Below are 115,343 nucleotides of genomic sequence, written 5' to 3'. Positions count from 1 at the left end.
GGCAGGGGAGATGACTCGAACCAGATGCCCTGCTCGGTCCCAAGTTACCGCTGTACTGTTGCTCATCGCTTTCCGTGCCGCCTGTTTTACTTATAGTCTCGAATTTCGGAACTATACTATCGATATTCGGAACTATTATGTTTTCTTGTCACAAGGCCGTCAAGAAAAACTTGCAGGTGTCCTTGCAAGACAGCCCAGGCCTTGTGCTTCAATCAACCATGGAAACATCGACTGACCCCAAATCGCCAGCTGTCCTGGAGAGACAACTGTTGATCCTGGAATTACTCAGCCAACATCCCGAGGGGCTGGTGTTCAGCAAGATGCGGGAGACCCTGGGGCTTCCGAAAGCCACGCTGCATCGTTTGCTGAGCGGCCTGCTTCACGCTGGGTGCCTGGAAACCGATCCCCCGCCCAGCGAAGGCGATGAGGGCTCTTCGGCACGGCGCATCTATTGGTTGGGGCCGCGCATTGGGCGCTTGCTGGGAGCTGCTGCATCTCCCAATCGCCTGGCCACCCTCTCCCAAGGCATCTTGCGTGAGCTGGCCGAGCAGTTCCATGAAACCGCTTTCCTCAGTATGCTGCGCGGCACGAAGATCGAGAGCATCATGATGATGACGCCGCCAAGAGATTGGTATGGCTACGTCAACCCAGGGCATCTCATGCCTCCGCATGCTGCGGCATCGGCCAAGGCCATCCTCGCCTTTCAGCCCGACGAATTGGTTCGGCAGATCTGCACGGAACCGCTCCCCGCGCTGACGCCTAGAACGCTGACTTCATTGGATGCGCTGCGAGCCGAGCTGGAGAAGGTTCGACGCACCGGCATCGCGTGGTGCATGGAGGAAATTGACCGCGGACTCATCGCGGTGGCTGCCCCGGTTCCCCTGGCCCAGGTGGGCGTGATCCTTTCAGTCTCTCTGGTGGGGCCCACGGACCGCATGAAACACAGCGACAAGGCCGCCATGACCCAGGCACTGAAGACGGCCGCCAGCCGCCTGGCCACCCTTTATGCCGGACAACTCAGTTCGGAAGTCTCGTGACTCCAGAGGTGTGGACGGCAAAACGAGCGCTGGCTGCCCACACTCCTGGGCTCCCGCTCAACTATCGTTTTTAGGATCATGATGCAATCGATCGCCCTCATTGGATATGGCGGCACCGCCCAGACCGTCGTGCAAGAGCTCACGAAGGCTGCAGGCAACGCAGGGCCAGACATTCATGTTGTCGTCCGGCCTGGCAAGGTGGAGCAGTACAGGAACATGGTCCCACCTATGGTGCAGGTCATCGACAACCTGGCTTGCCTGCCGGAGAACGTTGGGCTTGTGATCGAGACCGCCGGGCACTCAGCCGTCTCCATGTATGGGCACCAAGTACTGTCTAGTGGGCGAGATTTCGGTTTGATCTCATCAGGCGCGTTGGCCGATGAAACGCTGTTGGAACAACTCCGGGCCGCCGCCTTGGAAAGCGGCAAGCACCTTCTTGTGTTCAATGGCGCAGTGGCCGCCATCGATGCCATCACGAGTGCCAAAGCCGCCGGCTTGCAGTCACTTTGCTACACGGGCATCAAGCCGGCCACGGCGTGGGAAGGAACGCCTGCCGCTGAACAGTTCGATCTCGGTTCTCTGACGGCACCCACCGTCATCTTTGAAGGCAGCGCCCGCGAAGTGGCCCTGGCCTACCCCAAGAACGCCAATGTGGCCGCTACCGTGGCCTTGGCGGGGGTAGGAATGGAGAACACCTCGGTTCGACTTATCGCGGACCCGCATGCCACGGTCAATCGCCATCGCTTGGATGGGACCAGCGCCCTGGGTCGCTTCGAGTTCGAGACGGAAGCACGCCCATCGGCTTCCAACCCCAAGACTTCCAGCAGCACGGCCTTCAGCATCCTGGCCTACCTTCGCGGCGGGCCGAACGCACTGCGCCTGACCTGAAACCTGGGCTCTTAGCCAGTCAGGCGTTCCATAGCCTCGCGGTATTTGCCCGCGGTGCCTTCAATCACTGCTTGCGGCAACGTAGGTGCTGGTGGTGATTTTGCCCAGGGCTTGCCGTCCACTTGCGCCTGCTCCAGCCAATCCCGCAGGAATTGCTTGTCGAAGCTAGGTGGATTGCTACCTTCTTGATAGCTATCGGCAGGCCAGTAGCGGGAGGAATCCGGTGTCAGCACTTCGTCCATCAACACCAACTCACCAGCATCGTCCAAGCCGAATTCGAACTTGGTGTCTGCAATGATGATGCCTCGCTTCAAAGCAACTGCGGCAGCGCGCTCGTAGAGCTGGATGCTGATGTCACGTATCTTCCCTGCCAACTCAGGGCCAATCATCTCGACCGTGCGCTCGAAGGTGATGTTCTCGTCGTGCTCGCCCACTTCCGCTTTGGCGGCGGGTGTGTAGATGGAATGCGGGAGCTTGCTGGCGTTTTTCAAACCCTCTGGGAGCGGCACACCGCAGACAGCCCGGTTTTCCTGATATTCCTTCCAGCCACTACCGGCCAGGTAACCGCGCACCACCGCTTCCACAGGAATGGGCTTCAGGCGTTTCACCAACATGCTGCGCCCAGTAACTTGCGCCACCTCATCAGCCGACACCACGCTCTCAGGCGCATCGCCGGTTAAGTGGTTGGGCACAATGCCATCCAGCTGTTCGAACCACCACAGCGCCATTTGCGTGAGCAACTCGCCCTTGCCCGGGATGGGCTCACCCATGATGACATCAAAGGCGCTGATGCGATCACTGGCGACCATCAAGATACGGTCGTTGCCCACAGCATAGTTATCGCGCACCTTGCCGCGCGCGAGCAGTGGCAGGCTATGCAGGGTGCTGGTATGCAGAGAGGTGGCGGTAGTCATTCAGATCGTCCTCGGGATTGGATTGACAGGACCTGGGAGTCGTCATTCCCGCCTGCACGCGGGGCCGGCCATCCGGGAATGACGAAGCTACCTGGCGTACGTCCTGATCAAAAAAAGCTGCGGGCACTTCATAGAAGCACCAGCAGCTATCGCATTGAGCAGTTCTTAATTCACCTGCTGGGCCAACTCACCCTTGGCGTATTTGTCAGCCATCACTGAAAGCGACATGCCTTTGACCTTCGCGCCCTGGCCTTCGCATCCGAATTCCAGGTAGCGCTGCTTACAGATGGCCTTGGCAGCTTCACGTGCGGGCTTCATCCATTCACGCATGTCGAACTTGTCAGGGTTTTGAGCCTGGAACTGGCGTACCGCCGCGGTCATGGCCAAGCGGACGTCTGTATCGATGTTGATCTTGCGCACACCATGTTTGATGGCTTCTTGAATCTCAGACACCGGCACCCCGTAGGTTTCTTTCATCTTGCCGCCGTACTGGTTGATCAGGGCAAGCAGATCCTGCGGTACAGAGGACGAGCCGTGCATCACCAAGTGGGTGTTAGGAATGCGCGAATGGATTTCCTTGACGCGGGCAATGGCCAACACGTCACCCGTGGGTGGGCGCGTGAATTTATACGCGCCGTGGCTGGTACCAATGGCAATGGCCAGTGCATCGAGCTGGGTAGCCTTGACGAACTGAGCGGCTTCCTCAGGATCGGTCAGCATCTGGTCATGGGTCAATTTCCCTGCTGCGCCGACGCCGTCTTCTTCACCGGCTTCACCCGTTTCCAGGCTTCCCAGGCACCCAAGTTCGCCTTCCACTGTGGCGCCCAGCTTATGGGCCATGGCCACGACCTGGCGCGTGACTTCAACGTTGTAATCAAAATCTGCAGGCGTTTTGCCATCCGCCCTGAGCGACCCATCCATCATGACCGAGCCAAAGCCCAATGCGAGAGCGCCTTGGCAAATTTCCGGGCTGGTGCCGTGATCCTGGTGCATGACCAGAGGAATGTGCGGGTAGGCTTCTGCGGCGGCGGCGATCAAATGCTTGATGAAGCTCTCGCCCGCGTACTTGCGCGCCCCTGCGCTGGCCTGAAGAATGACTGGCGCGCCCACCTCGTCAGCGGCGGACATCACTGCCTGCACCTGCTCCAGGTTGTTCACGTTGAAGGCAGGGATGCCGTAAGTGTTAGCTGCTGCGTGATCGAGCAGTTCGCGCATGGAGACGAGAGGCATGGTGGGATTCGTCGAGGAAAAGATGGAGAAAGGGCTAGGACAACATCAAACCCTGCGGAACTTGGCATTTTACCTTCCGTATAGATGGGCTTGGTCATGCACCCTGCGACCTCGCCGGAAGCCAGCCGCCGAAGGCCCCGTATCCTCCGCCGCACCAAGCTTCTCTCAGTTTTTGACGGAGTGGGTGCCTCAATGGATCGAGACGAAGACACAAGGCCACCTTGTACACCCGGCGGGATTTCCGTCCAGGGCCTCTGGCTTAGAGGATGAGCTTGAGACATTTTTCACACTCTGCACTATTCATGGTTGTTAGCAGAGAGAAGTGACGGCAATTTGTAAAGAACTCACTGATAATAGGTTAGATATGTGATTTAATGTTACATGACGCTGAAGTTGAAGACATCACAGCACGACTTTGACTGAGGCGCGCCCCCAGAGTAACGGCCTCTCAATGCAGTAGGAGGTGCCGGGTAGATAGTTCGGTTGCGCATTGCCGCTGACGGAGGTTCTACCGTTTACACCGCCCGATTTATATGGGTACGCAGGTGAGGGGCTCCATATCAACCGGTAGGCTGCGCAATCAGGAGCGGATTGCGCGCCAGCCCCAGGACAGCAGCCCCATTAGACGGGTCTAACAAGGAGAGTGGGAATGCGCGGATTCCGGTTAATAAATATTTTTTCGATAATTCGAAAAATTCATCTCAGCCATAGAGCTTTCTACAGCGCTGTTCTAGCTACCCTGCTATTTAGCAGTGGCCTTGCACATGCGGCGGTAGGCTCGATTTCGGTTCAGCAAGTGACGGCTGTCACACAAGAAACCGGACGCACTTTTACCTACTCCGTTAATTTCACCTGCAGCCAGGGAAGTAGTAGCGACCCAAGTTGCAACAACTTGGTCATCTCCATACCTTTGGCAACTCCCGTATCAGATTGGGTAAGGACCTTCACCTCACTGCCCAGCGGCAGCACCACCAGTTATGTGGGGGGAAATCTGGTCATCACGCTACCCCCTTCGGTCAACACATCTGGTTCATCAGTTGCCTTCTTGCTCAACCTGACTCCACCGAGCAATACCACTCCCAACAACACCTCCTGGAATATACAAGCCAGTATGACTGGCTCTAATATCACACCAGTCATATCTGAAACCAGGTCATCGACAGCGACTGCCTCTTTGCTGTTTCAGCTTCTAAAGCATACCAATGGCAATGTTACCGGCACTGCAGCGCGCATTGGCGATACTATTACATTCTCTATCACGGCGTATTGCGATATCCGAGGCACAACCTATGGGGATTTGTATCTGGATCAATTTCAGATCGTTGACACGCTTCCCAATACCGTAAGTTACGTTTCATCGAACCCACCAGGCCAGTACGACCCGGTGACGCGCAGAGTGACCTGGAATGCGTCCGTTCCCCCATCAGTCAGCCACCCGCTGAACTCGTCATTTCCCGCCAATTGCCAAGCTGCAGGTGGAGGAATTACAGTCAACCCCGCAAGCGTTTACACGATCACGGCGAGAATTAATGACGGAACCGAATTACCGCCAGGAACGGTCGTGCCGGCTCCTTCAGGGCTTATAACAAATAATGTCACCGCAAACTACAGCGCTATCGATAGTGCGGCTACTGAAACTAAAAATGCAAGCTCCAGCCTGACCGCCTATTACGATCCACCGCCAGTTGGCAATATCTTAAGTAAAATCGCCTCAGTCCCACTCCCGGGAGCCCCCAATTACACATACCCCGGAAATTGGAATACTGGCGCGCCGAGCAGTCTGGCTTCGGAAGCGTTCTACGTCATCAGTACCAATGTAGCTAGCTTGCCCGTTGGTTATCAGTATGAAATTTATGATCCGATGCCATGCCTTAGCAATTACAACAGCAGCATCGGACGTTATTCATCTCTTCCCATAGCAAATTTAGCGGCCAATCCATTCTCTAATATCTGTACAAGCCCCGCATTTCATCCTGAAATGTTCACTGTCAGGCCGAGAAATATTGCAGGTTATCCCACTTACGGTTATGGCGTGGCGTATGCCGCAGGTTGGCGCCCCATTGCGGTCTTAACCAACGGTACGCAAGTTCCATTGAATAGCAGCAATCCGGCTGGGTTCGGCCTGGAACTGGAATTTCCAATTCCAGCGGGTATTGCCGGAACGGTGGCCATGATTGTTTACCCCAAACACCCAGCCATCTCCTCTTTCCCAGAGCTATCCAGCCTGGGTCTTATTCAGTATCAATCCTGGATCTATGGTTACGCTGACGCCCTGACCGCAAACAACCTGCTCCCTAACCCGGGAGGATTCAGCCGTGTCACAGTGTTGAACAGCGCCAATCTCCGCGCTTTTTGGCAGAACGAAACCACCGCTCGTCAACAAACAAGCCCTGCCAATGCCAATTTCGCCGTTCAACGGCCTGAGAAGCAGATTGGGATATTCAAAAGCTTTACTGGCGCCTCTGGATCGAACAGCCCTATTGGCCTACATGACCCTGCGGGTGCCAATGGCGGCCCCTACACAGGGCTCTCACTCAATGCTTCGGTCCTGTCCCCTGAGCCGATCAACAGCGAAATCATCATTACAGACTTGCTGCCCTTGGGCATGTCGGTCCCGGATTTTTATAGAACCAATCCCGCTGATCCTGGCAGTGCATTCAAGCCAACCATACGCGTTCGCATTAACCAAGGTATTACCACTTTCCTGGTACACCACCTGGAAGCGCCATGGACCGTGATTGACGACTACCTGGGCACAGGCCGGCAGTTGATACGCATCACGGTGCCTCCAAACCGGCCCGGCATGCCTTCTCCGGGCCCGACTTTTCCAGTGGGGATTGCTCAGTTCACGGTGCTCACTGACCTGACATCGCGCCCCTTGGGCACGCCTGCGCCTAACAACAGTAATAACACCACACCGATTTACTTGCGAACTGTGGTTCAACCAGGGAGCTATGAAAACACGGCCAAAATACATGCGCCTGGCCTGGAAAATCTTTCGACAACCTGCCGTCATCTCTCCAATGTGACGAATACCTACAGCGCAACGGACCCTCTCAACGAAAGTGGCGCCGGTACCAGTACGCCCAATTGCCAAGTGTCCATTAGCGTCCCACGTCCGGGTACAGGTGCGGGTTCATACGACATCGACAAACAAGTTCGCGGCAACCTTGACGCCATCTATCAAAATTTTGGCGATTCCGGTCACCTGTCGCTCACCGGCGGTTCCGCTCGTTATCGCATTCGCTGGACCAACACAGGCGGCACAGGCTTGCAAAACGTTGTCTTCTACGACGTTTTGCCTGATCTAGGTGACTCGCGCACGGCCAGCAGCGTAGCTCGAAACAGCCAATTCCCGGTGATTTTCGCTGGCATGGTCACTCCGTTGCCAACGGGTGTGACGGTGCAATACTCGGGATCAAGCAACGCTTGCAGAGCAGATGTCTATCCCACTCAGCCCGGAGGATGCGTCAATAACTGGGTTACCAACCCGGCATCAGTGGCTGGTGGGATCGCCGGTGTGAAAGCGATCAAGGTCACTTCCACTCAGCTCTACACCGCAGGCAGCTCGTTTGCGGTGGAGTTCGACGTCACGACCGGAACGCGCAGCCGCGGACAGATGGCCTACAACAACGCAGCCGCCGTCGCCGCCTATACCAGCGGTGACAGCATGCTGCCCGTGGACGGGCGTCCGGTGGGATTGCGCGCCACGGATGACAGCCAGCTCACCATCAGCAAGCTGGTTGATCGAGCTAGAGCATCTCGTGGCAACACATTGACTTACAGCATCACCGTAAGCAATTCCGGCCCTCTACCCGCGATTGGTTTGCCCGTCTCGGATACGCTCCCCGCTGGTTCGGTGTTTGTGTCAGCCAGCGATAGCGGGGTTCACGATGCTTCAGCGGCGGGTGGAAACGTCAGCTGGGTGCTCAATTTGGCTGCAGGTGCCAGCAAAACCTTGACGGTGACCGCTACAGTCGCGGATACCGCTGCCCTCAACGCGGCCTTGATCAACTCGGTAGGGCTGACTAATCCTTCAGCGGGTTTCCAGGCCCCTGTCGTAGGGAGCCCATGCCAGGCAGACGCCAACCGCTCCTGTGCCACAACCATGATCGAGCAGTTGGTCGATGTCTCTGGGCGTGTTTATGCCGAATCCAGTGCACCACCCAATACCGTCGATGATGGCTCCGCTGTTGATCCTGGTGTGCCGGCGCAGACCGTCACCCTGACCTGCACGGTTCCCGATGTCGGCCCGCTCACAACCAGCACAGACAGCAGCGGCAACTTCACTTTCGCCAACGTGCCGGCCCAGGCATCTTGCCGCCTCGTCACCACGCCACTCGCGGGCTATCAAGCAAGATACACACAGACAGGGCAGACAGGTGATCCCGCAAGTGCAGGCCCGCTCAACACCACAGTCGCAGGAAGTACCAGCGCTTTGAACGTCGATATCGTGGTGCCGCTTGCCGGCTCCGCAGGCAATCTCTTTGCATTGACAGCGGTGGCGGACATGACCAGCGCAACCACTTGTTCACCTTCCGTAGCCTTCTTCGGTAGAACTGTGAGCTGTACCGTAACCTGCACCAATACAAGCGACAGCACGACGGCCACCAACGCTTTCTGCAGTGTGCCCAATGTCAGCAGCCTGCCTGGGAACCCATCGCCGAATTGCAGTGCGCCGACCAATCTCGCACCGCTTGGCAGCCTGACTTGCACTGTCGTCTTTACGATGCCAGTCGGAAACACAGACAGCATCAGCGTCGTGGGTGGTACTGGCGCAGACAACGACAGCAACGGCGGCACAGATCCAGCGGCTGGTAATAATCCATCCAATGTGTCGGTCACATCCGGCGGCCCATCCACCGTGGAGCCAGTTCCGGGCTTGGATAGGCACGGCCTGCTGCTGCTGTTGAGTGCGATGATCTTCGTGCTGTACCGCCAGCGGCGGCACTTGGGGCATCGTCAATAAACTGAACCGTGAGAATTTGGGCGCCCTCGAATGCTGGTTGGCCAAGCGATGGCTGACCCCACACCATCCTGCTCCAGAGGGTTTGCCGAAGCAGGCCTGCGCCTGCCCTAACTGACGAATTCGACAGGAGCTTACAGCCTGCGCTGGCGTGTCGGTCACGCACGGCGGGCCCCCTTTACCGGGTCATGCTGGCGACTCTCCTCTGCCGTCGGCGCGCGCATGGCTCGAATCAAGCAAAGGCACGATTGGTGTCCCACAGAGGCTCTGCTCCAGAAGCCACTCTCTGAAGCGTACGATCTTATCGTCGTTGACTGTTTCTACCGGGCAAACGAGGTGATAGCCGCCCGGGCGGTCGAGGGTAAACGGATAAGGCACAACCAGCCGTCCCTCTGCGAGATCCCGCTCGACGTACTTGACCTGTACAAGGGCGACGCCGAGCCCTTCCAGAGCACATTGGTACATGATGGTGACATCTTCAAAATACATATCGTTTTCTGAGGGCTTGCGTGTCGCGTCCATTGCACGCAGCCAATCCTCCCACTGAGCTCGTCGTCTCGAATGCAACATGGGCAGGCTCAACATGTCCTCCAGCGAACACGGCTTACCGAGTTTTGCGGCCAATTTGGGTGACACCACGGGGATCAAGGCATCGGCAAAGATCAGATCATTCCTGCATCTCTCCCACGGACCGAGCCCATACACGATGCCCAAATCGACGTTGTCGCGGGTGAACTCCACCGCCTCCACGTGGGTCGTCAGACGGATCTTGATATCCCTGTTTTTTTCCTGGAAGTCCGAGATCCTTGGAATGAGCCATCGCACGAAGAACGTACCGTAGCCGCGCAGATTCAATACCTGATGCGAGCCGGTCGTCATCACATCTTGCGTGGCTTGCAAGATTTTCCCCATAGCTGTACCCAGCGCCGCGGAGTAAATTTTGCCGCCGGGCGTCAGCAACAGCCGCTGCCCGTGCCGCTCGAATAATGAGAATCCGAGCCACCCCTCCAGGCCCTTGACCTGATGACTAACGGCGCTCTGGGTGATGTTCAGCTCTTCGGCTGCTTGCGTGAAGCTCAGATGACGCGCCGCGCATTCGAAAACACGCAGCGCATTGAGTGGAGGCAGGGTTGTCGGCATGTCGTAACGGAGGCTCCGACGATATTAGTTTTTCTCATCCTAGCCTGAAAAATGATCGCTGTATAGCAAGGGCCCCCCGGGCTACGATTTGCGCATGCCCCCTGACGAGCACGCTCACCGTCGCAGCCCTACCGGCTATCGCGGCGTCGGTCAGATGGCCGCCATCAATACAGGAAAAGAACTTGTCAAGCTATTCAACAGATTTCAAATGTGTGCGCGACGACGTCAGCCCGGAGGAATGGCAGACACGAGTCGAGCTGGCCGCCTGCTACCGGCTGGTCGACAGGTTTGGAATGACAGATCTGATCTACAACCACATCACAGCAAGGATTCCGGGCACCGAGCATTTGCTGATCAATCTGTATGGATTGCTCTACAAGGAAATCACGGCATCGAGCCTGGTCAAGATCGAACTTGCTGGAAACATTCTTGCAAAGCCTGACACCGACTACGGTATCAACCGCTCTGGCTATGTGATCCATGGCGCCATTCACGAGGCACGTCCCCAGGTCCAATGTGTGATCCACACACATACCCGGGCCGGGATGGCCGTGGCAAGCATGAAATGCGGACTGCTGCCACTGACACAGACATCGATGCGCTTCGTCGGTCATATCGGCTATCACGACTTCGAGGGACCGGCGATCGACCTGGAGGAGCGCGTGCGCCTGGTGCGCGACCTGGGTTCGCACGATGCCATGATCCTTCGCAACCACGGCTTGCTCACCTGCGGTGCAACTATTCAGCAGGCGTTCAACACCCTCTACCAGTTGGAGATGTCCTGCCGCGCGCAGGTCGACACCATGGCCGCGGGTACCGAAATAACGCTTCCCGCCCAAGAGGTACTAGAGCTCACCGCGCATCTGTATCAGCCAGGGACCCGGCGCCCCTACGGGGTGCTTGAATGGCCGGCAATGATCCGCCTGCTCAATGCGGAAGGCCGAAGTTCCGGTTTTCCGCCCTACGACGCATAACAAAAAAAACCAGGAGACAAGCATGCATAACCAGCCTAGAAGGCGCAGCAGGCGCATCCTTGCCCACAGCGCCATATTCAGCCTTGCATTCCTGGTGGCAGGACCAGCCGCCGCACAGGAAGCCTATCCCACCAAACCCGTCAAGATCATGGTGGGCTACGGCCCGGGCGGCACCGGCGATCTCACCGTTCGCCTGGTTGCGCAAAAGCTCGCTGACAAAACGGGGCAAGCATTCGTGATTGAGAACCGTCCCGGCGCTGGTGGCATTGTGGCCTCACAAATCGCACAACAGTCAGCGCCTGACGGCTATACGCTGAACTTTATTGCGGCCGGCAATTTCGCCATGACGCCTTCGTTGTTCAAGTCCCTGCCCTTTGACCCGGTCAGGGATTTCGAGATGGTGTCGCTCATCGGCACCTTCGGCTTTGCGCTTGCCGTCGACAGCAATTCCAAAATAAATGATGCAAGAGACCTGATCGCCCAGGCCAGGGCCAACCCCGGCAAACTTTCGATCGGGACCATTTCGGTTGGCAGCGCCCAATTCCTGGCGGCGGAAGTGTTCAAGTCGATGGCGGCAATCGACGTCACCATCGTTCCGTACAAGACATCGGCCGATGTCATCCGCGCGGTGCGCGCCGGCGACGTTCATGCCGTTTTCGAAACCATTGCGCCGGTCATTCCACAAGTCAAGGCGGGGGTGATGCGCGTCCTTGGCGTAACGGAGGAGCAGCGCTTCTCGGGTCTGCCCAACGTACCCACGATTGCAGAAAGCGGTCTGCCGAACTACGCGATTACTGGTTGGAACGGCATTGCCGCTCCTGGCAAAACGCCGCGTGAGGTCATCATGAAATTGAACGCGGAAATCAATAACGCCGTCGCGCGACCCGATATCAAACAGAAATTTATCGAACTGGGGGTGACCGCCAGGGGCAACACACCGGAACAGATGCAGGCTCTGCTGAAGAAGGACATCGCCTGGTGGCGTGACGTGATCGGGAAGGCCAAGCTTGAGAAGCAGTAAGAACGTGTTCTAAGAGGCCACCTCCCACATCATCACCTTCACCTCACCCATGAAAATCTACATTCTTGACGCCTTCCATGAAGCCGGCATTGCACTAGCCAGACAACACGCCGAGGTCGTCTGCTGGCCAGACCCGGCTATCAGGAACTGGCCCGAAGACGCCGACGGGGTGATGGTGCGCATGACACCCATCACCGCTGAAGAAATTGCCCGAGCTAAACACGTCAAGGTGATATGCAAGCAAGGCGTAGGGGTTGACACGATCGCATTGGATGCGGCCAAAAAGCATGGCATCCCTGTTTGCCGCACACCCGGGGTGAACAGCGAGGCCGTAGCGGAAATGGGTTTTGCCCTGGCACTGTCGGTGACGCGCCGCGTGACACGCTTCGACCGCATGCTGCGGGCCGGCGACGAGATCGTGCGCCCGCAAAATCTGGGCATTGAAATGTATGGCAAGACCGTTGGCATTGTCGGCATGGGAAATATCGGCTCGCGTACCGCCCGCAAATGGCTGGGCGCCTTTGATACAAAAATTCTTGCCTACGACCCGCATGCCCCGGCTGACAGCTGGAGCGATATCGCGCACACCCGGGTAAGCAGCCTGCAGGAATTGCTTCCCCATGTAGACCTGCTCACTCTGCACCTGCCATTAACGGAGGAAAGCCGCCACCTGATCAGCCGCGACGAACTGGCGATGATGAAGCCAGACGCGGTGCTGATCAACGTCTCGCGCGGCGGCATCATCGATGAGCAGGCCCTCTATGAGTCGCTAAAAAAGGGCCACCTGTTTGGCGTCGGTCTCGACGTATTTGAGGTCGAGCCTCCGCCCGCGGACTATCCATTGCTGTCCCTGCCGAACGTAGTGGCCACGCCGCACGCCGCCGGCGGCACACACGACACCCAGAGGATAAGTTCTCTACAGGTCGCGCAACAGGTGCTCGATGTATTCAACGGCAAGCCACCACCCAACCGCGTGGTCTGAAGGCTGCTAGCGCCCCCGCTATCGGACTCCAACAAGGAAAACACATGAGCATTGAAGCAAAAAACATCCTGCGCAACAACGTCCGCGAAAAACTCAAGCGTGGCGAGGTGGTTTCCTCCCTGACCGTGCGCCTGACACGCGGCATTGAAATCGCCCGAATTGCCAAGACGGCTGGCTTTGACACGATCTACATCGACATGGAGCACAGCAGCTTCTCGCTCGACACGACCGGACAGATCTGCATGGCGGCCATGAGCTTGGGCATTGCCCCTTTCGTGAGGGTGCCGGCCAACCATCCGGAATGGATCTCCCGCGTGCTGGATGGCGGCGCGCTCGGCATCATCGCGCCGCATGTCTGCTCAGCCGAAGAGGCGAGAAAGGTAGTAGCTGCAGCCAAGTTCGCGCCCCTGGGCGATCGCTCGGCAGCGGGCGGCCTGCCCCATCTGGAATACCGTGCATTTCCCGCTAGCGAGGCCTATCCGGTCCTGAACGAAGCCACTATGGTGATGGTTCAGTTCGAGAATGTGGCCGCGCTTGAAAAAGCCGATGAAATCATGGCCGTCGACGGCGTCGACATGGTGATGATAGGCACCAACGACCTGACGGCGGACATGGGAATTCCCGGCCAGTATGACCACCCTCAGGTACGCGAAGCTTTTGCCCACACGATTGCTACCTGCCGTAAGTATGGCAAGCATGCCGGCGTAGGGGGCCTGTCTTCGCGCCCCGACCTCGTGGCCGAGTTTGTAAGGATGGGAGCGCGCTACGTTTCCACCGGAACCGACATCGCGTTCCTGCTCGCGGCCTGTACCGCACGAGCCAAGCAGGTCAGCGACATTCAGTTGTGAATGCACCTGCCGTGATCCACGGAATAACGCACGACCCCGTGCATTTCACAGTGCCAGCGCAGGCCTGCGATTGCCACACCCACGTGTTTGGTCCTGCGCAGAGGTATCCGTTTGCAGCAGGACGGCTCTACACCCCTGGTGAGGCCTCAGTGGCTGACTTGCTGGCACTCCAGCGGCATTTGCAATTCGAGCGGGTGGTCGTCGTGCATCCAAGCCCCTACGCTGCCGACAATACCTGCACCGTGGATGCCCTGCGGGCCCTCGGAGAACGCGCGCGGGGTGTGGCCGTCATCGACGGAACAACGACCGATGCCCAGTTGCAGGATATGCATGACGCCGGCGTGCGTGGCGTTCGTATCAACCTGGAAACTGGAAGCGTCAGCGATACGGTCTACGCGGCAAACCAATTGAAGTGGGCCAGCGCACGCGTCACACCGTTGGGCTGGCACCTGCAAATTTACACCAACCTGGCGATGCTTGCCGCCTTGCAGGACGTGATCCGCACACTGCCGAACCCTCTGGTCGTGGATCATTTCTGTCGAGCCCAGGCAGCGCTTGGTACCAGACAGCCGCACTTTGAGGGATTGCTCGATCTTGTTCGCGAAGGAAAGGTCTGGGTCAAGCTGTCTGCCCCGCAACGCATATCTAGCGCGCCGAATTGCGAAGATATCGCCCCCATTGCGCGAGCGCTGATCGCCGCAAATCCGGACCGCATGCTGTGGGGCAGCGACTGGCCGCACCCGGGCGCGCGTCCGGGCGTATTACGCAAGGTTGAGGAAATCGAACCTTTCAACCCGATCAACGATGGTCAGGCGATCAACCGCTTGGCCGAGTGGGTCGGTGACGAAGCTACGTTGCACAAGATTCTTGTCGACAACCCGGCGATTCTCTACGGCTTCAAAAATTAAAACTAAACCCATCACAACAGGAGACAACAATCATGACTGGCAACTTCTCAGCCGCACGCAGGACCTTCGCCACGACCCTGGCCGCGTCCATCTCTCTGGCGCTTGCATTTCCCATGACAGCCGCCCAGGCGCAGGACACGTCCAAACCGATTCGCATCATTGTGCCGTTCGCGACCGGTGGCAGTAACGACATCGTCGGCCGGGCAATAGCGCAGCAGTTGTCGACACGCCTCAAGCGCAACGTCTACGTGGAAAACCGCGCTGGAGGTGGCGGTACGCTTGGCTCGGAAATAGCGGCACGCGGCGAACCTGACGGCACCACCCTTCTGCTGATTTCCTCCACCTTCACGATGAACGCGTCCATCATGAAGCTCAGCTACGATCCTGTGAAGTCCTTTACTCCGGTTGCCATGCTGGGCATGGGGCCGAGCGTGATCGCGGTGTCCTCCAGCTTGCCGGTCAACTCAATCAAGGAGCTGGTTGACTATTCGAAGAAAAATCCGGGCACGGTCAATTTCGGCTCGTCCGGCGTGGCAAGCTTTCAGCATTTCGCCATCGAGCTATTCAAGGCGCGCACCGGCGCGGACTTGACGATCGTGCACTACAAGGGTGGCAGCCCGGCCCTCGTCGATCTGGCCGCAGGGCACGTTCAGGTGTCTTTGGGAAGTCTGATCCAGATGCAGCCCTTCCTCAAATCCGGCCGCATCAAGCTGCTCGCTGTTGCAGGCCCGAAGCGCGTTGAGATGATCCAGAACGTGCCAACACTCAAAGAATCCGGCATCGACGTTGATGCAAGCAACTGGTGGGCACTGCTGGCACCGGCAGGCACGCCGGCCGCTATCGTCGACCAGTTGCATCGCGAAACCAATGCGGTGCTCACCGATCCAGAAATCAAAACTCGCTTTGCCAGAGAAGGCGCGGACGCGATGCCCATGACCCGCCCCGAATTCGAGAAACTTATCGCCACCGAAACCCGCAAATGGGCCGAGGTTGCAAAAGAAACTGGCATCAAGCCCGAATAACACGGACGGGAAAACGAAATCCGTGGCACTGACAATCAATCCGATCAATGGCATGCTTGGCGTGGAAATCTCTGGCATCGACTTGAGCCGGCCGGTCGATACGGAAACGAAACAGGAACTGAACGCCCTGTTTTCCAGATATGCGGTGCTGGTCTTCCGCGACCAGCCGCTGTCACCGCCTCAGTTCATGAAGGCTGCGGAAGTCTTCGGCGAACTGATGGATCAACAGATCAAGCAGTTCGTGCTGCCCGATTACCCATTGGTAGGCGCCAACTCGACCAAGGATTTACCACGCAAGAATGGAAAATTGCAGGTGCGCGGTGAAAATTACCATACCGACCATTCCAATCATCTGAAACCTCCCAAAGCCACCAGTCTGGTCGCGGTGGAAATACCGTCCTACGGCGGTGACACGCAATTTGTCGACGTGCGACGGGCTTATGCAGATCTTCCCGAAGCAGTAAAGCAGAAAATCGCCACATTGCGCTCGATGCATGTCCACCAGAGCAGCCATAGCCCGCGCAGTTTCGCGAAACTGAGTCCAGAGGAAATGGCGAACATTCCGCACGTCTTACAGCCGCTCGTGATTCGCCATCCGGTCAGTGGCGAGCCGGCGCTGTACCTCAATACCGGGCGAATGGAAGGCATCCAAGGCATGAGCCCGGAAGAGGGCTTCGCACTGATCGCTGAGTTGTACGCGCATGCAACCCAGTCCATATATGAGTACCGTCACAAATGGCGCGCTGGCGACATGGTGATCTGGGATAACCGCAGTGTCATGCATCAGGCGAACGCCGACTACGACCCGGAGGAATACCGGTATCTGTACCGCGTGATGCTCAACGGGGAGGCGTTAATACCCGCGTTCGAATAGAAAGCCTGTCGGGAGCGGAACAGTCCCGTTGGTGCTTTAACTCCCTCTATGAAGGCGGGTGCTTTAACTCCCTCTCCCTTTGGGAGAGGGTAGGAGTGAGGGCAAGCGGCGGTTGATTGAAGCGCTGCGGTTGCTAGTACCTTCTGTGCTTTTCTTTAGGTCGGAGGCCGGGAATAGCGCCCGGCTGCGCAGTCACCTTCTTTTGCGTCGCCACAAAAAACTTAACCCAAGAAAAGGCGGCCCACCGCGTCCCTGCGCTGCGCTCCGGGAAACTTGCGATGCTCGGTCGAAGGGCAGCCAGAGGGGTGGGATACCCATTCGGGCCATTGCTACGCTCGGCCCTCTGAGTGCTCGTCTTCCTAATCGGGAAAGAAAAATTCAAGGCCTTGAAGTGCCTAGCCCACGCGGCAAATCTTCAGCATGTTGGTGCCCCCGGGCGCTCCCATGGGTTCACCGCAGGTGATGGCATAGACATCGCCCGTTTCCACAACGCCCTGACGTTTGAGATGGCCTTCGGCTTGCGCCAAGGCTTCATCGCGGTTGGCGCTGGTGTCCATGAGCATGGGGCGCACATTGCGGTACAGGGCCATCTTGCGCTGGGTGCCAATCTTGGGCGTGAGGGCGTAGATGGGAATGCGCACGCGGTGGCGGCTCATCCACAGGGCAGTGGAGCCAGAATCTGTGAGCGCGACGATGGCTTTGGCTCCCAGATGGTAGGCCGTGAACAGCGCGCCCATGGCGATGGATTGATCTATGCGGGAGAAGGTCTGACCGGTGAAGTCGGCATCGAGCTCCATGGAATCGTGCGCCTCAGCAGCCTCGCAGATCTGAGCCATTTGCTGCACCGTTTCCAGGGGGTATTTTCCGGCTGCGGTTTCGGCGCTCAGCATCACGGCGTCGGTGCCGTCGAGTACGGCGTTGGCTACGTCGCTCACCTCCGCGCGGGTGGGCACGGGGTTGGTGATCATGCTCTCCATCATTTGCGTGGCCGTGATCACCAGCTTATCTGCGGCGCGGGCCATGCGGATCATCATCTTTTGCAAAGCCGGCACCGCGGCATTGCCGACTTCCACCGCCAGATCACCACGCGCAACCATGATGCCGTCGCTGGCGGCGAGGATTTCCGCGAGCCTGGGAATGGCCTCGGCGCGCTCGATCTTGGCAATGAGATAGGGCTTGTGGCGATACTCTGTTGCAGCCACGGTGCATAGCTGGCGCGCCATTTCCATGTCGGTGGCATTCTTGGGAAAGCTCACTGCCACGTAGTCGGCCTGGAAGCTCATGGCGGTCTTGATGTCCTCCATGTCTTTGCCGGTGAGTGCAGGCGCCGTTAAACCGCCACCTTGCTTGTTGATGCCTTTATTGTTGGAAAGCTCGCCGCCCATCTTGACGATGGTGTGCACTGCATCGCCCCGCACCGCATCAACGGTGAGCACAATCAGGCCGTCGTTGAGTAGCAGCGTGTCGCCCGCTTTCACATCACGCGGCAGCTCTTTGTAGTCAAGTCCAACGCCGCCCAGATCGCCCAGTTCATTACGGCTAGCGTCGAGCACGAAGGGAGCGCCGGGCTCCAGCATGACCTTGCCCTCGGCAAATTTGCCAACGCGGATTTTTGGGCCCTGAAGATCCGCCATGATCGCGACTTCACGCCCTGCGCGCTCTGAGACTTCACGCACCAGGCGTGCGCGCTCAATGTGGTCTTCGGCCTTGCCGTGGCTGAAATTCAGGCGCACTACATTGACCCCGGCGCGAATCATTTCCTCCAGAAGCACTGGGTCGCTAGAGGCAGGGCCAAGCGTGGCAACGATTTTGGTGGCGCGATAGGTCATGTATGGCTTTTCCTTGAGTGGATATGCATTCTGGCACGTCGCCGGTGTCAGAGCGATGTCGAATGAGAGGTAGCCAATTACCGCCAACGCCGCCCGGAATGGGCAACCACCAAGAACGTGTGGTGTTCTTGGTGTCTAGTTACCCGATCCGAAAGTGAGCTCCTTAGCCGCCCGAGGCTCTTTTGGTCAGGATTTCAAACGCTGGTAAGGTCTTGCCTTCCAGCACTTCCAGGAACGCTCCGCCGCCGGTGGAGATGTAGCCCACATCTTTCTCAATACCGTATTTGGCAATGGCGGCCAAGGTGTCGCCACCACCGGCGATGCTGAAGGCTGAGCTCTCTGCAATCGCGCGTGCAATGGTTTTCGTGCCGTTCTCGAAAGATGCCATCTCGAACACACCTACCGGGCCGTTCCAGACAATAGTGCCTGCCGCCTTCAATTGCTGAGCCAAGCGCTCTGCAGTTTCTGGGCCGATGTCGAGGATCATGTCGTCAGGCGCTACCTGATCAGACTTCTTGGTCTGGGCAAGCGCATCGGCCTTGAATTCCTTGGCAGTCACCACGTCTGTGGGGATAGGCACTTCAGCCCCGCGCTGCTTCATGGCTTCGATCACGGTCTTTGCCTGGTCAATCAGATCGGGCTCGGCCAGTGATTTGCCGATGGGCAGGCCCGCAGCCAGCATGAAGGTGTTGGCAATTCCGCCGCCGACAATCAGCTGATCGACCTTGGAGGCCAGCGCCTGCAAGATGGTGAGCTTGGTGCTGACCTTGCTGCCAGCCACAATGGCCACCAGCGGTCGCTTGGGGTGGGCCAGGGCTTTCTGCAATGCATCGAGTTCGGCAGCCAGTAAGGGGCCGGCGCTGGCGATGGGCGCAAACTGGGCAATGCCGTAAGTGGTGGCCTCGGCGCGATGCGCAGTACCGAAGGCATCATTCACGTAAATATCGCAAAGTGCCGCCATTTTCCGCGAAAGCACTTCATCGTTCTTCTTTTCGCCTTTGTTGCACCGGCAATTCTCCAGCAAGACCACCTGGCCTGGAGCTACCTGGACGCCATCCGTCCAATCGCTTACCAGCGAAACGGGGCTACCCAACAGCTCACCGAGGCGCTGGGCCACGGGTGCCAAGGAGTCTTCTGGTGTGACCGTGCCCTCGGTGGGGCGACCCAGATGACTGGTGACCATCACGGCGGCGCCGGCTTCCAAGGCCATGCGAATGCAAGGCACACTGGCTCGGATACGGGTGTCTTCTGTAATGGCGCCAGCATCATCCTGCGGAACATTGAGATCGGCACGTATAAAGACGCGCTGGCCTTTGGCCTTGCCTTGGGCACACAGGTCGGAGAAGCGGATGACGTTCATGCTGGAAATCGAGGGAGTTGTTGAAATGGCGAATCCCTAGATTCTAGAGACCGCAGAACATCACACCTTCAATCAAGACACCCGTGTGACAGATCAATGCGCGCGATTACGATCTCTGCGCGAAGGCCATCGTCTTCGAAAGCAGTGGCGGCAAGGCGTACCTCGGGCTACGGCGGGCATTTGCGCGGCCTGCATAGGCAAGGCCGAGCGGGTGGTCTTGGACGGTCATGGTGGGCATGACGGATTCCTTCACACCTCTTCAGCTTGTCCTCACCATCCCAACCCCAGACGCAAAGGCAAGTACACCGCCATGCCGAAAGCGATGGTCGCGGGTAGCACCAGGCTGAATCGGCGGCGCCAGAAATAGAACAAGGCCGCTGCAATGGCCGCCAGCACCCGGGCATCTCGCCATGGAGCGGTGAGTTCTCCGTCCAGCATGACGATATCGGGGGTGATCACGGCCATGAGCGCCGCAATGGGTGCATATTGCAGGCCTCGCTGCGCCCAATAAGGCAACTTCCAGGCCCGCTCGGATATAAAGAAAAAGCTTCGTGCGACCACGCTGATCACCATCAGGCCGATGATCACCAACACGGTCCAGCCGTCAGTTTCAGCCATGATGTTCGCCTCCTGCAGGTGTTTTGGCGGGCGGTCGGCGCGGGGGCACGCGGCTGTACGGCTCTAATAAAAGGCAAGCCGCCACAGCAACCATGATGGCGGCTACGATGTTCAGCCGGTAGGGAATACCAAACATCGCCACAGCAGCAGCGCCCGCGACGACGGCGGAAAAAACCCGTAAACGCGTACTGGCCAGAGAGCAGGCCATAGCCAGCAAGGCCAATGTGCCGGCGAACTCCAACCCCCAGCGCGCCGGGAAGGCATTGCCCACAAAAATCCCCAGCAGGCTCATGGTTTGCCAAGCCATCCAGTTGGTGACGTTGCCGCCCCAGAGATAGGCCATCTGCGCGCGCTTCTGGGTATCAGTCTGCGCCGGATGCGGGAAGCGGCTGGTAAACAGCACGTAGGTGACGTCACCGGTGAAATAGCCCAGATACATGCGCCTTGCCCGAGGCAGGAACATGAAGTAATCACGCAGATGCAGGCTGAACACCACGAAGCGCAGATTCACGCAAAACGCGGTGGCCAAAATCACCCACATCGGGGCGCCGGCGGCAATCAGAGGGATGGCGGCCAACTGCGCGCTGCCCGCATACACCAGCAGTGTCATGAGCACGGCCTCAGTGAGCGACATGCCAGACTTGACCATCGCCACGCCCGTCATGAACGACCACGCCGTCAAGCCCACAGAGACGCCCGCCATCTCGCGCGCACCTACCCAATAGAGCGGATGGCGTGCGATACGGGAAAACGCATCAACCCGGTGCGACAGCCAGGAGCCCACGCGGCCACGCGGCTTCATACCGGGAGGTAGAGGCATATTCATGCCGCCGCAGGGCCGCCCAGCGTCTCGCCCACCGTCAGCGGGAAGCCGCGCAGAAAGTCAGCTGCGGGCAGGCGTTTACCGCCGGGGCGCTGCAATTCGGTCAGGCGAAGCGCGCCGGTGCCGCACTGAACCACGATCCCAGACCCGTCGATAGACAGGATGCGCCCGGCGCCAAGGCTCAAGGTGCCAGCCTCAGCCGGCGCAAGCCCTTCGGATGCGTGCGGCGAAAGGCCACCTGCCCCCTCCAAGCTTGCGGCCCAGACTTTGAGTGGTGCACCGTTCGCCACAGTGCCCGCTCCGGGAAACGGATCGAAGGCACGGATACGGCGCTCTATGGTCTCTGCCGGGAGCGACCAATCAATCGCAGCCTCGTGTTTTTCAATCTTGTGGGCGTAGGTGATGCCTGCCTCAGGCTGCGGTGTGGGTTTCAGGCCCCCGCAAGCAGCCAGCCCCAGTGCCTCCAAGAGGAGCCTGCCACCCATCACGGCCAGCTTGTCGTGCAGGGTGCCCGTGGTGTCATGCGGATCGATAGGCAGTTTTTCCATCAGCAGCATGTCGCCTGTATCCAGGCCAGCATCCATCTGCATGATGGTGACACCGGTTTGCTCGTCCCCGGCTTCGATCGCTCGGTGGATGGGCGCAGCACCACGCCAGCGAGGCAGCAGGCTGGCATGGATATTCAGGCACCCAAGCCAGGACGCGCCGGCCTCGCGCCGGCCAGGCGTGCCATCAAGCACCCACTGCGGAAGAATCAGACCGTAGGCCGCAACCACCAGCAGGTCGGCATCAGCCGCCTCCAGAGCGGCACGCGCCTCCTGGGCGTCTTGCGGGTACTTGCCATCCAGCCGCAGGCTGCGCGGCTGCGCCACCGCAATCCCATGATCCAGGGCGAACTGTTTGACTGGCGAGGCCTGAAGTTTCATGCCTCGGCCGGCGGGCCGATCAGGCTGCGTCAATACGAGGGGAACCGCAAAACCGGCCGCGTGCAAGCGCGCAAGTGCCACGCTGGCAAACTCAGGTGTGCCGGCAAAGGCAACTTTTATTGGGGAAGACATTCGAGGAACAAGAGCTTTTTCGATGGAGGCCAGAGACAGGACCGCAAGATGCTCAGCTTCACGCAAGCATCGACTGATCAATCAAGGCGCGCGGTCTTCAGGTTGCGGGTCATCACCCATGCTGAAACCGCGCACCACGCCTTGCGGATCGACGTCGATGAACAGCAAACGCCAGGTAATGCCGTCTACGTAGCGCCAGACCCAAATGTCACCCTTGAAATTGTGCACGCCTTGGATACGGGCAGGCCGACCATATTCATACAACACATCTTCGCGCGTCCAGCGGTCAGGCAGGATTCGCTCGCCGAACAAGGTTTCGTTCAGAGCCTGCTGCGCCCGTATCAGGCGTCCACCGGCATCCAGATCGAAGTTGTAGACGGTCTGCCCAGACGGCTGCATAGAGTATTGCAGGCGCTCGTGCACCCCGCTTTTAGGATCGGGCTGATAACGTGCGGTAGGCTGCCCCAGAGTCTGCAACAGCTCAGCGCGCGGCGTACCTACGGCTATTTGCTCAGGCAGGGTGACACAACCTCCCAGCGCCAACGCCAAGGCCACCAGCACAGGGGCACTCAGGGCACGCCATGCCGAAGCCATCAGATGTTCTCCTGGCGATCCTGCTTTTCCTGTTTTTCCTGCTTGAGCAATTTCGTCTTGATCCGATTTTGCTTAAGTGGCGAGAGGTACTGCACGAACACTTTGCCCATCAGGTGATCCATCTCATGCTGAATACAGACAGCCAGTAGATCATCAGCCTCAATCTCGCGGGAGCGGCCCTCAGCGTCCAGGGCTCGCACCTTGATACGTTCCGAGCGTTCCACGCCATCGTAGATCCCGGGAACAGACAGGCACCCTTCGTCCCCCTTGAGATGCTCTTCACTGGCCCAGATGACTTCAGGGTTGATCAGCACCATGGGTTCATTGCGCTCTTCCGAGACGTCAATCACGATCAGACGCTCATGCACGTCTACCTGAGTGGCGGCCAAGCCGATGCCCTTGGCCTCGTACATGGTCTCGAACATATCTGTGATCAAAGCCCGGATGCGCGCATCAACAGCCTGCACGGGCTTGGCAACCTTGTGCAAACGAGCATCGGGATAGCGGAGAATGGAGAGCTGGGCCATGGGCAATGCGAATAAAGATGTAGCTATTTTCGCAATTTTTCGAGTTCTGCGCTCGTGACACTGCCCTTTTTCGTTGCTTGAACAAGGACTTGAGTGCAAGAATGTCCAGTGGTTTGTGAAGTCTAGCCTTAAAAAATGAAATACAACTTTACGCCGACCCTCGGCCTACGCAGTGCATTGGCCCTGGGATGGCTAGCCCTGCTGTCGCCAGTCGGGGCCATGGCCCAGCAAACCCCGCGCTATCCTGTGACGGCTGAGCAACGCGGCATGGCCACACAGGTCGCTCAGGCCGGTGTGGCGCTGACCGAACTCGCGCCGGATGCTCCAGAAGAGTACACAGTCCGCCGTGGCGACACGCTCTGGGGAGTTTCTCGCCAATTCCTGCGCTCGCCATGGCGTTGGCCAGCCCTGTGGGGAATGAACCTCCAGGAAATCCGCAATCCCCACCTTATTTACCCCGGCCAACAGCTTTACCTGGATCGCACAGGGGGTCAGGCTCGCCTGCGCTTGCGTGGCAGCCAGGATGGCGGCGTGGGCGCCACGGTGCGCGTTTCGCCGCGCAACCGCAGTGAATTGCTCGGTGGAGGGCCGCTACCTACCTTGCAACCCCACCTGATTGAACCTTTCCTTTCCGAACCGTTGGTGGTGGATGACGATAGCTTCGAGCGCGCGCCTCGCATCGTCGCGACCAACAGCGAGCGCCGCGTGCTCCTGGCTAAAGGTGATCGCGCCTACGCACGTGGCCCCAAGGATGCACCGATGCTGCTGGCACCGGGCTTGCCAACCAAGTTTCGAATTTTCCGCAACGCCACGCCTCTGAAAGACCCCGTAACGGGTGAAATTCTGGGTTATGAAGGCCAGTACATGGGTAGCGCCGAGCTGGTGCGCGGCGAATCCGAGATCGAGGAAGCTCCCGAAACCAGGCTGGCTCCACCACCCGCTTCCCACGCTATGCCAGCGCCAGGCGAGCACGTTCCTGAACCCGTCATCACCAGCCGCCCCGAGGCGCTGCCCGTACCCGCCACCATCAGCATCCTCAGCAACAAAGAGGAAATGCGCACGGGTGACCGCCTGCTGCCAGAGCCGCCTCGCGACTTCCGCAATTACACCCCTCACGCGCCCAACGTGCCGGTGGATGCCCGCGTGGTGTCAGTCTACGGTAGCGCTGTGCGGTACGCCGCGCAAAATCAGGTCGTGGTGATCAACAAGGGCCTGCGCGATGGCATTGAGAAAGGCCATGTGCTTTCGCTGTTGTCTACCGGCGCCCGCATACTGGACAAGAGCGTTCAGGAACGGGGCGAGCTGATCAAGTTGCCTGACGAGCGCAACGGCGTGGCACTGGTGTTCCTGCCGTTTGAGCGCGTCTCCTATGCCTTGGTGATGGAGATCGAAGATCCCGTGCAGGTGGGCGACAAGCTGGTCAATCCGCGCTGAATGCCGGACACCACCTCTCTCTCTCCCTCCTCCACCCCCGCCGCGCGAGCCACCATGGAGCGCGAGGAACTGGCTGCCTGGCTTCGGCTGGAGATGACCTCAGGGGTGGGCAACGACAGCGCCCGCCGGCTACTGGCGGCCTTTGGCCTACCCCAAGCCATCTTCGAGCAAAGCAAGGCTGTCCTGGGGCAGTTCGTCAGTGCGGCGCAAGCCAGCGCCCTGACGCAGGAACCGCCGCAGCTGGCCGAGCAAGTGCAAACCACGCTGGATTGGTTGGCTGGGGCTGAAGACGGTCCGCCACGGCGAGTGGTAACACTGGGGGATGCCGACTACCCGGACAGCCTGCTCACGATCGAAGATCCGCCCTTGATGCTGTACCTGCTGGGGCAGGTAGCGGATTGGCCCCTGCGTGCGCTCGCTATGGTTGGCACCCGTAATCCCACGCCGCAGGGCAGCCTGAACGCGCAGCAGTTCGCGCACGCCTTTGGCCGTGCGGGGCTAACCATTGTGTCGGGTCTCGCGCTAGGTGTGGACGGGGCCGCTCACACGGGCGCCTTGGAGGGCCACCAAGCTTCACCCGAAGCGCATGCTTTAGCCACCATTGCCATTGTCGGCACCGGGCTGGATCGCGTTTACCCACGCCAGCACCGTGATCTGGCGCATCGTATTGCGCGCCAAGGTCTGATCGTCAGTGAGTATCGGCTGGGCACGCCGCCTTTGCCAGCCAACTTCCCCAAGCGCAATCGACTGATCTCCGGTCTCACGCGAGGCACCCTGGTGGTGGAGGCCGCACTGCGCTCAGGCTCACTTATCACCGCGCGGTTAGCCAGCGAGCAGGGTAAGGAAGTTTTCGCTATTCCTGGATCGATTCACGGGACTCAATCACGCGGCTGCCATTCCTTGATCAAGCAAGGAGCCAAGCTGGTGGAAAGCGCGCAGGATGTGCTGGAAGAGCTGCATTGGCCGGTGCCCAAGCTTCCCCGTGTGGCACAGGAAGCGACGCCGGTCTCAGGAAGCAATGAAGATGGGCTACTGCAAGCGCTCGGCGCCGATCCGGCCAGCCTGGATGCCTTGCAGGCCCGCACGGGGTTTTCGACGTCCTTGCTGCAGACGCGGCTGCTCGAATTGGAGCTTGATGGGCGCGTTGGGCGCTTGCCTGGCGGCTTGTTTCAGCGGCTGGGGCAGGCTTAGGACAAAAGGGGTTAAAGGCGCAGCAAGATGCGCCGGCGCCTGATGAACGGCCGCTTGCCCCCATCCCAACCTTCCCCCAGAGGGGGAAGGAGTAAGGCCAGCGCTCAGTCACAGCCTCGGGTGCTGGGGCTCAAGTCAGCAGGCGCGCCTGCATCAGGCTCTCTCAGAGATCGGCGGGAAAAATGTCCTGCCCCCTCTGTCGCCAACCGGAGTCACATTCAAAAGGCCGCGGAGCAGGCCATGCAAGTGTGGCCGCGGAGCTGGCTTTGCCAGGCCGCTGGCTGCGTCCCCCTTGGGGGAAGGCGCGACAGCGACTCAGGGGGTGTACTATCTCGTTATGTATGAATTGCTCGCGTTCGTGTATGAGAACTGCTGGGGCGGAGATGCTTACCCTGGGCGTGAACAACTCGGTCGCAAACTGAGCACAGCGGGCTTTGAACGCGAAGATATCCAGCAGGCATTGGCTTGGCTGGATGGCCTGCACATTGCAGCGCTTGGGCTGCTCCCACCGCAAAGTAGTGAGCGAGACATCAGTGGTGCAGGATGTGAGCTGCCCCCTAGTTGGCCGGCAGCGCCAAATAGCTTGCGCGTGTACTCCACACAGGAAATGACTCATCTGGGCTCCGAGTGCATAGCCTGCATTCGCTTTCTGGAAGGTGCCGGCGCGCTGCCACCCGAGCTGCGCGAGGTAGTGATTGATCGCGCCTTGGCCATACCGGAGTCTCCGCTCGATCCAGACGACCTCAAACTCATCGTGTTGATGGTGTACTGGCGCGTCGGCACCGAGCCAGACGTTTTGATCCTTGACGAACTGTGCGACGACGTGGTGGGTCGCTGGAAGAATTGATCAGTCGCTATTGAAACAAGGGGCTGGGAACACGCGGCAGCAGCATCGCAGGCTGCAAACGAGCAGCAATAGTCCGTTTTCGTTGTCCGCGCTTCAAATCCGAAAGCCGCCTGGGTGTAATTCCAGGACTATGGGCGGGAGAATTACCCCAGCAACCGCTTCGGATCGGCGTCGAGTTTGGCCAAGGCTACGCGAGTCGCGCGGACTGTGAGCGCCTCATCCTCCACCGGCACCAACAGACCTCCTTGCAGGTACGAGGCCAGGCGACGCGTCTGCACCAGGTAGCTTTTGCCGGCGCTGGATGTGAACAGATGGAGCTGACCTCGATGGCTGCGCCATACGTACTGCACCTGAATCATGACGCTGCTGCGTTCAAGCACAAACCATGAACCCAGATCGAGCTCTTCTGCCCAACCCAAAACAGATTTGCTGGGATTGGTACCTCCACTGGCAATCACTTCGAGCATGGCCGCGTCAACGCCAGACATCAGCTCGATCAAACCAGGGTCGAGCATCACATCGCCATCGGCGTCATTCGTGACCACGCCTTCCAAACCGGCCAAACCACGCACCAAGCCCTCGAGCATGTCTGGAGAGATGCCCTCCGTACGCGAGACGAAGGCCTGCATCACGGCGTCGTTGATCACCTTGATGTGCCCATCCTGGACACTGGTAGGCATGGCAAGGGAATTCATGCCCTCGCGCAGGCTTTGCAGTAAACCCGGCAATTGCTGGACTACGCGGCTGCGTTCAGCGCGCGTGGACTTGGCGCTCACGGACCAAAGTAGATCCGCCGCCGCCTGTTTGTACCGAAGCGTCTGCTCATGCTGAGGCCCGCGTCGAACGGCGGCCATCGCCAACACTTCAGCCCAAATGCGGAACAGGAACTCGCGCACCTCCTAACGCACCGGCAGCGACGACAGCATCTTGCGAAGCTCGATTGTGTATTGGATGGACAGCGCGTCCTTCTGTTCCACCTGCTGCGCAAGTGTGGCCGCCTGGAGCGTAGGCCCGCTCCGGGTCAATGAGCGGCCGAGAAATTTCTTGAACTCCTCGAAGACGAGTTGGTAAACGCGCCTTCCGGTTTCCGGATACTGCTCGATCACCTGAACGATGCGCTTGATCTCCCGCTCAAGCTGACTCCCGGCTATGTTGCCCACATCGAAGCCAAGAGCACAGGCGCCCATGCGGTCGATCAGTTGGCGCGCCGGATGCTCTACGGACGCGAAGAAATCCCGTTCCGCCAGCGCCAGGCGCAACACCGGAATCTGCAAACGCGCAAACCAGACACGCACGGTGGCCGGAATACGCTCCTCAGCCAGGATGGCTTGGAACATAAGCGCCACAATCTCAATGGTGGCTTTTTCGCTGGACTTTTCCGCCTTGGCTTTCAGCTCAACCGCCCGCTCTCGCAGCCTCTGTGCAGCCACTTCCACGGTCACAGGCATGACGGAGGTAGCTACTGGAGCCGGTCCGTCGCCGTGCCTCATCAATTCGGTGGGGGCAAACGGGTCACGGCGCTCAAGCAAGGCGCGCGCCAGGGGTGGGGAGGGAGGCCCCGCGGAATCGGTGATCTCGGAAGAATCCAGAGAGGCGCCTTCAGTAAAACGTTCGCCCAGCAAGCGACGCACCTGGCCCAGTACATCCCAGGCCCGCTGCCGAGCACGTGCCAGCGGAGTGCTCGCAGTCATGCTTCGCGTTTCCTGGGCCTCGCGCGCAAAACCTGAAGAGGACATCCCGCCTGGACCACTGTTCGCAAGCATTGAGTCACTCGCGATTCGGGTGGTGAGGGGGCCCTGAGAAGAACGAGGAGGGGGTGCGCCTGGTTCGGCGGGCTTGCCAACGGCACGCCCACCACCTGCGCCAGATGCAGACGCGCCACCCGCATTTTCGGTGCGCCTGACCATGGACTTCAGGTCGATCTCGGCCGTGCCGCCTTGCTGGATCAGCAACTCATTGACTTCCCGGTAGGCCTTGGTCATGCGGTCAGCCAGATCGGCATGAACGCTGTCGTGCACCAGCGCCCACATCTGACGCGTCATGCCTTGGTCAGCCCAACCCTGAAGCAACAGACGGGCCATCACCTCGGGGCGGAAAATATCGCCATTAGCCAGTTCGCGGCTACTTTCCAGGCGCTGAATGCGCAAGCGCAAATCGTTGAGCTCCCAATGGGCCCGGTCCTGAATGGCCAAACTGAGGCGGGAAACCAGGATTTCTTGCTCCACCACCTCGTGATCGAGCAGGCCAAGCGCCCCTGATGGCTCTCCGATGATGGAAGCTGCCGCACTCCCCTGAAGAGCGGCACGCCAGCCCCTGAAAACGCCTTCAGCCCAGCGCCGGTATTGCTTTCCGAACAACGCCGCTGCATCCATCGCCAATTGCACATCGGCAATCGGAGCCCCGCTACCGCCCTGCGCGAGGTTCGCCAATCGGTGTCGAATGACGGGCACCAAAGCGGCAATAGAAGGCTCAAGGGCTTTGGCAAACCCTTCTCTCGCCTGTTGAGACAGGCGGCGATCAGGCGCTAGCTGCTGCGACGAAGTGACCATGGAACGCTGTGCGGGAAGGTTTCAGTATCGCACGCGGCACGGAGTTGTGGATATTAGGCCGAACGTGGGGGCTTACACCACTGCGCCGGCGTTCGGGTCATTCGCGTCGCCATCGCGGCGGCCGGTAGGTTTGATCAGGTCCTCCCGCTTGACGCCAAGCCACATCGCGATCGCAGCCGCCACAAACACAGAGGAATAGATACCAAACAGAATGCCGATGGTCAGCGCCATAGCGAAGTAATGCAGGGTTTCGCCGCCGAAAATCAGCATTGACAGCACCATGAGCTGGGTCGAGCCGTGCGTAATGATCGTGCGGCTGATGTTGGCGGTAATACCGTGATCAATGACCTCGATAGGCGTCATTTTTCGGAAACGCCGGAACGCCTCGCGAATACGGTCAAAGATCACCACCGACTCGTTGACCGAGTAACCCAGAACCGCCAGGATGGCCGCCAACACAGCGAGAGAAAACTCCCACTGAAAAAACGCAAAGAACCCCATGATGATGATCACATCATGCAAGTTGGCAATGATGGCGGCTACGGCGTATTTCCACTCGAAACGCACGGCCAGATAGACCATGATCCCGATAATCACGAACGCCAGCGCCTTCAATCCGTCCAGGGCCAGCTCCTGACCAACCTGCGGCCCTACGAACTCGGTACGACGCATCTCAACGTCTGGCGAAGCCTTCTTCAGGGCGTCCAGCACCACCGCGCTTTGCTGCGCCGAGGTTTGGTCTTTTTGCACCGGCAGCCTGATCATGACGTCGCGCGAAGTACCGAAGTTCTGCACCAGCACGTCGCTGTAACCCAGTGACGATACGGTGCCGCGCACCTTGGTCAGATCAGCCGGCTGGCTGTAGGCCACTTCCATGACCGTACCGCCAGTGAACTCCACCGACAAGTGCAACCCGCGCGTGATCAGGAAAAACACGGCCAGCGCGAAGGTAAGAAAAGACACCACGTTGAAAATCAACGCATGCTTCATGAACGGGATGTCCCGTTTGATCTTGAAAAATTCCATGAGCTTTGCCTCTTTTTACGCTATCTTGCCCGGCTCGTCTGCCGTGGGCTCTGGCTTCCAAACCGTGCCAATGGACACCGTTTTGAGCTTTTTCTTGTTCCCGTACCACAGGTTGACCAACCCGCGCGAGAAAAACACCGCCGAGAACATGGAGGTGAGAATACCGAGGCAGTGCACCACGGCAAACCCACGCACGGGGCCAGAACCGAAGGCCAGCAGAGCCAAGCCCGCAATCAGCGACGTGACGTTCGAGTCCAGAATAGTGGCCCACGCCCGGTCGTAGCCGGCATGGATGGCCGCCTGCGCCGACGCGCCCGCACGCAACTCCTCTCGTACACGCTCGGCGATCAGCACGTTGGCGTCAATCGCCATACCCAGTGCCAAGGCCATAGCCGCCATACCAGGCAAAGTCAGCGTGGCTTGCAACATCGACAAGATCGCCACCAGCAACAGCAAGTTGAACGACAGGGCAATGGCAGAAAACACGCCAAACAGCATGTAGTAGGCCGACATGAACAATGCGATCACTACGAAGCCCCACATCACGCTGTGGAACCCCTTGGTGATGTTTTCGGCACCCAGGCTAGGGCCGATGGTTCGCTCTTCGATGATTTCCATAGGCGCGGCCAGCGAACCAGCGCGCAGCAGCAGCGCCAGATCGTTAGCTTCGGGGATGGTCATCGATCCGGAAATCTGGAAACGGTTACCCAATTCGCTCTGGATCACCGGAGCTGTCAACACCTGGCCCTTGCCCTTTTCGAACAAGATGATGGCCATGCGTTTCTTCACGTTCTCCCGGCTGGTGTCGCGCATGAGGCGGCCACCTTTGGCATCCACGGTCAAATCAACCTTGGGCTGCTGGGTTTGTGAATCGAAGCCAGGTTGAGCATCAGTCAGGCTGTCACCCGTCAGGATGACCTGGCGCTTGACGATGACAGAACGGCCATCAGCCTGCGGAAAACGCTCAGCGCCGAAAGGCACCGGGCCTCTGCCCGCTTCGGCAGCATGGCCTTCTGCGCTTTCATCGACCAACCGCATTTCAAGCGTGGCGGTGCGGCCCAGAATATCTTTGGCCTTGGCAACGTCCTGCACACCAGGCAGTTGCACCACGACACGATCAGCCCCTTGCTGCTGAATGACGGGTTCGGCTACGCCGAGTTCATTGACCCGGTTGTGCAGCGTGGTGATGTTCTGTTTGATGGCCTGGTCCTGCACTTTGCGCAGGGCCTCGGGCTTGAAGGTGGCCACGAGCGTGGGCTCTGGGCCGGTGCCAGGGGTCAGCTGCAGATCGGGCAAGGTGTCGGCAATGAGGCGGCGTGCTGCCTCTTGCATGGCAGCATCGCGCGCGCGGATCTCTATGCGCTGGCCTTCGCGGCTGATGCCGCCGTGGCGAATATCTTTTTCCCGCAGCGCTAGGCGGATGTCGCTGGACAAGGTGTCCAGCCGCTTGGTCAATGCCGCGCTCATGTCCACTTGCAGCATGAAGTGCACGCCGCCGCGCAAGTCAAGCCCCAGATACATAGGCTTGGCGTGCAGAGCCGTCAGCCAGGCGGGCGAACGAGATACCAGGTTAAGCGCGACGATATAGGAAGCATCCGACGGGTCAGGGATCAGTGCGCGCTCTAGCGCGTCCTTGGCTTTCAGCTGTTCATCCGGGGTCGCAAAGCGCGCACGTACCGAACCAGCATCCAGCGTGAGCATGCTCGGCTCGACGCCTGCGGATTTCAACGCCTGCTCGACACGCTCCTGAGTGGAGATGTCGATTTTCGTCGTGGTCTTACCGGCCGAAACCTGTACCGCCGGCGCTTCGCCGAACAAATTGGGTAGCGCGTAGATCACCGCTACCAGCAGCGCGACGACGATGACGGCGTATTTCCATAACGGATAACGATTCATGGGGAAAGACTCGATCGATTGGCAGCCAAGGCGGCGGCCATTTCAGGCTACCGGGAAAGCGGGTGAGATTCCGCAGCTTACTTAATGGTTCCCTTGGGCAACACTTGCACCACCGCGCTGCGTTGCATCTGCACTTCAACACCATTGGCGATCTGCAGAGTCAGGCTGCCTTCGGAGATAGCCGTCACACGGCCCATCAGGCCACCAGCGGTGGCCACTTCGTCGCCTTTAGCCAGGGCATCAATCATGGCGCGGTGCTCTTTTTGCTTGCGCATCTGAGGGCGGATCATGATGAAGTAAAGCACTGCGAACATCAACAGCAGCGGCAACATGCTCATCAGTGAAGAAGTCATGCCTCCCTCAGCAGCGGCGGCGGGGGCGGTCTGGGCGAAAGCGGAGGAAATGAACACCAGCAAGCTCCTGAAAAAAATGCGGAAGAAGGGCGCGGGCAAAAAAGCCGCACGCATAAACACACCCTCTGCGGGCGCGCGGAGAACCTTATATTGTAGTGGGCTAGCTCGCGGCTCTCGAATAAGCGCTTTTTTCTCCCTCTTTTCAACAAAAAAGAGAGCGCGCCCCGACGAATGTCAGACAGGCGTCAGCTTGTATACACCGCACTCATATCCACACCGGCGGGATCTCACCGCTGCACTAAAACCGTGCCGCCGTGTGTACCCGCCAGCCACAGAGACATTTTGCGAGCTTAATGCTACGCTGCCTTTTGCGCGCCTTGTGGATGCCGGTAAGCCACCTTCAGCTCTTCCCAGCGAATGCGCGCAGCCTTCAGGTTGCGCTCCTTGACGTGCCCGTAGCCCTTGATCTGCTCAGGAATGCGGGCAATCTCAACCGCCGTGGCGTGATTATTAGCATCCAGGGTTTTGAGCACTTCTTCGACACTGGCACGGTACTGCTGGATCAAAGCGCGCTCAGTCTGGCGCTCCTCGGTTTTGCCAAAAACGTCGAAGGCGGTACCGCGCAAGCCCTTGAGTTTGGCCAGCCAACGGAAATTGCGCAGCATGCTGGGCCCATATTTTTTCTTCTGTAGCTCGCCACGTTCGTTACGGGGCGCCGTCATGGGAGGGGCCAGATGGTAGTTGAAGGTGAAGTCGCCCTCGAACATTCCCTTGACCCGCTCCACGAATGCCGGGTCGCTGTGCAGGCGCGCCACTTCGTATTCGTCTTTGTACGCCATGAGCTTGAATAGATAGCGGGCCACGGCTTCGCTCAAGGCAGTTTTTCCCAAAGCAAGCTCTTGCTTCTCTACGCGAGCCACAAACTCCCGGTACTGCGCTGCATAGGCTGCATTTTGGTAGTCCGTCAAAAACTCAACGCGGCGGCTGATCATGGAATCCAGCGTTTCGCGCTTCTTGAACTCGATCACTTGAGCACCGCCTGAGCCACCAAGTAGCTTCTCAACGCGCGCCCAATCGTGCGCCGCCTGACGGCCCCATTCGAATGCGGTCTTGTTGTTTTCCACCTGAACCGCGTTCAACTCAATAGCGCGCATCAGTGATTCATAGCGCAGAGGCACCCAGCCTTTTTGCCACGCGTACCCCAGGATCATGGGGTTGACGTAAATGGTATCGCTCATCAAACGGGTGGCCATGGCATCCGCATCGAAGCCACTCAAACCCTGTGGCCCGGCGGCCCGGGCGATATCGACGGCGCACTGCTCCGCTGGATTGCGCCAGGAGCCATCGCGCACAAACGCGGCTGTAGGCGTGCCATGCACATTCAGCGCAACGTGCGTACGCCCTTCGCGCATCCGCAGCACGGTTTCCTTGCCTGCCGTGACGATGGGATCGCAGCCGATGACCAGATCGGCTGCAGCCATGCCCACGCGGGTGGTGCGAATATCTTCCTGTGTATTGCCTATGAGCACGTGGCTCCAGGTGGCGCCGCCTTTTTGTGCCAATCCCGCCGCATCCTGGGTGACGATGCCTTTGCCCTCGATGTGCGCTGCCATCCCGAGCAACTGCCCGATGGTGATGACGCCCGTACCGCCTACGCCAGCCACCACGATGCCGTAGGCCGTAGGCATGACAGGCAGCTGAGGCTCAGGCAGTGCGCCCAGTTCAAAAGGCGAGGTGCCGGATTTTTCCTTCGCCTTTTTCTTCAGGTTGCCACCTTCCACGGTGATGAAACTAGGGCAGAAGCCTTTCAGGCACGAGTAGTCCTTGTTGCAGGTGCTCTGATTGATGGTGCGTTTGCGTCCGAATTCGGTTTCCAGTGGCTCCACGCTGAGGCAGTTACTCTGCACGCTGCAATCGCCGCAGCCCTCACAGACCAGGTCATTGATGATGACGCGCTTGGCCGGGTCTTCCATGGATCCGCGCTTGCGGCGGCGGCGCTTTTCGGTGGCGCAGGTCTGGTCATAGATGATGACCGTGGTGCCGGTAATCTCCCGGAATTCGCGTTGCACGGCATCAAGCTTGTCTCGGTGCTGAATCTCAATGCCATCGGGCAGGCCGTGCTCGCGGGCATTCTTGTATTTTTCTGGTTCGTCAGTGACGATGGTGATCTTGACCGCACCTTCGGCGCGCATGTTCTGGGCAATCTGGATCACCGAGAGGCCTTCGGGCCGCTCGCCGATCTGCTGGCCACCGGTCATGGCCACCGCATCGTTGTAGAGAATCTTGTAGGTGATGTTGACCCCCGAAGCGATGCTCTGGCGGACCGCCAGAATGCCGCTGTGAAAATAGGTGCCATCGCCCAGATTGGCGAACATGTGTTTATCGTTGCTGAATGGCTGCTGCCCGACCCAGGGCACGCCCTCACCGCCCATCTGCGTAAACCCCACGGTCGCCCTGTCCATCCAGATGGTCATGAAATGGCAGCCAATGCCCGCCATAGCGCGCGAGCCTTCCGGAACGCGTGTACTGGTGTTGTGCGGGCAGCCGGAGCAGAACCAGGGCTGGCGCTCAGCGCCCGTGCCACCAAGCTCCAATGCCTTCATATTGCGGTCGGAGGCATCAAGAATGGCGAGCTGGCGGTCGATGCGCGCAGTCATGTCGGCGTCGATGCCGAGCTTCTTCAACCGCTGCGCGATGGCGCGTGCAATCAGCGCGGGCGATAGATCGGCCGTGGCGCGCAGCAATTCATTGGCCGTAGGATTAGCGCGCGACCACTCGCCGCCCGAGAAGTCGCCCTCAGCGCCCTCATGGAATTTACCGACCACATTGGGGCGCACATCAGCGCGCCAGTTGTACAGCTCTTCCTTGATCTGGTATTCAATGACCTGGCGCTTTTCTTCCACCACCAGAATTTCGCGCAGGCCAGTGGCAAATTCCCGGGTGGCCGTGGCCTCCAGCGGCCACACCACGGCCACCTTGTGCAAGCGAATGCCGAGGTGGCGGCAGGCCGCATCATCCAGCCCCAGATCGATCAGGGCCTGGCGCGTGTCGTTGTAAGCCTTACCGCTGGCGATCAGGCCCAGGCGGTCGTTCGGCCCTTCAATGACATTGTGGTTAAGCCGGTTGGCACGGATGTAGGCCAGCGCGGCATACCACTTGTAGTTGTACAGGCGCTCTTCCTGCACCAGCGCCGCATCTGGCCAGCGGATGTGCAGACCCCCAGGAGGCATTTCGAAGTCAGTAGGGATGCGCACCTGCACGCGCTCGGGATCGATCATGGCCGTGGCGCTGGACTCCACGATCTCCTGGATCGTCTTCATGCTTGTCCAGACCCCGGCATAACGGCTCATGGCAAACGCATGCACGCCCTGATCCAGGATTTCCTGCACCGAGGTTGGAAAAAACACGGGCAGCCCGCATGCCTTGAAGATGTGATCGCTCTGATGGGCGGCCGTGCTGCTTTTGGCCACGTGGTCATCGCCGGCCACAGCGATCGCACCACCCCAGGGCGTGGTGCCAGCCATATTGGCGTGCTTGAACACATCAGAGCAGCGGTCTACACCCGGGCCTTTTCCATACCAGATGCCAAACACGCCATCAAACTTGTTCGATCCTGGTGGTGCAAAGCCCAACTGCTGCGTGCCCCAGAGTGCAGTGGCGGCGAGCTCTTCATTGACGCCAGGCTGAAACACGATGTTCTGCGCCTGCAGATACTTCTTCGCCTTCCACAGGGCCTGGTCATACCCCCCTAAAGGCGAACCCCGGTAACCACTGACGAAGCCTGCCGTGTTCTTGCCAACCAGGGCATCCCGCTGGCGCTGGAGCATGGGAAGCTTGACCAAGGCCTGGACACCGCTCATGAAGGCGCGGCCGTAATCCAGGCTGTATTTGTCGTCTAGCGTGACGGCTTCGAGTGCCTTGCGGATGTGCTCGGGCAGAGGGGCGTTCATCGTGAGTGTCTCCTTATGGTTCGCGGCCTCATGGGCTGCGTTGGCCAGCTCCGCTGGTAAGCCAAGCGTGCGCCGTTTGAAAGCAAAGTGTATGCGGCCTCGTGCGATAGGTGTATTCTTTAAGTTCCCTTTCAAACCCATTTCTGGAAATATTCTTTCTCAAATCAAGCTTTTATGGAAACACTTGATTCCTACGACCTAGCTATCCTGCAGCATCTGCAGGCCGATGGGCGCCTCACCAATATCGAACTGGCGCAGCGCGTAGGACTCTCCGCAGCGCCTTGCTGGCGGCGTGTTCGCGCGCTGGAAGAGGCTGGCTTCATCCGCGGCTACCGCGCAGAAATCGATCGCCAAAAGATCGGCTTGGGCGTACTTGCCTTCGTGCGGCTGGATGCAGAGCGCAATGCCGGCAGCGTGACCAGGGAGCTGGAGGAACACATCAAGCGCCTGCCGGAGGTGGTTTCCTGTCACTACATCAGCGGCAGCGGCACCTTCGAGCTACAGGTAGTCAGCCGGGATCTGGACACCTTCAGCCAGTTCGCGCGCGACGTGCTGCTCAACCTTCCCGGAGTCAAAGATCTGCACACGAGCTTTTCGCTCGGCGAGGTGAAAGCCGTCGGCGTGCTGCCGCTGGGTCACCTGACGCAAAAAAAAGTGCGATGAGCTTCAGATGGTCTCACCGGTTCATGGCAGCGCCCCAACGGCTGTAAGCACATAGCAATAAGCGCACGCCCATGAACACCCTCCAGGAACGTGTTCATGGTCTTTCCGGAGCCGGCGCCATGCCTGCCTTGGCCTGAAATGCCGCGAGGTGTTGAGCAAATGGCTCGAGCACCAGTGTGTCGTCGCGTGGGCGCTCGCAGGTCATACGCAGCGGGATCTGATGGCGCGCCAGTAGCTGCTGAATGCCTTGCGGCGTGATCAGCCCATTGGCCACCAGTGCATCCACCAGCTCCGTAAACAGGACGCGGTGCTGCGCCAGCAGCGTACAGGCATGCTGGTATTGGGCCTGCAACAAGGCTTCGATGGCTGCATTGCTGGGCTCCACATCGGTATTGATGCCCTGATCTGCCTCCACGGTGGTGTCGGTACGGCAGAGTCGGTCACCAAAACCATGGTGGCGGATGAAGCTGGCAGCAGCAGCGGTGGCTTGCTGCAGGTCGTGCTGGGCGCCGGTAGTGCAGGCAGCGTCGCCAAACACCAGCGCCTCGGCAGCCCGGCCTGCCAGGCCCACGCAAAGCATATCGAGCATGTTCTGGCGGGTGGTGGCCTTCAGGCCTGTAAAGCTGTTGTAGCCGCCCTCGAAGGACACGATGTTGATCTTGACCTCTTGTGGCGCCACCCGGACCAATAAGCAATAGATCAGGGCGTGTCCGGCCTCGTGCACCGCCAACAGGGCGCGGAAGTCAGCATTGGTACGCTGCTTGATGCGGCTAAGTTCCAGCGCGACAGGAAAGCGGGTCTGCGCCGTTCCGCGGAGTCCGGCCCCCTCCACCTGCAGGCTCTGCCCGTCAGCGCCCATAGAGATAGGAAAAATTTGGCCCAGGGGAAGCCCGCCCTCCAGCACCCACAGCGCCGCGTGGACCAGGTTGGCGCTTAGGATGGCGTGGATAGATGAGAACAGCGGCCGGGTGCCCTGAGCAGGAAACACCGCATTGGCATACAAGGCGTCGTGCACGTCCTGATTGATAGCAAAACGCACGCCGCACTGGCTTGAGATGTTGTCCACATACTGCTGGCACAGATTGCGGATCAGGGCTTCATAAGTGGCCTTGCTGAACGAAGGGTAGACCACATGGGTGTTACCCAACCGGGCGATCTGTTCGGGCTTGAAGCGCGATCCCAGCGCTTTCTTCACGTCGATCAAGGACAAGCGACTGGTCAGGCGGTGAAAGATATCAGCGTCAGTGTCGCAGTCTTCCACACGCTCCGCAGTCTCGTGGTACATCTCGTCGAGGTTGCCGCAAACGAAGATCAGCAGTTTGCTGTAATCGGTTTCCCACTGGTCGCTGGCTTGCTGAAATCGTGCCAACAAGGCTTCAACCTGAGCGGCTGACCACTGCATGATCTCGCCCAGCGGTTCCATGAGTTTCAGAGTGCGCTGCAAATCCTGGGCATCCCAGGCATCGAGACGGAAGCGGTGGCGCGTTTTGCCGGCGGCCTCATCTTCGTCACTGCCCTCCCGTTCGGCCTCGTACTGTGATTCAGCCAGCTTGCGTTCGATTATCCCCAAGGCGTTCAACGCGGGCGGCAACCGACCATCTGAGAGCAAGGTCCAGACATCGTGATAGCGCTCCAGCTTCACGTCATCACCGTGCTTGTCCTTGGTACGAAAGCGCTGAAACTCATCCAGCACCAACATGCCCGGCATGCCCTCCCTCACGCCCGAATCATTCAGCATGTCTGAAATGGTGGTGCTGCGGCGTGATGCGCCGTTGCTGAAGCCGTCCATCTGGACTTCCACAAAGCGGTCATAAAAACCCAGCAACTGCGCCAACCGGCGGGTGAGCTGGGTCTTCCCGGTGCCGGTCAGCCCCCAGAGGCAAACGATCACCGGACGGGTGACCAACCCAGGCAACACATACCAGGCGCGAATGGCGTTGATGACGCGGTCAATAACATCGTCAATACCTAGCAGCTCAGTTTTGAGCTGCTCTGCGACCAGTGAAAGCGTTTGCTGACGAGTTGCCAACCCGACGGTGAATGATGGTGCATCGTCATTGGCGCAAGCGGTATGCGGGTGATAGAGCGAATGCGGTTCTAGCACCGCGTGATGGGGTGCTGTTTGAGGATAAATATTTCCGGTAGTCATGTCAGTCCATGTCCTTGTGCTTGTGCTTGTGGCTGCGCAGAGCCTGCTGCAGCGCCACGCGGTCTGCGCGGCGCTGGGCGCCCTGGCTGCGAATGTGCCGGCCCGCTGCGGCCGAAACGCTGCGCCGAGCGAGGGCAGCGGCCACGGGGTTGCGCGGGGTGGCGCTGGCGGGCAGATGCAGCGTGATCGGCTGCTTCATGCGGCGCAAAGCCTTGACCCGGCCTTCTGCGAAGGCGCGGGAACGTTGTTGAGCACTCATCTGTGCGGTTCCAAATGCAAAAAGCCCCGGCTGCAGAGCCAGGGCTTTCATGGCGTGCCATCGCATAGGGATGGCGTCGCTTCAAGCCGAGGCTGAACGGTGTGAGACACGGTTCAGCCGGGGCGGAGAACCGTGTTCAGGAAAAAGTGTTGAACAAGTACAAGGACATAAATGAGCTCCGGAAAAGTGCCATAACAAGGTTGCTCGTTGTCATGGCGATGAAGCGAATTACGGATTCTCGCGGCACTGCGTGCACGAGGACAAGTAGGAAATGCAGGCAAGCGCACTGAACGTTGCGCGCACCCAACGACAGATGCGACCGAAAAAAAGCCGCCCACCATTTCTAGTGAGCGGCTCGCCGCCTCAGCGGATTCAGTTGACTCGGCTTTTAGCTGTGTCCCATCATCCGCGGCGGCGCTGCTGACGATAAGCGAAGCCCGCCAACAACAGGCCCATCAGTACGAGAGCCAATTCACCCAGCGTCGGAACGGGCGCGATGATCAACGCTGTCACAGCGTCGGCCGACGGATTATTGCCTTCAGCGGGAGGGGTCCCGCCATTGGAATCGTTGTCGGCGCCAGTTCCACCGCGAACCGCAATATCACCAGCGACGGTGGACAACGCAAAGCTCACGGTGCAGCTGAGCGACTCTCCGGCTCCCAGCAGCGCTTGCGGTGAATTTGCACACACTGGAGCCGGAGCACCTGGCAGACCAGGAGCATTGAGCACAGAACAGAACGCGTTTTCTGCGCTATTGGGCCCCGCGTTGGTACAAGTGACCGTGCAGCTCACCAGGGTGCCCGGTGTGCCACTACGTGGCGTGCAGACTGTGCTGCTGCTCATGTCTGCCAGACGGATCTCCGCGAAGTTGTTGGATGGCGAACCTGCGGTCGGCACGATGATGCCTGTAATCACGCTATCGCCTGCACGACCGTACTCACTCGCATTCAAAGGCCCAGGCACGCCTGGCTCACCGGTCAGGCCGGTTTGTGTGTAGGCATTGCTGTAGTCCACTGGTTGCGTCTCAGTGATAGTGCACTCAGCGCCCGGCAACATGCCCGTGAAGCTATAGGCACCATCCGCACCAGTCGTCATGCTGTTGGAATAAGCTGCAGCGTCCAGAGGCCCTGTGCAGGTAATAGCCACGTTGGTCACCATGCCTGGATCGATGGCGTTGCCATCGTCAGTTTGGTTGTTCCCGGTCTCGATATAAACGCGGCCTGACACATTGGTGATCCCATGCGGATACTCGCCAAAGTCGTAACCCGCCTCGTTTGTCTCAGGGCGCACCGTGATGCCTGCTATGACCTCAGTGGTTCCACCCAGTACGTCTGGCGCCCCACCTGCGGTCCCTGCCTTGTTTCCGGTGGATGTGTGATCGCTAGGCTGCGTCTTGCGGACGCTGTAGTCCTCACCCGCAGGCAAGTTACAGAACAGGTACTGGCCTATGGCCAAACCACCGGCTGGCACGGTACAGCTCACGGGGGCGCCATTGACCGTATTCGGGAACGCATCGCCAGGCGCCAGATCAGTAGATGTGGTGACTGCGGCAGCGATCACGGTGCCGTTGCGCGGCAACTCCATGGTGATGCCGCCGAGGCCGGTATCAGCAGCCGGCACGAAACCAGTGGTGCCACCGTTCAAGTCCGGGTCGATGAAGACCGTACCGCGCAACGTGCTGGCGAAACCCACCAACTCATCGCGCGCCTGACTCAGGTCAATAAAGCTGCTGGCGCTGAAATTGCTCGGCCCATTTACGTAGGTATCGGCCACCATGACGGTCACCGGCACAGTGATGGTACAACTCGCATTGGTACCCACATCGCCACCTGTGATGGAGACCGAATCGGTGCCTTCCACGGCGGTCAGCACGCCGTTGCCGCAAGTGTGCGAGGACGCGCCAGCGGCCACAGTCATTCCTGAGGGAAGCGTGTCAGTCAGCGCGAAATCGGTGCGAGCCTCGGTGTTCACGTTGACGACTGTCAGTGTCATCGTGCTGGGCGAGCCCACTTCGACCCGTTTGGGATTGAACTGCTTTTGCAGCGACGTGTTGGCCAAGGCTGACAAGGTTGCCGAGGTTGGATTCGCGTTGCTGGAACCCATGTCGGTGCCGATGGCGCCTTTAGGGATGGTGTTGGTCTTGTTGCCCGTGGTGGTCAAGATCACATTGAGCGAAAGCTCGCAACTATTGTGTGGCACCGCACCGTTGCTATAAGCCGCGAAACGGAAGCCTGAAATAGTGAAATTGTTGCGGGCAGGTGGGATCGTCACATCGGCTGGATCGCCATTTTGCTTTTGGCAAGTGGTCGCAATATTGGCGTTGGGAGCCACCTCCATGCCAGCAGGCAAGTTGTCCGTCAACGTGATCAAGTCCTGCGCCACCGTACTGACACTCGTGGTGGTGAAGTTCAAGGTCAGTTTGACGGCACGGCCTCCGAGCGCTTGACTCTCCGCGAAGACCTTGTTGACGCCAACGCCCAGACTGCCCTTGGTCAGATTTGCAGTGATGGCTTCCGTGTTGCCCTGATTCTGATCATTCGTGATGCCGTTGGTCGTGATCGTGTTGGTGATAGAGCCTGGATCGCCGTTACCCCCGGTGTGCAGCAAATCCACGGAGAGCGAACAAGTGCTAGCGGCAGCAACCGTACCGCCACTGATAGAGACAGTGCTCGATCCAGCCGCAGCAGTGACAACACCTGCGCAGGTGTTGCTCACGTTAGGCGGCGAGGCTACCGTCAACGCACCAAAGGCTGTGCTCGAAGGCAGGTTATCGGTCGCACTTAGATTAGTCAGCGCGACGGATCCGTTCTTGTTGTTGAAGCTGATGGTCAAGCGCGTCTTCGCACCACCCGCCGCTCCGATGGTGGCGGGACTAAACGATTTGGAAGCATCCAGATCGGAACGAACGATAACTCGGGCTGAGACCCCACTTGGGTTGGTCACTTCTTGTGCACCAGCGAAAGCGCTCACCGTGTTGGCACCGATGGTGTTGATGTAATCGCCACCGGCCGGGGAAAGCACAGAATCGCTTACCAATTGAATGGCGTAGAAGCAGCCCTGGTTCTTGGCCGCAGTGTTGTTGGCACCCGCCCCGCTGTGTAATGTCCAGCCGCTGTAGGTGACGACATCCTGATTGCCCACAGTAGCCACACTCACCGTTCCGTCCGTTGGATCCGAGCTAGCAACTTGATTTCCGCAACCCTCCGGAAGGGACTGGTTGCCTGTGGGTGGGTTTTGCAGCAAACGCACAGCCAAGGGCATCACCACCTTCAATCCCAAAGGAAGCGTGTCCACCACAGTGCCATTGGTATAGGGCGTGTCATAAACGGTGTTGCGTACTGCCACACGCATCCAGAAGGGCTGGCCCTTTTCGACTCGGATAGGCGTGGTTCCGGTCTGATTGGTGCCATCAGGGTGATAGAAGCGTTTTTCCACCGTGACGGTGCCTGCACCGCCAGGCCCGCTCGCGCCTGTGGCACTCATCGTCGCCGATGTCGAAGCTTCAATGTTATTGGAATTGACGCCGGTGAAACTGATGTTCGATGTACTGAGCGCATTCGTATTGTTTGAGAATGTCGCGGTGGCCTTGACCCAAAATTCCACGTAGCAACTACCGAGCGCGCCTGTTCCCAAATTGGCGGCCGGAACGCTGAAGCTGTTGGCACCGCCAAAAGCGACCGAGGTAGCGCCAACTGGAATGGTCGGAGGCGTACTTACCCAAGCGCAGGTACCGCCTACCGCGCCACCCACTGTGACAATGTTGTTAGGTAATGCGTCGGTCAGGTTCCCACCGGTGAGCACTGAACCCGACGGGTTGCTGAAATACACCCGCACCGGCACTGGCTGGTTGACCATGGCCGATGCCTCGCCCTGAGTAAAACCTGTGCCATAGAGATTGCCAGGTGTCGGCAAGGTATCCGTGCGCCACTGGTTGTTGGCAGGGCTCTGGATGGCCTTGGTCATCTTGATCGTATCGCGTACGTTCAGCGTACCGTTGGCATCGATGGTGTTGCTGTAGCCAGTGGCCGTTACCCCTCCAACAGGGATGGTGTTAAGCAGCGGACCAGCACCAATCGCCGTCACCGGTATCGTGATGGTGCAGGTCGCCCTCGCTGCGATCGTGCCTCCCGTCATGACCACCGTGGTGGCGCCGGATATCGTCGCGCTGGTGGGCGCGCCACACCCGGCAAAGGACGGGATTCCGGCCGCGGTCACGCCGTTGGGCAGGTTATCGATAAAGGCCACGTTATTGGCCACCGCCGCCGGATTGGTGTTGTTATTGATCGTGATCTGAAGCGAGGAAGTTCCGCCCGAAGGGACCAATGCCGGGGTGAAGGACTTGGCCGTCACCAACGGGTTCACTGGCGCCCTGATGAGCAGAGACGCGGCAAAGGCGTCTGATGGGAACACATTGCTGTTCGCATCGCTTGCACTGGCAACACCTTGCGCCACGCTGTTGGTCACGTTGCTGTCAGTGCCAACACTGCCAATATGCACCGGCACGGTGACTTGGCAGTTAGGCGTTAGCAGCCCTGCGGGTTGCGAGGGCACCGCAGCACCCGTGATGGTGACCGTTTGTGCCTTGGTGTTCGCCGGGGCGTCCAGAAAATCGGAGAACGTCAACGTACCAGTGGTACAGCCCACCACACCGGCCACGGTGGGGGTGTCGCTCACGTCAAACCACATTTGGCCAGCGGGAGAAGTGTTAGGCAGCCGATCTTGCAAACCCGCACTCAGCGTTTCGGAACGCGAGTTGAACAAGTCGAAGGTCAGACCCACAGTGTTGCCAGAGAAGGCTTCAGTGGCGCTAAATTTCTTGTTGGCCAGGAAACTCTGGGCAGAGACGCTGGAGGCGCCAACGAGCGCCGCGAGCAGGAGCCCTCCGCGAACCCACCGACTCCATCCGGAGACAGCGCCGACTTGGGCGGGCCATCGATTTGCTCTTTGGGGTGAGGCCGGTGAATCGGGCAAAGGAAGAGTAAGCAATCGTTGTTGCATGGGTGCCTTTTTTGGAAATTCTCAAGAACCCGCAACCCTCCCAGGCACGCGTGGATTCCGGACAAAAAAAATAGGCGGCATGTCGCGCGCCTTTGTCCGGTAATCTATTGAGCATGCCAATTCCATGCCACATTCAGTTACTCACAAGCACTCACCATTCGTGAACTAATTCACAGTTTCGCTCCGTAATAGGAACTAAAGTAACCGAGATAAATGTTGACAACTGCATTTAGTTGTTACGCAGCTCTCGGAGTGTTGAGTTTCTGGCGCTGCAATTCATAGCGAACGCGTGGAACAACTCGGGGGGCAAGGCAACACCTGCACAGGCCACCTGGAAACCGCGTTCAAGGCAAGAAGACCAAGCCTTTACCAAACACCGCCCGCACCGGCAGCGCGAGCCCGGTGGCATCGAGCGTTTTGCGTCGCAAACGCGTCAATTGCGATTCGATGCGGTGGAAGCCGTCTTCCATATCATCCGTTCCCATCGCGTGGAGCAACGCATGCTTGGTCACAAGTCCACCCTGGCTGGCGATAAGGGCGCTCACCAAATCAAACTCTCGCGTAGTGAGCGAAACAACCTGTTGATTCGGCGCGACCAATAGGGCCCTCCCGGCGTCCAAGCGCCAAGGCACTGCTTGCCCCGGTTTAGGAGCAACGCCGTTTCCGGAGCGGCGTAGCTGTGAGCGGATACCGGCGACCAATTCGTTCAGATCGGCAGGCTTCACAAAATATTGCAACGCGCCAGCGTTCAGACCGGCGATACGGCTTTCGAGCTCGCCACGAGCTGTGAGCACGATCACCGGTACGTTCTGCTCGGTCAAACGCGCTACGAGGCTCAAGCCGCTTTCGCCCGGCAGGCCCAGGTCGACGATGATGAGGTCGGCCCTGTCGCTCAGCAACCGTACATAGAAATCCTCAGCGGATTCTGCACCCCAAGCCCGCAAGCCACTTTTATTGAGAAAGCCGCAAACGTTGGCGCGAATATCTTCGTCATCTTCGACGACCGCGACGACATGTTGAGCAGGAAGGGGAAATTGCATGATGAAATTGAATTTCGATTGTCACGAAACGCGCAGATGCCAGCCATGATCAAGAACTCACAAATACACACGAAACCATTTAAATAGAGTGTTTCTTGAAAATTTGGGTCTTTTTACTCCAAAATTTTTACGACACGCCTTATTTTTTGATGGTTTTTACATACAAGATTTCCACACTCATATCACTGGCACCAGCTTAGAACCGAAAATCAGCACGCTCTTTCTACACCTGCAAATAAAAATAGGACAAGGAGTGTGCACCATAATAGTGCATACAAAAAACTGGGCCCACATTGATCACCGCTCCGCTTGCGAGGCCCTAAGCCGCCTCAAGCTGACTGCACCGAAAATGGCTTTTTTTGGGTTCCTGTCGAACAGAAATACTGATTGCGATATGAATAGATGTGGTTGCCCCTTGGAAACCGCCAGCCCCGTCTTATCCCCTTTTTTTGAAGCAGACCATGAAGCGATACGAAAGTTTCGGCCCGACCGCCATTGGGGGTTTTCTATGTTGGGTCATCGTATCGTTAGGCTTGGTCGCGCTATGCCTTTTCGGCCCGGTTCGATTGTGGCCGCAGGCCACGGGAACACGACTGGGCAATGACATTCCCATGCAATTGCTGGAAGATCCTGGCGGCCGACTAACCGCCGCTGAAGTGGCCGCCCTGCCCAACACCGCGTTCGAGCCCCTGCATGGCCCTCTCAACAAGGGCTACAACCACAGCACCTACTGGCTGCGTGCAAGCGCACTCAGTTTGCCGGGCGATTCACAAGACCCGCTATGGCTGACGGTGACACCGAGTTATCTGGATCACGTCGCACTCTTCCAGCCCGGTGATGACGCCACTACATGGCGAGCCCGCAGAAGTGGCGACGCCGTTCCCATGACGGAACGTGTACGTGTCAGGCAGTTGGTGTTTCCGCTCCAGGAAGGAAAACCGCTGCTGCTGCGCGTACAAACGTCAAGCGCTACCCATGCGTACGCAGTCGTGTGGCGCAGCTCTGAGCTGATGGCCCAGCTCGCCGCCATGGAGTGGGCCTCTGGCGCTTTCCTCGGCATCAGCTTGTTGTTGGCTTTATTACTGGGGGGCGCCGCCCTGGCCTTGCGGATGCGTGTGATCACTGCAATGGCTTTGTTCGCAGCAATTGGTTTCTTGCACGGCATCAACGTGAGAGGCTACGCCCAACTGTGGTTGCCTGAAGATCTATCGAGGTGGGCGAACCCTCTCGTCAGCATGGGTGTTTTTCTGCTGCCAGCCTCGTTCGCATGGCTGGCCCGTCAGTTGCTGACACGTGACAGCCCCTGGAGCCTGCTGGACAAGGTACTGCAGTGCTTGACCGTGGCGCTTTTGGTGGGGCTGCTCAGCGTGGGAGGAGCGTGGTTCACTCCCCTGGCCGCGTTCGCCATCTCAACGCCCTGGTTGGTCAGCATCTTGGCCACCTGGATTGGCTGGTCTAACATGCGCCGCGATGGGCCCTCCATCCCATCCTTGCTGGTCATCACCCCGTATGCCATTTACGCAGTGTTGGGCGCCTACGTGAGCGCGACCACCATTGGGGTATTGCCTTCTGATGTCTTCACGGGAATTTACTGGCAGTTCATGGTGCTGCTTTTCAACACCACAATCGCAGTAGCCGTGGGTCTGCGCCTGGTCCAGCGGTTCCGCGCCTCGGTCCTGCGCCAGGCGCATTTGGTGAAGTCATTGGAGCAATCCGAACATTCGCTGGAAGCGCGCGTGCGCCATCGCACCGGAGAGCTGCTGCATGCACAAAATGCGCTTCAGGCGGCGTTGGAAAGCGAACGAGCCTCGAGGCTGGAGCAGCGCCAGTTCTTCGATATGGTCAATCACGAGTTCCGCACCCCTCTGACCGTCATCGACAGTGCGGCAACCGAGCAGGCTACCTTTCCCTCGCCCGACCTTCCCACGCAGGTGGGACGTGCCACACAGATCCGCCGCGCCTGCCGGCGATTGACAGCCTTGGTTGAAAACTGTCTGGTCAGCGAGAGGTTGGACGCGCCAAGCTTTGGCTTGCGTATCAGCAAAGCCTCGATTCCAACTCTGGTGGAAGACGCAGCGCAACTCGTGCGTTGGTCAACCCGCCACCGCTTGCGCCTGATGACAGATGATGCGCCATCCACTTGGCCATGCGACCCCACATTGGTTCATATGGCGCTGTCGAACCTGGTGGACAACGCAGTGAAGTACGCCAGCGCAGGTGAAATCACGGTGGCCGCCCGACAGAGTTCCCATGGCCAGCTTGAATTCTCTGTGTCTGACGAAGGGCCCGGCATGCCTCCGGAAGTGGTCCAACGGATTTTCGATCGTTTTGAGCGGGGCGGCCGGGTCGACGAGGCGCGCGGGTTCGGATTGGGGTTGTGGGTAGCACGACGCGTGGCACGGCTGCACGGCGGTGATGTGCGCGTAGAGCCCGCGCGGGGTGGTGGCACTTGCTTCACGCTGGTCCTGCAGGGCACCACGTGAAATCACATGGTTTGTCATTTATGAAATGACGGCCGACCAGCAGTTGCCGTCAACGCGCTGCTTTCGACCTCATCACGATGGCCTTCCATTGCAAACACTGGAAAATTATGAATACTTTATAAGACAATTATTGTCCCGAAATATTCAAAAATAACATGTTTGCTCTCTTGAAGGAAACCCACCCCAGCCATCTCCAAAGAACGGAGCAGACCACCCCTGATTCGCGCACCATGGTCCCCACACCAACCAATCACGAGCGCGATTTTCTCGCCAGCACGGATGGTGTGGACTCACACCATGACGAAGCTCCAACGCACCGCGCGCATGAAGTCTGCTTTGCCATGGCGTTCAAGGCCTCCGCCCTATCCCTGGCCGTGACCGATGCAATTGGTCAGCGAGATCTGGATGCGCTGCTTGAATTGCTGCAAGCAGGCGCGGACTTACCCCGTGCCGGCATCGCTGCATTGACGCTGGCGGTGGGCGAGAACGAGCTCGAAAAGGTGGCGGATCTGCTTCGAATGCTTGAGCAAGCGGGCGTGGACATCAACACCTTCGGCCCGCACGGTGACACTGCACTGGCAGTGGCTGCTCTCGCTGGTCATCAGCATGTGGTGGACCTGCTGGTTCAGAGCTTGCTGAGAACCGGAGGCGATCTCAATGCCCCCAACAAACAAGGCTTCACCCCACTGGCGGAGGCCGCTTACAAGGGACACAAGGAGGCCACAGCCGTACTGATCAAGGGACTGCTGCAGTCCGGCGAGGACTTGAACCTCGCCAACGAATACGGCTTCACTCCGCTGACGCGAGCGGCCTATATGGGGCGCTGGGAAGTGGTCGCGCTGTTGGCAAATGCGCTTGCGCAGTCTGGGGGCGATCTCAACGTCTTCACGCCAGGATGCGGAACCGCACTGACGCTGGCCGCTGAAGCCCAGAATCTGCAGGCTATGAACCAACTCTTGAGAGCCGGCGCAGTGGCCTCCGAAGACGATCTACAAGACGCTGCCCGGTTACTAGGATTTCAGGCGTCTCATGCCGATGATGTTGATGTGCGGGCTCGGGCCACTGATATGGGGTTGGATGGCATCGCCAATGCGTTTACCCGGACGCTTGTGCTGCCATAGAGCCTGTTGTGTGAATTTAACCCCCATCAATGGGGCCCTGGCCCGTTTGAATGTTGGTTTGGACCGGTGCGTTGGGATCAGGTGGCGGAGGCGGGGGCTTGGGGCCTTCGCGCTCTGCCGCCTGCACAGATGTGTTTTCGCCCGGCGCAAGAACTCGCTCGCAATACACAGGCTCAGGAATGCTGGTGTAGTTCAGTAGCGCCAGGCGCCCGTCCACACCCAGCCCGAAGCTGGCGCGGACGGTTTCGTCGGCATAGACAGAGGCGGTAGCCGCGGAGTCTTCGCCGGTTCTGCGCGCCAGAACCGCATGCCCTCTCAAGCCTTCAAGGATAGCCATGTCTTGGTAGAGGCGAGCCTCGAAGCGTAGATCATTGGGGCAACGGTAGGACAATCGAGGCGCATCGCGCAAAGTCGCGCAAGCGGTCAGCGTGAGCGCCAGCGCAACCACCAGAAAGCAGGCGGACGAGCGCTTGAGAAACGCCCCTGCCGCGCGGGTTTGTGGCAATTGGCCCCGCGGCATCATGGGCCTCATTTAGGCCAAAGCACCCATAGACGCAGGTTTTGCTTCATACGGCCAGCGAAATCACCCGCTTCCTGGCCCCAACCTGCGAAATAGTCCGCGCGTACGGCGCCCACAATGGCACTGCCTGTGTCCTGTGCCAGCACCAGCCTCTGCAAGGTGGCAACCGGGCCTTGTGAGGCCAGCCAGACCGGCGTGCCATACGGAATGCTCTGCGGATCAACCGCGATCGAACGCCCGGGAGTCAGCGGCACACCTTGAGCACCGCGTGGGCCAAACTGCGCGTCAAGCGGCGACAAGGGTTCCTCCCGGAAAAACACCATGCGCGGGTTGCTCCAGAGAAAATCCTGCTGCCGCTGAGGATTAGCCAACAACACATTGCGAATGCCTGGCCAGGTGGCATCTCCACGCAACAAACCTTGGTCGATCAGCCATTTTCCAGGGCTGCGATAGGGATGGTCGTTGGTGCCGGCAAAAGCAAGGCGAACCATACGCTGGCTACCGTCAGCCTCCTGTACGCGCACCCGGCCGGAACCCTGGATCTGCAAGATCAAAGCATCCAGAGGGTCAGCAAGCCAGACCAGTTCCTGACCAGCCAATTGCGCGCGCGCCTCCGGCAGCATGTCCATTTCCTGCCTTGTGAACCAGGGTTTGCGCTGACCCAGAGTGGGGGGCATGCGGTAAATAGGAACGCCGAAGCCCGGGCGAGGAATGCGTGATGCGTCGTAAACAGGTTCGAAGTAGCTGGTCAAAAGGCCTTCAGCGCCCGGAGCTGAAGGACCACCCAGAGGCTCAACACGGTACGGTTGCAGCCTGGCACGCAGCCACAGGCGCTGCTCCTCGGTGGTACTGAGGGAGAGCCGGCGCACCTCACTGCACAAGCGCGCGAAAGTAGTGCCCGGGCGCTCGCAGCTCTTGATGAAAGCGTTCCAGGCTTCGTCCAGAGAGTCTTGTTCGAACCCGGGAAGCTCGGCCCAACGCACCGGGACCCAGCGGCTGCGCGTGGTTTGGCGGGCGGCCGGCAAAGGTGCCATGTCGCCAGGATCGACCAACGGCGGCATTCCGGCGTCGGGCTGCGAAGAGGGAGGTGGCGTTGGCGAGGGGGCCGGCTGCGGAGGCGGCCGGGTGGCGCAACTCGCCAGCATTCCTACAATGCAGGCTGCGCAAAATAACCGGAACAATCGATTCATGACCGTGATTCTGCTGGAAGCACTTGGGGCGTTATTAATACTCGCGCTGATCGTATGGTGGACGATGTTCGCCGGCCGCAACAAAGGTGAGTTGCCAGGCCATCACGATCAGGCGGATGAGAAACACGAAAAGCAAGGCGAAGCCTCGCAGGAGAACCCACCACCAAAAAGTTAATTATGAGGTACGCGAATGGTCACGCCGGCCGAGCTCTATATTTTTTGTAGCGAATTGGCCAATTCGACCGCGGATTTGACATCCATTTTTTCGAACACACGGGCGCGGTGCACTTCCACGGTTCGCACGCTGATCCCGAGCTCATCGGCGATCAGCTTGTTGGGCCGCCCATTCGCCACGAGCCGCATGACGCCCTGTTCGCGTTCCGTGAGCTCTGCAACACGGGCCTGAACGGCCTTCCGTTCTACGAAGTGCGCGACGCGTTCGGCAGACTCCGCCAGCGCCTGCTCCACCCGATCCACCAGTCCGTTGTCAGAAAACGGTTTCTCGCAAAAATCGAAGGCTCCGCGCTTGACCGCATCCACGGCGGTAGGCACGTCTGCGTGCCCGGTCAAAAAGATCACTGGCCACACCTTGGAGATGCCGCGCTCGGCCAGCCTGTCGAACAGAGCGAGCCCGCTCATGCCGGGCATGCGCACATCAAGCAGAACGCAACCCGGGTGAGTCAGCCGTGAGGTGCCGCGCGTGGGATCGTCCAGCATGCGCTCGAAAGCCTCCGCGCTGTCGAATGATTCAGACAACAACCTTCGGGAACGCAGCAGCCACGCCATGGCCTCGCGGACGATGGCGTCGTCATCGATGATGTAAACAGTGGCGTCACTTAGGCGCGTCATGCGCCGATTTTAGGCCTTTGCCCGAAGTGTGTTCACCGACTCGATGGAAAGCTGAACATGGCCCCTTCACGCACACCGGCCGAAGGCCAGCGCTGGGTGATGGTTTTCCTCTTGGTATAGAAACGCACCGCATCAGGGCCGTAGGCATGAAGATCGCCAAACAGGCTGCGCTTCCAACCGCCAAAAGAGTGGTAAGCCACTGGCACTGGCAATGGAACGTTCACGCCCACCATGCCAACCTGGATGTGATCCGTAAAGTATCGAGCGGCCTCTCCATCACGGGTGAAAATGCAAGTGCCATTTCCGTATTCGTGGTCGTTGATGAGCTTCATGCCTTCATCCAGAGTCTTCACGCGAACGATGCCCAGCACCGGGCCGAAGATCTCTTCCTGATAGATCCGCATGTTGGGCTTCACGCGATCAAACAGGCAAGGACCCAGGAAATAGCCATCCTCGTGGCCCGCCACCTTCAAACCACGCCCATCGATCAACAGCTCCGCGCCTTCGGCAACGCCTTGATCCACGTAGCCTTTGACCTTCTCAAAATGCGGCTTGGTCACCAGCGGACCCATGTCGTTGCTGTTGTCGCTACCAGGGCCGACCTTCATCTTGGCGATCTCGGTCTTCAGACCCGCGAGCATTTTGTCGGCCACTTCGTCGCCCACGCAAACAATCAGGGGCACCGCCATGCAGCGTTCACCGCAGCTGCCATAGGCAGCGCCCATCATGGCCGTGACGGCATTGGTGACATCGGCGTCTGGCATGACCACCGCATGGTTCTTGGCACCGCCCAAGGCCTGCACACGCTTGCCGGCCTTGCAACCTTCGGAATAGATGTATTCAGCGATAGGAGTTGAGCCGACAAAGCTGACAGCCTTCACGCGGGTGTCGTGCAAAAGCGTGTCTACCGCCTCCTTATCACCGTTGACCACGTTCAGAACACCTGGTGGCAATCCGGCCTGAAGAGCCAGCTCCGCAATGAACAGCGCGCTGCTTGGATCGCGTTCCGATGGCTTCAGCACGAAGGTGTTGCCACAGGCAACGGCCATGGGCCACATCCAAAGCGGCACCATGGCCGGAAAATTGAAAGGCGTGATACCTGCAGCGACTCCGAGCGCCTGGTGCTCGGCCCACGAATCGATTCCGGGGCCAGCATTGCGCGAGTGTTCACCCTTGAGCAGTTCAGGCGCGTAGCTGGCGTATTCCACGTTTTCAATGCCGCGCTGCAATTCGCCATGGGCGTCATTCAGCACTTTGCCGTGTTCAGCGGTGATCAGTTGCGCAATCTTGTCGGCGTTTTCCTCCAAGAGCACCTTCAGGCGGCTCATCACCCGAGCCCGCTTCAGAGGTGGCGTGTTGCGCCACTCAGGAAAGGCGCGCTCTGCAGAAGCAATAGCCTGCTCCACGGTGGCCTTGGAAGCCAGCGCCACGTGACCGTTGATCTGGCCAGTAGCGGGATTGAAAATAGGCTGCGTGCGTGCGGCGTCGCTGACGATTTTTCCGTCAATGAGGTGGCCGACGGTGGAAGTGACAGGTTGTTCGCGGTTCATGGATGGTTCGCAAGAAAGAGAAGGAAATCAGAGAAGGAGCCCCGGTCACAGCAAAAAGGCGTATTCGCTCGACTCAGGACGTCATGGCTATCTACACTTCGTCTGGTGCTACTTTTCGTCATCCTCGCGCAGGCGGGGATGACGGAAAAAGAGACGACTAGATCTCTATTCGGAGGCCTCAGGCTGTCGCATTCAGCGCATCGCCGAGCACGCTCACCATGCGCTCGATCTCAGCTTTTTCGCTGATGAAAGGTGGCGCGAGTTGGATGGTGTCGCCGCCGTAGCGCACATAGAAGCCGTTTTTCCAGCAATGCATGGCGATTTCATAGGGCCGTTTGGCCGGTTCGCCGGGGAAGGAAGCTATGGACAAACCAGCTGCTAGCCCGTAGTTGCGGATGTCCAGAACGTGCTTGGCGCCTTTGAGGCTATGAACGGCAGCTTCGAAATGCGGGGCCAGGGCTCTCACGCGCGCCGGACCATCTTCTGATTCCAGCAGATCGAGCGCAGCCAACCCGGCGGCGCACGCCACGGGGTGTGCACTGTAGGTATAGCCGTGGGCGAACTCGACCATATAGTCCGGACCTCCCGCGGCCATGAACGTGTCATAGATGTGCTTGCTGGCCACTACACCGCCCAGCGGCTGAACGCCGTTGGTGATTTGTTTGGCGAAGGTCATGATGTCAGGCGTCACACCGAAAGCGTCCGCCCCGGTCATGGCGCCGCAGCGGCCAAAAGCCGTGATGACTTCATCAAAAATCAGCAGGATGTCGTGCTGGGTGCAAATCTCGCGCAGGCGCTGCAGGTAACCCACAGGCGGCACCACTACGCCACCCGAGCCACTGAAAGGCTCCACGATCACAGCCGCAATATTGCTGGCATCGTGCAGCGCGATCACATCCAGCAACTTATCCGCCAAGGCTTTGCCGCCTTCGGTGGGTTGGCCTTTGATAAAACTACCCATGGGTGGCTGGGTGTGGGGAATGTGGTCAGCAGGTACGGCTTGTCCGTAGAGCTTGCGGTTACCCACCATGCCGCCCACGGAGATGCCGCCAAAGTTCACGCCGTGGTAGCCCTTCTCGCGGCCCACCAGCAATTGCTTGCCGCCCTGGCCTTTCAGGCGCCAGTAAGCGCGTGCCATTTTCAGCGCGGTATCCGCAGCCTCAGAGCCGCTGGCGGTGAAAAACACGTAGTCAAGGCCATCAGGTGTGAGCGCCTTCATCCGATTGGCCAGCTCGAAAGACAGTGAATGACCAAACTGGAAACCAGGTGAGTAATCGAGCTTGACCGCTTGTTTCCCAATCGCCTCCGCAATCTCGCGCCGGCCATGGCCCAGGCCCGTGCACCACAGGCCAGACAGGCCGTCGAACACCTTGCGCCCCTCGGAGTCTGTGAAGTAAGCACCTTGCGCGGATTCGATCATGCGCGGGTCTTGTTTGAACTGGCGGTTGCCGGTGAAGGGCATCCAGTGGGCCTCTAGCCACGCGGCGTCCTGACGGGTGCTGGCAGTTTGGGGGGATGTGATCACGCTCATGGAGTGCCTCTTCTAAACAAGTCGATGTGAAGGCATTGTCAACGCGTGATTTAGTCGGTTAAATATGCAAATATTCCAGTTTAGTTGCCAATTTATGCAAGTAATAGACAAGACACCCCGGGCTCGCGCCTTGCTGGGCCAAGTGAGCGATATGGACCTGCGCCTTTTGCGGGTGTTCAAGACGGTCGTGGAGTGCGGCGGGCTTTCTGCCGCTGAGCTGGAGCTGAATATTGGCACCAGCACGGTCAGCCGCCACGTGAAGGACCTGGAGACCCGCTTGGGGCTCAACTTGTGCCGCCGGGGACGGGCGGGTTTCGCGCTCACCCCGGAGGGACAACGGGTCTATGACGAAACCTTGCGCATGCTGGCAGCCGTCGATGGATTTCGTGCCGGTGTGGACGATATTCACCAGCGCATGAGTGGCGCGCTGCCGGTAGCCATGTTCGATAAAACTGCCAGCAACCCCGAGGCACGCATCCATGCCGCCATCGCCAACTTCGCGGCCCAGGCGCCGGATGTCAAGCTGGAGTTGCATGTGCGCAGCATCCAGGCGATTGAGCGCGGAGTGATGGACGGCAGTTTCGCCGTCGGCATCATTCCCTCGCATCGCGCCTCAGCCACTCTGCGGTACGACTCCCTATTCGGTGAAACCATGTATCTCTACTGCGGCCTGGGTCATCCGCTTTTCAAGGCCATGCAGGACACCATGGACTGGGAATCCCTGCGTAATCGGAGCGATTTTGCAGGTTTGGGCTACCACTCGCCCAACATGGAGCTCGCGCACGGCCAACGCTTGCAGCGGGGTGCCACAGCGTTCGAACAGGAAGCCATCGCCACCCTGATCCTCTCCGGTCGCTTTTTAGGTTTTCTGCCTGACCATTACGCAGACGCCTTCGTACAACGCGGTCAAATGCGCTCCATATGCCCCCAACTGTTGCGCTACCGCTGTGATTTTCTCAGTGTGCTGCGCCGCTCACCGGCGCCTTCGCGCGCTGCGCTGGCGTTCCATGAATGCCTGTTAGCGGCGCATGCGTCACGTTAAACGCCACCTTGAGTGTCGCCAACACATCTCCCTACTCCCCTCGTGAACCGCCCGGCAGCGCTATCATTCCCTTTTCCCTGATTGATTCATGTCGCCGCCTCGCATTGCCACGCCCGCCGCGTTCTCGGCCTCCGAATTTCGCACTGCGCTTGGCATGTTCGCCACGGGCGTCACCATCGTGACTGCGCGCGGCGATGACGGTGCGCCGATCGGACTGACGGCAAATTCCTTCAATTCCGTATCGCTCGACCCACCCCTGGTGTTATGGAGTTTGGCCCTGCGCTCCTTGTCGTTACCCGTTTTTCGCGCAGGCACTCATTACGCCATCAACGTGCTGGCGTCCGATCAGCACGAGCTGGCCTTGCGCTTTGCCAAATCTTCAGACAACCGCTGGAAAGATGTGCCCTGGAAGCCCGGCATAGCTGGCGCACCGCTGCTTGAGGGAGCCGCAGCATGCTTCGAGTGCTTCAACAGAAGCCGCTATGACGAAGGCGACCATGTGATTTTTGTCGGTCAGGTAGAACACTGCGAACACCGGGCCGGCGCCTCACCTCTGCTGTTTCATGGCGGGCGGTTCTATACCGAACATCCCCTATGAGCGTGGTACGCCAAGTCAATCTTGACGGCCGAGCCGCCACTCTGTTGCTGTTGTGCTGCGCCTTCTGGGGCTTTCAGCAAGTTCTGGTGAAGGCCACCCTGCCTGAACTGGCACCCATGTTCCAGGCGGGGATCCGCTTCGTGGGCGCTACGCTGATCTTATTGCTGTGGTGTCACTGGCGCAAAGTGGACCTGCGGGGGCCCAAAGGTTCGCTCGCGCCGGGCTTGCTGGTTGGCCTGTTGTTCGCCGGCGAATTCGCCTGCATGTTTCTAGGCCTGCAATACACCACGGCCTCCCGCTTGACGGTGTTTCTGTATACCTCCCCATTCTGGGTGGCCCTGCTGGTGCCATTTTTCGTGCCCACTGAGCGCTTGCGGCCACCGCAGTGGGTTGGCTTGGCCTGTGCCTTTGCCGCCATCGTCTTTGCTTTGTGGGACAGTTTCGCCCATGGCCGCGCACAAGAGACTTGGCAGGGTGATCTTTTTGGGCTGGCCGCAGGATTGTTCTGGGGTTTGACAACCGTCGTGATACGCGGCACCCGCCTTGCCAACGCCAAACCTGAGCCGCTTCTGATGTACCAGGTGGGTGTGAGCGCAGTTGCGTTGCCTCTGTTGTCCCTGGTGCTGGGCGAAACCTGGCACTGGAACTGGAGCTCTTTCGCCGTCACATCGATGGTGCTGCAAACCGTGATTGGTGCCTTCGTGAGCTACCTTGCCTGGATGTGGCTGCTTTCTCGCTATCCCGCCACAAAAATCTCCGCTTTCGTGTTTCTCACGCCGCTCTTCGCTTTGCTGTTTGGCGCGCTGTGGCTGGGAGAGCCCATCACGGTCAATCTACTGGCTGCCATGGCATTGGTGGGCTTCGGCATCGTGCTGGTGAACCGGAAAGCCCCTATTCGCAGCTGAACCTGGGAACCGCCGCTCCCAGGTGGAGAACTCGCCGCCCAAAAGCCTGACTTTCCTCTACCATGGCGGCTATGGAGTTCAAGGATTACTATCAAATCCTCGGCGTTGGCAAGAGCGCCAGCGCCGACGAGATCAAGAAAGCGTACCGGAAGCTGGCGCGCAAATACCACCCGGATGTCAGCAAAGAGCCCGACGCCTCCAAGCGAATGGCGGAGGTGAACGAAGCCCATGAGGTCCTGGGCGATACGGAAAAACGTGCGGCCTACGATAGCGTAGGCGCGCAAGCTTGGGCGCGCGGGGCACGCTCAGGAGATGACGTACGCCCACCTCCAGGCTGGGATACCGGCTTCGACTTCAGCGGACGAGGCGCGGGCAGGGGCGCTGAAGCCGACCACAGCGAGTTCTTCGAGAATCTTTTTGGTCGCGGCCGAGGGCAGCACGCTGGAGGCCGAGGCGGCGCCCACAGATCGAGCGCGCAGATGCGTGGAAATGATCATCACGCCAAGATCGAACTGGACCTGATCGACGCGTACCTGGGCGCAGAACGCACCATCCGCCTGCAAAGCTCACGCGTAGACGACAGTGGCCGCGTAGTGCCCGAGGAACGTGCGCTGCAAGTCAAAATCCCGAAAGGCGTGAAGGAGGGCCAATTGATCCGCCTGGCGGGGCAGGGTAGCCCCGGCTTCGGAGGCGGCTCGGCGGGCGATCTCATGCTGGAAGTGCATTTCAGTCCTGACCCCCGTTGGCGAATCGATGGCCGGGACGTCACGCATAAGCTGCGCATCTCGCCCTGGGAAGCGGCATTAGGGGCAGGTGTGCAAGTGGACACTCCAGATGGATCCACGGTTGAGGTGACCGTGCCCGCCGGTTCTGGTGCAGGACGCAAGCTGCGCTTGAAAGGGCGGGGCATCCCTTCACCCACTGCGCCCGGAGATCTATATCTGGAACTGGAGCCTGCTATCCCCAGCGCCGTGACGCAAGCACAGCGCAGCGCATGGCAAGCGCTTTCAGAGGCCTATCCCGGGTTTGATCCGCGCAGCGCCTGAGAAGGTGTGAACGAATCCCTCATGCCCGCCTTGCCCATGCTCTAAAAACGTGTTTCCGAGCTAAAGAACAGGAGCCCGAACGTATGAGTCCAACCCCAATCTCTGTGCATCTGGTGGAAGTGCTGGAAGATGAAGCGCTCACTGTGCAAGACATTGCCCATGGCGTCAGAATGGAACCTGAGTGGGTGATCACTCACGTGGAAGCCGGTGTGTTTCAACCTTGTGCTGGTCAAGTCACTGCAGAGTGGCGATTTGCCAGCACCACCTTGCGGCGAGCTCGCCGCATCGCACAGTTGGAGCACAGCTTCGATGCTGACCCTCAGCTGGCCGCGTTGGCGGCTGATCTGATGGAAGAGGTTGCTGACCTGCGCCAACGCCTGCGGGCGCCCGCACCATAGCCAACCACGCCGCGGCACAGCCTGTGGACCTTTCCGGCATCAGCGCTTACGCGCTGATGCTGCGGCCAGAAGCTAGAGAGCTATGGCGTCCACTGCAGCCATCTTGGCTTCGGTGCCGAGAGCACCGGCTTCAGCACGATGACTGAACTGGAAGCTTCGGTATCCATCCTTGGTCGCGAGCGCACAAAGTTCTGCGTATTTCGCAAAACCACCCGTGAACAAAGTGAGGCCTTGGGGCTTTCCCGCGACATTCGCACCTACATACCAAGTCTTCGCTTTGGATAGCAGGGTCCGCTGCGAGAGTTCGTAGACCAAGTCCATCCATTCCTGTTCCGCCTCGGGCGTAGGCTCCATCGCAGTCAGGTGATGCGCATCCATATATTGCATGGCGGTGGCGATCCAATCCACGTCATGCTCACTGATGCGAATGATGTTCGCCAGGGCAGCAGGACCTGTTGGCCCTGTGGTCATGAACAGATTCGGGAAACCTTCGAGCATGATGCCCAGATGCGACCTGGCGCCATCACTCCACTTGTCGTTGATCGTCCTGCCATCACGGCCCGTGACATCAAAAGCCTTCAGTGCGCCGGTGAGGCCGTCGTAGCCCGTGGCAAGGATCAGCAAGTCGAGTTCCGTTTCGCCAGACTCCGTTCTGATACCTTTTTCCGTGAACTCGATGATCTTGTCGTTGATGCAGTCGATCAAATGCACGTGGGGCAGGTTGTAGGTCTCGTAATAGCTCGAATCCAGACACGGCCGGCGAGCGAAAATGGGGTACCCACGCGGCTTGAGAGCCTCAGCTGTACGGGGATCCTTGACCATCTCTCCGATCTTGCCGCGAACGAACTCGGCAACGTGTTCGTTGGCCTCAGCGTTTTGAAGCAAATCGCTGAAGGTGCCCAGCATGGACAAACCGCCCTGTTTCCAGGCGTCTTCCAACAGCACTTGTCGCTGATTGGGCGTGACACTGAAAAATGCACGTGTGGATTGGGGCCTGGTTCCGCCCACAGCGCTGTTGCGCGCCGAGTTGCGAATGCCTGCGTAGTTTCGTTTGACTTCAGCCACATACTCCGGCGTCAGGTTCTCGTTGCGCATGGGCATCGTAAAGCTGGGGGTTCGCTGAAACACAAATAGCTCGCCTGCTTGCGGGCCCACATCCTGAACGATCTGGATCCCCGTAGAGCCAGTGCCGATGACACCCACTCGAAGCCCCGTGAAACTGACGGGTTCGTGAGGCCAACGACCTGCTCGAATGATGCGGCCTTTGAAACGCTCAAGGCCAGGGATGTCCGGATCCCGCGGAACCGAAAGCGGTCCAGTCGCCATGATGCAATAGGTGGCTTCGAACACTGCTCCTCGGTCGGTTTTTACTACCCAAAGCTTGCGCTCTTCGTCCCAGGACGCACTGGTCACCCGGGTATTGAACTGGTAGTGCTTGCGCAACTCCAGCCGGTTGGCCACGAAATCGATGTAGCGAAGAAGTTCGGGTTGGGCAGCGAACTGCTCAGACCAGGTCCATTCCTGCTCAACTTCTGGCGAAAACGAAAAACTGTAGTCAATGCTGGGCAGATCCACACGTGCGCCTGGATAACGGTTCCAGTACCAGACGCCACCGAGGTCTCCACCGGCCTCGATAGATTGGATCTTCAAGCCCATTTCGCGGAACTTGTAGGTGGCACACATGCCGCCAAAACCACCACCCACGACCACGACGTCGAGGCGAATGGGGGACGAATTCTCGGAACTTGAGTTGGATTGGTTCATGGCTATGTCTCCTGTACGCATGCAATGGCTTGAACGCGCTAACCGTGGCGCTCGCACTGCACGAAACCTTGAGAACAATAATGCCTACCGAACGGCAAGTAATCAATCGGTAATTAGCCTGTGCTTTTCAATATTTCATATGTGTTTTTCGAGAGGCGGCGCCCATGGCGTTCAAGTGCCCCACCTCTCCCATCATGGTTCAACCACATTGAACATAGGGTCGAACTCATCGAGCGCCTCGATGAACTGGCGAAACAGCGCCGCATCACCTTTCACCCGAAGATCTCCTGCCTCCAGCCCGGCCAGCAATGCCTCGCGCCCCGCGGAGAGCGTGGAGAGCTTGTCTCTGTCCATGTCGATCACGGCGTGGGCTTGATCCCCATGGGTACCCGGCAAGTGATTGAGGGCACCGTTTGAAACCATCAGGCGATGTGAATCCACTCCCGCCGAATCTGTCAGGCACCAATCGAAGCGCGCTTCGATATCCTGCGCTTTCGGGCCATTAAGGCGGATGCCCAGATACTCCAGAAAATTGCCGAAAGGCAAAATCGCGACGACATCGGGACTGATCCCCACACCCTTGGGTGCCGAGGCCTTTGAACTGCTGCGCAGCTCTCGTGCCGCCAAAAGGTACGCATTGCGCCAGGTCGCCGACTCCGACTGATAGCCAAGCTGCTCCATCGCATCTGCCGCGAGCTCACGAGCGGGCCGATGACCCGGATCTGCGAAGACCACATGATTGAGCGCTTCCACCACCCAACGGAAGTGGCCTGCTTCATAGTCGCCTCTTGCTTTTTGCACGACGGCATCTGCGCCCCCCATGTACTCCACGTACTTCGCGCCGGCCTGCACAGGCGGCAGAGGATTCAGATGAGTGGGATTGCCATCGTAGGGGCCCATGTAGTGAGCGTAGACCGCATTCACGTTATGCGCCACCGCGCCGTAATAGCCGCGCGCGAACCACTGCCGGGACAGCTTGCTGGGCATCATCAGTTCGTCCGCGATCTCTTTGGGCGTGCGGCCGTGACTCATGAGCCGCAGCGTCTGATCGTGAAGATAACGGTACATGTCGCGCTGACCAGCCACATAGCCGCGGATATTTTCTTGCCCCCAGACCGGCCAATGGTGCTGCACCACCAGCGCGTCAACCTGGGGCACGAAGCGGTCCAGAGCCTGGTTCAGATAGTGCGCCCAGGCCAACGCGTCACGCGTCTTCGCGCCACGGATGGGGCACAAGTTGTGCATGGTTTGGCAGGCGTTCTCGGCCAGGTTCAGCACACGCAGGCCCGGATAGAGCATGTTCATATCCGCTGGCGCCTCGGTTCCCGGCGTCAGATGGAACACGATCTCCACGCCGTCCACCTTGCGGCGCTCCACGGGCTGAGTGATGAGCGTGGTGGGTGCGATGAAGCCGTCGCCGCCGCGTCCCACCGCCTTGCCAAGGCCGCTGTCGACATGCGCCATCTCACCTGGCTCCAGCGACCAGCCAAACTGAAACAACGCACGGCGCCTCATGGGAACGCCGGCCAAAATCGACTCTGAAAAGGACTCTTCAGTGAACCCGAAGGGAGCGATCACCTCCACTCCATTCTTCACATCTTCCGGACTGATGACGCCGCGCACGCCGCCATAGTGATCACGGTGGCTGTGCGTATAGATCACCGCCACAACTGGCCGCTCCCCGCGATGCTTGCGATACAGCGCAAGGGCGGCTCTCGCATGCTCTGTAAACTGCAGCGGATCGACAATGATCACGCCAGAATCACCCTCGACGAAGGTGACATTGGCCAGCGAAAAACCACGCACCTGATAGACGCGATCGCTGACTTTGAAGAGGCCATGGATCGCATTCAGCTTCGCCATGCGCCATAGGCTGGGGTTGACTGTGTCTGGCGTTTTCCCCGCCAAGAACCCATACGGTTTCATGGACCAGGAGACCCCACCGGAGTCGGCCTCTATGTGCGCGTCGGGCAGCGTGTCAATGAAGCCGCGTCTGGCAGCTTCGAAGTCTCGCTGATCCGTGAAATCGAGTTCATCAATGAGTTTGGCGTTCGCTGCGAGCGTACTGGAGTGTGCAGGCTTCATGGTGTGGATCCTTTAGAGTCTTCTTACCGTCTATCAATTCTTGGCATTGCGGCGCTGCCTTCGCGCAGTTCATCACGCGGCATATATGTTCGCAGCGAGATCTGGAACGGGCCGTCTGGTGTGGGCAGCCAGTTGGCGCGCAGTCGCGGGTCACTGGGCTCATCACGCTGCATGGGGATATCCATACTCCCATCTTCGTTCCAAACAATCCCATGGGTACGGTTACCGATGGAATAGCGGCGGATGGTGTTCTCCACAAAAAAGCGCTGACTGTCCGCAGTGGGTTCGTACATCGAGAAAGACCAGAAGGAATCTGTCGGGATTCCCGTCGGCGGAATACGGAGCACATACCTTTGCCGACCGTCGAGAAGTTGCTTTTCGTCGTCATGGAAACGCACGAAATACATCGCCTCCACAGGTGGCAGCGCCCCCAAACCGCCTAGTGCAACCGAAGCACGCAGGGGATAGTTCTGGCCAAAATCACCCATGTCTTTCGCGGACGCAAACCAGCCCTGAATCTCACGCCGCCCACTCGCCGATGCCTGTCTCAGCTTGTCATGCAAGGGCCCTATGCTGGCCTTCCAGAGTTCGCGCGTGGCGTCACCAAGCCTCTCCCAGGCCTCAGTGTCTCCGGGACGCAGGCCAATGTCTGCCCACTCCGCGAGCAAGGCTCGCTCGCCTTCGGGCGGTGGATTGCGACCCAACAGCTCATTGGCTACCGCGAGAAAGTTGCGAGGATCACGAGACGATGTGGGCACTACACGCGCCCCATAGATTGCATCCGGCGGCGCCACGATGTCAATCCGTTCCTGCATGGCGTGTGCGTTGGGTAGATCATCTTGACCATCCACAAGGCAACGTATGAACAACCATGCGTCACGGCCCGGAGCTCGAACTTCGCGCCCTCCGCAAATGGGTTCCTGCTCGTCTGGCCCGCTCACTCGCAAGTCAACCGGGCCTGCACCTTCCAGCCGCTGGCCAACGATCGCAAAGTGATTTGTGAACACATCCATGAACGCCAGCGACCAGTAGCGTCCAGCGGGCATCTTGTCTAGCCGTATCTGCACGGGACCCGATGAAAGGTCCAGCCAGGCATTGGAGTACAGCGTGTCGTTGTTAGGCGCGGTGATCCAGCGCGAGGTGTGATCACTGAGATGGCGCTCATGCCGCACCGTATTGGGCGCATGGCGCTGCGCATTGACCTCATCTTCCAATGCGCGATACCGGGTGCGCGCCATTTCAAACAACGGAAAAGCGTATTCAAAGGCAGCCGCGATCTTTGATTCCTGCATGCGGTTTCCTGATCTTGGTAGATAAACGGTTTGGACTTTAAAAATAACTTACCGACAGGTAAACAAACTACTACTCAAAATCTCTGCACATCCGAAGACATTACTCACTTTCACTTAAAAGTCGAAAAAATTCAGCCGTATGTAGAGCCACTTTTTCGTAAATACCCCCATGATGCCTCGCGATCAGTTAGTTCAATCATGGCATTTGCCATGATTGACAACATGCCGTGCGGCAAGTAAGTTACGGACAAATAGATGGTTTGACGCCAATACCTTTCTTTGGTGTTCATTCGAAATTACATGTCAAGGAGACATCACGTGGTCCATGTCCTCACGCGCCGCCGCGCCCTACTCGCATCCGCAGCGTGCATGGCTGCTCCGGCAGCCTTCGCCCAAGCCAACTGGCCGAACCGCCCCATCAAGATGATCGTCCCCGGCCCGCCCGGAGGCGCCATGGATAACCTGCTGCGCATCATCCAGTTGCCGCTCCAGGAAGCTCTCAAGCAATCGATGGTGATGGACTTCAAACCTGGCGCCAACAGCATCATTGGCATGGACGCGGTAGCGAAAGCGCAGCCTGACGGCTACACCTTCCTGATCACCCCATCTTCCGCGGTTGCCATCAATCCCATCATCCTGGAGAAGATGCCTTTCGACGCCCAGAAGGATCTGGCGCCCGTGGCACAGTTCGGCACAGGGGGCATCCTGCTGGTCGCCAACCCTGCGGCCAACTTCAAGAACCTGCAGGACATGGTGAAGTACGCCCAGGCCAATCCAGGCAAGCTCTCCTATGGGTCTTGGGGTAACGGCTCTACCGGCCATCTGGTGATGGAAGGCATCAAGAAGCAGTTCGGCGTTTCCATATCGCACATTCCCTATAAAACCACTGCTCAGGAAATAACCGACCTGATCGCTGGCACGCTACCAGTAGGGTTCACGGACATTGCATCGCCGCTGCCTCATATCAAGGCTGGCAAGTTGACGGCTCTCGGTGTTTCGGGATCCATACGCGCCCCCGCCTTGCCCAACCTGCCCACCTTAAGTGAACAAGGCTTCAAATTCGAATCAGACGGTTGGTTCGGAATCTTCGCTCCTGCTGGCACGCCGGCTGAGATCGTGAATCGGATGAACGAAGAGATCGGCAAGATCCTTGCCCGTGAAGACATCAAACAGAAGTTTGCCGCACAGAACATGACCTTGCCAGCCTACAAGACCGCTGCGCAATTCGCGGCTACCGTCAAAAGCGATAGCAGTGCCTGGCAGCAAATGGCCAAGGGAGCGAATCTGAAGATGGATTAATTCTCACCAGATCGCGTGAAACGGGTTCAAGCCCAGAACTGGCTCTTGACCCGGCACGAGGAAGCGGCCAGTACTCATCGCTCTGCGCCTTCGATACAGCCGCTGACACCGCGCACCTCACGCCACTCGGTCTGAGCAGCATGCACTTCGTCTCTTCGACCTCAAAGCGCCCGCTCTGCGACGCCGGCAATGCGGGCTATCAGCTGCGGCCACAAGGCCTTGGGCATGGTATGGCCCATGCCCTCCACGATCATCATTTCAGCACCGGGGACGCATTGAGCCGTTTCAAGTCCCGCTGCAAGTGGAACCAGCGGATCAAGATCGCCGTGAATGACAAGGGTAGGCACCACCACTTGTCTCAGGGCGTTTTTCCTGCTTCCGGAGGCCAGGATGGCGACCAGGTGACGAGCACCTCCTGCAGAATTAATGCCGCGACTGTGGTTTCGCGCCGCACGGATGCGGTCACGCTCCTCCTCTTCAGGAAAATGACCCAGGCGCAGCACGCGATAGGTGTCGACATAGCGCTCCACATAATCTTCCAGCTTGCTAGGCATAGGCCGCATCACCGCGGTTGTGGCAGTGGGATGAGGCTTGGGCAGATCCGGATCGCCGGTGGTCGACATGATCGAAGTCATAGACAGCATGCGCTCGGGATGCCGGATGCTCATGACTTGCGCAATGGTTCCCCCCATCGAAGCGCCAACGACATGGGCCCGCTCAATACCGAGAGCGTCCATCAGACCGATGACGTCGAGTGCCATGTCGTCAAGCACATAGGGCGCCGTCACAGGCCAGCGCATCCAGGCACGCATCATGGCCCGGGTGACATCGGGAACGCCTGCGCCATGGAGCCAAGTGGACTTGCCGACATCACGGTTGTCAAAGCGAATAACCCGAAAACCACGCGAAGCCAACTGCGCGCAGAACTCGTCGTCCCACCCCACCATCTGTGCCCCCATGCCCATGATCAGTATCAGGGCGGGATGGGTACGGTCGCCAAAGCTATCCCAGCAAAGTTGGATGCCATTGGCCTCTACGAAATCCTCTGCCGTGTGGGCAACGCGCAGATCTTGGTTCTTCCGGACAGTAGTGGCGTTTGGCATATCGCTGAGAGAGTTGTTGCAGTGCAGTATAGAGAAACCAAGGTCACGAGCAAGTCAGCAAATCCCCTAACTGAACATGAAAAATGCGCACTTTCCATAGTTTCGAATGCATGGGTCTCACGCCCTGATCGCCACTTCATATCCACATCAACTTCAAGAAAATTCAGGAGACAAAAAAATGGCCGGATTACATGCCCTCGATCGATTCATCGGAGATGAATGGCCCAGCTTCGCGACAGAAGCTGATGTCCGGGCCTTCGAGGCGGTTCCCTACGAAAACCGCATTCTCGCGAAGAGCACATATGAAGCCCTGAAGCTAGGTGCCGCCCGCAATCCGCAAACACCCGCGCTGCTGTGGCTCGCCAACGCAAACGCAGAGGAAGAGCCCGTACGCCTGAGTCATGCGCAGTTCCTGGCCCGCGTCACTCAGGTCGCCAATGCCCTGCACTCGCTAGGTGTTGGCCCCACAGATGTAGTGAGCATGATGTTGCCACTCATTCCCCAGACCTTCTACGCACTTTGGGGCGCACAAGCGGCGGGCATCGTGAACCCGGTCAATACCTACCTTGAGCCCGGCCACATCGCTCATATCTTGAGGGCAGCGAAGACCAAGGTGCTGATTGCACTTGGACCTGCTGAAGGTTTTGACATCTGGCAGAAGGTCACGCAAATCCGGGACGAGCTGCCGGACTTGAAAGCGATCCTGGTAGTGGAGCCCTGGGGCCCACCCCCCGAGGGCACGCTTTCGTTCGACCACACCATTGCTGCACAACCCGACGATCACCTGATAAGCGGGCGCCAGATCCAAACCGACGACATCGCCGCCTACTACCATACGGGTGGCACGACTGGCTTGCCCCAACTGGTTCCTCTGACGCATGGAAACCAGGTTTATCAAGCGTGGGGCATGGCGTTGATGTTCCGCACTCGAGCTGCATCCAACCTGTTCATGGCCTTGCCATTGTTCCACGTTGGGGGCTCACTCACCCACTGCCTTCAACAACTGTCCGCCGGGGGAACGCTGGTTGTGCTCTCGTCTTCGGGATGGCGCAACAAGAGTGCCATGCCTAACTTCTGGAAACTGGTGGACCGCTACAAGCCGGAAATTTTTGCCGCCGTTCCCACGGTCGTTGGTGCCGTGCTGAACGTGTCGATGGCAGGCTCCGACGTGTCCAGCATCCGCTTGGTCACTGGCGGTGGTTCCGCGATTCCCGTTCCGGTGGCGGAAACCTACAAGCACCGCTTTGGCCTTGCAATCCTGGAGACCTATGGCATGACCGAAGCGTCTAGTTGCCACACCATCTCTTTCCCGGATCGTCCGGTCTACCTCGGTTCCGTAGGACACGCATTGCCCTACAGCCACGTCCGGGTCGTGGAAGTGGACGAGCGCGGTAAAACGGTACGCGAGTGTGCAACCGGCAAAATTGGCGTGGTGACCATGCACGGCCCCGGCGTATTCAAAGGTTACGCCACGGGCTCTCCAGATGCGCCGTTCGTGGATCCAGGCTGGGTCAACAGCGGAGACCTGGGTCGCGTGGATGCCAACGGTTACCTGTGGATCACGGGTCGAGCCAAGGACCTCATCATCCGGGGCGGACACAACATCGATCCGCTCGGTGTGGAGGAAGTTCTCTACGACCACCCCTCTGTGGAGGTGGCTGCATTGGTGGGAGAGCCTGATGCCTACGCCGGCGAACTGCCAGTAGCCTACGTGCAGCTCAAGGCAGGCACGCAAGCAGAGGCAGCCGACCTCATCGATTGGGCAGCCGCTCGCACTCCGGAACGCGCTGCAGTTCCGGTGCAGGTCTATATCGTCGACAAGCTCCCGTTGACCGCCGTGGGCAAGGTATTCAAGCCGGAACTACGCACCGACGCCGCTGCCCGTGCCATCCGACGAATGCTTGCTCCCGTACTCAAGCCCAGTGGCAGCACGGTCGACGTGCGGGTCGCGGCACATCCGAAGTTCGGCTCACTGGCCACGGTGCGCATCAGCGGCCCGGCAGAGGCCCGCGACCAGGTGCTGCCCAAAGTCAAGGAGAAGCTGGACCCATTGACATTGAAACACGAGGCCGAATGGTCTGATATCAAAGAGGAAACTGAATGAACAAGAGCAACTCTAGCCTGGACCCGCTCAAGACATGGCGTGAATGGTTCGTGAAGAACGAACGTGAATGGAGCGAATCGATCACCAAGGTCATGAAGGATGATGCTGTCGCCCAGTCATTAGGTCAGGAGATCAATGCCGCGATCCATCGCCAGCAGATGTTCACACAAGGCCTGGCGGGACCGATGGCCTCCATGAACATCCCCAGTCGTGCAGACGTGGCGGCTTTGGGCGAACGCATTGGGCAGTTGGAAGATTCGGTGGCTCGCGTGGAGGCAGCGCTGGTGCGCATCGAAGCGCGAAGCAAAGATAGCCCACCGAGAACCCGAGGCGTCGATGCCGCCGCCAAGGCAAACACGCCCCAGGCCACTTCAGTGAAGGCGCCCTCGCCCAAGGCGAGCCGCTCACAGCCGCCCGCCAAGCGCGCGAGCCGCGCATGATGGCGCCGAATCCATTGCTCGATGAGCACAGCGCCGAGTTCGCGGCGCTCGTGCAAGAGATGGTGGCTGAGACGGCCGTTACGCCCAAGGAGCTCGTCTTCGCCCAAGGCTCCATGCGGCTCTACCATTACCTGCCACAGACCGACGACGTTTACCGCGTTCCCATGCTGTTGGTCATGTCCATGGTGAGCAAGCCCTATATCTTCGATCTTTCGCCTGGCCAGAGCTTCATCGAATACCTGGTTGCACAGGGGTTCGACGTCTACCTCGTCGATTGGGGCGTGGCGCGCTCCGAGCACAAGGACTTTGGCGTGGCTGATTACCTTGACGGGATCTCGGCCTGCATCGGCGAGGTGCAGCGCCATAGCGGGGAATCGCAACTCACCCTGCTGGGGTACTGCCTGGGTGGGGTGCTGACGGCATTACATGCCGCACTTGACACTACGCAAGCCATCAAAAATCTGCTGCAAGTCGCAACCCCCATCCACGGTCCCGGGATGGCCTTACAGCACAAGTTGCTAACTTCGCAGGGACTGGACCCTGATCTCCTTGTCGAGACCTTTGGCGTCGTTCCTTCCCACATGATTGAGGGGGCGTTCCAGGTCCTTCGCCCCCTTCAGAAAGCTTCCGGTCAGGCCTTGCTACTGAACAACACGGACAACCGCGAGTTTGTGAAGGCGCACTTGCGGCTTGTTCGCTGGGGAGAGGACGCTCTACCGTTCCCAGGTAAAGCATTTCGCGAATTGGTGCACGACCTGGTGGTGCAAGACAAGGTGGTTAAAGGCGAATTCGAAGTGCATGGCCGCAAAGCTGACCTGAACTTGATCTCCATGCCTGTCTTGCACGTTCTGGCTGAGCATGACCACGTGGTGCCATTTGCATCTTCACATCCCCTGGTTGAACTCGTTTCCAGCCGCGACAAGGAGGAATGGGTGATCAAAGGAGGCCACGTGAGCCTGGTGGCTGGCGTAGGTGCCGTCACACGCACATGGCCTCGCATGGTCGAATGGCTGAAGCCTCGATCACTCTAGGCGAGCGATAGGTACCGGGGAAGACCGTCCCGTTCAGGTCAGGTCGGCCCGGACGGCAGCCCCCTTGATGCCTCTAAATTTGGGGGATCACCTTATTGATATTTTACCTGTCGGCAGGTATATTGAAATATTCTTATTGGAGACATCACATGCCTTTCATCCGAACAGAAATTCAAGACCATATCGCGGTCGTCACTCTGGATTCACCTCCCGTGAATGCAGTCAACGCGGACTTCATGCGCGAGCTGATTGCCACCTTCGACCGCTTCAATGATCTTGACGACGTGCGTGTGGTCATTCTCACCGGCGCTGGAAAGGCTTTTTGCGCGGGGGCAGATATCAAAGCCCGCGCTGGCAAGGTATTTGAGCCTGGTGAGCGCTGGGAACACAACCGCCTGGCTCGCGAAGTGAGCTACAGCATTATGGAATGCAAAAAGCCAGTGATTGCTGCCGTGAACGGCCCCGCCCTGGGCGCCGGGATGGGCATCGTGGCGTCCTGCGACATCCTGATGTGTGCTGACACGGCGGTGTTCGGCCTGCCCGAAGTCGATGTCGGCCTGATGGGCGGTGGTCGCCATACCCAGCGCATCTGTGGCCTATCTCTCACTCGCCGCATGATGATCACCGGAGACCGCATTTCCGGTGCCGAGTTCTACCGCCGCGGCATCGTGGAAGCCTGCGTGCCGCTGGAGCAACTCATGCCCACAGCCATGGAAATGGCCCGTCGCATCGCCAGCAAGAGCCCGCTGGCCAGCCGCACTGCGAAACAAGCCGCCTCCACCATTGAATTCATGGCGCTGCGGGACGGCTATCGCCATGAGCAGAACATGACTGCCGAGCTGAGCAAATCAGACGACTCGCGCGAAGCTATGCGTGCCTTCGCTGAAAAACGTCCACCGGTTTTCACGGGTAGTTGACCGGTGGTTGAGGGGCGTGATTGCGGTGGAACTTGAACGCTGGTCCTCACGCCGCAGCCGGCCGTCCCAACCATCACCCGCATGCGGGAGAGACTGATGCAGGAGTGCCTGCTGACTTGAGCCCCGGAACCCGAGGCTGTGGGATGGTTTTACTCCTTCCCCCGCTGGGGGAAGGTGGGGATGGGGGCAGGCGGCGGTCGATTGAAACGCTGCGATTGCTAGCAACCTTCTGCTCTTCTTTTTAGGGCGGAGGCCGGGATTGCGCCCGGCTGCGCAGTCCCTTTCTTTGCTCGCCCAAAGTAAGGAACCAAAGAAAAGGCGCCCCACCGGACGCGTCCCTGCGCTGCGCTCCGGGCAACTTGCGATGCTCGGTCAAGGGGCGGTGCCGCGGAACTCACTGCGTTCACTTCGCTCTCTACGTTCAAACAGCCGCGGCAAGCTAGTCAACGAAGCAAGAGCATCTTTCAGTGCTCTTGCCTGCCCCTTGCCCTGCGCTTCTCAGCGCGGCCAGAGGGGTGGGATACCCACTCGGGCCATCGCTGCGCTGGGCCCTGCACTGTCAGTCGCAAGCGATTAGTTTTACTCCCTCTCCCGCATACGGGAGAGGGGACGAAAACCTCAAGTTCGACTGACAGGTTCAAGGCCTAGCGCAAAAGGTCCGGCGTGCAACTCTCCGCTCGCCGGAATCGGCGATCACTTCTGCGAACCGTCTCGTCCCAGGAACGCATAGAGCGGGTCCAGAGGATGTTGTCCGCCCACAGGCTGCCGAGGACCAAAGGCTTCAGGTGTCAGCGCCTGCGTCGTGAGGACATGGCGCATCCTGTCGTAAACGACCGTGCGCGCAATGATTCGCCACTCACCGTTCCTGCGCTCAAAGCGGTCGAGGTAGCGGCCACTGAGCAAGGCTTCCACAGGTAGGCCCTCAGCATTCAGCTCTTCCTGAATGGCATCAAAGTAGGACTCCACCAGCGCCTGATCGCCTTGCAATTCAATCAAGGGATTGGAGATACGGTGAACAATTCGCGAATCACTGGCCTTGAGTTTCCCAAGCGCCCAGTCAATAAATCCTGTAGCACTGCCTTGGTAAGGGCCATGCCGGTCGGTGGCATCAGGCCAGTAGGCTGAGCGCAAGGCCTCTTCGTCACGACGGTCTATGCCGCGGCAATACCGGTATAGGCAGTCCCGAATGGCTTCACGGTCCAGGAGAGCCTGCAAGGCTTCAGAGTTGATCAAGGTCATTCGAGCTATTCTGATGTGAGGCGAAGTTGAGATTCAAGCGGTACGTTTGACGATCACCGCATCAAGGCAGACGGCGCCTTTTTCTCGCACTACGAGCGGGTTGATGTCTATGCTCTCCAACTCGCTGGCGTGGGCAAGTGCAAACTCCGACAATCGGCAGATGGCGTCCACCAGAGCCTGTTCGTCTGCAGGTTTTGCACCGCGCCAGCCACGCAAAAGCGCTGAAGAACGCACCCGATTCACCAGCGCTTGCGCACCGGCAACATCCAGTGGGGCCGACGCAAAGGCGACGTCGCGATACAGCTCCACGGCCGTGCCGCCCGCGCCATACATCACCATGGGGCCAAAGGTCGGGTCCATGTGTACGCCGAGAATCGTCTCCACCCCTCCCTTGAGCATGGGGGCCATCAACACGCCGTCGATACGTGCGTTCGGGGCGGCAGCGCGCGCACGCTGCAGCAAGGTGGCATGTGCGGCGCTCACTGCCTCGGCATCTTGCAAGTGCAAGATGACGCCACCGATCTCCGTCTTGTGCTGGATGTCCGGCGAAGAAATCTTGGCAACCACCGGGTAGCCCATGCCATCGGCCGCAGCGACCGCTTCCGCAGCCGTGGCACAAAGACGCTCGGGCAGCATGGGAAGTCCTGCTTCACCCAGAACGCGCTTGGCGGTAGCTTCAGTGCTCACATCACCCAGAGCTTGCGCGGCCTCGCTTGCTTCAGGCAGGCGATAGAGCGTTTTCCGCCGTTCCACCATTTTTGCAGCGCCCGCCAGAGCCAGCACGGCGCGGCTCGGATCCCCAAACACGGGGATGCCAAGCGCCTCAAGACGACGATCAACTTCTGGCGCAGACGCCATCACCATGACCATGTCTTTGCCGGGATGCTTCTCGCGAAGTGCCGCCAGGGAAGCAATGGTGGACTCGAAACGCTGCGGAGACAGTCCAGCGCTGGCCAGGTAAGCAAATACGGTGGCGTAAGGGCCATGCGTCAGCATCAAGTCAACACTGCGAGCGGTTCCATCGCTCACCGCGGTGATTTGAGCCGTGACGTCCAGCGGGTTGGCAGCGACGGCAAAGGGCAGCAACTCGAGAGCGGCCTTGACGCCAGATTCCGGCAGGGGTGACATGGAAAGCCCCCAGTCGCCCGCGTGATCCGCCATCAGCACGCCGATACCGCCTGATGAGGTCATCACACCCATGTCGCCATTGCTCGGCAACCGACCCGTCACAGAGCAGAAATAGGCGATATCGAGCATCTCCTCGATGGATTGCGGCCGATAGGCACCGCACTCCGCAAACACCGTATCGAAGACGGCATCATTGCCAGCGAAGGAGCCGGTATGCGTGCTGGCGGCGGCCGCCCCGAGTTCCGTACGGCCAACCTTCATGATGAGCACCGGTTTGCCTGCGGCGGCGGCCTTGAGCAAAGCCCGGCGCAGTCGGTCGCCGTCGCGACAGGACTCCAAGGCTGCGCAGATCACACGTGTGGAAGGATCTTCAGCCAGGTAGTCTATGCATTCGGCGACGTCCACATCGGCTTCATTCCCAGTGGCCACGATCTTGCTGAACCCCAAGCCACGCAACGACGCCATGGCATAGGTGCAGGAGCCGAAAGCGCCGCTTTGCGTCGCCAGCGAGATTGGACCCGGCTTGGGTTGCAGGCCGTTGAGCGCGACGGAGAAGGTCGCGAAATAGCGCGTCTCCACATTTAGCAAGCCGAGCGAGTTGGGGCCTATCATGCGAACGCCTGCCGCGTGGCACATCGCCACCAACTTGTCCTGCTGAGCGCGGCCTTCGGGACCGAGCTCTGCGAAACCTGAGGTCAGCACCAGCACGCCCTTGACGCCCTTTGCAATGCACTCTTGTAGAGCAGACTCGACACCGGCCGCAGGCACCACAATCACTGCCTGGTCCAGGGTGCCAGGGATAGCACTCACACTGGGGTAGGCCGGCAAGCCCTGGACTTCGGCGGAGCCGCTTTTGTTGACTGGATAAATCTGGCCTTTATAGCCAGCCTCCACCAGGAAGCGCAGCACGCGGCCCCCGATGCGTTCGGCGTCGGAGGAGGCGCCAAGAATAGCGACTGAAGTAGGTTCGAATAGGGCAGTGAGACTGTGCATGGTGTCGAAGCTCAAATGGACTTTACGCCCGGACGCACGGAGCGTCTCGGGTCTTGGGTTGATCAGGCAGCCACGGCATCGGCCATGGAACGGGCGGTGAGCCAATCCAGGCACTGCGCCTGGTCTCCGTACTGGAGGCTCCCCATCAGCGTATGAACGGCCAGGCGGGCCGCAAGAGTCTCGCACGTCATCCCCATGCCGCCGTGTAGCTGAATGGCGGACTCGGACCAGGTGCGGCTGGCGTCTCCTACGCAAAGTTTTGACAGAGAGATCGCACCCGCTTCGCCAGGATCTTCGCGCGTCGCCTGCGTGACGAGAGGACGAACCATGCCTGCCGCGTTCTCATAGGCCACATACATCTCCACCGCGCGATGACGCAATGCCTGGAAGGTGGACAGGTGAACGCCAAACTGCATACGCGTGTTGAGATATTCGATCGTCTGTTCGATCATGGCGCCCGCGGCGCCCACGGTCTGTACGCACGTGAATAGACTTCCGAACTTCTGAGCACCCTCCACAGCATCCAACACGGCAGACCCGCGCGCCAGGATCTGCGACGCTTGCACCGCTTGCCCTTCAAGCGAGAAGTCAGCGGTCACTCGCCCATCCATGCCTTCGAAATAGCGCGCGTGTGCTTGCAGTTGCTCAATCGGCAACAGAAGTAACGTTGGTTCAAGCGTGGCTTCGTCGATCACGTTGAACGCCACATGGGAAGCAGGTTCGGTGAGATCGACACCCTTGAGTGTTCCGCGCAGGACGTTTCCCGCGCTTAAACGTAACCCACTCGCATTGGAGGGCATGCGCTCGCGAGCATCCAACACGGTGGCGACGGATGCCTCACCCAAGGTTAACGCCTCAAGCAGATCGCGCACGACAGGCTGATCCGCCAATGGTGACAAAAGAACGGGAGCTACGGCGCAGCGGTCGATCAGTGGAACCGCGATGGCGTGGCGCGCAGCCGCTTCGATGATTTCAGCCAGATCTGTGGGCTGGCCGTCGACGCCGCCTGCAGCCTCCGGCACCAGGACCCCCTGCCAACCCAGTGTCAGCATCTGCCGCCATGCATCGCTTGGAATGTTGCTTTGAGCAGAAGCAGCCGAGTTGGTTTTGGCGACAGCGGCCAGGCGCAGGCTGGTGTCATGGAGATCGCCAGGGAATAGGGGAGTAGCGCTGAATGACATGGGTCAGGCTCCAAAGATCGCACGAGCAATCACGTTTTTCTGCACTTCGCTGGTGCCGCCAGCGATGCTGCGTGATCGATAGAAAAGGTAGGTATGCACGAGTTGACGACCCATCTCCAGATTGTCAGAACCATCTGCGCTCAGTGGCTTTGGTAACAACCGGGCGCCATATTCTCCTGCCGTCAGGTCATAGGCCAGGCTTGAAATGTCCTGCGACAACTCGGAACAATGCAACTTCAACGCCGATGATTTAGACGCAGCCAAGGTGCCGTTCATTTCTTCCTGAATCGCGCTAAGCAGCATTTCGCGAGCGCCCAGAGCCGCCCCTTGTGCTTGATAGAGGCGCTTTAGTGCGGCGTAAAGATGAGGTGTAGCGCCCTCTTGACGGATGCGATCCTGTATAAGTTCCGACACCTGCTCCAACTGGCGAGCAAGACGTGGCACGGTGGCAGGCGACAGACGTTCACGGTCCAGCAGGAATTTTGCGCACTTCCAGCCTTCACCTTCATCTCCAAGCCGATTGGCGACAGGTACACGCACGTCGTTCAGGAACACCTCATTGACATGGTGCCATTGGTCAATAGTGTGAATGGGCCGCACTTCGATGCCCGGTGTATTGACGGGCACCACCAGCAGCGTGATACCTGCTTGTTTCCGCCCTTCCTTGGAGGTGCGAACAAGCGTGTACATCAGATCCGCTTCTTGCGCATGCGAAGTCCAGATCTTCTGCCCATTGATCACGTATTCATCGCCTTCACGGACCGCTGCTGTCTTGAGCGACGCCAGATCCGAGCCAGCCCCCGGTTCAGAATACCCTTGGCACCACCATTCGGAGCCTTCCACAATCGGAGGAAGGTAGCGGGCCTTTTGCTCTTCGGTTCCGAAATGCATGATCACTGGACCGATGTGACCCAGACCATGGTGATAGAGCGGCGGGCAATCCAGTTGCGCACTGACTTCCTCGAACAGGTAGCGCTGTTGTAGATCCCAGCCGGTCCCACCTTCCGCTTTTATCCAGTTCGGGGCCCCCCATCCATGAGCGAACAGAATCTTCTGCCAGCGCGACATTTCCTCGCGGCCCAGCTTCTGGTTGGTGCGCACTTTTTCACGCAGATCCGCTGGACATTGCGTGCTCATGAAGTCGTGCAGCTCCTGCCGGAAACGTTCGTAGAAGGCTTCGTCGCGAACGGACGTGTCATCTAACGCGAAGTCGGTAGTACTCATGTCGGGAGGTTCTCAAAAAACAATCCAGGAAAACAGATACCCGGCGGCCAGATCTGGCCCTTCGGTATTAGTCGGCGCGGATATTGCGGCTGCGGATCACAGGCCCCCAGCGATCCATCTCGTGCTGAAGATAGGCAGTGAACTCAGCCCGCGTCATGAGACGTGGATCTACCCCTGCTTTGGATAGCGCTTCTTGCGTGCCCGGTTGCTCCAGCACCGCGCGGATGTCGGTATACAGGCGCTGTTGCAGCGCTTCCGGGGTACTGCTGGGCAGGAAGAAGCCGAACCACCCACCCGCTTCGAAGCCGGACAACCCGGGAACGCCCGATTTGCTGATGGGGGGTACGCCCGGCAGGCGGGGATTCGGGTTCGCATAACCATGTCCCAACACGCGGAGTCTGCCGGCAGTGACATAGGACATGGTGGCCGGGGAATCAAACAATGCGTCCACTTGTCCGCCCACCAGATCCGTAATGGCCGGGCCATTTCCGCGATAGGGCACGTGAATAATCTCTATCCCGGCCATACCCGCAAACATCTCTGCGGCAATATGCGGGCTGGATCCGTTACCCGAGGATGCGATGGTGATCTTGCCTGGGTTGGCCTTGCCATACGCCACAAACTCCGCCAAGGTTTTCACCGGAAGACGTGGAGAGATATAGAGCACGCTGGGGCTGTCTGATGTGTTGGTGAGCGGTGTCAACGCCTTCACGTCATAGGGCAACTTGGGCAACATCAGCTGATTGCCGATATATCCGAAGGCTGTCAGGAGCAAGGTATAGCCATCTCCAGGCGCGCGAGACACAAAACCAGTGCCAATCGTCGTACCACCACCGGGCTTGTTGTCGATCAGAACCGGTTTGCCCCATTTTTCCGCCAGGCGCGGCGCAAGAGCCCGCCCGATGATGTCCGTCAGTCCACCTGCCACGTAGGGAATCACGATGGTGATCGCTCGCGAAGGAAACGCCTCTGACGATTGGGACCAGGCTGGAGCTGCAACTCCAAGAGAGGCCACTGAGAGGCTCGAAAGCGCGAACTGACGTCGATTCAACATGCGGTGTCTCCTTACTATCTCAGAAGTCTACTAAACGACAGGTAGAATTCGTATAAGTAGCAACCCTAGGAACGCAACCGGAAATAGGGGGAGGGAAGCCAATCGATGAGCAGACCTGGGCAGAAGCTCCATCGTGCGCCGACCGAATGCTTGTGTGCTGACCCCGCACTGGCGCGAGAACCCACCGCCTCGACGGTGGATACAGCAGACCCTGATAGACGCGCCCCAGCCAGTGCGAAGCTTCCCGCTGCTACCTCATAGGCTCATGGTGAAAAAAGACATGCCAGTCGATCAACGGCGTGTCTTCAGGCCCTAGGAGTCTGCGATGCTGCAGTCTTGCGGGTGCTGGCTGAGCCGGCGGGTTTTGCTCGCATACCGACCATCAAAATATCAAGAAACTGCTCCACAACCTGACGGGCATTCAGCGGTCCACCCGCCTTGTGCCATCGCCACATGCTGTTGATGGACGACAAAAGCAAACGACCGGCTATGGCAGGATCGACGTCGCGAAACTCACCGGAGTTAACGCCCTGCTGGATGCAATGGCGCAGATGCTTTTCGTATTGGTCACGGAAGAGGACACCCTTGGTCCGCGAGATCGATTCCTGAGTGGTGTGAAACGCGTTTGAGCCGGTAATCCAGGCATCGCGGTTATTGGTGTAGTAGTCGGCCGTGGACAACATGAACGCGCGCACTTTATCCACCGCTGTGGTTTCCTGCGCCGTCGCTGACATGACGTACTCAAGCAGCATCTCCAACCCGTGAAGAACAATCCGCTCGTACAGTGCTTCCTTGTTCGGGAAGTGATAGTACAAAGCTGCCTTGGTAATCTTCGCTTCTTCAGCAATCTCACGCAGTGAAGTGCCTTGAAATCCGTGTTTGGCGAACAGCCGGCCAGCAATATCGAGTAACTGCCCCTGGCGGTCTTCCACGCGGGCACCCGCTCGTGCGGTGGTCTTCTTGTCCAGGGCCATGGGTGTTCCTCTAATAACGTCGGTTCTCGAAGACGCCAGTCCAACAACGGCTGACATCTCTGGCGCATCTACACCTTCGGAAGATGTCCACGATCTAAGAGTTTACATGCCGACAGTTCAGCGACCGGTATAGACCGGCGCGCGCTTTTCAAGAAACGCACGCTGCGCTTCTTTCGTATCCTCGGTCTTGGACAGGGCAACGGTATTGTTTTGCTCGTAGCGATAGGCATCGCGCGATGGCATCAAGGCGGTCATGCGAGCGGCTTCCTTAGCCAAGCGCAGAGCTGTTGGGCTCTTGGAGGCCATTTCACGTGCCATCTCCAGCGCGTAGGGCATCAACTCCTCAGCAGGCAAGCAGGCTTCGACCAGACCGAGACGATACATTTCCTTGGCGTCCACCTTCATGCCGGTGTAGAACATGCGGCGCGCACGCGATTGGCTGAAGAATTTCTGCAAATAGGTCATGCCGCCTGCCAGCCCCACATTGATCTCGGGCATGGAAACGTAAGCATTCTCAGACGCCACCCAGATGTCACTGGCAATGACCAATCCGAACCCGGCGCCCATCGCCGGGCCATTGATCGCGCAGATGATGGGTTTGGTGCATTCGACAACGGCGTTGAAGGCTTCGCGCACCAACCGGTTGTGGCGGCTATAGGCACCCGTGGTGGCCGCCAGGTTAGGCCTCTCGCGGATATCCGCACCCGCAGAAAAAACCTTGCCTGCACCCGTCAGAATCACGACCATGACGTCGTCCCGGTCTGACAACTCGTCAAAGACTTCGGTGAGTTCCGCGCGCAGTTCAGCGTTCTGCGCATTCACCGGTGGCCTGTTCAGCGTCACGGTGGCAATACGATCTTCTACGGTCAATAGCAGTTGCTTGTAAGTCACGAGCCTGGTCTCCTTAGGATTGATAAAAAGGGGCAACAAGAAAAATATGCCTGCCACACGAAACTTACCGGTTGGCAGGTTATTTGCAAGTATCTTCAGTCTTATAGGGGACACTTACTCAAAGTCGGACATTTGCAAAACAGATCTCACTATGGGTTCGCTTGCATGGCCCCTGCCGATCAACGCGATCAACGCGATCAACGCACACAAGTCTCGGCCAAGCGCACGATAAGCACTCTATGATTCGAACATGGTCCACGACATAGCCTCGTTGAACGGTGGAGGGTTAGCATGAGCATCTCGCCGGTAAAGTCTGCAGTGCGCGTATTGGAGGTATTCGATTACTTCCGGCGCGAACGCCGCGCGCGCCAACTCAAGGAAATCTGCGAGGCCTTGAACTACCCGCAGTCCAGCGGGACGGCGTTGCTGAAGAATCTGGTGACCCTGGGCTATCTCAGCTATGACCGCACCACGCGCAATTACTTCCCCACATTGAAGATTGCAGCCTTGGGCGACTGGCTGGAGCAGGCGCTTTTTGGTCAGAGCCAGATCTTCGAGGTCATGCGTGACCTGCATAGCGCAAGTGGCGAAGCAGTTTCCGTGGCTCTGCAAAATGACGTGTACATGCAGTACATCCATGTCATTCAATCTATTCACCCGCTGCGCTTTCATACAGAAGAAGGCAGCATGCGCCCACTGACGCTGTCGGCAACGGGCTGGGTGCTGATGTCTGCCCACCCAGACCGCGAAGTAGATCGATTGATCCGTCGTGCCAACATTGCCACACAACCCGTTGCAGACCGCCAACCTATGGATTTGATGATGCAGCGCGTGCGAGAGGCGCGGGCCGCAGGTCATGCTTATGCAGAGAATTTACCTCTGCTGGGAGGAGCCACGCTCTGCGTCATGCTGCCGCTCAAAGTACAGGGCCGCTCCGTCGTGCTGGGCATGGGGGGAGCGCTGGAACGCATCCGCCCGCGCCGGCAGGAGTATCTGCAGCTCATGCAAGATCTGGTTTCTTCATTGAACGAGTCCGCTTCAATCCCAGAGGCTTGACCACCAAAAACTTGCAGCCGGCGCGATGCGGATAGGGCGTGTTCACGCCCTGAGAATCAGACGGCTAAATACCCGCCATCCACCGCGAGCGTTACGCCATTGACATAACTCGCCATATCGGATGCCAGAAACACGGCAGGCCGGGCAATCTCCTCGGGCTTTCCCAAGCGGCCCGAAGGGATGCGTGCCAAAAATCGCTCCAGCCGCTCTGGATTGGAACGTGTGGCATCGGTCATGGGTGTCACGATGACACCCGGCGCAATCACATTGACGCGGACACCGCTGCCTGCGAGATCGGCCACCATGGACTGAGACAGCAGGCGTACCGCAGCCTTCGACGCTGAATACCCCACGGCTTTTGGCTGGCCGTGAAAAGATGCTCCTGAGGAAATATTGATCACGTTGCCGCGCGTGCGGCGCAGCGCGGGCAGGAAGGCGTGCATGACATTGAAGACGCCGATCACGTTGACGTCCATTACCTTGCGCACGGCGGCGTGGGCGTTAGGGCTATCCAGCCCTTCGCGCAAGATCACGCCTGCGTTGTTTACCAAAACGTCAATAGGGCCGATGTCGCCCTCCACCTGCGCTGCCAATTTCACCACCGCCTCATTGTCAGTGACGTCCAAAGCGTAAACCCAACCCTGACCACCAACAGCCTGAACCTGGGCCAAGGTATCCGCGCAACTGGCAGCGTCTCGATCTGTGATGATCACACGGGCCCCGGCCTGAGCGTAGGCTACAGCAATAGCCTGACCAATGCCCCCAGCAGCACCGGTCACGAGGCTAAGGCGACCCTGAAGCAGGTTGGCGTTCGAGTTCGACATGCTATTCATCCAGAGCAGCAATCAACGGGCTTGCACAGACGCCGCTTTGCGCAGTGTGCGCTCGCGCCATTTGAACTGAATCTGACCGACGATGCCTTTTCGGAACAACATGACGACCACCACAAACACCACGCCTTGGATGATCAGAACCCATTCAGCGAACCCGGCCAGATAGTGCTCCATGGAAATGATGATCAGCGAGCCCACGACAGGGCCCAGAAGGGTCTGCAGTCCGCCGACGATGCAAATCAGAAGCGCTTCCCCTGAAGTGGTCCAGCTCACATCAGCCAAACTGGCCAGTTGAAAGGCCATGACCTTGGTCGCGCCTGCCAGGCCCGCAAGTGCGGCAGAAAGGGTGAAGGCCACCAGTTTGTAGCGGTTGACCTGGTAGCCCAGTGAGAGCGCACGCTGTTCGTTGTCGCGGATGGAGCGCAGAACCTGGCCGAACGGAGAGTAAACCGTGCGGTAGATCAGCCAGAACCCAAACCCCACCAAAGCCAAGGCCACGTAGTACATCGCCAGGTTATCTTCTGTGGAAATCACACCTAGGAACGTGGGGCGTGGTACCGATTGCAGGCCATCTTCTCCGCCCGTAAAGGGAAGGCGCAATGCCAGGAAAAACACCAATTGGGCAAACGCCAACGTGATCATCGAGAAGTAGATACCGTGACGACGGATCGCCAGCAGACCAGACAGGAAACCCAGCAAAGCAGCGACGCTCACTCCAGCGAGCACCCCAAAGATGCCGTCGACACCCCAGGCTTTGAGCACATAGCCTGCGATATAGCTCGATGTGCCATAGAACATGGCATGACCGAATGACAACAGTCCCACGTATCCGATCAGCAAGTTCAATGATGCGGCCAGCAAGGCGAAGCACATCAGTTTGATCAGAAACAGCGGATAGACCGCAAAAGGCGCCAGGCACAGCAGCACGATGCCCACGATCAAAAGATTTCGTTGCAGAGAACTCATGATTCGGCCCCCTCAATCATTGCGGCCAAACAGGCCATTGGGCCGGAAGGCCAGAGTCAAAATCATGACCACAAAGATCACCACACTGGCGCCTTCTGGGTAGAACACCTTGGTCAGCCCTTCGATCACGCCCAGGCCAAATCCCGTGATGATGGACCCCATGATCGAGCCCATGCCACCAATCACCACCACCGCAAACACGACGATGATCAGGTTAGAACCCATCAACGGACTCACCTGGTAGATAGGTGCAGCCATCACACCCGCAAAGCCGGCCAGCCCTACGGCCAACCCATAAGTCAACATCAACATTCGGGGCACGTTGATACCAAAGCTGCGCACCAGCGTGGGGTTTTCATTGGCAGCTCGCAGGTAGGCTCCGAGCTTGGTACGTTCGATGAAGTACCAGGTACCCACGCACACGGCCAGCGCCACGCCTATGACCCACAGGCGATACCAGGGTATGAAGGTGAATGAGAGATCCAGACCACCTTCCAGGGGATTGGGGTAGGGCTGCCCACTTGCGCCGAACTTATAGCGGAAAGCGCCTTCCACGAGTAACGCCACACCAAAAGTCAACAGCAGCGCGTAAACATGGTCCACGTGATAGAGATGGCGCAGGAACAGGCGCTCCATCAACACACCAAAAAGCGCCACCAGCAGGGGGGCCAGGATCAAGGCCCACCAATAACTGAGGCCAAAATATTCAAGCAGCCCCCACGCGACGAACGCGCCCATCATGTACTGCGCGCCATGGGCGAAGTTCACCACATGCAGCAGGCCGAAGATGATGGACAGGCCCAAGCTCATCAGCGCGTAGAACGCGCCATTGATGAGCCCTACGATCAGCTGCCCTACGAATGCCGACACCGGCACACCAAATATCGAATCCATTCGTCTTGTCTCCTTGTTCTACGGCTTCCAGGCGGGCACTCACAAGCCCAGCAAGGCTTCGATGCGTGCGCGGTTGGGCTCTATGTCGGCTTGCGCGAACTTGTCCTTCACCATGCCTTCTTCGATCACGTAGAAGCGATCAGCCAATTGCGAGGCAAAGCGGAAGTTCTGCTCCACCATGAGTACCGTAAAGCCTCTGCTGCGCAGCATGCTGACGGTCTGGCCAATCTTTTCAATGATCACGGGGGCCAAGCCCTCCGTACACTCGTCCAGCAGCAGTAACTTGGCCCCGGTGCGCAAGATGCGACCAATTGCCAGCATTTGCTGTTCACCGCCAGACAGCTTGGTGCCCGGGCTGGTGCGGCGCGTCTTCAGGTTGGGAAACAGCGTGTAGATCTCCTCCACACTCAATCCTCCAGGACGAAGCACTGGGGGGAGCATGAGGTTTTCTTCAGTGGTGAGACTGGCGAAAATTCCACGCTCTTCAGGGCAGTACGCCAGACCCAGATGAGCGATGGCTTCTGGCGGAAGACCAGTGGTGGACTGGCCATTGACTTCGATCTCACCGCCACGCTTTTGCAGCATACCCATGATGGCACGCAGCGTCGTCGTCTTGCCGGCACCGTTGCGGCCCAGCAGGCAGACGATCTCGCCTTCCCGGACCTCAAGGCTGATGTCATGCAAAGCTTGCGTCTCACCGTAATGCGCTGTCAGGTGAGATACGCGCAGGAAAGGTGCTGCTTCAGGCATGAGCGCCTCCTACGTAGGCTTCGATCACACGGGGATCGGTTGACACCTGTGCGTAAGTACCTTCTGCCAGGACCTGGCCTGACTGCAACACCGTTACCTGATCACACAGTTCTGCAATCACTTTCATGTTGTGCTCCACCATCAAAACCGTGCGCCCTTTGGCCACGCGTTGAATCATTTGCATGACCGGTTCAATGTCTTCATGACCCAGTCCGGCCATGGGTTCATCCAGCAAGATGAGCTCAGGCTCCAAAGCAATCGTGGTGACCAATTCCAGCACCCGCTTGCGTCCGTAGGACAGATCACCTGCTGGCGCATCAGCCCAGCGTGTCAAACCCACCATATCGAGCAACTCACGCGCACGATCGTCAAGCACGTGAAGGATGTTCTGGTTGCGCCAGAAGGCATAGTTCCATCGTGTCTTACGCTGCAGCGCCACCCGCACGTTCTCCAGCACCGTCATCTGGCTGAATACCGCAGATATCTGAAAGGAGCGCACGAGACCGCTGTCTGCAACCGTGGCTGGGTCGCTGCGTTCTATATGGCGGCCATTGAAAACGATGGTGCCCTCTGTGGGCTTCAGAAACGTCGTGAGCAAATTGAAGCAGGTCGTCTTACCCGCACCATTGGGTCCAATCAGCGCGTGGATGGAATGCCTGCGTACCCGCAGATTCACACCTTTGACTGCATAGAAACCGCGAAACTGTTTGCTCAGCCCTGTGGCCTGAAGGATGTAGTCGTCCTCGTTCTTTTTCATGCTTTGTCTCCCGGTTTTATCGGCCGTCTGCGCGTTCAGAGGAAAGCGTGTGTCACACCACCATCCACCTTGATGCACTCGCCCGTCACCCAACTGCTTTGGTCACTTGCAAGGAATGCCACGGCCGAAGAAATATCCTCCACCTCACCCAGGCGCCGCAGCGGCGTTTTGGCCAGGCGGAGCTTGACCTTTTCCGGGTCCACATTGATCTTGACGCCTTCGGTGGCCACGGAACCTGGGCCAATCGCGTTGACGCGAATTCCACGTGGGCCAAGGTCAACGGCAGCTGAGCGTGTAAGCCCAAGCACACCGGCCTTGACGCCGCAGTAGATCGTGGCTTGAGGAATCCCGAGGAAGGCCGCTGCAGAGGCAATATTGATGACGCTTCCACCTTGCTCCATGTAAGCCGATGCCGCCTGAATTCCCCAGACGACGGAATTGAATCCAGTTCCAACCATGCGCCCTACGGCTTCTGGCGTGAGGTCGTCAATCGGCCCGTAACGCACCCACATGGCATTGCTGACGAGCACGTCGAGCCGGCCGAATTTTTCCTTGAGCGCAGCTGCCGCATTCATCACCGTGTCGCGTTGAGCGACATCACCCCCGAAGGCAATGGCTTGGTGACCGGCTGCGCGCAAGGCTGTGGCGGCCTCCTCGGCCAGCTCCAGTTTCAGATCGAGCACACCAATGGCGGCGCCATCGGCAGCCAGGCGCTCCACGATGGCCCGCCCGATGCCTCGCGCGCCACCTGTCACCAGGGCCACGCGTCCTTGTAATGCTTGTGCTTGTGTCATGCTGTCGTCGTTACCGGAATAGTCATCAAAGGGAGCGATCTTCCGATCGTTCCTCTGGCAAGCCGCGTGAATCTATGAAGAACGCTGTGACGTGCACGCGGCCAGTTTGTTCGCGCTGATTACTTCTTGAGGAAGTCGCACGGGTTTTCATTGAGCGGGCGGAAGATCTGGTCCGGAGCGATCTCACCTCTGATGGTGTAGAGGTCGTTCTTGCCCTTGGATTCGGCAGGCGTCTTGACTTGCACCATGTAGACCGGACGCATGACCTGGCCGTCTTCGCGAATGGACACGTTCTTCATCTCGAAGTCGTTGATCGGCGTGGATTTCATCTTGGCCACGACAGCCTTGCCTTCATCCGTACCAGCCGCTTGCACTGCCTTGAGGTAATGCATCGTCGCGCTGTAGGAACCCGCCATGATGTATGTGGGAGGAACGCCTTTGTTGCGCTCGAGGAACCGCTTGGCCCAAGCACGCGAATCGGCATCGCGGTCCCAGTAGAACGGCGTGTTGATTTGCAATCCCTGACCCACGGGCAAGCCCATGGCGATGACAGTGTTGATGGTGGCACCGGTGGTTGTGACAATCTGACCGTTCTTGGTCAGGCGGTATTCGCTGGCCTGTTTGATGGCATTGCTCAGATCCGCCCCGGCGCTCAGAAACACCACGGCCTGCGCTTTGCTGGCCTGCGCCTGCAACAGGTAGGAGGAGAAGTCTGTAGTACCCAATGGATGCTTGACAGCGCCGGCCACCTTGCCGCCGCCAGCCTCGATGAACTTGGTGGCTTCGGCCTGCAATGCGGCGCCGAAAGCGTAGTCAACCGTCACGAAGAAAAATGACTTGACGCCTTGCTTCATCAAGCTTTGCACGGTGGCCTTTGGCATGGCGTAGGTGTCAAGCAGGAACTGCATATTCATGGGCGAGCAGGACTTGCCAGTCAGATCCGCGGTGGTGGTTCCGGAAATCAAGTACGGCTTGTTGTGCTGCTTCATCATGGTGCTCACACTCAGCGCGATAGCTGAAGTGGAGTTGCTGATGATGGTGTCGACCTTATCGCGCTCAATCCATTGGCGCGCGATGTTGGTGCCCACATCAGGTTTGTTCTGATCGTCTGCCACGACCACTTCAATCGTCTTGCCGTTGAGCTTGCCGCCAAAGTCTTCCACGGCCATGCGCACAGCCAACACTTGCCCTGGGCCGCCGTTACCGGAGTACGGGCCGGTCTGGTCACCCATGACACCGATGCGCACGACGTCATCGGAGATTTGCGCTTGGGAGGCGCCACCAAGTGCAAGCAGCGCTGCGGCAATGAGAGTGGTCTTGTATTTCGTAGTCATCGTTTGTCTCCGTGAAATGTTCAACATGTAAAAGGGCAGAAATGAATCTCTTATCGGGTATGGAAAGCTAAATTCTGGCGCTCGCTGCCAGCGAAACGTCAATCCACATCGGTCACGAGTCGGTGTTTTTTGAATTGTTCGCGCAGTTGCATTTTTAGTATCTTGCCGGTGGCGGTGTGCGGCAGCTCCTCCATGAATACGACTTCATCGGGCAGCCACCACCGAACCACCTTGTCTTTCATATAAGACAGAATTTCTTCACTGGTGGGCGCCTCACCGGGCTGCGGCACCACGATCAGGAGCGGCCGCTCCTGCCACTTGCTGTGGTTCACACCGATCACGGCGGCTTCGCGTACCTTGGCGTGTCCCAGCGCCGTGTTCTCCAGATCGATGGAAGATATCCATTCACCACCGGACTTGATCACGTCTTTGCTGCGATCGGTGATCTGCACATAGCCATCAGGATCTATACAAGCGACATCACCCGTACTGAACCAGCCCTCTTCATCAATGGCCGTTCCTGCCGCATTGCCGTAGTAAGCTGATACCACCCAGGGGCCGCGCACGCGCAGCTCCCCTACGTGTTTTCCATCGTGCGGTAGAGCTTCGTTCTCTGCATTGAACACACCCACCTCTAGCCCAAATATGGCACGCCCCTGCCGACACTGCACATCGAAGCGCTGCTCCAGGGACTGCCCTTCGTGGTGCGGCAAAAGATTGCCAACGGTTGCCAGCGGGCCGGTCTCAGTCATGCCCCAGGCCTGGATCACATAGGCGCCGAATTCATGCTCGAACCGTTCGATGATGGGCCGCGGTGCGGCTGAGCCGCCCACGACCACCCGTTGAAGACGAATGTCTTTCAGATTCAGCGTGGCGCGGTGCTGGTCGATGTACTGAAAAAATCCCAGCCATACCGTGGGCACGCCCAGGGAGAAGGTGCAAGCTTCATCACGCATCAACGCGTAAAGACGCTCACCTGTCACCCCGGCACCGGGAAGAACCAACTTGGCACCACACATCGCCGCAGCGTAGGGCACGCCCCACGCGTTCACATGGAACATAGGTACTGCCAGCAAGACGCTGTCTCGCGCGTTCAGTGCCAGCCCGTCTACGGCGCAGGCTGCATAGCTGTGCAATACCGTCGAGCGGTGGCTGTAGAGCACGCCTTTGGGATTGCCCGTGGTGCCCGAGGTGTAGCACATGGACGAAGCAAGGTCTTCGTCAAACTTGGGCCAGACGTAGTCGTTGCGGCCGGTGGCTAAAAGCGCCTCGTATGCGCACAAACCCGGTAGATCCAGTTTGGGCAGCTGCTCCTGGTGGCACAGCGCTACGTACCGCTTCACTTTGGACAACTGCGGCGCAAGCTGCACAACCAGATCTGCAAAATCCAGATCAAAGAACAATGTTTCGCCTTCGGCGTGTTCGATGATGTAGCGAATCTGCTCAGGAAACAGGCGGGGGTTCACGGTGTGCAAGACAGACCCCATGCCCGCCACAGCGTAGTACAGCTCCAGATGGCGGTCGGTGTTCCACGCCAGCGTGACCACCCGCTTCGAGGGCTTGAGCCCTCCGGCCTGCAACGCGCTGGCCAGTTGGCGAGCTCGGCTTTCGACAGTACGCCAGTTGCTGCGGCGCTGCTCACCTGCGTGCAACTGTGACACGATCTCCACGCTTCCATGGTGGATGGCCGCGTGCCTGATCAGGCCCGATATCAGCAGCTGGCTCGGTTGCATCAACCCCTGCAAACTCATGTTGTCTCCGTATCTGGCCCTTGGCTGGGTCAGAAATTTTTATCATGAGGCCTCATGGAATTTACATGCCGGCCGGTAAGTAATCGCATGCTAGCAGCACTGCCGCAAATAAACAATCGGCAGGTAAATTTCCAAGCTAAGTATTTACCCGAGTATGCGGCGAGACATTTTGAAGAACGAGCGGGCAACCCCCATCCGCGCTGGCGTTGGATTGACTTCAGATATGAATTCGAAAGGCTTATGTGCGCCAAGCTCTGCGATCTGAAGCTTCCGATCCCGCCCAAGGGCCAACACCCTAAGGCGTGTTCGAGGGAGCCATCATTCACTCTGTAGTGAACATGCTTCAACCCGATACCGGCCGGCCTACGGCAAAATGGCGCTTTATCAGCGCAGCTTTGCAGCACACTCGCTTCATCGCGGCTGGAACAAGTTAAAGATTTTTCATGCTGACCAACCTCACCCCGTTTCTAGTCCAGTGGGCCATTACTGCTCTCGCGCTCTGGGTCGCCAGTTACATCTTCAAGGGTGTGAAATTCGACAGTACCGGGGCGCTGATTGTCTCGGCGCTGCTACTTGGCTTTGCCAATGCCATCGTGAAGCCGCTGCTGGTCATCCTGACTCTGCCACTCACCGTTATCACCTTCGGCCTGTTTTTACTGGTGGTCAATGCCTTGGTCATTCTGCTGGTGTCCGCCCTGGTTAAGGGCTTTCGCCTTTCAGGCTTCTGGACCGCCTTGTTCGCCAGCCTGTTCGTTTCGGTGCTCAGCTTTCTCATCGGCGCCCTGGTCACGGGAGATGATCCGAGCATGAACATCCAGATGCCACCGGGCGCCGAAACCTGGCTCTAGGACGTACTTAGGGCGTGTTAACGCCCTAATCCAGTTTGGTCGCACCTTCCAACCCCAGCACCAGGGGTTGTTTGGTGTCGCCGGCGTTGTGCAAGCCGGATGGCGTCAGCTTGAGGTTGCGCGCCGTGAAATGCACAAAGCCATTGGCCTGAGCCACTGTCACGCTGCCCGTGGCATGGTTGGAACTCCACTCCAGGATCTTCTGATTGGCGACATCAGCGTAGACCACTCGCACCTTGCGCCCGGCAGCATCAGGTTTGGCGGCAAGCTGATAGACACCCGCAGCGGGACGCGGCGTACCGAAATCCAGGGTGAGCACCTGCAACTGGTTGCTGGATGCCAGCACAAATGCCTGAGGTGTAGCCAGATAGTTCAGCCCAGCCTTCTGGGCATAGCGCTTGGCACCTGCTTCGGCCCGTAACTCGCCAAAGTTGTACCAGCCGTTAGGTCCCGCATAGAGCTTGCTCTTGGGATTGGTAAAGCGGTCATCCGAGGCCTGAGGCACATTGCTCCAGACATCGGCAGCGGGCTGCGCATTTGCCAAAGAGGCCAACATCAACGCGGAACAGAACAAGAGAGCGCGCACGGCAGAACTCCTCAAGACGAGTGGAGCGCCAAGATATCACATGGCTTTGCAAATTCGCAGCTAGAAACCGATTCCGAAGCCCACATGTGAGCCCCAGTGGCGATGGCCACCCCAGCCGCGGCCGACTGAAAGCGAGACACCCACAGGAGTGGAGTAAACCGGAGCAGGCACATACACCGGCGCCGGTGCGGGCACGTAAATGACCTGCGGCGGTGCAACCGGATAGGTCTGCTGGTATTGCGGCGGGTAGGGCTGCGGATATGCAGGGGCCGTCACGACCGCACCAGGCGGTAAACGGTTGGCCCCAGGGTATGACGGGTAGCCATTGGGCAATGGATAAGCCCCTGCCGGCGGCTGCGGCGCCACCGGGTAGCTTTGAACCTGCGACTCGTTATAGGCGCCATAGACGTTATCCGGCGCAGGAACCTGCACCCAACCGCCGGGATCACCCGCCATACGGGTCTGATAGTGCCGCCCGCCAATCTCGTAGCTGACATCGTAAGCCGTGACCCGGTTTTCATAGCGCGTAGCGCATCCACCGCCATAACCCTGTTGGGCCTCGGCCGTATTCCCCAACGCAGCGCCTCCCAGCACGCCCGCAGCCGTGGCCAGGGCCCGGCCATCACCACCACCAAATGAGTTGCCAATCACACCACCGATCACGGCACCCAACACGGCTCCCACGCCGGATGGTGCGCGGTAAGCCCCGGGCGCGCACCCTTGCACAGGCACAGCTTCCCATACCGGGGCCGACGAAACGACGCGCGCCGTGACCATGGGCTGCGCACTGGCAGCCGCGGCCATCAGCGCCACGGACGCCGTGGCAAGTAATTTAGGGGTCAGGGCAAATCGTGTCATGGCTTCTCCGCAACCGATGGGGAAAACTACAGTCTGCATTTTGCAGGCTGTTGTTGCTAAAACGCCGATTCGTGATGTCAGGCCGACTACCTTTACATCCTGTTCACGAAATTAATGTGGTCCTTGCCGCCGTGTACTAGGGCGTGTTCACACTAAATTCACCCTCGCGTGAGGCTCTGGCGAGCCGCAATCAAGGCGCAAACCGCAGCCGGGTTGGACACCCGGCGAGGGTTTGCGCGGCCGGCGTCGGCAACGCCGAGTGCGGTTTGCCAGAGCCTCACCCTTCGGGCCGGGGTTTGCCGGGCCGCATTGCCACGCTGCGCCTCTTGCAAAGGATCGCACCTTGGCGGCACGGCGCGCCTTGCACTGCAGCCCGGCAAACCCCGGCGCGAGGGTGAATTTAGTGTGAACACGCCCTACGTCATTTGCCGCTGTTTCGCGAGGTCCACATACCAATCCAGGCTTTGCGGATTGGCCATGGCCTCGCGGTTCACCACTTTCTCGAGCGGTTGCCCCAGGAGCAGCTTCTTGATGGGCAACTCCTGCTTCTTGCCTGACAGGGTTCTAGGGATCTCGGACACCTGGAAAATGTCGTCCGGCACGAAGCGCGGGCTCAAGGATTGCCGAATAGCCGCATTAATGCGCCCCTTTAGCGCTTCGTCCAGCGTCATCCCCGGGCGCAACACCACGAACAGCGGCATATAACTGTCGCGCCCCAGATATTCCAGATCGACCACCATGGAATCGATCACCTCGGCAATGCCTTCAACCGCGCTGTAGATCTCGCTGGTGCCCATGCGCAAGCCATGGCGATTAATGGTGGCGTCGCTGCGACCATAGATCACACACCAATCGCCTTGACCCTGCTCATCGCCCACCCGCAGCCAGTCCCCGTGCCGCCACACACTGCCAGCCGATGCATCCAGGTCTCCGCCACCCGGACGACGGCCATGGCCCGGCGGGTACATCTCGAAATAGCTCGCCCTGTAGCGCGCACCTTCCGGATCGTTCACCAGGTACAAGGGCATGGAGGGCATCGGTTGCGTACAGATCAGCTCTCCCACCTGGCCGGTCACCGGCTCACCAGCCTCGTTCCAGGCCTCTACTGCGGCACCTAGCAAGCGGCATTGCATGTCACCCGGCGACTGAGGTAGTTCCCGACTGCCCCCAATGAATGCACCCGCAAAATCCGTGCCCCCGGAAATGTTGCACCACCAGATGTTTTCTTGCTCTGCGGTGCTGGCAATGCGCCTGAACTGGTCCGAACCCCACTGCTGCACATCCGGTGCAAGCGGTGACCCTGTTGAACCCAGAGCCCGGACGCGGGACAAATCCCCACAGTCAGCCAGATCCACAGATGCTTTCATGCAACTGGAATAAAACGCAGCGCCTGCACCAAAAAAACTGGCCTGATGGCGGGCAGCAAACCGCCACAGCACCGTCCAATCTGGCGCCTCCTTGCTTCCTCCGGGGCTGCCATCGAAGATGACGCAGGTCGTACCAGAAAGCAGCCCGGCGACTTGAGCATTCCACATCACCCAGCCGGTGGAGCTGTACCAATGAAAGCGCTCGCCGAGCGTTTCCGGCTCATAGCTGCAGCCCACATCATCGTGCAGGCGCAGCTGCATCATCATGACCATGATCATGCCGCCATGTCCGTGCACGATGGGCTTGGGCAACCCGGTGGTCCCGCTGGAATACACCACCCAGACCGGATGATCAAAAGGCACCCACACCGGCTCGAACGCTGTGGTCTGTGCATCGTCGCGAGCGATCGCCTCATCGAAATCACACACTCCTTCGATCAGGTGGGTGCTTTTCAGGTTACGGTAGACCAGCGTGTGGGTCACGGAGGGCAGCGCCTTGCGCAGTTGCTGCACCACCTCCGTACGATCAATGTCCCGCCCGGCCCAAGTCACGCCATCACAGGCAATCAACACCTTGGGCTCAATCTGCGTAAAGCGGTCAAGGACCGCGTTGGTTCCCATATCCGGGGCACATACGCTCCACACCGCACCGATGCTCGCAGTAGCGAGGAATGCGATAGCGGTCTCTGGAATATTGGGTAAGTAGGCCGCCACGCAATCACCGGGCTGGACACCTTGGGCGCGCAAATGCAGCGCCAGCGCCGCCACTTGGCGACTCAACTCTGGCCACGACAACTGACGCGCTTCGCCCTTTTCGTTATCGCTGATGAGAGCAAGCTGGCCTGCAGCGTGCGCAGGCTCCGCGTGCCGGAGTACCTGGCGCGCATAGTTCGTCTGCGCGCCAGGAAACCACTTGGCGCCAGGCATCACATTGCGCTCCAGCACCGCGGTATGAGCTGTGGGCGATTGCAGATCCAGGTAATCCCAGATGCTTTGCCAAAAGGCATCCAGATCGGTGGTCGACCAGCGCCAGAGGTCGTGATAACTCTCAAATGAGAGGCCGTGCTTTTCGTGCAACCAGTTCTGATAGCGCCGGATTTCAGGAACACGGGCGGAGGCGACAGGGGTGCGTGTACTGGGGCTGACGATGCTCATGCGTTGGATTATTGAGGCGGCGGGGCGAATTCGCCAAGAGCAACATGGGAGCCTTCGGGTTTGTACGAATGTTCAAAAATCTTGTACACCTGTTCAATCACCCCATGTCTCCAGCCTCGCTCGCCCACCTCGCTTCGCCCGTTCGGCGTGCAGGCGGTGCCGCACGCAAGACAACTTCATCAGAGCGCCGGGACCGCCGGGCCGATATCCTCCTGGCGGCAGAGAAGCTTTTTGCCCAGCATGGCTATCACGCTGTTCCGCTGCGAAAAATTGCGAGTGAAGCCGGCGTGCCACTGGCTCTGGTGGGTTACTACTTCGGTGCCAAGCACGAGCTGTTTCACGCCATTTTTGAACGCTGGCAGCCCACCATTGAAGCCCGCCTGGCCCTGCTGCGCGCAGTCATGCCTGAGATCACGGCACAGCCTTCCGCGCTGCAACCCATCGTGAGCGCGTTCGTGGAGCCCGTGCTGCAAATGCGGACCAGCCCCGAGGGTGAGTTCTATGCCTTGCTGGTCAGCCGCGAACTCTCATACGCCCGCGAAGAAACTGACCGGGTACTGCGTGACTTTTTCGATCCCCTGGCCCACGCCTTCATCGATGCGTTGCATGCCGCACGCCCGCAGGCCACTCGCGCGCAAGCGGCATGGGGCTACCAGTTCGCGCTGGGCGCTCTGCTGCATCACATCAGTGACCAACGTGTGGAGCGCCTGTCGCACGGAATCAACCCTCCCAACGACACCGCTGCCGAACCCCTTCTGATCAGCTTCATCGCCGCCGGCATGGACGCTGTACTTCAAACAAACCAAAGGAGACCCTGATGAAACGCCGTAACACCCTGCAAGCTCTGGCCGCGCTGGCCGCCGTTGGCTTGGCCCGCCCAGCCTTCAGCCAAACGACCAAAATCGTTTTTGGCTATACGGCAGTGACAGACTTCACCTCGGTCTTTGTGGCTGCGGAACAAGGCTATTTCAAAAAACGCGGTCTTGATGTGGAGTTGAAGTTCATTCCGCTCAACTCCACTATTCCCGCGGCCGTTCAGGCAGATTCGCTGCACATAGGCGGCCCCACACCCAGCGTGTACTTGCAATCGGTGGATGGCGGGCTCGATCAGGTGGTGGTGGCCGGCGGCGGCGTCACTTCCAAGTCGATCACCGGTTTCGGCCTGGTGGCACGCGCAGGCAGCGGCATCAAGACTGCAGCCGATTGCGTGGGCAAGAAAATCGGCGTGCCAGGCCTTGGCGCGTTCCTGCACGTGACCTTCCGCGCCTGGCTTAAGAGCCAGGGCGTTGATTACAAAAAGGTCACTTTCCTTGAAGCTGCGTTCCCTCAGCACGGAGACATGCTGCGCGGTGGCTCGGTTGATGCAGTGGTCAGCGCAGATCCATTCATGAGCCGCATCACGGACACCGGCGCAGGCTATGTGGCCTCCTACTATTCCACCTTCCTTCCAGAAGGCCAGCCCACCATCATCCACGTGGCTCGTCGGGATTGGGCACAAAAGAACGCGGCTGCGGTGCGCGCCTTCCAGCAGGCTGTGCAGGAAGGTGCCACGTTCATGCAAAACCCCAAGAACAACGATGCCGTGCGAGCCACCGTCGGCAAGTACATCAAGCTGCCGCCTGAAGTGCTGGCAAAAATGCAGATCTCGCCTCCTGGCCCCGTTGTCACGACCAAGCAATTGGACTACTGGGTTTCACTGATGAAAGACCAGGACATGCTCAAGACCTCGCCCAACGTCAGCTCACTGATTTTCAAGTAACTTGCCCATGACGGATAGCCTCCTAACGTTCGACCGTGTTGCCATCCATCTGGGTGGGCGTGAGATTCTCTCGCCCACCAGCGTGCACATCAAACGTGGCGAGTTCGTCTGCATCATCGGGCCCTCAGGCTGCGGCAAGACGACCTTGCTGCGGGCCGCGGCCGGTTTCGTCACACCAAGCAGCGGGCAGGTCACTCGCCATGGCCAACAGGTGACGGGGCCTTCGCGCGAAGTGGCGTTTGTGTTTCAGGACTATGGCCGCGCGCTTCTGCCGTGGCGCACGGTGGCACGCAACGTCGCTCTGGCGCTGGAAGCCGCACGCGTGCCTCAAGCTGAGCAGGCGGAGCGCATTGAGCGCGTGCTGGCCACAGTGGGCCTCAGCGCACATGCGCACAAGTTCCCCGCGCAACTTTCCGGTGGCATGCAGCAGCGCGTGCAGATTGCACGCTGTCTGGCGCAATCGCCCGAAGTGATGCTGATGGATGAACCTTTCGGTGCCCTCGACGCCATGACGCGTGAAAGCCTGCAAGACGAAGTAGCGCGGCTAGTGCGCGAGCAAGGCCTGACCGTTCTTTTCGTGACCCACGATCTCGAAGAGGCGCTGTATCTGGGTGATCGGGTACTGGCCTTGCGCGCTAACCCCACGCCCGAGCAGCCCAGCCTCGCGGCGCTGATTGACGTTCCGCTGCCCAAACCGCGTGAGCAACTCTCCACCAAAGAGCATCCTGAGTTCCTGCGGTTGCGGCGTGAGTTGTACCAATACCTGGGGCACACATGAGGAGTACTGCGTTTCACCAAAAAGCTGACATGAAATCGCGTCTTTGCCCACCATGCAGCGTTACAAATCCTCGCGATAGCTACGGCTATCGCTGTGGTTTGCGCCTTGCCTGCCGAACAAATCCATCAATTTCATTGAGTCAGCCTTTTGATGAAACGCAGTACTAGTTGGCTACGGCCGTTCGTATTCCCTGCGCTGCTACTGGCGGGACTGGAGCTGTGGGCGCGCACCATTGGTGCCAGCAGCGACTCGGTTGCACCGCCCAGTGCCGCATTGCGCGCCTTCGGCGGAGCGCTGGCCGACGGATCCCTGCTCACTGCCACGGCTTTTACCCTCGGCAGTGCGGCGCTCGGCCTGTTGATCGGGGGTGGCCTGGGCGTCGCGCTAGGCACGCTTTTAGGCTTGTCAGCTCGCGCTGCACGCCTTTCTTTCATCAGCGTGGAAGTGTTGCGCCCGGTGCCTTCAGTCGCTTTGATTCCCTTGGCCATGCTGATCTTCGGCTTTGGGCTGCGTATGGAAATCAGTGTGGTGGCCTTCGCCTGCCTATGGCCTATGGCACTGCTGGCGCAAGCTGCCGCGCAACAAGTGGAGCCGCGCTTGCTGGAAGTCGCGCGTGCACTCCAGATGAACGCCTGGCAGCGCTTTGCCTGGATCGTGGGGCCCGCCATAGTGCCGCGCTTGTTCGTGGCCCTGCGCCTGGGCGTAGCGATCGCGTTGGTGGTGGCCGTCACCGTAGAAATTGCCGCCAACCCGAACGGCATGGGCTACGCCATGATGATCGCACAGCAAAGCCTTGATCCCGCCTTGATGCTGGCCTGGTTGTTGTGGATCGGCCTGGTGGGGTTTGCCATCAACGCTGGCGCCTTATGGTTGCAGCGCAGCGTGGCTCGGCGCATGGGTGAGGTCATCGCATGAATCGGCGCTTGACCCCTGCGGAACTCTGCGGCTCCCTGGCTGTGTTGGCCGGTTTGCTGGCGATGTGGTGGATGGCCAGCCACGCGGGCTGGATCAGCAAAGTGTTCTTGCCCACTCCTGAAGCCACACTCTCCAGCCTGCGCGAGGGGTTGGTCGATGGCGAGTTGACCGCTTTCACCGGAGCCACCGTGGGCCGCATGCTGGCCGGCTGGGGTTTGGCCAGTGTGGCCGGTATCGCCTTGGGCGCACTGGTGGGCAGCAGCGCTGCGGCACGTGCCTGGATCGGACCAACGCTCGAATTCATTCGCCCGTTGCCAGCCTCAGCGGTGATTCCGCTGGCGATCGCCATCTTTGGCCTCTCTGGTGGCATGGTGCTGGCGGTGGTCGCCTTCGGTGCCATGTGGCCGGTGTTGCTGGCCACTGTGCACGGCTTGGCTGGCGTACACGTGCGTTTGCGGGAGGTAGCGACCGCGTTGCAGCTCAATCGTAGCGAGTTTCTCTGGAAGATCGGCTTGCCTAATGCGCTGCCTGACATCGTGGCCGGCATGCGGCTTTCAATGACAGTCTCATTGATCGTCAGTGTGGTGGGTGAAATGATCGCTTCACAACCGGGTCTGGGCCAAGCCATCTTGCTGGCCGCGCGTTCCTTTCGCGCGAGCGAGCTGTTTGCGGGTATCGTCTTGCTGGGTGCCATCGGCTTTGTAAGCAACGCGTTTCTAGCGATGCTGGAGCGGCGCCTTCTGCGTTGGCAACATCCTTGAACTTCTCGTATGACACCTGAAAATCCCTCAGCAGCGATGCGACAAATCGTCAAAGACTATGGGGCCATCGTCCCTCTCAAGACTTTCACCCTGATGCCAGACGGTGGGTCCCTGGCCGACAAAAACATCATTTTCAATAGCGTGACCGACGTCTCAGCCCCGATTTCGGTGCTGGACATCGGCTTTGGCGTGGGTGGGATGGGCCACCTGATCAAAGGGCATTCACAAACCGCCCACTGGAACATTGACGGCTTGGACGCCTGGGAACCCAATTGCCATAACCAAGCCCTCATCTCGCAGCGTGTCTACAGGAACGTGTGGCACGGTCTGGTACAGCAACTGGACGAAGCCCAGCTACGTCAATACGACGTCATCTGCCTGATGGATGTGATCGAGCACCTGGACGTGCCCACCGCCAAGGCGGTTCTGACCAAGGTGTTGACCCACATGCGAGAGGATGCACGCTTCGTGATGAGCACGCCCTTGTGGTTTTTTCCGCAAGATGAAATTCAGAGCGGCGATTTTGAGAAACACCTTATCTGCGTCCCCGCGACTGCGGTCCTTGGCCTGCTGCCCTTGATCTACTCGATCACGCCCATGTTGATTGGCAACTTTGTATTCGGCAAGAAAAGCCTCGACACCATTTCGCTTTTCCAACCGGTTGAAGACCAGAGCATCACTTTCGACAAAGGCTGGGCCATCGTCCGGGCCCTGCGTCTTCCGCATGAGCCGGGCGTCGCCTATTCGCTGCCGGCTTGAACATTCATTTATTTTCTGGAGACTTCCATGGCGCGCCGCTTCATCGACCTGTCCATTTACCTTGAGAACGACGTCATCTCTGATCCACCAGCGTTCGCGCCGAAGATCCAGTACTTCAATCATGAGAACTCGTTCGAGCAAATGGGGCCGTTTTTCCCCGGCCTGAAAAAGGAAGACCTGCCTGATGGCGAAGTGTGGGCAGTGGAGATGATCCAGCTCTCCACCCACAATGGCACGCACCTCGACGCCCCCTATCATTTTCATAGCACGATGGATAAGGCGCTGGGCGATAAGAAGAAGGCCTGGACTATCGACGAAGTTCCACTCGAATGGTGCTTCCAGCCTGGCGTGAAGCTTGACTTCCGCCACTTCGCAGACGGCTACGTGGTCACCGCCGTTGACGTCGAAGCCGAGCTCAAGCGCATTGGCCACGAACTGCAGCCCCTGGAAATCGTCGTCGTCAACACCCGCGCTGGCAGCCGCTATGGCCACAATGATTTCGTGGCAGCAGGTTGCGGCATGGGCTACGAAGCCACGATGTACCTTCTTGAGCGCGGCGTACGCCTGACCGGCACAGACGCATGGAGCTGGGACGCGCCCTTCATCTACACCGCTGAAAAATATGCCGAAACCCACGACCCCAGCTTGATATGGGAAGGCCACAAGGCCGGTCGCGACATCGGCTACTGCCACCTTGAAAAGCTGCACAACCTGGAGGCACTGCCCGCTTCCGGTTTCTACATCTCTTGCTTCCCGCACAAGATTCGCGGCGCCTCTGCCGGCTGGACGCGTGCCGTGGCGATTTTCGATGAAGCGCTGATGGCTTCAACGCCCTAAGCGGTTCAAGATTCACCCGCAGGCACCTGCCCAATGGCGGGTGGCCCCTCGGCTCATCAAAGCGCATCGCACCGCCCAATAGGCGAGGCGCCGTCCTTCGACATGCTCAATTGAATTACCTCTGGACCCCACCATGACGCAGCTTGATCACACCCACAACCCCGCAGCACGCAGCTGGCTCGCTTCTGCCAATACTGCCGGCGGCGATTTTCCGATCCAGAATTTGCCTTTTGGGGTGATTCGACGCCGTGGCAGCAACGAGGCTTTTCGCGGGGCCGTGGCCATTGGTGACCAAGTGATCGATCTTTCGGTGTTTGCTGACAAGGGCGTCGTCACCGGCGCCGCTTCCGATGCCCTGCGCCTGACCGCGCAAGACTCGCTCAATGATTTCATGGCAGCTGGCCCGGCTGCCTGGCGTGCCTTGCGGCATGCACTGTTCGAGGCGCTGGCAGAAGGCGCGGCCGCGCAAGAAGCTGTGCAAGCCAGCCTCATCGCTCAGGCCGACGTAGAACATCGCCTGCCATCACGCATTGGCGACTACACCGATTTCTACACCTCCATCCACCACGCGCGCAACGTTGGCCGCGTGATCCGGCCTGATGATCCGCTGAGCCCCAATTTCCAATGGCTACCCATCGCCTATCACGGGCGCGCCAGCAGCGTGGTGATCAGCGGAACCGATTACCACCGACCTCATGGCCAAGCCATGCCGCCAGGCGCCAAGGCGCCCGTGTACAACGCCTGCACGCGACTCGATTTCGAACTGGAGATGGGCTTTTTCGTCGGCCCCGGCAACCCCATGGGCCGGCCTGTGCCACTGGCGGAGGCCGAGCAGCATATCTTCGGCATGTGCTTGCTGAATGACTGGTCAGCGCGTGATCATCAGTTCTGGGAGATGAACCCCCTGGGCCCCTTCCTTGGGAAGAACTTCTGCACCAGCATTTCGCCCTGGATCGTCACCATGGAGGCCTTGGCACCTTTCCGTGTGCCCTTTGAGCGCCCTGCAGACGAACCTCAGCCGCTGGCCTACCTTGACGAGGCAGCCAACCGCGCCTCTGGCGGCGTGGATGTTCAACTCGCCGTAGGCCTTGAGTCTGAGCAGCACCGCGCGAAAGGCCTCGCACCTGCGGAGATCACCCGCACCAGCTTCCGCCACCAGTACTGGACGATTGCGCAAATGCTCGCGCAGCACACCGTGGGTGGCTGCAACCTGCAACCCGGCGACCTGTGCGGTACCGGCACCATCAGCGGCCCCACGGCCGGAGAAGCAGGCGCTATCGTCGAGCTGAGCCAGGGCGGCACCAAACCGATCACCTTATCCGGTACCGGCGAGCAGCGAACTTTCCTGCTGGACGGGGATGCCGTGATCCTGCGCGGCTGGTGCGAACGCGAAGGTGCTGCACGGATTGGCTTTGGCGAGTGCCGAGGCATGGTGCTACCAGCCGTTTGAAATGAGGTGAGCTTGAGCGCTGTCCGCTGCTGCGCCTATGCAGGCCTATGGCGACTCGCGATTGATATATAGTTCGGTTAATAGGAAAACTATCCGATTAACCGGACAGCGCCGTTGCGTGACTGGGTTCGCCATAAAGCAGCCATTGGCATCAGATCTTCCTGCAAGACAACAGGAGCTTCGCCGCCCGGGGCACATGTGAGTTCACCACGCCGCCCGCGTCATCCAAGCAGCGCAAACAAAGCCATGATCAACCGACGCATCGTGCTCGCCGCCCGCCCGCAGGGCGTGCCCCGCCCGGAAGACTTCCGAATCGAAAGCGCCCCTGTGCCTCGACCAGAGGCAGGGGAAGTGCTCCTGCGACACACCTGCCTGGGTCTTGCACCCGCCGCCCGGTTGCGCATGGGTGAACAAGCGTCATACAGGGAGCCCATGGCGCTAGGGGACGTCGTCTATGGGCAGGCCATCGGCCGCGTTGTCGAGTCTCGTGATCCAGGCCTGCCCGTGGGCACCTCCGTCATGTCTGTGAGTGGTAGCTGGCAGGAATACTCCACAGCCCCTGGCTCCAATCTGGTCAAGGTCGATGAAACCATCGCCCCGCCGAGTGTCTGGCTAGGCGCCTTGGGCACCTCCGGGATGACGGCATACGTTGGGCTGCTCGATTTAGGCCAACCACGCGAGGGCGACACCGTGGTGGTCTCCGCAGCCAGCGGCGGCGTAGGTTCCAACGTGGGGCAAATTGCCAGGCAAATGGGATGCCGCGTGGTCGGCATCGCCGGAGGCGCAGCCAAGGTGGCGCATGTGACCGCGCAACTCGGGTTCGACGCCGCAGTGGACTATCGGTGCGCTGATTTCGCCGAACAGCTGAGGGCGGCCTGTCCGTCAGGCGTAGATGTCTACTTCGACAACGTGGGAGGCGCTGTCCGTGACGCCGTTTGGCCGCTGATGAACCAGGGCGGACGAATCGCGGTGTGCGGTTTGATCGCCGAATACAACGATAACCGCCAGGACGGTCCCGGCTGGTTCCAGATTCTTTCAAAGCGGCTGAAGATCCACGGCTTCATCATGAGCGATCACCTCCATCGGCGAGCAGACTTCCTGCGCGACATGGCATCGTGGTACCGGGCAGGCCACATTCACGTACAAGAAGATATCAGCGATGGCCTGGAGAGCGTGGTTCCCGCCTTCATTCGCATGCTGACCGGTGAGAACTTCGGTAAGACCATCGTCAGGATTTGAACGCGTCGGAGCGTGCCCGGCCGAAGCAAGGCCGAAAAGCCTCAAGAGTTCATTACCATTGGCGGGCACTTTCTTTAAAGACATGCCCCGTTTCCACGTTCCAACCGATCTCACCAGCGGCGCTGAATTGCTGCTGCCGCCCGGCGCCGCGCGCCATGTACAGGTGCTGCGCCTGCAGCCTGGCGACCCCATCACATTATTTGACGGCCGGGGCGGCGAGTGGGATGCCCAGGTGCTTCGCATGGGGCGCAGTGATGTCCAGGTGGCCGTGGGAGCGCACCACGCCATTGAGCGCGAGGCCGTGCGCAGCGTGCATCTGATCAGCGGCCTCATGGCGAGTGATCGTATGGATTGGTTGGTCGAGAAAGCCACGGAACTTGGGGCCGCCAGTTTCACACCCGTCCTCGCTGAACGCAGTACCTTGCGGCTGAACGGAGAACGAGCCGAGAAGAAGCGGGCCCACTGGCAAGCCGTCGCCATTGCAGCGTGCGAGCAAAGCGGCCGCAATCGGGTTCCGATCGTGCAGCCACAACTCGCCTTTGAGGCACAGATGCAATCAGCCCACCCCCACCCGGGCGGACAACGCTTGCTTTTGTCTCTCGCCCAAGACGCCACCCCCTTGCGCCAAGCCCTGCTGCCCGGAAACGAGGCCGTGACCTTTCTTTCCGGCCCTGAGGGCGGCCTTAGCCCGAAAGAGGAAACCGCTGCTCGAGCCGCCGGCTTCATACCGGTCAGCCTGGGCACGCGTGTGTTGCGCGCTGAAACCGCCCCCCTGGCCGCGCTTGCGGTCATCCTGGTGTGAGGGCTGACTACCCCAGTACGCCCTGCGCACGCAGCGCCGACAGCGCTTCTCCCGAGAGGCCTAGCTCGCCCCCCAGCACCGCATCCGTATCTGCGCCCAGCAGAGGCGGCGCTTTCATCTGAACCGGCGTTTCAGAAAAGCGAAAAGGACTGCGCAGCACCGGCAAAGTACCCAACACGGGGTGCTCTACCTCTGCCCGCAATCCGCGGTGCTTCACCTGCTCGTGCTCAAACGTCTCGTTGATGTTGTTCACAGGGCCACAAGGCACGCCGGCCTCGCCCAGCGCCTGCGTCAACTTACTGCGCTGCAAGGTACGCGTCACGGCCCTCACTTCTTCATTGAGCTCTGCGGCATGCCGCACCCGTTCCGAGTTTGAACTGAAGCGAGGATCTGAAAGCCAGATCTCCCGGTCCAGCGCCTTGCACAGCTTGACCCATTGCCCGTCATTGCCAATTTGAATCAACAAAGGGCCATCGGCGCAGGGAAAAGAGTTGGAAGGCGCGAACAGATGGCTTCCATTGCCCGCACGACGTGGCGTGGCACCCGTGCTGAGGTAGTTCTGCGCCATGTAGTTAGTCGCCGTGACGGCCACATCAAGCAGCGCGACGTCGATATGTTGGCCTTGGCCCGTGTTGCGGCGATGCAGAAGCGCCGCCAATATGGCGGAGGTGGAGATCATGCCGGTCATCACATCGACCAGCGGCACCATGGAACGCATGGGGCCACCGCCCGGTTGGTCATCCGGCAGGCCACAGGTGCTCATGATGCCGGAAACAGCCTGCAGCACTGGATCGTAGCCCGGCCATGACGCGTAAGGACCGTCTTGGCCATAGCCGGTAATGGAGCAATAAACAATGCCTGGATTGACTGCACGCACGGATTCGTAGTCCAGCCCATAGCGCTTGAGATCTCCCACTTTGAAATTCTCGGCCAGCACATCGCACTGCGCGGCAAGCTCGAGAATCAATTTGCGGCCCGCCTCCTTGGTGAAATCCACTGCCAGCGAGCGCTTTCCGCGGTTGACCGCCACATACGAGGGCGTTTCCCGAGTCGGGTTGCCCTGCGGATCTTTCAAAAACGGCGGAGAGTGCCTCATTTCATCGCCCACGCCGGGGCGCTCAATCTTGTAGACGTCAGCGCCCATGTCGGCCAGCGCCTGGGTGCACCACGGGCCAGCCAGCACGCGGGTCAGGTCCAGCACCTTGGTGCCAGCGAGGATTTGGTTCTGCATAGCGGAAGAAGCCATTCAAGTTGAATCTTGGGAATTCGCACTCTAAATGCCGCCACTCAAAACAAAAAGCGAGTTTTTCTTGGCGATTCACAAGCAAATCGATATAAATTCAATGGGATGCAAGTCAAAATCCGCCAATTGCGCGCCCTGGATGCCGCCGTGCGTCTGGGCAGCTTTGCCGAGGCAGCACGAGCCCTGCACGTCACACCAGCCGCTCTCAGTCTGGCAATACGAGAACTGGAAGACATCCTGGGCTTTCGGGTGCTTGAACGAACCACGCGGCGCTTGCGCCTGACCGAGCCCGGCCGAGGCTACCTGGCTCATGCGCAGCGCACCCTGGCAGCTCTGGAAGAAGCGGACCGTTTCGCCAGCCATGTGCGCGCCAACCATGAGGTCGTGCGCGTTGCCACGACGCAAACCATCATTGCCACTTTGCTGACCCATGTATTGCCCGCCGTGCATGAGCGATTCGAGCGCGTGCGCCTGCAGCCGGTAGACGTGGCAGCGGCCGGCATCGCTGAATCGCTTTTGGATGGCCAGGCTGACATCGCCATTGGGGTGAATCTCTCGAAACACGAAAGCTTTGAGACCCGCCCGCTGTTCAGCTCCCGTTGGTTCGCCTTCATGAGTCCACGCCACCCCCTGGCTCACCGCGAGCAGCTTTCCTGGGCAGACATCGCCAATGCGCCGCTGTTCATGACCAAGTCCGGCAACTACCTGCGCATCTGCGCGGCGCTGGGCAAGGAAGTCACACTGGCCGACGTTCAGGAAGCCACCACTGCCATAGCCGGCCTTGCCATGGCCTCTGCGGGCGCAGGAATAACCGTATTCCCAGCCTATGTGCTGCCCTTGGCGCATGTGCTCGGAGTTCATGGACTCCCCTTGGACCAACCGGACCTTCCCCATGAACTGGAGATTGCCGTCCGCGCTGATTCGAAACCATCCTCCCAAGTGCACGCTATGCGTGCGCTCGTCATGGAGATGATCGCGGCAAAGTGCGATCACTTGCGGTAAGACTCGTCATCCTTGAGTCAGCCCTGCCGGAATGAAGCATTTGCCCCCAATTGGCGCACGTTGATCCAGCCATAGGGAGGGTTTGCGTGGCCCACTGCAGGCCGCCCTCCCGGTACACTGCCCACATGAACCGCCACCTGCTCTTGCTCACCCTTTGCCAAGGGCTGTTTCTGGTCAATAACATCACGTTCATCGCCATCAACGGGCTGGTTGGACTGCAACTGGCTCCCTTCGGCTGGATGGCCACACTGCCAGTGATGGGCTACGTCGTAGGCGGTGCGATGGCAGCTCCGCTGGTCGCGCGCTCTCAAAAGCGTTTTGGCCGCCGCGGCTCTTTTCAGATAGGTTTGTTAGTGGCCTTGGGTTCTGCCTTGCTGTGCGCCTGGGCCGTTTACTCACGTCAGTTCTGGCTGCTGGTGTTGGCCACCGTGATAGCCGGCTACTACAACGCCAATGGTCAGCTCTACCGCTTTGCAGCGGCCGAACTGGTGGCACCCGCCTGGCGCGAGAAGGCCGTCTCGCTGGTATTGGCCGGCGGCCTGTTAGGCGCCGTGGTCGGCCCCAACCTGGCCGTGTGGACACGCACTCTGCTGCCTACGCCGTTCGCCGGCGCCTACCTAGCTCTGGCGGTGGTCGCAGTGATCGCCATGGGTGTGATGGCCCTGGTGCGCTTTCCTCCTGCGCCTCCCCGGCAGGCCGCTCAAGACGCGGGCCGGCCCCTCAGCCAGATCATGCGTCAGCCCGAGTTCGTGGTCGCCACCGTCGCCGCCGCTCTGGGCTACGGGGTGATGAACCTGCTCATGGCCGCTACCCCGTTAGCCATGCAAGTGTGCGGCTTCGATTTTGGCGACACCGCCCATGTACTGCAATGGCACGTGATCGGCATGTTCGCGCCAGGGTTTTTCACCGGCCACCTGATCCGGCGCTTTGGCACGCTGTCAATAATGGGTGTGGGGGTTGCGCTTAACCTGGCTTGCGTCGTTGTGGCGCTGTCGGGAGTGGAGTTGCGGCAGTTCGAGATTGCCTTGTTCCTGCTGGGAGTGGGTTGGAACTTCCTCTTCACGGGGAGCACCACACTGTCGCTCAAAGCCTACAGGCCTGAGGAAAAAGACCGCGCACAGGCAGCTATTAATTTTTGCGTGTTTTCCTTTATGGCCCTCACTTCGTTTGCATCAGGGGCACTGGTAACAACCCAAGGCTGGGCCTTGCTCAACCTGGGATCGGTTCCACCTCTGTTGCTCACTGGAGCCGCTCTGTTTTGGCTGGCAATGCGGTATCGCCGGCAACAACAACCCGGCAGAATGTAGTTTTTACCTAAGGGGTCCTTCATGGGTCTACTCGATTCGGTTCTCGGTTCGGTGCTGGCGGGCCAGCAACAACGACAAGGCGGTGCTGGCGGCCTGGGCGATTTGCTCGGCGGCTTGCTGGGTGGCGGGGGCCAGGGCGCGGGTGCCCAAGGCGGCGGCCTGGGCAACATCCTGGGCGACATGCTCGGAGGCGGCCAGCCGCAATCGCAGCAAGGCAACGCAGGGGGTTTCAACATCAACCCTGCATTGATCGCCGCGTTACTGCCCATCCTGATGAACATGCTGTCCAACAGCAACTCTGGTTCTGGTGGCGGCTTGGGCGGTCTGCTCAACAAATTCAACCAGGCAGGCCACGGAGACGTCGCCAATTCCTGGGTTGGTGCCGGGGACAACATTCCCGTATCTGGCGCCCAGGTAAGCGACGCCTTTGGCCAAGGCACGATCAGCGATATCGCTGCTCAACTGGGCATTGACCAAGGCGCAGCTGCCGGCGGCATTGCCGCCATCCTGCCGGAACTGATCGACAAGCTCACGCCACAAGGCCAAGCCCCGGCTGGCGGTTTGGGCAGCGCCGATGACATCGTCGGCATGCTGGGCCGGATGCTTCAAAAGTAAGGGCATCGAGCGAGGGCGAGGCTTACCTCGCCTTCCAGGCTTGAAGCGACGGGCTACATCTTCGTCCGGGCGCTAACTACCTACTGGCCCCTGATACGAGCGGTCATCAAACCACTCGCGCAATCACCTCTGCCACCGCCGCCGTGAGCTTCTTGGCATAAGGCACATGCAGAAACTCGTTCGGCCCATGCGCGTTGCTCTTGGGGCCAAGCACCCCACACACCATCATCTGAGCACTAGGAAATCCCTCACTCAGCATGTTCATTAACGGGATGGTGCCTCCCTGCCCGATGTACCCGCAAGGCGCCCCGAAATGCGCTTGCGAGGCGTGGTCCAGGGCTTGCGCGAACCACGGCGCTACATCCGGCGCATTCCACCCTGTGGCGCCGCCACCGCCTTGGAAAGTCACCTTGGCTTGGTAGGGCGCGTTATCTTCCAGCAAGGCCTTCATCTCTTGCACTGCACTCGCCGCGTCTACCAGGGGTGGCAGGCGCAGGCTGAGCTTGAACGCGGTGTAGGGGCGCAGCACGTTTCCTGCATCCTTTAGCGCAGGAAAGCCCTCAGCGCCCACTACGCTAAGCGTGGGACGCCAGGTCCGGTTGAGTAGAGCCTCTGTGGGGTCGCCCGTCATGGGCAATACCGATTGCTCTCGCCCACCGCAGTCGTAATGCGCAAACGGGTAGTTTTTGAACAACTGATCACCCAGAATGGCAGCGGTAGCACGTGCCTGCTCGATGCGTTCAGCTGGGATGGCGCAGTGGAAGCTGGCCGGTAGAAGGCGCCCGGTGGCGGAGTCTTCCAGCCGATCAAGCACCTGCCGCATGATGCGGAAACTGCTGGGCACCAGGCCGGAAGCGTCACCCGAGTGAATACCTTCCGTCAGCACCTCCACCTTGAGCGTGCCCCCAGCCATACCGCGCAGGCTGGTGGTGAGCCACAGCTGATCGTAGTTGCCGGCCCCTGAGTCCAGGCACACCACAAGACCCACATCACCCAGGCGGGAGCGCAGGGCATCGATGTAGGGCAGCAGATCGGACGAACCGCTTTCCTCACTGGTTTCGATCAGGCCTACGATACGCGGGTGCGCCACGTTCTGACTCTTCAGTGCCTGCACGGCGGCGATAGCGGCGTAGACGGCGTAACCATCGTCAGCGCCACCACGGCCGTAAAGCTTGCCGTCTTCGTACTTGGGCGTCCAGGGCCCCAGATCATTGCGCCAGCCAGTGAATTCGGGTTGCTTGTCCAAGTGGCCGTACATGAGCACGGTTTGCCCCGTACCCCGCGCCTCACCGGTCCGCGTCGAATCCACCTCAAAAAAGATCACCGGCGTGCGGCCTTCTATCCGGATCACTTCAAGCTTCAGCCCGGGCACCTTCTGCGCGGTCACCCAATCGGCTGCCTGTTGCACCACGGCGTCAATGAAACCGTGAGCGACCCAATCAGCGTCGAAGCCAGGTGACTTGGCAGGAACGGCAATGTAGTCCGTCAGACGACCCACAATATCGCTGTCCCATTGGGCATCGATCTGCCGGGCAGCGGCTGGGGAATTCAGTGTGGGGATTTCTCGGTGTAGTGGAGCATTCATGGCCAAACCCTCGGGCAATGTTCGAGTATTGCACTGTACGCCCAAGAGGCCAGCGCTGTCATTGCACCCATGATGACAAGGTCAGCGGCGCAGGCGTATATTGGTGTTTATGAACTCGATCAGCTCCTACCCCATCACCCGTAAATGGCCGGCCCTTCATCCCGATCGCTTACAGCTTTATTCATTGCCCACGCCCAATGGCGTGAAAGTCTCGATCATGCTGGAGGAAACTGGGTTGCCCTATGAGGCCCACCGGGTCGATTTCGCCACGAACGACCAACTGTCTCCAGAATTCATCTCGCTCAACCCGAACAACAAAATCCCGGCCATCCTGGATCCGAACGGCCCGGATGGCAAGCCACTGGCGCTGTTTGAGTCAGGCGCCATCCTGATGTACTTGGCCGGTAAAACAGGGCAGTTGCTCCCTGCTGATACAGCGGCCCGCTACGAAACGCTTCAATGGCTGATGTTCCAGATGGGGGGAATCGGCCCCATGTTCGGCCAGCTTGGGTTCTTTCACAAGTTCGCCGGCAAGGAATACGAGGACAAGCGCCCACGGGATCGCTATGTAGCCGAGAGCTCACGTCTGCTGGGGGTGCTGGATGCACACCTGAAGGGCCGCCGCTGGATCATGGGCAACGAATACACCCTTGCGGACATCGCCATCTTTCCATGGGTACGCAACCTGATTGGCTTCTATGAGGCCAGCGAACTGGTGAATTTCAAGCGTTTCAAACAGGTGAAGCGGGTGCTCGACACCTTTGTGGCAAGGCCGGCGGTTCAGCGCGGTTTGCTCATACCTGCGGCGAGTTAGAGCCGCCATCGAATCGCGAGCTTGTACAGCAAGGCCATGACCCCGCCTGAACAAGCTCAGCCGACACGCCTTTGCTCCTTGCCCTGGGAGAGCTTCACTGTGCGCCTCGTTGACGGCTTGGCATGCTCCCCCTGCCGGCATTTTCCGCCGGTGTGGGATGCACAGGATCTGGATGCGGTGGATGCAGGCTTGCGGGAGGTGCGGCACGCCCTCCTGCATGCCAAGCTGCCTCCACCTTGCCAAAGCTGCCCGGAAATGCCCTTGGGAACGCCAGAGGCCTTGCAAGCGATGCTGGCCCAGAAGCACTTGGTGGAGGGCAACCAGCAAACCACGGCCATTCGGGCCGCCGTAAGTAGCAAAAAACCGCTCCCTCCACCTGAGTTGATGTATCGCGTCATTCACAGCCGCAACGGATATGACTTTGTAGGCAGTGGCGTGGTCAATCTAGCGGAGATCCTGCCGCATCTCTTGCCCCACCTTCCTGCGGGGTCACCGCGTCTGCTCGATTTCGGATGCGGTTGCGGCCGCTTTGCGCGGCTTTTACTGGAGAACCCGCTTTTTGGTGACTACACTGGCTGCGATATCGACGCAGAAGCGATCAATTGGTGCAGGGAATTTCTCCCCCGTGGCCGGTTTCAAACCATCTTGCCTGATGCACCGCTCAGCATGCGCGATGGCAGCTTCACCGCCGTCATCGGCTATTCCGTGATGACGCATCTAACCCGGGATTTTCAGGATTTCTGGCTGGCAGAGCTGCATCGCGTCACTGCACAAGGCGCCATCCTGGCCTTGACCATTCACGGCGAGACGGCTGCCAAGAAAAACGGCCTGGAGGCACGTCTGGCCGGTGAAGGCATCATCGACGACATCGTGGACGATACGCTGCAAGGGATCGCACCCGCCGGGTACTACCGCGCGACGTTTCAAAACCCCGCTCACGTGAAACGGGTCTGGGGCAAGCGGTTTGATGTACTGGAACACATCGACGGAGCCATGATGGGCTATCAGGATCTGGTGATTTTGCGCCGCAGGTAGGCTGATGAATTCACCTCGATTCGCCATCTTCCCCGTGGGGACACCATTCATCCGGCCTCCGAGAAGCGAATGCGTGGGATTTGAACCAGAGGTTTTCCTCTGAAAGGTGTGAATGATGAAATCCGGTCGAACTTCAGGCCATGTACGTGTAGGCATTGGCGGCTGGAACTTCGCCGGCTGGCGCGCAGGTGTGTTTTACCCGCCCGGATTGCCACAAACCAAAGAACTTGAGTTTGCGAGCCGCGCGCTGAGCAGCATCGAGATCAACTCCACCTTCTACACTGCCCAAAAGCCTGCAGTCTATGCCCGCTGGCGTGACGAAACGCCAGATGGGTTTCAGTTCTCGCTCAAGGCACATCGCTTGGCCACCCAGCGCCGCCATTTACGCGAAGGCACCGAAAGCGCGGTGCGTTTTCTGGAAAGTGGTATTACCGAACTAGGCGCCAAGCTGGGTCCTATCGTCTGGCAGCTCTCTCCGTTCTACCGCTTCGATGCGGTTGATCTGGAGTACTTCTTCGCTGTACTGCCCGACACGCTGGATGGCCTGCCTCTGCGCCACGTACTGGAGCCACGGCATGAAAGCTTTGCCTGCGCGGACTACGTGCGCCTGGCACGCGAGTATGGCGTCGCCACGGTCTATACCGATTCGCCGGACTATCCCAACATTGCAGACATCACAAGCAGCTTCGTTTATGCACGGCTGATGCGCTCACAAGCCGATGAGCCAGCCGGCTATACGCCTTCGGATCTTGACCATTGGGCTGAACGCGCTCAGGCTTGGCAGCGTGGGCAAGCGCCTCGTGATCTGACCTTGGTTGATGCGGACAGCGCGGCCGAGGCTAACCGCGCACCGCGCGACTTATTCATCTACTTCATCTCCGCTGCAAAAGCACGTAACCCGGCTGCAGCACAGGCGCTCATTACACGGATTGTCTCCGGGTAACGCATGCCCATGATCTGACCAGGCTTACGCAATTACCTTGGCGTTGCGTCGGGCACTGGCGTGAGAAATGCCAGCCTCGCCCCCTCGTCGTATCATTGGAGGGCGACGGCGCATTCCAATGCATCGTCGACAAGCGTTCTCAGGGCGGGGTGTAAGTCCCCACCGGCGGTATCTGTTTCGAAAGAAGCAGGAGCCCGCGAGCGCTCCGGCGGTCCCCGCCGGAGGTCAGCAGACCTGGTGAGATGCCAGGGCCGACGGTCATAGTCCGGATGAAAGAGAGCGCGCGAAGCCGCCTGCCGTGCGGCGTCGTGGCTTGTGCCTGCCGTTATGGCCGGGTGATTCTTAGCCGCGCGCTGGCGGGAGCGGTTTCGTGTGCGCCCTGATTCCTGGTCCTTCAGTTTTCAAGGAGCTTTCCATGAATCAGTCAATACCTAGTTCCAACCCCCGCATTGCCTTCATTCGTGCAAACTGGCATGCCGATATCGTCTCTCGTGCGCTCGAAGGCTTCACCGCCGAAATGAGCCAGTTGGTCCCCGGCCAAACCCCTCCTATTGACGAGCACAATGTGCCCGGCGCGTTCGAAATTCCCCTGCTGGCCCAGGCCTTGGTACGGAGCGGCAAATACACCGCCATCGTGGCCTGCGCCCTCGTGGTGGATGGCGGGATCTACCGCCACGATTTTGTGGCCGGCGCCGTGATCGACGGCCTGATGCGGGTTCAGCTGGACAGTGGCATTCCGGTTTTCTCGGTGGTGCTCACCCCCAAGGATTTTCACGAGCATGCCACGCACCACGAGTTCTTCTCCGGGCACTTTGTTGGCAAAGGCGCTGAAGCCGCTCGCGCCTGCGTGCAAACATTGGCAGCGCATGGGGTCACGCTTTAAGCGAACAGCCAAGCGCTCTGCACAGCTGATAGAACTTTCCTGCAGACGGCGTTTGCCCTGATAGCGCGCCCGTTCGGGTTTGGGCATGATGGATTGGTTATCCACCTTGCCCTTCGCTATTCATGCTCACCGGAGATATGCTGCGCCGCTCCGCCGCGCGGTTTCCTGACAAACCCGCCATCATTTTCCGAGGCCCAGAAGGCGCACGCCGCGTCCTGGCCTACCGCGAACTCGATGCACTAGCCAACCAACTTGCGCACGCGCTGCTGGCGCTGGGGCTACCCAAAGGCACCAAGGTGTCCATGCTTTCGCGCAACTTGCCGGAGTATGGGGTGGTGTTCTTCGGGACCGCGCGCACAGGGCTGGTGCTGAACAACGTCTCCATCCTCTACGCGGCTGACGAGCTGGCTTGGGTGCTGAACAAGTCAGACACAGAAGTATTGATCATCGATGCGCAGTTTGCAGACAAGCTGGCCCACGTGCGCCAGCAATGTCCCCGCATCCAAACGGTGGTGCTCATCGGGAGCCAAGAGGCGCCCGAGACCGTTCGCTTCAACGATTTCATCGCCCGACATCCCACTACGCCGCCGGATGTTTCGCTCAGTGAGTTTGATGCCTTCTGCATGACCTACACCGGGGGCACCACAGGGCGCCCCAAAGGTGTGCTCATGCACCACCGCGCACGAGACGTCACGGCGCACACGGTCGTAGTGGAGGAACGGCTGACACCAGAAGATGTGGTGGGCATTGTGACCCCGCTTTTTCACGTAGCGGCTCTCAACATCATGTTCCAGCCAGCGGTACTCATTGGCGCCACCAGCGTGTTTGTGGCGCCGTGGTCGCCCGATGGGTTCATGGATGCATGCGAAGCGGAGGGCATCACGGCGGCCTTCATGGTGCCCACGCAAGCCAATACGCTGGTCACACATCCACGGTTTGCACCGGCGCGGCTTGGGAGCTGGGCCAAACTGTCCTTCGCCGGCGCCCCCATGCCAGACTGGGTGCAGCTCGAACTGATAGCCAAGTTGCCACAACTGAAGCTCACCCAAATCTATGGCCAGAGTGAAATGGGCGTGATCGCCGCCTTGCCCGCACATCTTCTGCCAGCCAAGCTGGGCAGCGTGGGTCGGCAACCCTACAACGTAGACATGGCGGTGCTACGGCCTGATGGCACCCCGGTCGCGGTGGGCGAGATCGGTGAAGTGGCCACGCGCGGCGACAACGTCATGATTGGCTACTACGACGAACCCGAACAGACCGAGGCTTTCTTCAAGCTCGGCCATGGTTGGGGCTTGTCTGGCGATGTGGCCACCATGGATGCCGATGGCTGCATCATCCTCGTAGACCGCGCCAAAGATATGTTGATCTCAGGCGGCGAAAACGTCTATCCGAAAGAAATCGAAGATGCCATCTACGGCCTGCCCCAAGTGGCTGAGGTGGCCGTGTTCGGCGTGCCTGACCCGAAATTCGGCGAGGTACCTGCGGCCTACATCTTGCTCAAGCCTGGCGCAGAACTGACTGAAGCGCAGGTGCTGGCCCAGTGCGAAGCGAAGCTGGCCCGGCTGAAACGCCCGCGCTTGATCAAATTCGTGGAAAGCTTTCCAAAGACGGCCATCGGCAAGATCCAGAAGAACTTGCTGAAGGAGCCTTACTGGGAAGGGCGCAAGCGGATTTGAATAGCTGGAGAGGCATCGGGGGAATGCGGCTTTTCACCCGCGCGCACTCATCAACCGCTGCGGCCCCTCACCCTAGCCCTCTCCCTTAGTCGGGCCCGCCTGCAGGAGAGGGAACAAGACCATCAGGTGTTTCCCCCAATACCGTCAACCGGTCGATGCGAGCGAGCATTGAGTTCGTATCGAATTACTACATCACTCATCAGGAAGGCAAGTACATGACCCGATCCAACGCCCTGTCCCGCCGCGTGCTGCTTGCGCATGGCGGCGCCGCTCTCGTCGGCGCCTCCGCGCTCACGCTGCCTCGCCTTGGGCGCGCCCAGACAGGCAAGATCAAGATCGGCCTGATGCTGCCGTATACCGGTACCTTTGCGCAGATTGGCAATGCCATTGAGGCCGGCTTCCGGCTGGCGCTGCAGGAACAGGGCAACAAGTTGGGCGGGCGAGAGGTAGAGATCGTCAAACTTGACGATGAGTCTGATCCCTCCAAGGGCGTGGAGAACGCCAGTAAGCTGGTGCAGCGCGATAAGGTTGACGTCATCGTGGGCACGGTTCACTCCGGCGTGCAGATGGGCATTCAGAAAGTTGCGCGCGAATCCGGCGTGCTGTGTCTGATTCCCAACGCCGGCGTGCTCGCGGCCACCCGCGCGCTGTGCGCACCTAACGTATTTCGTACCTCGTTCTCGAATTCACAACCCACATTGGCATTGGGCAAACCAATGATGGATAAGGGCTTGAAGAAGGTAGTCTGGATTTCCTGGAAGTACGCCGCGGGCGAAGAAGCCTTCGATGGCTTCAAGGAAAGCTATACCAAGGCTGGTGGCACCATCATCAAAGACCTGTGGCTGCCGTTCCCCAACGTTGAATTCCAGGCGCTTCTGACCGAAATCGCTTCGCTCAAGCCTGACGCCGTGGCCTGCATGTTCGCAGGTGCCGGGGCTGGAAAATTCATCTCCGACTATGCCGCCGCTGGCCTGAAGGGGAAAATTCCGCTCTGGGGTTCGGGCTTCTTGACCGAAGGGGTTCTGGAGGCTGCGGGCCCCGCCGCCGACGGCATCATGACCACCTTGCACT

96 protein-coding genes, 1 pseudogene and 1 riboswitch (2 of these 98 cut by a window edge) are annotated in these 115,343 nt (G+C 59.3%); of the genes and pseudogenes, 48 read left to right on the top strand and 49 right to left on the bottom strand.

The annotated features are described in order from the left end of the window. Positions 1 to 66: the 5' end (the start) of an alpha/beta hydrolase gene (locus G518_RS0112920; protein ID WP_028602904.1), read on the bottom strand. Its footprint begins 888 nt before the window's first position; only the first 66 of its 954 coding nucleotides appear in the window; it begins with the start codon at positions 64 to 66; the stop codon falls past the left edge of the window. Between the two features lie 71 nt (positions 67 to 137). On the opposite strand from G518_RS0112920, the gene G518_RS0112915 reads away from it, so the two are divergent. Then, positions 138 to 1,037 carry an IclR family transcriptional regulator gene (locus tag G518_RS0112915; protein ID WP_051236561.1) on the top strand — a complete coding sequence of 300 codons (900 nt, stop codon included), beginning with the start codon at positions 138 to 140 and terminating at the stop codon, positions 1,035 to 1,037. Positions 1,038 to 1,118: 81 nt separating this feature from the next. Continuing rightward, positions 1,119 to 1,925 carry an aspartate dehydrogenase gene (locus tag G518_RS0112910; RefSeq protein WP_028602902.1) on the top strand — a complete coding sequence of 269 codons (807 nt, stop codon included), beginning with the start codon at positions 1,119 to 1,121 and terminating at the stop codon, positions 1,923 to 1,925. Positions 1,926 to 1,936: 11 nt separating this feature from the next. Here G518_RS0112910 and G518_RS0112905 read toward each other — a convergent pair whose 3' ends face one another. Together G518_RS0112905 and fba are read right to left on the bottom strand one after the other, a co-directional pair. Next, the gene (locus G518_RS0112905; protein WP_028602901.1) at positions 1,937 to 2,839 is read right to left on the bottom strand and encodes a phosphoribosylaminoimidazolesuccinocarboxamide synthase; all 903 of its coding nucleotides are present in this window, start codon (positions 2,837 to 2,839) and stop codon (positions 1,937 to 1,939) included. 165 nt (positions 2,840 to 3,004) lie between these two features. Then, the gene (gene fba / locus G518_RS0112900; protein ID WP_028602900.1) at positions 3,005 to 4,069 is read right to left on the bottom strand and encodes a class II fructose-bisphosphate aldolase; all 1,065 of its coding nucleotides are present in this window, start codon (positions 4,067 to 4,069) and stop codon (positions 3,005 to 3,007) included. 1,978 nt (positions 4,070 to 6,047) lie between these two features. Between fba and G518_RS0112885 the strand changes: the two genes are divergently transcribed. After that, positions 6,048 to 9,038 (top strand): DUF11 domain-containing protein, encoded by a 2,991-nt coding sequence (locus tag G518_RS0112885; protein ID WP_028602898.1) that lies wholly within the window; start codon positions 6,048 to 6,050, stop codon positions 9,036 to 9,038. Positions 9,039 to 9,221: 183 nt separating this feature from the next. Here the strand turns inward: G518_RS0112885 and gcvA are convergent, their stop codons facing one another. Further along, the gene (gcvA, locus tag G518_RS34990; protein WP_051236557.1) at positions 9,222 to 10,175 is read right to left on the bottom strand and encodes a transcriptional regulator GcvA; all 954 of its coding nucleotides are present in this window, start codon (positions 10,173 to 10,175) and stop codon (positions 9,222 to 9,224) included. A gap of 182 nt (positions 10,176 to 10,357) precedes the next feature. Here gcvA and G518_RS0112875 point away from each other — a divergent pair, with 182 nt between their 5' ends. From G518_RS0112875 to G518_RS0112845, 7 genes are all read left to right on the top strand, one after another. Then, on the top strand, positions 10,358 to 11,149 hold the full coding sequence (locus G518_RS0112875; RefSeq protein WP_051236555.1) for a class II aldolase/adducin family protein: 792 nt from the start codon (positions 10,358 to 10,360) through the stop codon (positions 11,147 to 11,149). A gap of 148 nt (positions 11,150 to 11,297) precedes the next feature. Beyond that, positions 11,298 to 12,170 carry a Bug family tripartite tricarboxylate transporter substrate binding protein gene (locus tag G518_RS0112870; RefSeq protein WP_169457941.1) on the top strand — a complete coding sequence of 291 codons (873 nt, stop codon included), beginning with the start codon at positions 11,298 to 11,300 and terminating at the stop codon, positions 12,168 to 12,170. Positions 12,171 to 12,219: 49 nt separating this feature from the next. Beyond that, positions 12,220 to 13,152 carry an NAD(P)-dependent oxidoreductase gene (locus tag G518_RS0112865; RefSeq protein ID WP_028602895.1) on the top strand — a complete coding sequence of 311 codons (933 nt, stop codon included), beginning with the start codon at positions 12,220 to 12,222 and terminating at the stop codon, positions 13,150 to 13,152. Positions 13,153 to 13,196: 44 nt separating this feature from the next. After that, the gene (locus tag G518_RS0112860) at positions 13,197 to 14,000 is read left to right on the top strand and encodes an HpcH/HpaI aldolase family protein (protein WP_028602894.1); all 804 of its coding nucleotides are present in this window, start codon (positions 13,197 to 13,199) and stop codon (positions 13,998 to 14,000) included. After that, entirely contained in the window at positions 13,997 to 14,908 is a 912-nt protein-coding gene (locus G518_RS0112855) for an amidohydrolase family protein (protein ID WP_051236553.1), read from the top strand. Before G518_RS0112860 ends, G518_RS0112855 begins: the two co-directional genes overlap by 4 nt. Before the next feature lie 113 nt (positions 14,909 to 15,021). Next, positions 15,022 to 15,930: a tripartite tricarboxylate transporter substrate binding protein gene (locus G518_RS0112850; RefSeq protein ID WP_169457940.1), complete on the top strand. Its 909-nt coding sequence runs from the start codon at positions 15,022 to 15,024 to the stop codon at positions 15,928 to 15,930. Between the two features lie 22 nt (positions 15,931 to 15,952). Next, complete coding sequence (locus G518_RS0112845; RefSeq protein WP_028602891.1) at positions 15,953 to 16,804, top strand: TauD/TfdA dioxygenase family protein; 852 nt, start codon at positions 15,953 to 15,955, stop codon at positions 16,802 to 16,804. A gap of 395 nt (positions 16,805 to 17,199) precedes the next feature. On the opposite strand, the gene pyk is transcribed toward G518_RS0112845, so the two are convergent. The 7 genes from pyk to def form a co-directional block, all read right to left on the bottom strand. Next, on the bottom strand, positions 17,200 to 18,633 hold the full coding sequence (gene pyk, locus G518_RS0112840; protein ID WP_028602890.1) for a pyruvate kinase: 1,434 nt from the start codon (positions 18,631 to 18,633) through the stop codon (positions 17,200 to 17,202). Positions 18,634 to 18,796: 163 nt separating this feature from the next. Next, positions 18,797 to 19,993 (bottom strand): phosphoglycerate kinase, encoded by a 1,197-nt coding sequence (locus tag G518_RS0112835; RefSeq protein ID WP_028602889.1) that lies wholly within the window; start codon positions 19,991 to 19,993, stop codon positions 18,797 to 18,799. Positions 19,994 to 20,263: 270 nt separating this feature from the next. After that, positions 20,264 to 20,611, bottom strand: a complete 348-nt coding sequence (locus G518_RS0112830; protein WP_028602888.1) for an AzlD domain-containing protein — start codon at positions 20,609 to 20,611, stop codon at positions 20,264 to 20,266. Further along, positions 20,604 to 21,314 (bottom strand): AzlC family ABC transporter permease, encoded by a 711-nt coding sequence (locus G518_RS34985; RefSeq protein WP_051236599.1) that lies wholly within the window; start codon positions 21,312 to 21,314, stop codon positions 20,604 to 20,606. The genes G518_RS0112830 and G518_RS34985 overlap by 8 nt, the downstream gene beginning before the upstream one ends. Before the next feature lie 119 nt (positions 21,315 to 21,433). Beyond that, on the bottom strand, positions 21,434 to 22,480 hold the full coding sequence (gene fmt, locus G518_RS0112820; protein WP_028602887.1) for a methionyl-tRNA formyltransferase: 1,047 nt from the start codon (positions 22,478 to 22,480) through the stop codon (positions 21,434 to 21,436). Between the two features lie 93 nt (positions 22,481 to 22,573). Next, positions 22,574 to 23,086, bottom strand: coding sequence for a hypothetical protein (locus tag G518_RS0112815; RefSeq protein WP_051236552.1), 513 nt, complete (start codon positions 23,084 to 23,086; stop codon positions 22,574 to 22,576). After that, positions 23,086 to 23,613, bottom strand: coding sequence for a peptide deformylase (def, locus tag G518_RS0112810; protein ID WP_028602885.1), 528 nt, complete (start codon positions 23,611 to 23,613; stop codon positions 23,086 to 23,088). The genes G518_RS0112815 and def overlap by 1 nt, the downstream gene beginning before the upstream one ends. 135 nt (positions 23,614 to 23,748) lie before the next feature. Between def and G518_RS0112805 the strand changes: the two genes are divergently transcribed. From G518_RS0112805 to G518_RS0112795, 3 genes are all read left to right on the top strand, one after another. Continuing rightward, positions 23,749 to 25,047 carry a LysM peptidoglycan-binding domain-containing protein gene (locus tag G518_RS0112805; RefSeq protein WP_156909377.1) on the top strand — a complete coding sequence of 433 codons (1,299 nt, stop codon included), beginning with the start codon at positions 23,749 to 23,751 and terminating at the stop codon, positions 25,045 to 25,047. A gap of 54 nt (positions 25,048 to 25,101) precedes the next feature. Beyond that, on the top strand, positions 25,102 to 26,238 hold the full coding sequence (dprA, locus tag G518_RS0112800) for a DNA-processing protein DprA (protein ID WP_028602883.1): 1,137 nt from the start codon (positions 25,102 to 25,104) through the stop codon (positions 26,236 to 26,238). A 337-nt stretch (positions 26,239 to 26,575) separates the two neighbouring features. Beyond that, positions 26,576 to 27,085: a Smg family protein gene (locus G518_RS0112795; RefSeq protein ID WP_028602882.1), complete on the top strand. Its 510-nt coding sequence runs from the start codon at positions 26,576 to 26,578 to the stop codon at positions 27,083 to 27,085. A 143-nt stretch (positions 27,086 to 27,228) separates the two neighbouring features. On the opposite strand, the pseudogene G518_RS34980 reads toward G518_RS0112795, so the two are convergent. The 5 genes and pseudogenes from G518_RS34980 to G518_RS0112770 form a co-directional block, all read right to left on the bottom strand. Continuing rightward, positions 27,229 to 29,634, bottom strand: a pseudogene (locus G518_RS34980) (DUF1631 family protein). Between the two features lie 72 nt (positions 29,635 to 29,706). Further along, positions 29,707 to 30,660, bottom strand: coding sequence for a protein translocase subunit SecF (gene secF, locus G518_RS0112785; protein WP_028602881.1), 954 nt, complete (start codon positions 30,658 to 30,660; stop codon positions 29,707 to 29,709). Positions 30,661 to 30,675: 15 nt separating this feature from the next. Continuing rightward, positions 30,676 to 32,556, bottom strand: coding sequence for a protein translocase subunit SecD (gene secD / locus G518_RS0112780; RefSeq protein ID WP_028602880.1), 1,881 nt, complete (start codon positions 32,554 to 32,556; stop codon positions 30,676 to 30,678). Positions 32,557 to 32,633: 77 nt separating this feature from the next. Further along, a complete protein-coding gene (yajC, locus tag G518_RS0112775) occupies positions 32,634 to 32,966 on the bottom strand; it encodes a preprotein translocase subunit YajC (protein WP_028602879.1) in 333 nt (110 codons plus the stop codon). Positions 32,967 to 33,265: 299 nt separating this feature from the next. Continuing rightward, the gene (locus tag G518_RS0112770; RefSeq protein WP_028602878.1) at positions 33,266 to 36,859 is read right to left on the bottom strand and encodes an indolepyruvate ferredoxin oxidoreductase family protein; all 3,594 of its coding nucleotides are present in this window, start codon (positions 36,857 to 36,859) and stop codon (positions 33,266 to 33,268) included. 174 nt (positions 36,860 to 37,033) lie between these two features. Between G518_RS0112770 and G518_RS0112765 the strand changes: the two genes are divergently transcribed. Then, positions 37,034 to 37,522 (top strand): Lrp/AsnC family transcriptional regulator, encoded by a 489-nt coding sequence (locus G518_RS0112765; RefSeq protein WP_028602877.1) that lies wholly within the window; start codon positions 37,034 to 37,036, stop codon positions 37,520 to 37,522. Between the two features lie 94 nt (positions 37,523 to 37,616). Here G518_RS0112765 and G518_RS34975 read toward each other — a convergent pair whose 3' ends face one another. The 4 genes from G518_RS34975 to G518_RS0112745 all read right to left on the bottom strand — a co-directional run bounded on the left by G518_RS34975 (position 37,617) and on the right by G518_RS0112745 (position 45,968). Continuing rightward, positions 37,617 to 39,671: an AAA family ATPase gene (locus tag G518_RS34975; RefSeq protein WP_084651749.1), complete on the bottom strand. Its 2,055-nt coding sequence runs from the start codon at positions 39,669 to 39,671 to the stop codon at positions 37,617 to 37,619. A 1-nt stretch (position 39,672) separates the two neighbouring features. Further along, positions 39,673 to 39,930, bottom strand: coding sequence for a hypothetical protein (locus tag G518_RS0112755; protein ID WP_028602876.1), 258 nt, complete (start codon positions 39,928 to 39,930; stop codon positions 39,673 to 39,675). A 402-nt stretch (positions 39,931 to 40,332) separates the two neighbouring features. Continuing rightward, the gene (locus G518_RS0112750; protein ID WP_028602875.1) at positions 40,333 to 44,928 is read right to left on the bottom strand and encodes a beta strand repeat-containing protein; all 4,596 of its coding nucleotides are present in this window, start codon (positions 44,926 to 44,928) and stop codon (positions 40,333 to 40,335) included. A gap of 344 nt (positions 44,929 to 45,272) precedes the next feature. Then, the gene (locus tag G518_RS0112745; RefSeq protein ID WP_028602874.1) at positions 45,273 to 45,968 is read right to left on the bottom strand and encodes a response regulator transcription factor; all 696 of its coding nucleotides are present in this window, start codon (positions 45,966 to 45,968) and stop codon (positions 45,273 to 45,275) included. 461 nt (positions 45,969 to 46,429) lie between these two features. On the opposite strand from G518_RS0112745, the gene G518_RS34970 reads away from it, so the two are divergent. Both G518_RS34970 and G518_RS0112735 read left to right on the top strand, forming a co-directional pair. Further along, entirely contained in the window at positions 46,430 to 48,451 is a 2,022-nt protein-coding gene (locus G518_RS34970) for a sensor histidine kinase (RefSeq protein WP_156909375.1), read from the top strand. A 230-nt stretch (positions 48,452 to 48,681) separates the two neighbouring features. Next, positions 48,682 to 49,572 (top strand): ankyrin repeat domain-containing protein, encoded by an 891-nt coding sequence (locus G518_RS0112735; protein ID WP_169457939.1) that lies wholly within the window; start codon positions 48,682 to 48,684, stop codon positions 49,570 to 49,572. Between the two features lie 16 nt (positions 49,573 to 49,588). Here the strand turns inward: G518_RS0112735 and G518_RS0112730 are convergent, their stop codons facing one another. Both G518_RS0112730 and mltA read right to left on the bottom strand, forming a co-directional pair. After that, positions 49,589 to 50,092, bottom strand: a complete 504-nt coding sequence (locus tag G518_RS0112730) for a hypothetical protein (RefSeq protein WP_156909374.1) — start codon at positions 50,090 to 50,092, stop codon at positions 49,589 to 49,591. Positions 50,093 to 50,100: 8 nt separating this feature from the next. Continuing rightward, positions 50,101 to 51,348 (bottom strand): murein transglycosylase A, encoded by a 1,248-nt coding sequence (gene mltA / locus G518_RS0112725; RefSeq protein ID WP_028602871.1) that lies wholly within the window; start codon positions 51,346 to 51,348, stop codon positions 50,101 to 50,103. Between mltA and G518_RS40400 the strand changes: the two genes are divergently transcribed. Beyond that, complete coding sequence (locus G518_RS40400) at positions 51,281 to 51,457, top strand: hypothetical protein (protein WP_169457938.1); 177 nt, start codon at positions 51,281 to 51,283, stop codon at positions 51,455 to 51,457. The two genes, mltA and G518_RS40400, sit on opposite strands and share 68 nt — an antisense overlap. A gap of 35 nt (positions 51,458 to 51,492) precedes the next feature. On the opposite strand, the gene G518_RS0112715 is transcribed toward G518_RS40400, so the two are convergent. From G518_RS0112715 to aptA, 3 genes are all read right to left on the bottom strand, one after another. Continuing rightward, complete coding sequence (locus tag G518_RS0112715; RefSeq protein ID WP_028602870.1) at positions 51,493 to 52,131, bottom strand: response regulator transcription factor; 639 nt, start codon at positions 52,129 to 52,131, stop codon at positions 51,493 to 51,495. Positions 52,132 to 52,163: 32 nt separating this feature from the next. After that, positions 52,164 to 53,681, bottom strand: a complete 1,518-nt coding sequence (locus G518_RS0112710; protein ID WP_028602869.1) for a CoA-acylating methylmalonate-semialdehyde dehydrogenase — start codon at positions 53,679 to 53,681, stop codon at positions 52,164 to 52,166. 178 nt (positions 53,682 to 53,859) lie between these two features. Further along, a complete protein-coding gene (gene aptA, locus G518_RS0112705) occupies positions 53,860 to 55,212 on the bottom strand; it encodes an omega-aminotransferase AptA (protein WP_028602868.1) in 1,353 nt (450 codons plus the stop codon). Between the two features lie 94 nt (positions 55,213 to 55,306). On the opposite strand from aptA, the gene G518_RS0112700 reads away from it, so the two are divergent. From G518_RS0112700 to G518_RS0112680, 5 genes are all read left to right on the top strand, one after another. Beyond that, positions 55,307 to 56,254, top strand: coding sequence for a LysR family transcriptional regulator (locus G518_RS0112700; RefSeq protein ID WP_028602867.1), 948 nt, complete (start codon positions 55,307 to 55,309; stop codon positions 56,252 to 56,254). A gap of 88 nt (positions 56,255 to 56,342) precedes the next feature. Continuing rightward, positions 56,343 to 56,852 (top strand): flavin reductase family protein, encoded by a 510-nt coding sequence (locus G518_RS0112695; RefSeq protein WP_028602866.1) that lies wholly within the window; start codon positions 56,343 to 56,345, stop codon positions 56,850 to 56,852. Continuing rightward, positions 56,849 to 57,757, top strand: a complete 909-nt coding sequence (locus tag G518_RS0112690) for a DMT family transporter (RefSeq protein WP_028602865.1) — start codon at positions 56,849 to 56,851, stop codon at positions 57,755 to 57,757. Before G518_RS0112695 ends, G518_RS0112690 begins: the two co-directional genes overlap by 4 nt. Before the next feature lie 71 nt (positions 57,758 to 57,828). Continuing rightward, complete coding sequence (locus G518_RS0112685; protein WP_028602864.1) at positions 57,829 to 58,803, top strand: DnaJ C-terminal domain-containing protein; 975 nt, start codon at positions 57,829 to 57,831, stop codon at positions 58,801 to 58,803. Positions 58,804 to 58,886: 83 nt separating this feature from the next. After that, a complete protein-coding gene (locus G518_RS0112680) occupies positions 58,887 to 59,201 on the top strand; it encodes a chaperone modulator CbpM (RefSeq protein ID WP_028602863.1) in 315 nt (104 codons plus the stop codon). A gap of 72 nt (positions 59,202 to 59,273) precedes the next feature. Here the strand turns inward: G518_RS0112680 and G518_RS34965 are convergent, their stop codons facing one another. The 3 genes from G518_RS34965 to G518_RS0112665 all read right to left on the bottom strand — a co-directional run bounded on the left by G518_RS34965 (position 59,274) and on the right by G518_RS0112665 (position 64,342). Further along, positions 59,274 to 60,965: a flavin-containing monooxygenase gene (locus G518_RS34965; protein WP_051236545.1), complete on the bottom strand. Its 1,692-nt coding sequence runs from the start codon at positions 60,963 to 60,965 to the stop codon at positions 59,274 to 59,276. A gap of 192 nt (positions 60,966 to 61,157) precedes the next feature. Beyond that, positions 61,158 to 63,050 (bottom strand): alkyl/aryl-sulfatase, encoded by a 1,893-nt coding sequence (locus G518_RS0112670; protein WP_036594493.1) that lies wholly within the window; start codon positions 63,048 to 63,050, stop codon positions 61,158 to 61,160. Between the two features lie 23 nt (positions 63,051 to 63,073). Further along, a complete protein-coding gene (locus G518_RS0112665) occupies positions 63,074 to 64,342 on the bottom strand; it encodes a DUF1254 domain-containing protein (RefSeq protein ID WP_051236543.1) in 1,269 nt (422 codons plus the stop codon). 318 nt (positions 64,343 to 64,660) lie between these two features. On the opposite strand from G518_RS0112665, the gene G518_RS0112660 reads away from it, so the two are divergent. Then, complete coding sequence (locus tag G518_RS0112660) at positions 64,661 to 65,641, top strand: Bug family tripartite tricarboxylate transporter substrate binding protein (protein ID WP_028602860.1); 981 nt, start codon at positions 64,661 to 64,663, stop codon at positions 65,639 to 65,641. 161 nt (positions 65,642 to 65,802) lie between these two features. Here the strand turns inward: G518_RS0112660 and G518_RS0112655 are convergent, their stop codons facing one another. Continuing rightward, positions 65,803 to 66,744 (bottom strand): alpha/beta fold hydrolase, encoded by a 942-nt coding sequence (locus G518_RS0112655; RefSeq protein ID WP_084651747.1) that lies wholly within the window; start codon positions 66,742 to 66,744, stop codon positions 65,803 to 65,805. A 178-nt stretch (positions 66,745 to 66,922) separates the two neighbouring features. Here G518_RS0112655 and G518_RS34960 point away from each other — a divergent pair, with 178 nt between their 5' ends. The 4 genes from G518_RS34960 to G518_RS0112635 all read left to right on the top strand — a co-directional run bounded on the left by G518_RS34960 (position 66,923) and on the right by G518_RS0112635 (position 71,236). Next, positions 66,923 to 68,848 carry an acyl-CoA synthetase gene (locus G518_RS34960; RefSeq protein WP_051236595.1) on the top strand — a complete coding sequence of 642 codons (1,926 nt, stop codon included), beginning with the start codon at positions 66,923 to 66,925 and terminating at the stop codon, positions 68,846 to 68,848. Then, positions 68,845 to 69,288, top strand: a complete 444-nt coding sequence (locus G518_RS0112645) for a hypothetical protein (protein WP_028602858.1) — start codon at positions 68,845 to 68,847, stop codon at positions 69,286 to 69,288. Before G518_RS34960 ends, G518_RS0112645 begins: the two co-directional genes overlap by 4 nt. Then, positions 69,285 to 70,319 (top strand): alpha/beta fold hydrolase, encoded by a 1,035-nt coding sequence (locus G518_RS34955; RefSeq protein WP_084651745.1) that lies wholly within the window; start codon positions 69,285 to 69,287, stop codon positions 70,317 to 70,319. The genes G518_RS0112645 and G518_RS34955 overlap by 4 nt, the downstream gene beginning before the upstream one ends. 149 nt (positions 70,320 to 70,468) lie before the next feature. Beyond that, entirely contained in the window at positions 70,469 to 71,236 is a 768-nt protein-coding gene (locus tag G518_RS0112635; protein ID WP_028602857.1) for an enoyl-CoA hydratase/isomerase family protein, read from the top strand. A gap of 693 nt (positions 71,237 to 71,929) precedes the next feature. Here the strand turns inward: G518_RS0112635 and G518_RS0112630 are convergent. The 7 genes from G518_RS0112630 to G518_RS0112600 form a co-directional block, all read right to left on the bottom strand. Continuing rightward, positions 71,930 to 72,475, bottom strand: coding sequence for a nuclear transport factor 2 family protein (locus G518_RS0112630; RefSeq protein ID WP_028602856.1), 546 nt, complete (start codon positions 72,473 to 72,475; stop codon positions 71,930 to 71,932). Between the two features lie 33 nt (positions 72,476 to 72,508). Continuing rightward, positions 72,509 to 74,596 (bottom strand): acetate--CoA ligase family protein, encoded by a 2,088-nt coding sequence (locus G518_RS0112625; RefSeq protein ID WP_028602855.1) that lies wholly within the window; start codon positions 74,594 to 74,596, stop codon positions 72,509 to 72,511. A gap of 62 nt (positions 74,597 to 74,658) precedes the next feature. Continuing rightward, on the bottom strand, positions 74,659 to 75,777 hold the full coding sequence (locus G518_RS0112620; protein WP_028602854.1) for an acyl-CoA dehydrogenase family protein: 1,119 nt from the start codon (positions 75,775 to 75,777) through the stop codon (positions 74,659 to 74,661). A 3-nt stretch (positions 75,778 to 75,780) separates the two neighbouring features. Beyond that, positions 75,781 to 77,001: an acyl-CoA dehydrogenase family protein gene (locus G518_RS0112615; protein WP_028602853.1), complete on the bottom strand. Its 1,221-nt coding sequence runs from the start codon at positions 76,999 to 77,001 to the stop codon at positions 75,781 to 75,783. Positions 77,002 to 77,068: 67 nt separating this feature from the next. Continuing rightward, on the bottom strand, positions 77,069 to 78,055 hold the full coding sequence (locus G518_RS0112610) for a Bug family tripartite tricarboxylate transporter substrate binding protein (RefSeq protein WP_028602852.1): 987 nt from the start codon (positions 78,053 to 78,055) through the stop codon (positions 77,069 to 77,071). Positions 78,056 to 78,360: 305 nt separating this feature from the next. Then, positions 78,361 to 79,029 carry a TetR/AcrR family transcriptional regulator gene (locus G518_RS34950; protein ID WP_051236539.1) on the bottom strand — a complete coding sequence of 223 codons (669 nt, stop codon included), beginning with the start codon at positions 79,027 to 79,029 and terminating at the stop codon, positions 78,361 to 78,363. Between the two features lie 117 nt (positions 79,030 to 79,146). Continuing rightward, entirely contained in the window at positions 79,147 to 79,920 is a 774-nt protein-coding gene (locus G518_RS0112600) for an enoyl-CoA hydratase/isomerase family protein (RefSeq protein ID WP_028602851.1), read from the bottom strand. A gap of 291 nt (positions 79,921 to 80,211) precedes the next feature. Here G518_RS0112600 and G518_RS0112595 point away from each other — a divergent pair, with 291 nt between their 5' ends. Next, the gene (locus tag G518_RS0112595) at positions 80,212 to 80,976 is read left to right on the top strand and encodes an IclR family transcriptional regulator (protein ID WP_028602850.1); all 765 of its coding nucleotides are present in this window, start codon (positions 80,212 to 80,214) and stop codon (positions 80,974 to 80,976) included. Positions 80,977 to 81,032: 56 nt separating this feature from the next. Here the strand turns inward: G518_RS0112595 and G518_RS0112590 are convergent, their stop codons facing one another. From G518_RS0112590 to G518_RS0112555, 8 genes are all read right to left on the bottom strand, one after another. Next, positions 81,033 to 81,800, bottom strand: coding sequence for an SDR family NAD(P)-dependent oxidoreductase (locus G518_RS0112590; protein WP_036594490.1), 768 nt, complete (start codon positions 81,798 to 81,800; stop codon positions 81,033 to 81,035). Between the two features lie 21 nt (positions 81,801 to 81,821). Continuing rightward, positions 81,822 to 82,775 carry a branched-chain amino acid ABC transporter permease gene (locus G518_RS0112585; protein WP_028602848.1) on the bottom strand — a complete coding sequence of 318 codons (954 nt, stop codon included), beginning with the start codon at positions 82,773 to 82,775 and terminating at the stop codon, positions 81,822 to 81,824. Positions 82,776 to 82,787: 12 nt separating this feature from the next. Next, complete coding sequence (locus tag G518_RS0112580) at positions 82,788 to 83,669, bottom strand: branched-chain amino acid ABC transporter permease (protein ID WP_028602847.1); 882 nt, start codon at positions 83,667 to 83,669, stop codon at positions 82,788 to 82,790. Between the two features lie 39 nt (positions 83,670 to 83,708). Then, complete coding sequence (locus tag G518_RS0112575; RefSeq protein WP_028602846.1) at positions 83,709 to 84,419, bottom strand: ABC transporter ATP-binding protein; 711 nt, start codon at positions 84,417 to 84,419, stop codon at positions 83,709 to 83,711. Further along, positions 84,412 to 85,176, bottom strand: a complete 765-nt coding sequence (locus tag G518_RS0112570; RefSeq protein ID WP_028602845.1) for an ABC transporter ATP-binding protein — start codon at positions 85,174 to 85,176, stop codon at positions 84,412 to 84,414. Before G518_RS0112570 ends, G518_RS0112575 begins: the two co-directional genes overlap by 8 nt. Before the next feature lie 35 nt (positions 85,177 to 85,211). Next, positions 85,212 to 85,970 (bottom strand): SDR family NAD(P)-dependent oxidoreductase, encoded by a 759-nt coding sequence (locus G518_RS0112565; protein ID WP_028602844.1) that lies wholly within the window; start codon positions 85,968 to 85,970, stop codon positions 85,212 to 85,214. A gap of 119 nt (positions 85,971 to 86,089) precedes the next feature. Then, positions 86,090 to 87,304: an ABC transporter substrate-binding protein gene (locus G518_RS0112560; protein WP_028602843.1), complete on the bottom strand. Its 1,215-nt coding sequence runs from the start codon at positions 87,302 to 87,304 to the stop codon at positions 86,090 to 86,092. A 98-nt stretch (positions 87,305 to 87,402) separates the two neighbouring features. Next, positions 87,403 to 89,055 (bottom strand): long-chain fatty acid--CoA ligase, encoded by a 1,653-nt coding sequence (locus G518_RS0112555; RefSeq protein ID WP_245597964.1) that lies wholly within the window; start codon positions 89,053 to 89,055, stop codon positions 87,403 to 87,405. Between the two features lie 443 nt (positions 89,056 to 89,498). On the opposite strand from G518_RS0112555, the gene G518_RS0112550 reads away from it, so the two are divergent. Then, complete coding sequence (locus tag G518_RS0112550) at positions 89,499 to 89,903, top strand: phage holin family protein (protein ID WP_028602841.1); 405 nt, start codon at positions 89,499 to 89,501, stop codon at positions 89,901 to 89,903. A gap of 25 nt (positions 89,904 to 89,928) precedes the next feature. Here G518_RS0112550 and G518_RS0112545 read toward each other — a convergent pair whose 3' ends face one another. From G518_RS0112545 to G518_RS0112535, 3 genes are all read right to left on the bottom strand, one after another. After that, positions 89,929 to 90,489, bottom strand: a complete 561-nt coding sequence (locus G518_RS0112545) for a hypothetical protein (protein WP_028602840.1) — start codon at positions 90,487 to 90,489, stop codon at positions 89,929 to 89,931. A 60-nt stretch (positions 90,490 to 90,549) separates the two neighbouring features. Further along, the gene (locus tag G518_RS38455) at positions 90,550 to 91,347 is read right to left on the bottom strand and encodes a glycine zipper 2TM domain-containing protein (RefSeq protein ID WP_051236536.1); all 798 of its coding nucleotides are present in this window, start codon (positions 91,345 to 91,347) and stop codon (positions 90,550 to 90,552) included. Between the two features lie 416 nt (positions 91,348 to 91,763). After that, positions 91,764 to 93,869 (bottom strand): acetoacetate--CoA ligase, encoded by a 2,106-nt coding sequence (locus G518_RS0112535; RefSeq protein WP_028602839.1) that lies wholly within the window; start codon positions 93,867 to 93,869, stop codon positions 91,764 to 91,766. A 68-nt stretch (positions 93,870 to 93,937) separates the two neighbouring features. Here G518_RS0112535 and G518_RS0112530 point away from each other — a divergent pair, with 68 nt between their 5' ends. From G518_RS0112530 to G518_RS0112485, 10 genes are all read left to right on the top strand, one after another. Further along, a complete protein-coding gene (locus tag G518_RS0112530; RefSeq protein ID WP_245597963.1) occupies positions 93,938 to 94,687 on the top strand; it encodes a TetR/AcrR family transcriptional regulator in 750 nt (249 codons plus the stop codon). Further along, positions 94,684 to 95,628 (top strand): ABC transporter substrate-binding protein, encoded by a 945-nt coding sequence (locus G518_RS0112525; protein WP_028602837.1) that lies wholly within the window; start codon positions 94,684 to 94,686, stop codon positions 95,626 to 95,628. Before G518_RS0112530 ends, G518_RS0112525 begins: the two co-directional genes overlap by 4 nt. A 7-nt stretch (positions 95,629 to 95,635) precedes the next feature. Further along, complete coding sequence (locus tag G518_RS0112520; protein WP_036594486.1) at positions 95,636 to 96,406, top strand: ABC transporter ATP-binding protein; 771 nt, start codon at positions 95,636 to 95,638, stop codon at positions 96,404 to 96,406. 150 nt (positions 96,407 to 96,556) lie between these two features. Next, complete coding sequence (locus G518_RS0112515) at positions 96,557 to 97,321, top strand: ABC transporter permease (RefSeq protein WP_036594484.1); 765 nt, start codon at positions 96,557 to 96,559, stop codon at positions 97,319 to 97,321. Further along, a complete protein-coding gene (locus G518_RS0112510; RefSeq protein WP_028602834.1) occupies positions 97,318 to 98,082 on the top strand; it encodes an ABC transporter permease in 765 nt (254 codons plus the stop codon). The genes G518_RS0112515 and G518_RS0112510 overlap by 4 nt, the downstream gene beginning before the upstream one ends. A gap of 9 nt (positions 98,083 to 98,091) precedes the next feature. After that, positions 98,092 to 98,841: a class I SAM-dependent methyltransferase gene (locus tag G518_RS0112505; RefSeq protein WP_051236533.1), complete on the top strand. Its 750-nt coding sequence runs from the start codon at positions 98,092 to 98,094 to the stop codon at positions 98,839 to 98,841. A 27-nt stretch (positions 98,842 to 98,868) separates the two neighbouring features. After that, positions 98,869 to 99,678, top strand: a complete 810-nt coding sequence (locus G518_RS0112500) for a cyclase family protein (protein ID WP_028602832.1) — start codon at positions 98,869 to 98,871, stop codon at positions 99,676 to 99,678. 133 nt (positions 99,679 to 99,811) lie between these two features. Continuing rightward, positions 99,812 to 101,128, top strand: a complete 1,317-nt coding sequence (fahA, locus tag G518_RS0112495; protein WP_028602831.1) for a fumarylacetoacetase — start codon at positions 99,812 to 99,814, stop codon at positions 101,126 to 101,128. 246 nt (positions 101,129 to 101,374) lie between these two features. Beyond that, the gene (locus tag G518_RS0112490) at positions 101,375 to 102,367 is read left to right on the top strand and encodes an NADP-dependent oxidoreductase (RefSeq protein ID WP_028602830.1); all 993 of its coding nucleotides are present in this window, start codon (positions 101,375 to 101,377) and stop codon (positions 102,365 to 102,367) included. An 82-nt stretch (positions 102,368 to 102,449) separates the two neighbouring features. Beyond that, the gene (locus G518_RS0112485; RefSeq protein WP_028602829.1) at positions 102,450 to 103,169 is read left to right on the top strand and encodes a 16S rRNA (uracil(1498)-N(3))-methyltransferase; all 720 of its coding nucleotides are present in this window, start codon (positions 102,450 to 102,452) and stop codon (positions 103,167 to 103,169) included. Positions 103,170 to 103,176: 7 nt separating this feature from the next. Here G518_RS0112485 and G518_RS0112480 read toward each other — a convergent pair whose 3' ends face one another. Next, positions 103,177 to 104,415: a CaiB/BaiF CoA transferase family protein gene (locus tag G518_RS0112480; RefSeq protein ID WP_028602828.1), complete on the bottom strand. Its 1,239-nt coding sequence runs from the start codon at positions 104,413 to 104,415 to the stop codon at positions 103,177 to 103,179. A gap of 102 nt (positions 104,416 to 104,517) precedes the next feature. Between G518_RS0112480 and G518_RS38450 the strand changes: the two genes are divergently transcribed. From G518_RS38450 to G518_RS0112465, 3 genes are all read left to right on the top strand, one after another. Then, positions 104,518 to 105,414: a LysR family transcriptional regulator gene (locus G518_RS38450; protein ID WP_051236531.1), complete on the top strand. Its 897-nt coding sequence runs from the start codon at positions 104,518 to 104,520 to the stop codon at positions 105,412 to 105,414. 125 nt (positions 105,415 to 105,539) lie between these two features. Then, positions 105,540 to 106,721, top strand: a complete 1,182-nt coding sequence (locus tag G518_RS0112470; protein WP_028602827.1) for an MFS transporter — start codon at positions 105,540 to 105,542, stop codon at positions 106,719 to 106,721. Between the two features lie 21 nt (positions 106,722 to 106,742). Next, positions 106,743 to 107,336 (top strand): YidB family protein, encoded by a 594-nt coding sequence (locus G518_RS0112465; protein WP_028602826.1) that lies wholly within the window; start codon positions 106,743 to 106,745, stop codon positions 107,334 to 107,336. Between the two features lie 106 nt (positions 107,337 to 107,442). Here the strand turns inward: G518_RS0112465 and G518_RS0112460 are convergent, their stop codons facing one another. After that, positions 107,443 to 108,921, bottom strand: a complete 1,479-nt coding sequence (locus G518_RS0112460) for a M20/M25/M40 family metallo-hydrolase (RefSeq protein ID WP_028602825.1) — start codon at positions 108,919 to 108,921, stop codon at positions 107,443 to 107,445. A 109-nt stretch (positions 108,922 to 109,030) separates the two neighbouring features. Between G518_RS0112460 and G518_RS0112455 the strand changes: the two genes are divergently transcribed. The 6 genes from G518_RS0112455 to G518_RS0112430 form a co-directional block, all read left to right on the top strand. Then, positions 109,031 to 109,735, top strand: a complete 705-nt coding sequence (locus G518_RS0112455; RefSeq protein ID WP_028602824.1) for a glutathione binding-like protein — start codon at positions 109,031 to 109,033, stop codon at positions 109,733 to 109,735. Positions 109,736 to 109,771: 36 nt separating this feature from the next. Continuing rightward, entirely contained in the window at positions 109,772 to 110,770 is a 999-nt protein-coding gene (locus G518_RS38445) for a class I SAM-dependent methyltransferase (protein WP_028602823.1), read from the top strand. Between the two features lie 115 nt (positions 110,771 to 110,885). Then, positions 110,886 to 111,713 (top strand): DUF72 domain-containing protein, encoded by an 828-nt coding sequence (locus G518_RS0112445; protein ID WP_245597962.1) that lies wholly within the window; start codon positions 110,886 to 110,888, stop codon positions 111,711 to 111,713. Positions 111,714 to 111,844: 131 nt separating this feature from the next. Then, a riboswitch (FMN riboswitch) is annotated at positions 111,845 to 111,998 on the top strand. Between the two features lie 130 nt (positions 111,999 to 112,128). Beyond that, positions 112,129 to 112,596, top strand: coding sequence for a 6,7-dimethyl-8-ribityllumazine synthase (locus tag G518_RS0112440; RefSeq protein ID WP_028602821.1), 468 nt, complete (start codon positions 112,129 to 112,131; stop codon positions 112,594 to 112,596). A 137-nt stretch (positions 112,597 to 112,733) separates the two neighbouring features. After that, positions 112,734 to 114,272, top strand: coding sequence for a class I adenylate-forming enzyme family protein (locus tag G518_RS0112435; RefSeq protein ID WP_245597961.1), 1,539 nt, complete (start codon positions 112,734 to 112,736; stop codon positions 114,270 to 114,272). A 215-nt stretch (positions 114,273 to 114,487) separates the two neighbouring features. Then, on the top strand, positions 114,488 to 115,343 hold the 5' portion of the coding sequence (locus G518_RS0112430) for an ABC transporter substrate-binding protein (RefSeq protein WP_156909373.1). It continues 344 nt past the right edge of the window; 856 of the gene's 1,200 nt are visible here — the first part of the coding sequence; it begins with the start codon at positions 114,488 to 114,490; its stop codon lies off the right edge, out of view.

Origin of the sequence: Ottowia thiooxydans DSM 14619 (assembly GCF_000422885.1) — a bacterium.
Taxonomy (GTDB): Bacteria; Pseudomonadota; Gammaproteobacteria; order Burkholderiales; family Burkholderiaceae_C; genus Ottowia; species Ottowia thiooxydans.
The sequence above is the reverse complement of the archived record's forward strand: the minus strand, read 5'-3'. Positions and strand labels throughout refer to the sequence as shown.

Bases quoted from the DNA above. Each gene is read 5' to 3' on its own strand.
- G518_RS0112610 (WP_028602852.1), bottom strand. From the start codon at position 78,055: ATGTTGAATCGACGTCAGTTCGCGCTTTCGAGCCTCTCAGTGGCCTCT.
- G518_RS0112590 (WP_036594490.1), bottom strand. From the start codon at position 81,800: ATGTCGAACTCGAACGCCAACCTGCTTCAGGGTCGCCTTAGCCTCGTG.
- G518_RS34970 (WP_156909375.1), top strand. From the start codon at position 46,430: ATGAAGCGATACGAAAGTTTCGGCCCGACCGCCATTGGGGGTTTTCTA.
- G518_RS0112865 (WP_028602895.1), top strand. From the start codon at position 12,220: ATGAAAATCTACATTCTTGACGCCTTCCATGAAGCCGGCATTGCACTA.
- G518_RS0112520 (WP_036594486.1), top strand. From the start codon at position 95,636: ATGACGGATAGCCTCCTAACGTTCGACCGTGTTGCCATCCATCTGGGT.
- gcvA (WP_051236557.1), bottom strand. From the start codon at position 10,175: ATGCCGACAACCCTGCCTCCACTCAATGCGCTGCGTGTTTTCGAATGC.
- G518_RS0112915 (WP_051236561.1), top strand. From the start codon at position 138: ATGTTTTCTTGTCACAAGGCCGTCAAGAAAAACTTGCAGGTGTCCTTG.
- G518_RS0112585 (WP_028602848.1), bottom strand. From the start codon at position 82,775: ATGAGTTCTCTGCAACGAAATCTTTTGATCGTGGGCATCGTGCTGCTG.
- G518_RS0112670 (WP_036594493.1), bottom strand. From the start codon at position 63,050: ATGAAGCCTGCACACTCCAGTACGCTCGCAGCGAACGCCAAACTCATT.
- G518_RS0112680 (WP_028602863.1), top strand. From the start codon at position 58,887: ATGAGTCCAACCCCAATCTCTGTGCATCTGGTGGAAGTGCTGGAAGAT.
- G518_RS34960 (WP_051236595.1), top strand. From the start codon at position 66,923: ATGGCCGGATTACATGCCCTCGATCGATTCATCGGAGATGAATGGCCC.
- G518_RS0112595 (WP_028602850.1), top strand. From the start codon at position 80,212: ATGAGCATCTCGCCGGTAAAGTCTGCAGTGCGCGTATTGGAGGTATTC.
- G518_RS0112685 (WP_028602864.1), top strand. From the start codon at position 57,829: ATGGAGTTCAAGGATTACTATCAAATCCTCGGCGTTGGCAAGAGCGCC.
- G518_RS0112505 (WP_051236533.1), top strand. From the start codon at position 98,092: ATGACACCTGAAAATCCCTCAGCAGCGATGCGACAAATCGTCAAAGAC.
- G518_RS0112710 (WP_028602869.1), bottom strand. From the start codon at position 53,681: ATGAACCGCGAACAACCTGTCACTTCCACCGTCGGCCACCTCATTGAC.
- G518_RS40400 (WP_169457938.1), top strand. From the start codon at position 51,281: ATGACCGTGATTCTGCTGGAAGCACTTGGGGCGTTATTAATACTCGCG.
- G518_RS0112615 (WP_028602853.1), bottom strand. From the start codon at position 77,001: ATGAGTACTACCGACTTCGCGTTAGATGACACGTCCGTTCGCGACGAA.
- fba (WP_028602900.1), bottom strand. From the start codon at position 4,069: ATGCCTCTCGTCTCCATGCGCGAACTGCTCGATCACGCAGCAGCTAAC.
- G518_RS0112730 (WP_156909374.1), bottom strand. From the start codon at position 50,092: ATGCCGCGGGGCCAATTGCCACAAACCCGCGCGGCAGGGGCGTTTCTC.
- G518_RS34955 (WP_084651745.1), top strand. From the start codon at position 69,285: ATGATGGCGCCGAATCCATTGCTCGATGAGCACAGCGCCGAGTTCGCG.
- G518_RS0112440 (WP_028602821.1), top strand. From the start codon at position 112,129: ATGAATCAGTCAATACCTAGTTCCAACCCCCGCATTGCCTTCATTCGT.
- G518_RS0112815 (WP_051236552.1), bottom strand. From the start codon at position 23,086: ATGGCTTCGGCATGGCGTGCCCTGAGTGCCCCTGTGCTGGTGGCCTTG.
- G518_RS0112905 (WP_028602901.1), bottom strand. From the start codon at position 2,839: ATGACTACCGCCACCTCTCTGCATACCAGCACCCTGCATAGCCTGCCA.
- G518_RS0112655 (WP_084651747.1), bottom strand. From the start codon at position 66,744: ATGCCAAACGCCACTACTGTCCGGAAGAACCAAGATCTGCGCGTTGCC.
- G518_RS0112870 (WP_169457941.1), top strand. From the start codon at position 11,298: ATGGTGGGCTACGGCCCGGGCGGCACCGGCGATCTCACCGTTCGCCTG.
- G518_RS0112480 (WP_028602828.1), bottom strand. From the start codon at position 104,415: ATGGCTTCTTCCGCTATGCAGAACCAAATCCTCGCTGGCACCAAGGTG.
- G518_RS0112465 (WP_028602826.1), top strand. From the start codon at position 106,743: ATGGGTCTACTCGATTCGGTTCTCGGTTCGGTGCTGGCGGGCCAGCAA.
- G518_RS0112765 (WP_028602877.1), top strand. From the start codon at position 37,034: ATGGAAACACTTGATTCCTACGACCTAGCTATCCTGCAGCATCTGCAG.
- G518_RS0112460 (WP_028602825.1), bottom strand. From the start codon at position 108,921: ATGAATGCTCCACTACACCGAGAAATCCCCACACTGAATTCCCCAGCC.
- G518_RS0112470 (WP_028602827.1), top strand. From the start codon at position 105,540: ATGAACCGCCACCTGCTCTTGCTCACCCTTTGCCAAGGGCTGTTTCTG.
- G518_RS0112835 (WP_028602889.1), bottom strand. From the start codon at position 19,993: ATGAACGTCATCCGCTTCTCCGACCTGTGTGCCCAAGGCAAGGCCAAA.
- G518_RS0112510 (WP_028602834.1), top strand. From the start codon at position 97,318: ATGAATCGGCGCTTGACCCCTGCGGAACTCTGCGGCTCCCTGGCTGTG.
- G518_RS0112860 (WP_028602894.1), top strand. From the start codon at position 13,197: ATGAGCATTGAAGCAAAAAACATCCTGCGCAACAACGTCCGCGAAAAA.
- G518_RS0112570 (WP_028602845.1), bottom strand. From the start codon at position 85,176: ATGAAAAAGAACGAGGACGACTACATCCTTCAGGCCACAGGGCTGAGC.
- G518_RS38455 (WP_051236536.1), bottom strand. From the start codon at position 91,347: ATGACACGATTTGCCCTGACCCCTAAATTACTTGCCACGGCGTCCGTG.
- G518_RS0112910 (WP_028602902.1), top strand. From the start codon at position 1,119: ATGCAATCGATCGCCCTCATTGGATATGGCGGCACCGCCCAGACCGTC.
- G518_RS0112515 (WP_036594484.1), top strand. From the start codon at position 96,557: ATGAAACGCAGTACTAGTTGGCTACGGCCGTTCGTATTCCCTGCGCTG.
- G518_RS0112750 (WP_028602875.1), bottom strand. From the start codon at position 44,928: ATGCAACAACGATTGCTTACTCTTCCTTTGCCCGATTCACCGGCCTCA.
- G518_RS0112500 (WP_028602832.1), top strand. From the start codon at position 98,869: ATGGCGCGCCGCTTCATCGACCTGTCCATTTACCTTGAGAACGACGTC.
- def (WP_028602885.1), bottom strand. From the start codon at position 23,613: ATGGCCCAGCTCTCCATTCTCCGCTATCCCGATGCTCGTTTGCACAAG.
- G518_RS34975 (WP_084651749.1), bottom strand. From the start codon at position 39,671: ATGACTACCGGAAATATTTATCCTCAAACAGCACCCCATCACGCGGTG.
- secF (WP_028602881.1), bottom strand. From the start codon at position 30,660: ATGGAATTTTTCAAGATCAAACGGGACATCCCGTTCATGAAGCATGCG.
- aptA (WP_028602868.1), bottom strand. From the start codon at position 55,212: ATGAGCGTGATCACATCCCCCCAAACTGCCAGCACCCGTCAGGACGCC.
- G518_RS0112555 (WP_245597964.1), bottom strand. From the start codon at position 89,055: ATGAGTTTGCAGGGGTTGATGCAACCGAGCCAGCTGCTGATATCGGGC.
- fahA (WP_028602831.1), top strand. From the start codon at position 99,812: ATGACGCAGCTTGATCACACCCACAACCCCGCAGCACGCAGCTGGCTC.
- secD (WP_028602880.1), bottom strand. From the start codon at position 32,556: ATGAATCGTTATCCGTTATGGAAATACGCCGTCATCGTCGTCGCGCTG.
- G518_RS0112435 (WP_245597961.1), top strand. From the start codon at position 112,734: ATGCTGCGCCGCTCCGCCGCGCGGTTTCCTGACAAACCCGCCATCATT.
- G518_RS0112770 (WP_028602878.1), bottom strand. From the start codon at position 36,859: ATGAACGCCCCTCTGCCCGAGCACATCCGCAAGGCACTCGAAGCCGTC.
- G518_RS0112485 (WP_028602829.1), top strand. From the start codon at position 102,450: ATGCCCCGTTTCCACGTTCCAACCGATCTCACCAGCGGCGCTGAATTG.
- G518_RS0112560 (WP_028602843.1), bottom strand. From the start codon at position 87,304: ATGACTACGAAATACAAGACCACTCTCATTGCCGCAGCGCTGCTTGCA.
- G518_RS0112445 (WP_245597962.1), top strand. From the start codon at position 110,886: ATGAAATCCGGTCGAACTTCAGGCCATGTACGTGTAGGCATTGGCGGC.
- G518_RS38445 (WP_028602823.1), top strand. From the start codon at position 109,772: ATGACCCCGCCTGAACAAGCTCAGCCGACACGCCTTTGCTCCTTGCCC.
- G518_RS34965 (WP_051236545.1), bottom strand. From the start codon at position 60,965: ATGAACCAATCCAACTCAAGTTCCGAGAATTCGTCCCCCATTCGCCTC.
- G518_RS0112575 (WP_028602846.1), bottom strand. From the start codon at position 84,419: ATGCCTGAAGCAGCACCTTTCCTGCGCGTATCTCACCTGACAGCGCAT.
- G518_RS0112565 (WP_028602844.1), bottom strand. From the start codon at position 85,970: ATGACACAAGCACAAGCATTACAAGGACGCGTGGCCCTGGTGACAGGT.
- G518_RS0112635 (WP_028602857.1), top strand. From the start codon at position 70,469: ATGCCTTTCATCCGAACAGAAATTCAAGACCATATCGCGGTCGTCACT.
- G518_RS0112530 (WP_245597963.1), top strand. From the start codon at position 93,938: ATGTTCAAAAATCTTGTACACCTGTTCAATCACCCCATGTCTCCAGCC.
- G518_RS0112535 (WP_028602839.1), bottom strand. From the start codon at position 93,869: ATGAGCATCGTCAGCCCCAGTACACGCACCCCTGTCGCCTCCGCCCGT.
- G518_RS0112795 (WP_028602882.1), top strand. From the start codon at position 26,576: ATGTATGAATTGCTCGCGTTCGTGTATGAGAACTGCTGGGGCGGAGAT.
- G518_RS34985 (WP_051236599.1), bottom strand. From the start codon at position 21,314: ATGGCGGGCGTCTCTGTGGGCTTGACGGCGTGGTCGTTCATGACGGGC.
- G518_RS0112490 (WP_028602830.1), top strand. From the start codon at position 101,375: ATGATCAACCGACGCATCGTGCTCGCCGCCCGCCCGCAGGGCGTGCCC.
- G518_RS0112630 (WP_028602856.1), bottom strand. From the start codon at position 72,475: ATGACCTTGATCAACTCTGAAGCCTTGCAGGCTCTCCTGGACCGTGAA.
- G518_RS0112735 (WP_169457939.1), top strand. From the start codon at position 48,682: ATGGTCCCCACACCAACCAATCACGAGCGCGATTTTCTCGCCAGCACG.
- G518_RS0112805 (WP_156909377.1), top strand. From the start codon at position 23,749: ATGAAATACAACTTTACGCCGACCCTCGGCCTACGCAGTGCATTGGCC.
- G518_RS0112690 (WP_028602865.1), top strand. From the start codon at position 56,849: ATGAGCGTGGTACGCCAAGTCAATCTTGACGGCCGAGCCGCCACTCTG.
- G518_RS0112580 (WP_028602847.1), bottom strand. From the start codon at position 83,669: ATGGATTCGATATTTGGTGTGCCGGTGTCGGCATTCGTAGGGCAGCTG.
- G518_RS0112645 (WP_028602858.1), top strand. From the start codon at position 68,845: ATGAACAAGAGCAACTCTAGCCTGGACCCGCTCAAGACATGGCGTGAA.
- G518_RS0112830 (WP_028602888.1), bottom strand. From the start codon at position 20,611: ATGGCTGAAACTGACGGCTGGACCGTGTTGGTGATCATCGGCCTGATG.
- G518_RS0112455 (WP_028602824.1), top strand. From the start codon at position 109,031: ATGAACTCGATCAGCTCCTACCCCATCACCCGTAAATGGCCGGCCCTT.
- G518_RS34950 (WP_051236539.1), bottom strand. From the start codon at position 79,029: ATGGCCCTGGACAAGAAGACCACCGCACGAGCGGGTGCCCGCGTGGAA.
- G518_RS0112620 (WP_028602854.1), bottom strand. From the start codon at position 75,777: ATGTCATTCAGCGCTACTCCCCTATTCCCTGGCGATCTCCATGACACC.
- G518_RS38450 (WP_051236531.1), top strand. From the start codon at position 104,518: ATGCAAGTCAAAATCCGCCAATTGCGCGCCCTGGATGCCGCCGTGCGT.
- G518_RS0112625 (WP_028602855.1), bottom strand. From the start codon at position 74,596: ATGCACAGTCTCACTGCCCTATTCGAACCTACTTCAGTCGCTATTCTT.
- G518_RS0112850 (WP_169457940.1), top strand. From the start codon at position 15,022: ATGACAGCCGCCCAGGCGCAGGACACGTCCAAACCGATTCGCATCATT.
- G518_RS0112700 (WP_028602867.1), top strand. From the start codon at position 55,307: ATGCAAGTAATAGACAAGACACCCCGGGCTCGCGCCTTGCTGGGCCAA.
- pyk (WP_028602890.1), bottom strand. From the start codon at position 18,633: ATGACCTATCGCGCCACCAAAATCGTTGCCACGCTTGGCCCTGCCTCT.
- G518_RS0112695 (WP_028602866.1), top strand. From the start codon at position 56,343: ATGTCGCCGCCTCGCATTGCCACGCCCGCCGCGTTCTCGGCCTCCGAA.
- G518_RS0112755 (WP_028602876.1), bottom strand. From the start codon at position 39,930: ATGAGTGCTCAACAACGTTCCCGCGCCTTCGCAGAAGGCCGGGTCAAG.
- G518_RS0112550 (WP_028602841.1), top strand. From the start codon at position 89,499: ATGCTGACCAACCTCACCCCGTTTCTAGTCCAGTGGGCCATTACTGCT.
- dprA (WP_028602883.1), top strand. From the start codon at position 25,102: ATGGAGCGCGAGGAACTGGCTGCCTGGCTTCGGCTGGAGATGACCTCA.
- G518_RS0112745 (WP_028602874.1), bottom strand. From the start codon at position 45,968: ATGCAATTTCCCCTTCCTGCTCAACATGTCGTCGCGGTCGTCGAAGAT.
- G518_RS0112715 (WP_028602870.1), bottom strand. From the start codon at position 52,131: ATGACGCGCCTAAGTGACGCCACTGTTTACATCATCGATGACGACGCC.
- G518_RS0112665 (WP_051236543.1), bottom strand. From the start codon at position 64,342: ATGCAGGAATCAAAGATCGCGGCTGCCTTTGAATACGCTTTTCCGTTG.
- G518_RS0112885 (WP_028602898.1), top strand. From the start codon at position 6,048: ATGTTCACTGTCAGGCCGAGAAATATTGCAGGTTATCCCACTTACGGT.